Source organism: Rhodococcus sp. G-MC3 (genome assembly GCF_030063335.1).
In the GTDB taxonomy this organism is placed as follows: Bacteria; Actinomycetota; Actinomycetes; order Mycobacteriales; family Mycobacteriaceae; genus Rhodococcoides.
This window is the reverse complement of record NZ_JASISW010000021.1, coordinates 1-112015: the sequence shown is the minus strand read 5'-3', so window position 1 is coordinate 112015 and position 112015 is coordinate 1. Positions and strand designations below refer to the sequence as shown.

The 112015-nt window shown below is 62.3% G+C and carries 111 protein-coding genes, 2 tRNA genes, 2 rRNA genes and 1 riboswitch; of the genes, 76 read left to right on the top strand and 39 right to left on the bottom strand.

Features of this window, described 5'->3' with window-relative positions:
- Both QMK17_RS20870 and rrf read left to right on the top strand, forming a co-directional pair.
- A 23S ribosomal RNA gene (locus QMK17_RS20870) occupies positions 1-84 on the top strand; the annotation flags it as partial.
- Positions 85-261: 177 nt separating this feature from the next.
- Positions 262-378, top strand: a 5S ribosomal RNA gene (gene rrf / locus QMK17_RS20865).
- 750 nt (positions 379-1128) lie between these two features.
- Here rrf and QMK17_RS20860 read toward each other — a convergent pair.
- A complete protein-coding gene (locus QMK17_RS20860; protein WP_283511206.1) occupies positions 1129-1434 on the bottom strand; it encodes a GNAT family N-acetyltransferase in 306 nt (101 codons plus the stop codon).
- A gap of 135 nt (positions 1435-1569) precedes the next feature.
- On the opposite strand from QMK17_RS20860, the gene QMK17_RS20855 reads away from it, so the two are divergent.
- Positions 1570-2343, top strand: a complete 774-nt coding sequence (locus QMK17_RS20855) for a hypothetical protein (RefSeq protein ID WP_283511205.1) — start codon at positions 1570-1572, stop codon at positions 2341-2343.
- Positions 2344-2572: 229 nt separating this feature from the next.
- A complete protein-coding gene (locus tag QMK17_RS20850) occupies positions 2573-2893 on the top strand; it encodes a homoserine dehydrogenase (RefSeq protein ID WP_283511204.1) in 321 nt (106 codons plus the stop codon).
- A gap of 18 nt (positions 2894-2911) precedes the next feature.
- Here QMK17_RS20850 and QMK17_RS20845 read toward each other — a convergent pair whose 3' ends face one another.
- Positions 2912-3277 carry a helix-turn-helix domain-containing protein gene (locus QMK17_RS20845; protein WP_283511203.1) on the bottom strand — a complete coding sequence of 122 codons (366 nt, stop codon included), beginning with the start codon at positions 3275-3277 and terminating at the stop codon, positions 2912-2914.
- Positions 3278-3334: 57 nt separating this feature from the next.
- Between QMK17_RS20845 and QMK17_RS20840 the strand changes: the two genes are divergently transcribed.
- Positions 3335-3994 carry an FMN-dependent NADH-azoreductase gene (locus tag QMK17_RS20840; RefSeq protein ID WP_283511202.1) on the top strand — a complete coding sequence of 220 codons (660 nt, stop codon included), beginning with the start codon at positions 3335-3337 and terminating at the stop codon, positions 3992-3994.
- A 173-nt stretch (positions 3995-4167) separates the two neighbouring features.
- Here the strand turns inward: QMK17_RS20840 and QMK17_RS20835 are convergent, their stop codons facing one another.
- The 6 genes from QMK17_RS20835 to QMK17_RS20810 form a co-directional block, all read right to left on the bottom strand.
- Entirely contained in the window at positions 4168-4890 is a 723-nt protein-coding gene (locus QMK17_RS20835; RefSeq protein ID WP_283511201.1) for an ABC transporter ATP-binding protein, read from the bottom strand.
- Positions 4887-5720 carry an ABC transporter permease gene (locus tag QMK17_RS20830; RefSeq protein WP_283511200.1) on the bottom strand — a complete coding sequence of 278 codons (834 nt, stop codon included), beginning with the start codon at positions 5718-5720 and terminating at the stop codon, positions 4887-4889. Before QMK17_RS20830 ends, QMK17_RS20835 begins: the two co-directional genes overlap by 4 nt.
- The gene (locus tag QMK17_RS20825) at positions 5698-6702 is read right to left on the bottom strand and encodes an ABC transporter substrate-binding protein (RefSeq protein WP_442972806.1); all 1005 of its coding nucleotides are present in this window, start codon (positions 6700-6702) and stop codon (positions 5698-5700) included. The genes QMK17_RS20830 and QMK17_RS20825 overlap by 23 nt, the downstream gene beginning before the upstream one ends.
- Positions 6699-7409, bottom strand: coding sequence for a TenA family protein (locus QMK17_RS20820; protein WP_283511199.1), 711 nt, complete (start codon positions 7407-7409; stop codon positions 6699-6701). Before QMK17_RS20820 ends, QMK17_RS20825 begins: the two co-directional genes overlap by 4 nt.
- A riboswitch (TPP riboswitch) is annotated at positions 7403-7503 on the bottom strand. Its footprint overlaps the gene before it by 7 nt.
- A 287-nt stretch (positions 7504-7790) precedes the next feature.
- Positions 7791-9194, bottom strand: a complete 1404-nt coding sequence (locus QMK17_RS20815) for a sugar porter family MFS transporter (protein WP_283511198.1) — start codon at positions 9192-9194, stop codon at positions 7791-7793.
- A 115-nt stretch (positions 9195-9309) separates the two neighbouring features.
- Complete coding sequence (locus QMK17_RS20810) at positions 9310-9972, bottom strand: hypothetical protein (RefSeq protein WP_283511197.1); 663 nt, start codon at positions 9970-9972, stop codon at positions 9310-9312.
- An 86-nt stretch (positions 9973-10058) separates the two neighbouring features.
- Between QMK17_RS20810 and QMK17_RS20805 the strand changes: the two genes are divergently transcribed.
- From QMK17_RS20805 to QMK17_RS20760, 10 genes are all read left to right on the top strand, one after another.
- The gene (locus QMK17_RS20805) at positions 10059-11600 is read left to right on the top strand and encodes a carboxylesterase/lipase family protein (RefSeq protein WP_283511196.1); all 1542 of its coding nucleotides are present in this window, start codon (positions 10059-10061) and stop codon (positions 11598-11600) included.
- A gap of 46 nt (positions 11601-11646) precedes the next feature.
- Positions 11647-13164, top strand: coding sequence for an ATP-dependent DNA ligase (locus QMK17_RS20800; protein WP_283511195.1), 1518 nt, complete (start codon positions 11647-11649; stop codon positions 13162-13164).
- Positions 13165-13277: 113 nt separating this feature from the next.
- Positions 13278-14117, top strand: coding sequence for a nitrilase-related carbon-nitrogen hydrolase (locus tag QMK17_RS20795; protein ID WP_283511194.1), 840 nt, complete (start codon positions 13278-13280; stop codon positions 14115-14117).
- A gap of 21 nt (positions 14118-14138) precedes the next feature.
- Entirely contained in the window at positions 14139-15560 is a 1422-nt protein-coding gene (gene hydA / locus QMK17_RS20790; protein ID WP_283511193.1) for a dihydropyrimidinase, read from the top strand.
- 3 nt (positions 15561-15563) lie between these two features.
- Positions 15564-16595 carry a TIGR03842 family LLM class F420-dependent oxidoreductase gene (locus tag QMK17_RS20785; RefSeq protein ID WP_283511192.1) on the top strand — a complete coding sequence of 344 codons (1032 nt, stop codon included), beginning with the start codon at positions 15564-15566 and terminating at the stop codon, positions 16593-16595.
- A gap of 2 nt (positions 16596-16597) precedes the next feature.
- Positions 16598-17536, top strand: a complete 939-nt coding sequence (locus QMK17_RS20780; protein ID WP_283511190.1) for an ABC transporter permease — start codon at positions 16598-16600, stop codon at positions 17534-17536.
- On the top strand, positions 17533-18300 hold the full coding sequence (locus QMK17_RS20775) for an ABC transporter ATP-binding protein (protein ID WP_283511189.1): 768 nt from the start codon (positions 17533-17535) through the stop codon (positions 18298-18300). The genes QMK17_RS20780 and QMK17_RS20775 overlap by 4 nt, the downstream gene beginning before the upstream one ends.
- Complete coding sequence (locus QMK17_RS20770) at positions 18297-19058, top strand: ABC transporter permease (RefSeq protein ID WP_283511188.1); 762 nt, start codon at positions 18297-18299, stop codon at positions 19056-19058. The genes QMK17_RS20775 and QMK17_RS20770 overlap by 4 nt, the downstream gene beginning before the upstream one ends.
- A 10-nt stretch (positions 19059-19068) precedes the next feature.
- Positions 19069-20214 carry an ABC transporter substrate-binding protein gene (locus QMK17_RS20765; RefSeq protein WP_283511187.1) on the top strand — a complete coding sequence of 382 codons (1146 nt, stop codon included), beginning with the start codon at positions 19069-19071 and terminating at the stop codon, positions 20212-20214.
- Positions 20215-21525 carry an aspartate aminotransferase family protein gene (locus tag QMK17_RS20760; RefSeq protein ID WP_283511186.1) on the top strand — a complete coding sequence of 437 codons (1311 nt, stop codon included), beginning with the start codon at positions 20215-20217 and terminating at the stop codon, positions 21523-21525.
- 51 nt (positions 21526-21576) lie between these two features.
- On the opposite strand, the gene QMK17_RS20755 is transcribed toward QMK17_RS20760, so the two are convergent.
- The 3 genes from QMK17_RS20755 to QMK17_RS20745 form a co-directional block, all read right to left on the bottom strand.
- A complete protein-coding gene (locus QMK17_RS20755) occupies positions 21577-22956 on the bottom strand; it encodes an FAD-binding oxidoreductase (RefSeq protein WP_283511185.1) in 1380 nt (459 codons plus the stop codon).
- Between the two features lie 70 nt (positions 22957-23026).
- Complete coding sequence (locus tag QMK17_RS20750; RefSeq protein WP_283511213.1) at positions 23027-23494, bottom strand: DUF3558 domain-containing protein; 468 nt, start codon at positions 23492-23494, stop codon at positions 23027-23029.
- 54 nt (positions 23495-23548) lie between these two features.
- Positions 23549-24070, bottom strand: a complete 522-nt coding sequence (locus QMK17_RS20745) for a DUF3558 domain-containing protein (protein ID WP_283511184.1) — start codon at positions 24068-24070, stop codon at positions 23549-23551.
- Positions 24071-24265: 195 nt separating this feature from the next.
- Between QMK17_RS20745 and QMK17_RS20740 the strand changes: the two genes are divergently transcribed.
- Positions 24266-24577, top strand: a complete 312-nt coding sequence (locus QMK17_RS20740; RefSeq protein ID WP_283511183.1) for a hypothetical protein — start codon at positions 24266-24268, stop codon at positions 24575-24577.
- Here QMK17_RS20740 and QMK17_RS20735 read toward each other — a convergent pair.
- Positions 24574-25203: a Type 1 glutamine amidotransferase-like domain-containing protein gene (locus QMK17_RS20735; protein ID WP_283511182.1), complete on the bottom strand. Its 630-nt coding sequence runs from the start codon at positions 25201-25203 to the stop codon at positions 24574-24576. The genes QMK17_RS20740 and QMK17_RS20735 overlap by 4 nt on opposite strands.
- Positions 25200-25637: an HIT family protein gene (locus tag QMK17_RS20730; protein WP_283511181.1), complete on the bottom strand. Its 438-nt coding sequence runs from the start codon at positions 25635-25637 to the stop codon at positions 25200-25202. Before QMK17_RS20730 ends, QMK17_RS20735 begins: the two co-directional genes overlap by 4 nt.
- Positions 25638-25890: 253 nt before the next feature.
- Between QMK17_RS20730 and QMK17_RS20725 the strand changes: the two genes are divergently transcribed.
- The 3 genes from QMK17_RS20725 to QMK17_RS20715 are packed head-to-tail and all read left to right on the top strand — an operon-like array spanning position 25891 to position 28807.
- Positions 25891-27036 carry a Re/Si-specific NAD(P)(+) transhydrogenase subunit alpha gene (locus QMK17_RS20725; RefSeq protein ID WP_283511180.1) on the top strand — a complete coding sequence of 382 codons (1146 nt, stop codon included), beginning with the start codon at positions 25891-25893 and terminating at the stop codon, positions 27034-27036.
- Positions 27036-27365 carry an NAD(P) transhydrogenase subunit alpha gene (locus QMK17_RS20720; protein WP_283511179.1) on the top strand — a complete coding sequence of 110 codons (330 nt, stop codon included), beginning with the start codon at positions 27036-27038 and terminating at the stop codon, positions 27363-27365. The genes QMK17_RS20725 and QMK17_RS20720 overlap by 1 nt, the downstream gene beginning before the upstream one ends.
- Complete coding sequence (locus QMK17_RS20715) at positions 27365-28807, top strand: NAD(P)(+) transhydrogenase (Re/Si-specific) subunit beta (protein ID WP_283511178.1); 1443 nt, start codon at positions 27365-27367, stop codon at positions 28805-28807. The genes QMK17_RS20720 and QMK17_RS20715 overlap by 1 nt, the downstream gene beginning before the upstream one ends.
- A 57-nt stretch (positions 28808-28864) precedes the next feature.
- Here the strand turns inward: QMK17_RS20715 and QMK17_RS20710 are convergent, their stop codons facing one another.
- Together QMK17_RS20710 and QMK17_RS20705 are read right to left on the bottom strand one after the other, a co-directional pair.
- The gene (locus QMK17_RS20710; RefSeq protein WP_283511177.1) at positions 28865-29560 is read right to left on the bottom strand and encodes a hypothetical protein; all 696 of its coding nucleotides are present in this window, start codon (positions 29558-29560) and stop codon (positions 28865-28867) included.
- Between the two features lie 80 nt (positions 29561-29640).
- Complete coding sequence (locus tag QMK17_RS20705; RefSeq protein ID WP_283511176.1) at positions 29641-30846, bottom strand: MFS transporter; 1206 nt, start codon at positions 30844-30846, stop codon at positions 29641-29643.
- Positions 30847-31131: 285 nt separating this feature from the next.
- Between QMK17_RS20705 and QMK17_RS20700 the strand changes: the two genes are divergently transcribed.
- Positions 31132-31521, top strand: coding sequence for a hypothetical protein (locus QMK17_RS20700; RefSeq protein ID WP_283511175.1), 390 nt, complete (start codon positions 31132-31134; stop codon positions 31519-31521).
- Positions 31522-31707: 186 nt separating this feature from the next.
- Positions 31708-32730 carry a phosphotransferase family protein gene (locus tag QMK17_RS20695; protein WP_283511174.1) on the top strand — a complete coding sequence of 341 codons (1023 nt, stop codon included), beginning with the start codon at positions 31708-31710 and terminating at the stop codon, positions 32728-32730.
- Here QMK17_RS20695 and QMK17_RS20690 read toward each other — a convergent pair.
- Together QMK17_RS20690 and QMK17_RS20685 are read right to left on the bottom strand one after the other, a co-directional pair.
- Positions 32727-33191 (bottom strand): acyl-CoA thioesterase, encoded by a 465-nt coding sequence (locus QMK17_RS20690; protein ID WP_283511173.1) that lies wholly within the window; start codon positions 33189-33191, stop codon positions 32727-32729. The genes QMK17_RS20695 and QMK17_RS20690 overlap by 4 nt on opposite strands.
- A gap of 24 nt (positions 33192-33215) precedes the next feature.
- Complete coding sequence (locus tag QMK17_RS20685) at positions 33216-34421, bottom strand: benzoate/H(+) symporter BenE family transporter (protein WP_283511212.1); 1206 nt, start codon at positions 34419-34421, stop codon at positions 33216-33218.
- Between the two features lie 61 nt (positions 34422-34482).
- On the opposite strand from QMK17_RS20685, the gene QMK17_RS20680 reads away from it, so the two are divergent.
- Entirely contained in the window at positions 34483-35964 is a 1482-nt protein-coding gene (locus tag QMK17_RS20680) for an FGGY-family carbohydrate kinase (protein WP_283511172.1), read from the top strand.
- 12 nt (positions 35965-35976) lie between these two features.
- Here QMK17_RS20680 and QMK17_RS20675 read toward each other — a convergent pair whose 3' ends face one another.
- Positions 35977-36747, bottom strand: a complete 771-nt coding sequence (locus tag QMK17_RS20675) for an SDR family NAD(P)-dependent oxidoreductase (RefSeq protein ID WP_283511171.1) — start codon at positions 36745-36747, stop codon at positions 35977-35979.
- Positions 36744-37775, bottom strand: coding sequence for a sugar-binding transcriptional regulator (locus QMK17_RS20670; RefSeq protein ID WP_283511170.1), 1032 nt, complete (start codon positions 37773-37775; stop codon positions 36744-36746). Before QMK17_RS20670 ends, QMK17_RS20675 begins: the two co-directional genes overlap by 4 nt.
- Positions 37776-37948: 173 nt before the next feature.
- On the opposite strand from QMK17_RS20670, the gene eltD reads away from it, so the two are divergent.
- From eltD to QMK17_RS20625, 9 genes are all read left to right on the top strand, one after another.
- Positions 37949-39040 (top strand): erythritol/L-threitol dehyrogenase, encoded by a 1092-nt coding sequence (gene eltD / locus QMK17_RS20665; protein ID WP_283511169.1) that lies wholly within the window; start codon positions 37949-37951, stop codon positions 39038-39040.
- A 62-nt stretch (positions 39041-39102) separates the two neighbouring features.
- Complete coding sequence (locus QMK17_RS20660; RefSeq protein WP_283511211.1) at positions 39103-40479, top strand: ABC transporter substrate-binding protein; 1377 nt, start codon at positions 39103-39105, stop codon at positions 40477-40479.
- A gap of 24 nt (positions 40480-40503) precedes the next feature.
- On the top strand, positions 40504-41451 hold the full coding sequence (locus QMK17_RS20655) for a carbohydrate ABC transporter permease (protein WP_283511168.1): 948 nt from the start codon (positions 40504-40506) through the stop codon (positions 41449-41451).
- A 3-nt stretch (positions 41452-41454) separates the two neighbouring features.
- Positions 41455-42321, top strand: a complete 867-nt coding sequence (locus QMK17_RS20650) for a carbohydrate ABC transporter permease (RefSeq protein ID WP_283511167.1) — start codon at positions 41455-41457, stop codon at positions 42319-42321.
- On the top strand, positions 42321-43451 hold the full coding sequence (locus tag QMK17_RS20645) for an ABC transporter ATP-binding protein (RefSeq protein ID WP_283511166.1): 1131 nt from the start codon (positions 42321-42323) through the stop codon (positions 43449-43451). The genes QMK17_RS20650 and QMK17_RS20645 overlap by 1 nt, the downstream gene beginning before the upstream one ends.
- Complete coding sequence (locus QMK17_RS20640; protein ID WP_283511165.1) at positions 43452-44576, top strand: ABC transporter ATP-binding protein; 1125 nt, start codon at positions 43452-43454, stop codon at positions 44574-44576.
- A 10-nt stretch (positions 44577-44586) separates the two neighbouring features.
- Positions 44587-46317, top strand: coding sequence for a dihydroxyacetone kinase family protein (locus QMK17_RS20635; RefSeq protein ID WP_283511164.1), 1731 nt, complete (start codon positions 44587-44589; stop codon positions 46315-46317).
- Positions 46314-46814, top strand: a complete 501-nt coding sequence (locus QMK17_RS20630; protein ID WP_283511163.1) for a ribose-5-phosphate isomerase — start codon at positions 46314-46316, stop codon at positions 46812-46814. The genes QMK17_RS20635 and QMK17_RS20630 overlap by 4 nt, the downstream gene beginning before the upstream one ends.
- Before the next feature lie 100 nt (positions 46815-46914).
- Positions 46915-47658, top strand: coding sequence for a GntR family transcriptional regulator (locus QMK17_RS20625; protein WP_283511162.1), 744 nt, complete (start codon positions 46915-46917; stop codon positions 47656-47658).
- On the opposite strand, the gene QMK17_RS20620 is transcribed toward QMK17_RS20625, so the two are convergent.
- Together QMK17_RS20620 and QMK17_RS20615 are read right to left on the bottom strand one after the other, a co-directional pair.
- The gene (locus tag QMK17_RS20620; protein WP_283511161.1) at positions 47659-48114 is read right to left on the bottom strand and encodes a PTS sugar transporter subunit IIA; all 456 of its coding nucleotides are present in this window, start codon (positions 48112-48114) and stop codon (positions 47659-47661) included.
- Positions 48111-48341: a PTS glucose/sucrose transporter subunit IIB gene (locus QMK17_RS20615; protein WP_283511160.1), complete on the bottom strand. Its 231-nt coding sequence runs from the start codon at positions 48339-48341 to the stop codon at positions 48111-48113. Before QMK17_RS20615 ends, QMK17_RS20620 begins: the two co-directional genes overlap by 4 nt.
- 157 nt (positions 48342-48498) lie before the next feature.
- On the opposite strand from QMK17_RS20615, the gene QMK17_RS20610 reads away from it, so the two are divergent.
- From QMK17_RS20610 to nagB, 3 genes are read left to right on the top strand one after another with little or no spacing between them, the layout of a single operon-like run.
- On the top strand, positions 48499-49743 hold the full coding sequence (locus QMK17_RS20610) for a PTS transporter subunit EIIC (protein ID WP_283511159.1): 1245 nt from the start codon (positions 48499-48501) through the stop codon (positions 49741-49743).
- Positions 49744-49791: 48 nt separating this feature from the next.
- A complete protein-coding gene (locus tag QMK17_RS20605; RefSeq protein WP_283511158.1) occupies positions 49792-50973 on the top strand; it encodes an N-acetylglucosamine-6-phosphate deacetylase in 1182 nt (393 codons plus the stop codon).
- Positions 50961-51740, top strand: coding sequence for a glucosamine-6-phosphate deaminase (nagB, locus tag QMK17_RS20600; RefSeq protein ID WP_283511157.1), 780 nt, complete (start codon positions 50961-50963; stop codon positions 51738-51740). Before QMK17_RS20605 ends, nagB begins: the two co-directional genes overlap by 13 nt.
- Positions 51741-51773: 33 nt before the next feature.
- Here nagB and QMK17_RS20595 read toward each other — a convergent pair whose 3' ends face one another.
- From QMK17_RS20595 to QMK17_RS20585, 3 genes are all read right to left on the bottom strand, one after another.
- Positions 51774-52589, bottom strand: coding sequence for a shikimate 5-dehydrogenase (locus QMK17_RS20595; RefSeq protein ID WP_283511156.1), 816 nt, complete (start codon positions 52587-52589; stop codon positions 51774-51776).
- Between the two features lie 16 nt (positions 52590-52605).
- A complete protein-coding gene (locus QMK17_RS20590; RefSeq protein WP_283511210.1) occupies positions 52606-53274 on the bottom strand; it encodes an HNH endonuclease family protein in 669 nt (222 codons plus the stop codon).
- A gap of 111 nt (positions 53275-53385) precedes the next feature.
- Positions 53386-54291, bottom strand: coding sequence for an NADP-dependent oxidoreductase (locus tag QMK17_RS20585; protein WP_283511155.1), 906 nt, complete (start codon positions 54289-54291; stop codon positions 53386-53388).
- Between the two features lie 168 nt (positions 54292-54459).
- Between QMK17_RS20585 and QMK17_RS20580 the strand changes: the two genes are divergently transcribed.
- From QMK17_RS20580 to QMK17_RS20550, 7 genes are all read left to right on the top strand, one after another.
- A complete protein-coding gene (locus QMK17_RS20580) occupies positions 54460-57276 on the top strand; it encodes a DEAD/DEAH box helicase (protein ID WP_283511154.1) in 2817 nt (938 codons plus the stop codon).
- Entirely contained in the window at positions 57276-58028 is a 753-nt protein-coding gene (locus QMK17_RS20575) for an SWIM zinc finger family protein (RefSeq protein ID WP_283511153.1), read from the top strand. Before QMK17_RS20580 ends, QMK17_RS20575 begins: the two co-directional genes overlap by 1 nt.
- A gap of 135 nt (positions 58029-58163) precedes the next feature.
- Complete coding sequence (locus QMK17_RS20570) at positions 58164-59669, top strand: CoA-acylating methylmalonate-semialdehyde dehydrogenase (RefSeq protein ID WP_283511152.1); 1506 nt, start codon at positions 58164-58166, stop codon at positions 59667-59669.
- A gap of 3 nt (positions 59670-59672) precedes the next feature.
- On the top strand, positions 59673-60812 hold the full coding sequence (locus QMK17_RS20565; RefSeq protein ID WP_283511151.1) for an isobutyryl-CoA dehydrogenase: 1140 nt from the start codon (positions 59673-59675) through the stop codon (positions 60810-60812).
- Positions 60809-61873: an enoyl-CoA hydratase/isomerase family protein gene (locus tag QMK17_RS20560; protein ID WP_283511150.1), complete on the top strand. Its 1065-nt coding sequence runs from the start codon at positions 60809-60811 to the stop codon at positions 61871-61873. The genes QMK17_RS20565 and QMK17_RS20560 overlap by 4 nt, the downstream gene beginning before the upstream one ends.
- The gene (gene mmsB / locus QMK17_RS20555) at positions 61866-62774 is read left to right on the top strand and encodes a 3-hydroxyisobutyrate dehydrogenase (protein ID WP_283511149.1); all 909 of its coding nucleotides are present in this window, start codon (positions 61866-61868) and stop codon (positions 62772-62774) included. The genes QMK17_RS20560 and mmsB overlap by 8 nt, the downstream gene beginning before the upstream one ends.
- The gene (locus tag QMK17_RS20550) at positions 62771-63547 is read left to right on the top strand and encodes an enoyl-CoA hydratase (protein WP_283511148.1); all 777 of its coding nucleotides are present in this window, start codon (positions 62771-62773) and stop codon (positions 63545-63547) included. The genes mmsB and QMK17_RS20550 overlap by 4 nt, the downstream gene beginning before the upstream one ends.
- A gap of 23 nt (positions 63548-63570) precedes the next feature.
- Here the strand turns inward: QMK17_RS20550 and QMK17_RS20545 are convergent, their stop codons facing one another.
- A complete protein-coding gene (locus QMK17_RS20545) occupies positions 63571-64398 on the bottom strand; it encodes a hypothetical protein (protein ID WP_283511147.1) in 828 nt (275 codons plus the stop codon).
- A gap of 74 nt (positions 64399-64472) precedes the next feature.
- A complete protein-coding gene (locus QMK17_RS20540; RefSeq protein WP_283511146.1) occupies positions 64473-65006 on the bottom strand; it encodes a MarR family winged helix-turn-helix transcriptional regulator in 534 nt (177 codons plus the stop codon).
- Between the two features lie 164 nt (positions 65007-65170).
- Here QMK17_RS20540 and QMK17_RS20535 point away from each other — a divergent pair.
- A tRNA-Cys gene (locus QMK17_RS20535) sits at positions 65171-65244 on the top strand.
- Positions 65245-65321: 77 nt separating this feature from the next.
- Here the strand turns inward: QMK17_RS20535 and QMK17_RS20530 are convergent.
- Positions 65322-65789, bottom strand: coding sequence for a group II truncated hemoglobin (locus QMK17_RS20530; RefSeq protein WP_283511145.1), 468 nt, complete (start codon positions 65787-65789; stop codon positions 65322-65324).
- A gap of 50 nt (positions 65790-65839) precedes the next feature.
- Here QMK17_RS20530 and QMK17_RS20525 point away from each other — a divergent pair, with 50 nt between their 5' ends.
- The 3 genes from QMK17_RS20525 (at position 65840) to QMK17_RS20515 (ending at position 67865) form a co-directional block, all read left to right on the top strand.
- Positions 65840-66439 carry a TetR/AcrR family transcriptional regulator gene (locus tag QMK17_RS20525; protein ID WP_283511144.1) on the top strand — a complete coding sequence of 200 codons (600 nt, stop codon included), beginning with the start codon at positions 65840-65842 and terminating at the stop codon, positions 66437-66439.
- 73 nt (positions 66440-66512) lie between these two features.
- The gene (locus QMK17_RS20520) at positions 66513-67373 is read left to right on the top strand and encodes an SDR family NAD(P)-dependent oxidoreductase (protein WP_283511143.1); all 861 of its coding nucleotides are present in this window, start codon (positions 66513-66515) and stop codon (positions 67371-67373) included.
- A gap of 27 nt (positions 67374-67400) precedes the next feature.
- Positions 67401-67865 (top strand): MerR family transcriptional regulator, encoded by a 465-nt coding sequence (locus QMK17_RS20515; protein WP_283511142.1) that lies wholly within the window; start codon positions 67401-67403, stop codon positions 67863-67865.
- 18 nt (positions 67866-67883) lie between these two features.
- Here the strand turns inward: QMK17_RS20515 and QMK17_RS20510 are convergent, their stop codons facing one another.
- The gene (locus tag QMK17_RS20510; RefSeq protein WP_283511141.1) at positions 67884-68066 is read right to left on the bottom strand and encodes a hypothetical protein; all 183 of its coding nucleotides are present in this window, start codon (positions 68064-68066) and stop codon (positions 67884-67886) included.
- A gap of 125 nt (positions 68067-68191) precedes the next feature.
- Here QMK17_RS20510 and QMK17_RS20505 point away from each other — a divergent pair, with 125 nt between their 5' ends.
- Positions 68192-68971: a VOC family protein gene (locus QMK17_RS20505; protein ID WP_283511140.1), complete on the top strand. Its 780-nt coding sequence runs from the start codon at positions 68192-68194 to the stop codon at positions 68969-68971.
- 4 nt (positions 68972-68975) lie between these two features.
- Here QMK17_RS20505 and QMK17_RS20500 read toward each other — a convergent pair whose 3' ends face one another.
- The gene (locus QMK17_RS20500) at positions 68976-69416 is read right to left on the bottom strand and encodes a DUF1707 SHOCT-like domain-containing protein (RefSeq protein WP_283511139.1); all 441 of its coding nucleotides are present in this window, start codon (positions 69414-69416) and stop codon (positions 68976-68978) included.
- A 99-nt stretch (positions 69417-69515) separates the two neighbouring features.
- On the opposite strand from QMK17_RS20500, the gene QMK17_RS20495 reads away from it, so the two are divergent.
- Positions 69516-70046, top strand: coding sequence for a PadR family transcriptional regulator (locus QMK17_RS20495; RefSeq protein WP_283511138.1), 531 nt, complete (start codon positions 69516-69518; stop codon positions 70044-70046).
- Here the strand turns inward: QMK17_RS20495 and QMK17_RS20490 are convergent.
- The 4 genes from QMK17_RS20490 to QMK17_RS20475 form a co-directional block, all read right to left on the bottom strand.
- The gene (locus QMK17_RS20490) at positions 70035-70625 is read right to left on the bottom strand and encodes a class I SAM-dependent methyltransferase (RefSeq protein ID WP_283511137.1); all 591 of its coding nucleotides are present in this window, start codon (positions 70623-70625) and stop codon (positions 70035-70037) included. The two genes, QMK17_RS20495 and QMK17_RS20490, sit on opposite strands and share 12 nt — an antisense overlap.
- A gap of 118 nt (positions 70626-70743) precedes the next feature.
- Positions 70744-71889 (bottom strand): sulfotransferase family protein, encoded by a 1146-nt coding sequence (locus QMK17_RS20485; protein ID WP_283511136.1) that lies wholly within the window; start codon positions 71887-71889, stop codon positions 70744-70746.
- A 10-nt stretch (positions 71890-71899) separates the two neighbouring features.
- The gene (locus QMK17_RS20480; RefSeq protein WP_283511135.1) at positions 71900-72718 is read right to left on the bottom strand and encodes an SDR family oxidoreductase; all 819 of its coding nucleotides are present in this window, start codon (positions 72716-72718) and stop codon (positions 71900-71902) included.
- Positions 72690-73850 carry a hypothetical protein gene (locus QMK17_RS20475; RefSeq protein ID WP_283511209.1) on the bottom strand — a complete coding sequence of 387 codons (1161 nt, stop codon included), beginning with the start codon at positions 73848-73850 and terminating at the stop codon, positions 72690-72692. The genes QMK17_RS20480 and QMK17_RS20475 overlap by 29 nt, the downstream gene beginning before the upstream one ends.
- Positions 73851-74128: 278 nt before the next feature.
- Here QMK17_RS20475 and cysD point away from each other — a divergent pair, with 278 nt between their 5' ends.
- Genes cysD through QMK17_RS20460 form a run of 3 tightly spaced genes read left to right on the top strand, consistent with a single transcriptional unit; the run spans position 74129 to position 77966 of the window.
- Positions 74129-75040: a sulfate adenylyltransferase subunit CysD gene (gene cysD / locus QMK17_RS20470; RefSeq protein ID WP_283511134.1), complete on the top strand. Its 912-nt coding sequence runs from the start codon at positions 74129-74131 to the stop codon at positions 75038-75040.
- Positions 75040-76875, top strand: a complete 1836-nt coding sequence (gene cysC / locus QMK17_RS20465; protein WP_283511133.1) for an adenylyl-sulfate kinase — start codon at positions 75040-75042, stop codon at positions 76873-76875. The genes cysD and cysC overlap by 1 nt, the downstream gene beginning before the upstream one ends.
- Complete coding sequence (locus tag QMK17_RS20460) at positions 76872-77966, top strand: 3'(2'),5'-bisphosphate nucleotidase CysQ (protein ID WP_283511132.1); 1095 nt, start codon at positions 76872-76874, stop codon at positions 77964-77966. The genes cysC and QMK17_RS20460 overlap by 4 nt, the downstream gene beginning before the upstream one ends.
- A 2-nt stretch (positions 77967-77968) precedes the next feature.
- On the opposite strand, the gene QMK17_RS20455 is transcribed toward QMK17_RS20460, so the two are convergent.
- Both QMK17_RS20455 and QMK17_RS20450 read right to left on the bottom strand, forming a co-directional pair.
- The gene (locus QMK17_RS20455; RefSeq protein ID WP_283511131.1) at positions 77969-78862 is read right to left on the bottom strand and encodes a hypothetical protein; all 894 of its coding nucleotides are present in this window, start codon (positions 78860-78862) and stop codon (positions 77969-77971) included.
- Positions 78863-78914: 52 nt separating this feature from the next.
- Positions 78915-78987, bottom strand: a tRNA-Arg gene (locus QMK17_RS20450).
- A gap of 143 nt (positions 78988-79130) precedes the next feature.
- Between QMK17_RS20450 and QMK17_RS20445 the strand changes: the two genes are divergently transcribed.
- On the top strand, positions 79131-81524 hold the full coding sequence (locus QMK17_RS20445) for a phosphoketolase family protein (RefSeq protein ID WP_283511130.1): 2394 nt from the start codon (positions 79131-79133) through the stop codon (positions 81522-81524).
- A gap of 30 nt (positions 81525-81554) precedes the next feature.
- On the opposite strand, the gene QMK17_RS20440 is transcribed toward QMK17_RS20445, so the two are convergent.
- Together QMK17_RS20440 and QMK17_RS20435 are read right to left on the bottom strand one after the other, a co-directional pair.
- Positions 81555-82250, bottom strand: coding sequence for a DUF305 domain-containing protein (locus tag QMK17_RS20440; RefSeq protein WP_283511129.1), 696 nt, complete (start codon positions 82248-82250; stop codon positions 81555-81557).
- Entirely contained in the window at positions 82250-83182 is a 933-nt protein-coding gene (locus QMK17_RS20435) for a DUF3105 domain-containing protein (RefSeq protein ID WP_283511128.1), read from the bottom strand. Before QMK17_RS20435 ends, QMK17_RS20440 begins: the two co-directional genes overlap by 1 nt.
- A 235-nt stretch (positions 83183-83417) precedes the next feature.
- On the opposite strand from QMK17_RS20435, the gene argS reads away from it, so the two are divergent.
- The 23 genes from argS (at position 83418) to QMK17_RS20320 (ending at position 107425) form a co-directional block, all read left to right on the top strand.
- Positions 83418-85070, top strand: a complete 1653-nt coding sequence (gene argS, locus QMK17_RS20430) for an arginine--tRNA ligase (RefSeq protein ID WP_283511127.1) — start codon at positions 83418-83420, stop codon at positions 85068-85070.
- Positions 85067-86488 (top strand): diaminopimelate decarboxylase, encoded by a 1422-nt coding sequence (gene lysA, locus QMK17_RS20425; RefSeq protein ID WP_283511126.1) that lies wholly within the window; start codon positions 85067-85069, stop codon positions 86486-86488. Before argS ends, lysA begins: the two co-directional genes overlap by 4 nt.
- Positions 86485-87783 (top strand): homoserine dehydrogenase, encoded by a 1299-nt coding sequence (locus tag QMK17_RS20420; RefSeq protein WP_283511125.1) that lies wholly within the window; start codon positions 86485-86487, stop codon positions 87781-87783. The genes lysA and QMK17_RS20420 overlap by 4 nt, the downstream gene beginning before the upstream one ends.
- Entirely contained in the window at positions 87780-88847 is a 1068-nt protein-coding gene (gene thrC / locus QMK17_RS20415) for a threonine synthase (protein WP_283511124.1), read from the top strand. Before QMK17_RS20420 ends, thrC begins: the two co-directional genes overlap by 4 nt.
- A gap of 17 nt (positions 88848-88864) precedes the next feature.
- On the top strand, positions 88865-89797 hold the full coding sequence (thrB, locus tag QMK17_RS20410; RefSeq protein ID WP_283511208.1) for a homoserine kinase: 933 nt from the start codon (positions 88865-88867) through the stop codon (positions 89795-89797).
- A 317-nt stretch (positions 89798-90114) separates the two neighbouring features.
- Positions 90115-92298, top strand: coding sequence for a transcription termination factor Rho (rho, locus tag QMK17_RS20405; RefSeq protein ID WP_283511123.1), 2184 nt, complete (start codon positions 90115-90117; stop codon positions 92296-92298).
- Positions 92299-92525: 227 nt separating this feature from the next.
- Complete coding sequence (gene rpmE / locus QMK17_RS20400; RefSeq protein WP_283511122.1) at positions 92526-92759, top strand: 50S ribosomal protein L31; 234 nt, start codon at positions 92526-92528, stop codon at positions 92757-92759.
- A gap of 91 nt (positions 92760-92850) precedes the next feature.
- Entirely contained in the window at positions 92851-93927 is a 1077-nt protein-coding gene (gene prfA, locus QMK17_RS20395; protein WP_283511121.1) for a peptide chain release factor 1, read from the top strand.
- 46 nt (positions 93928-93973) lie between these two features.
- A complete protein-coding gene (locus QMK17_RS20390) occupies positions 93974-94759 on the top strand; it encodes an SHOCT domain-containing protein (RefSeq protein ID WP_283511120.1) in 786 nt (261 codons plus the stop codon).
- A 41-nt stretch (positions 94760-94800) separates the two neighbouring features.
- A complete protein-coding gene (gene prmC / locus QMK17_RS20385) occupies positions 94801-95685 on the top strand; it encodes a peptide chain release factor N(5)-glutamine methyltransferase (RefSeq protein ID WP_283511119.1) in 885 nt (294 codons plus the stop codon).
- A 132-nt stretch (positions 95686-95817) separates the two neighbouring features.
- Positions 95818-96486 (top strand): L-threonylcarbamoyladenylate synthase, encoded by a 669-nt coding sequence (locus tag QMK17_RS20380; RefSeq protein ID WP_283511118.1) that lies wholly within the window; start codon positions 95818-95820, stop codon positions 96484-96486.
- Positions 96483-97766, top strand: a complete 1284-nt coding sequence (gene glyA, locus QMK17_RS20375) for a serine hydroxymethyltransferase (RefSeq protein ID WP_283511117.1) — start codon at positions 96483-96485, stop codon at positions 97764-97766. The genes QMK17_RS20380 and glyA overlap by 4 nt, the downstream gene beginning before the upstream one ends.
- On the top strand, positions 97763-98977 hold the full coding sequence (locus QMK17_RS20370; RefSeq protein ID WP_283511116.1) for a glycosyltransferase family 4 protein: 1215 nt from the start codon (positions 97763-97765) through the stop codon (positions 98975-98977). Before glyA ends, QMK17_RS20370 begins: the two co-directional genes overlap by 4 nt.
- A gap of 32 nt (positions 98978-99009) precedes the next feature.
- Entirely contained in the window at positions 99010-99462 is a 453-nt protein-coding gene (locus QMK17_RS20365) for a hypothetical protein (protein WP_442972805.1), read from the top strand.
- Between the two features lie 407 nt (positions 99463-99869).
- Positions 99870-100595, top strand: a complete 726-nt coding sequence (gene atpB / locus QMK17_RS20360; RefSeq protein WP_442972807.1) for a F0F1 ATP synthase subunit A — start codon at positions 99870-99872, stop codon at positions 100593-100595.
- 98 nt (positions 100596-100693) lie between these two features.
- A complete protein-coding gene (locus QMK17_RS20355; protein WP_115968151.1) occupies positions 100694-100942 on the top strand; it encodes an ATP synthase F0 subunit C in 249 nt (82 codons plus the stop codon).
- Positions 100943-100948: 6 nt separating this feature from the next.
- Positions 100949-101512 carry a F0F1 ATP synthase subunit B gene (locus QMK17_RS20350; protein WP_283511114.1) on the top strand — a complete coding sequence of 188 codons (564 nt, stop codon included), beginning with the start codon at positions 100949-100951 and terminating at the stop codon, positions 101510-101512.
- Positions 101513-101519: 7 nt separating this feature from the next.
- Positions 101520-102347 (top strand): F0F1 ATP synthase subunit delta, encoded by an 828-nt coding sequence (locus QMK17_RS20345; RefSeq protein WP_283511113.1) that lies wholly within the window; start codon positions 101520-101522, stop codon positions 102345-102347.
- A 93-nt stretch (positions 102348-102440) separates the two neighbouring features.
- Complete coding sequence (gene atpA / locus QMK17_RS20340; RefSeq protein WP_283511112.1) at positions 102441-104084, top strand: F0F1 ATP synthase subunit alpha; 1644 nt, start codon at positions 102441-102443, stop codon at positions 104082-104084.
- A 54-nt stretch (positions 104085-104138) separates the two neighbouring features.
- Positions 104139-105113, top strand: coding sequence for a F0F1 ATP synthase subunit gamma (locus QMK17_RS20335; protein ID WP_283511111.1), 975 nt, complete (start codon positions 104139-104141; stop codon positions 105111-105113).
- A gap of 3 nt (positions 105114-105116) precedes the next feature.
- Positions 105117-106565 carry a F0F1 ATP synthase subunit beta gene (gene atpD, locus QMK17_RS20330; RefSeq protein ID WP_283511110.1) on the top strand — a complete coding sequence of 483 codons (1449 nt, stop codon included), beginning with the start codon at positions 105117-105119 and terminating at the stop codon, positions 106563-106565.
- Between the two features lie 30 nt (positions 106566-106595).
- Positions 106596-106955 (top strand): F0F1 ATP synthase subunit epsilon, encoded by a 360-nt coding sequence (locus tag QMK17_RS20325; RefSeq protein WP_115968166.1) that lies wholly within the window; start codon positions 106596-106598, stop codon positions 106953-106955.
- A 32-nt stretch (positions 106956-106987) separates the two neighbouring features.
- Positions 106988-107425 (top strand): DUF2550 domain-containing protein, encoded by a 438-nt coding sequence (locus QMK17_RS20320; RefSeq protein ID WP_283511109.1) that lies wholly within the window; start codon positions 106988-106990, stop codon positions 107423-107425.
- 14 nt (positions 107426-107439) lie between these two features.
- Here the strand turns inward: QMK17_RS20320 and QMK17_RS20315 are convergent, their stop codons facing one another.
- A complete protein-coding gene (locus tag QMK17_RS20315) occupies positions 107440-108024 on the bottom strand; it encodes a cob(I)yrinic acid a,c-diamide adenosyltransferase (protein WP_283511108.1) in 585 nt (194 codons plus the stop codon).
- A 44-nt stretch (positions 108025-108068) separates the two neighbouring features.
- Here QMK17_RS20315 and murA point away from each other — a divergent pair, with 44 nt between their 5' ends.
- Positions 108069-109322 carry a UDP-N-acetylglucosamine 1-carboxyvinyltransferase gene (gene murA / locus QMK17_RS20310; RefSeq protein WP_283511107.1) on the top strand — a complete coding sequence of 418 codons (1254 nt, stop codon included), beginning with the start codon at positions 108069-108071 and terminating at the stop codon, positions 109320-109322.
- Here murA and pdxR read toward each other — a convergent pair.
- Positions 109315-110712: a MocR-like pyridoxine biosynthesis transcription factor PdxR gene (pdxR, locus tag QMK17_RS20305; RefSeq protein WP_283511106.1), complete on the bottom strand. Its 1398-nt coding sequence runs from the start codon at positions 110710-110712 to the stop codon at positions 109315-109317. The two genes, murA and pdxR, sit on opposite strands and share 8 nt — an antisense overlap.
- An 81-nt stretch (positions 110713-110793) precedes the next feature.
- Here pdxR and QMK17_RS20300 point away from each other — a divergent pair, with 81 nt between their 5' ends.
- A complete protein-coding gene (locus QMK17_RS20300; protein WP_283511105.1) occupies positions 110794-111486 on the top strand; it encodes a pyridoxamine 5'-phosphate oxidase family protein in 693 nt (230 codons plus the stop codon).
- Positions 111487-112015: the final 529 nt, after the last annotated feature.

The following is a 112015-nucleotide window of genomic DNA, read 5'->3' as shown; positions in this document are numbered from 1 at the left end:
CAGACCACCGGGTTGATAGGCCAGAACTGGAAGTCGGGTAACCGATGCAGGTGACTGGTACTAATAGGCCGAGGACTTACCACAAAGAAGCTACGCGTCCACTGTGCAATATCTGAAACAACACACGTTTCAGTACAGCAAAATAATTGAATGAACCAACACAGGTTCATCTTGTATTCGACCGTCGAACCCTCTGGGTTCCCCGGCGAAGACGAGTTGATATTTGACCGTTGTGTTCCGTGTGACACTGTTTCACAGAGTTACGGCGGCCATAGCGGAGGGGAAACGCCCGGTCCCATTCCGAACCCGGAAGCTAAGCCCTCCAGCGCCGATGGTACTGCACTCGACAGGGTGTGGGAGAGTAGGACACCGCCGAACACATTTTCACAGGTAACCCCTGAACCACACTGTGGTTCAGGGGTTACCTGCATTCCAGGACCAATCCACAGCGAGGGGCGCCCCCCTGGATTTACGCTCCGGATGCGCGGTTCACGCCCTCGGCAACCTCCAGCCGGGGTGTGGATCTGACGAACAGTCGAGTGCACAGCAACACACCGACATGTGAGCCGCACCGCCAGTTGCCAGCCGGCAATCCCCGATCCCGCACAACTGTGGCGCTCACGCCAACGCGATGGAATCAACTGTTCTGCAATAGGACTCACCAACCCCATGCCTCGCGCAAACGCACATGCACTGGCGGGAGCGTGATGAACCCCGCTCACGCCCTGCTCACTCGCGCGTGCATGTGCGGGATTCCCAGATTTAAATCAGTGGCGCCGAAGGTAGCGGCTGTCGCATGATGTTCAGCGTAACGATACGAACGCGGAGCGAACGAAAAGAGGTGCGGCCTTGGGTGATTCATCCGATACGACTGTCGGCCGACTCTTTTGGCGATCCGACGTCGTAATTCTATCTCGATAGCGACGTTCATTCCGCTGTCTCGATCCCGTGCCGCTGCGCCATCGCGTCAGCCGCGCTTTCCGCCCTTGTGGGCATTTACAGGAGTTTCGATGTATTCGTACGAGAACGTGATTCGAGAGCACGAGTTGAGGGTGGCCAAGTCTCTGGAGCGATATAACCAGCGCACAGGAAAGAAGACGGGCAGCGTCGAGGGCTACCGGCTTCTTGCTATCGCGCGCCGGGCGATTCGGCGGAGGTAAGCAAGTTTGCATATTTTTCTGCGTTCGTTTCGATGAATTCGTTGACGAACCAGCACGCCGGTACAACGGTCATACCGCGTGCACGTGTGTCGTCGAGTGCATACTCGGTCAGTACCGCGGCGAGTCCTCGTCCGCGGTACTGGGGGAGTGTCACGGTGTGGTAGAAATTCCGCTTGGTGTCGGCGTCGAAGTACTCCGAGAATGCAGCTTCGGTCAGACCGACGAAGAGCACGAATCGATGGTGTTCGGCCTGGTGCTCCACGCGGATTTCCATGTCTGTGATTGTGCACGGTTCCTGTGGGTGGTGTCGGAGCACTAGACTAGGGGTAGAACTCAGAGTCGTGCGCACGCTGCCCGTCGTAGGCACCTCTCTTCATCTGCACGGGTAGGCAGAATCTGAGGTTGCGCAGTGGAAGATGTATCGGAGCAGGGAATCAGGGCCTTCATCGGCGCAGTCGTGTTGCGAGGTGGCCGCGCTGAGCGGTTGACCACCTCGAGACGCAACCCCGTGCAGGTCTGGGGGGTCGATGGGTCGAGCTGCATCGTTCGGGTCCGAACGAAGGCTAGCGGTGACTGGAAGGCTCGACGCCAGGACGAGTCTCTCGCGAGCGATGACACCGATTCGTCGTACTGGGTCTTCGTCGATCTGGGTACTCCCGACCCCTCCTTTTTCATGGTGTCCTCGGAGGAGATGGCCGCTGATATCAAGGGCGAAGTCGATCTCTGGATGCAGGACGCTCCATTGCGAACTCGCACCGGGCACCACGCAATTGCAGTGGGACGTGTTCAGCACGGACGCGAGAAGTGGTCCCTGCTCGGACTGCATGCCGCGGCCGATCCGGGTCTCGCAGATGCTGCACACACCGCGTCCAATCAGAAGCACACCAAAGTGGTTCGCCGTGTCGCATCGAAGCGATCTGCGGCCGCTGTCGACGAGGTGATCGACATTCGGGTCAGGGTTGTCGCCGATTTCGACGGCTACCGGCTCAGCGCTCGTTTCGACCCTGACAGTGAACGGCTCGAGATCATTCAGGGCCCGATGGAAGGTCGACGCTTCGAGAGTCCCACCGAGGCCGCGAGTGCCGTCGCGACACATATCAGTGGTGACGTCGAGGTCAGAGATGGTTGGAAGTTCTGGCAACTCGACACTCCACAACGGGAGCCACTGGACAGTCTCCGCTAGCGCACAAGTGCGCCGATCTGCGGGTTGTGATCGGTCATAGCAATGTCGGATACAGCGGATTCGTCAGGGTTTCGTCGTTACCGTGGGTGTTGTTGATGTTGTGCATCCGAGTCGCCGACACCCCTCAGCGTGCAGCTGCTCAAGCTGGCTTCTGTGCGTAGCGTCGAGGCGATTCGGTCCGAGGAGTTCGACGGCGAGCGGCGTTGTCGACCAGCGAGAGGCCCGTTTCGTGGAGCATTCCTTCCGATCCCCATCGTGGCAGGCATCGCGGTTCGTGATTCTCGTGGCGCAATTCGTGGATCGGCGAATATCCGCTGAGGACTTTGCGACTCGGTTCCGCACGTTGGAAAGGGCTGACGCCGGTTATCTCGACCGCGACATATCGGCGGTAGTGAGGAAGCTGTCGGTCGACGTCGGTGCCTACCGAGGAGATGTGAAGTTCCTTGGTGTGGACTTTATCGACGGTGAACAGCTCTGGCGTGCTTCGGGGGAAGCATTCCGCGACCTGTTGACCCTGCAATCGGAGCTGTTGGACCGCACAGCAGGCTGATTCTGCGCACGGCGCATGTCATGGTGTGAAACGTTCTCGGTGCCGGACAAGGTCCTCGAGCCGGAATCGCCGGTGTGTTCCGCGCATCTCGATGGTGAGTTCTCCCGAGTCCGCGAGGCGTCGCACGTAGGTGTCGGAGACGCCGAGTACTTCGGCAGCCTGCGACGTCGTCAGTAACTCTGCGACTGGTCCGAGGGTGACTGCGGTGCCGCTGGCGAGCTGACGCAGAAGTTCGATCACCGCCCGCCGCGCGGACGGTTCGACATCGAGTTCCACGCCGTCGAACGCAACGGTCGGGATTCGATCGCCGAGCTCTCCGATCATCGCTGTGACTTTCCGGGCGTCGTGATGGGACAGTGCAGAAGCTATGTACCGATGGTCCATGCCGCCGACCCTACTGGGCATAGTCTTTGGAATACCCCCACCAGAAGGAGAGCGCACGTGCCGCAGTTGTTACACCTGGATTCGTCCGCAGATCTCGACAGTTCGGTCAGCCGTTCGGTCACCGCCCTGTTTTCGGATGTGTGGCATTCGCTCGGCGCGGATAATTCGGTGATCTACCGCGATCTTCATCGCACGCCGCCACCGCATCTTCCGTCGGCGGCGATGCATTGGGCGCCGCATCTGCGCACGCCGAACGAGGTCGCACCTCCCGAGGCGGAGGCTCTTCAGAAGGAACTGATCGACGAGTTGGTCTCCGCGGACGTGGTCTTGATCGGCGCTCCGATGTACAACTGGTCGATCCCATCGACGTTGAAGGCCTGGATCGACTACATCCACGTACCGGGAATCACTGTGCCGTTCGACTCACCGACACGACCACTAGAGGGCAAGCCTGTTGTCGTGGTGTCCTCGCGCGGCAACCAGTACGGACCTGGCACACCGGACTTCGGTGCCGACCACACCGTTGCGCAGTTACAGCAGGTACTCGGTGTTGCTTTGGGGATGGAGGTTTTCGTCGTGACCGTGGATCTGACGCTGGCGAACCGGGTTCCGGCGATGGCACCTCTCGTTCCGCAGGCCGCGAACAGCCTGGCTGACGCACGAAGTGCAGTGACCGGCCTCGCAACTCGCCTGGGCGCGGCACCTGCGGCCAGCTAGCACGCTTGACCTCGTCGGGCTTGCCGCAGTGTCGACACCGGTGGTCAGCGGGACCGGCTGGACCGGCTACCGCTGACCACCGGTCGACGACGTCCGATGCCTCGCCTGCCGCCCCGACGGCGTCCACGTCGATTGCCAAAAATATCCTGCGGCGATCGATCGAGCTCGCCGAGTCAGTAGCTGGTGCTGATCAGTACGTCCATCAATTCGGCTTCGACGGCCGCGAATTCGGGTGTCGTGACGATCGACGGCTCCCGTGGACGAGGCAGCGGTACCGTCACCTGCCGACGCACACGTGCGGGCTTGTCCGATAACACGATCACTCGGTCGGAGAGGTAGACGGCTTCACGAATGTCGTGGGTGATCATGAGGACGGTCCACCCGTACTCGAGCCACATATCCTGAAGCCACCGCTGCATGCCGGTACGGGTCAGCGAATCGAGTGCGCCGAACGGCTCGTCCAGCAGCAGTAGGTCGTGTCCCTGAACAACAGTGCGCAGCATGGCTGCCCGCTGCCGCATCCCGCCCGACATCTCCGACGGACGGGCTTTCTCGTACCCGTCGAGTCCGAACACAGGGAACAGGGCCTGCGCCTGCGCGCGAGCTTCTCCCTTCGGCACTCCCTGAACTTCCAGGCCGAGCGCTGTGTTGTCCAGCACCGTCCGCCAGGGGAACAACAGGTCCTTCTGTGGCATGTACGCACTTGTCGGCGAATCGACGACGCCCGAGTCCGGCGTGTCGAGTCCGGCAATCACATTGAAGATCGTGCTTTTGCCCGATCCGCTCGGACCGATGATCGAGACGAACTCACCCTGGTGTACATCGAAGTTCACGCCGTCGAGAACTGCTCGCCCGCCGAACGATTTGGTCAAGTCGCCCACGTGGACAGTACTCATCGAGGCCTGCTCTCCATCGCCCACGGCGCGACGATACGTTCGGCGAGGTAGGTCAGCAGGAACAGTGCAACGCTGATGACGGCGGTGACGACGACGGCAGCGAGAACGAGATCGGTGCGGAACGAGTTCTTCTGCTGGCTCATGTAAATGCCGAGTCCAGCGCTTGCACCGGCATATTCGGCGAAGATCGCACCCACGACGGCGTAAGTGATCCCGATCCGGAGGGAGGTGAAGAACCGAGGCATCGCCGACGGCAGGCGGACGTAGCGAAACTGTTGCCATCGGCTGGCGCCCATGCTCGACAGCAGGGACCTGGCGTCGCGGTCGGCGGCTGCAAATCCCTCGACCAAGCCGATTGCCATCGGAAAGAACGTAGCCAGTGCGATCACAAGGATCTTCGGTAGTAGACCGAAGCCGAACCAGATGATGAGCAGCGGCGCGATCGCAATGATCGGAAGTGTCTGGGACACAACGAACAGTGGGACGACGGCGCGTCGCAGCCATGGGGAGAAGTCGACGGCCACTGCGAGAATCCAGGCGACGAGCAACGACACGGTAAAACCTACGAGCGTGACCTGCAGTGTCGCTGAAGCATTGTCGGCGATGGCGTCCCGATGGGCCCATCCCTGCACGGCGATTCGCGACGGGGACGGTAGGACCTGCGGACGCACCCCGCTGACTCGAACGTAGATTTCCCACGCCGCAATCAACAGGGCGACGATGGTCGCCGACGGCAGGGCCCAGCGGACGGCGGCACCGAACCGCAACCGAGATGCGGCTGCAGGTTCGGCGGTACCGACGGCCGCGCTACTGATTGCCGAGGTACTCATCGGTGAAGTAGGTGGACCAATCGGGCTCGGATTCGAGCGCGCTGCCACCTTCGTCGACGAGAACACCGTTCTCGTACAGGAATTTCGAGTACTCGCTCCACCTGTCGAGGTTTTGCCCACCGACGGTTCCCGACTCGTCCTTCATGTATTTCGCGGCCAGCATCTCCTGGCTTTCGAATACGAGAGATTCGTCGGTGAACACTCCGGGGTTGGCGTCGATGACGTCCTGGGCTGCGCGATCGGGGTCATCGGCGGCCAGTTGGTAGCCGCGTTGGACCGCCTGGACGAACTTTTGCGCCTCGTCGGGATGGTCGTCCAGCCAGTTTTCGTTGCCGTTGATCGTGATCGCGTAGGCATCGGGAAATCCGTAGTCGGTGTTCTCGAAGTACTTCATCGGGGTGCCGCTGTGTTCGGCCTCGATGCCTTCCCATGCCAGGTAGGACACTGTGAAGTCGGCGGTGCCTGAGTACACGGCCTCGTAGGCGGACGTGCCGAGGACCACGCTCTGGTAGTCGCCGGCGCCACCGTCGTTCTGGATGACCTGGCGAAGTCCTGCTTCCTCGCCGGTGTCGCCGAAGCCCGCGTAGACCTTGCCGTCCAACGCTTTCGGGCTCGGAATGTCGTCGCGATCGGCGCGGACGCCGATGGCCGTTGCCCAATGCTGCAACGGCGCAAGGACGGAAACGATGTGAGCACCTGCGGCTTTGGCGAAAGTCGTCGAGCTCTGGGTGCTGATGCCGAACTCCGCGTTTCCCGAGTCGACAAGTGTGTCCGGTGATGTGTTGTTGTAGGGGAGTATCTCGACGTCGAGTCCTGCGTCGGCGAAATACCCTTCCTGCTGTGCCACATACAAGCCGGTGTGGTTGGTGTTCGGGGTCCAGTCGAGGGCGAATCTGATGGAGTCGGGGTCGGAGGGCTGCGAGCATGCGGTGAGCGCGGCGACGGTGACCATCGTCGCGGTCAGTGCGGTCAGTTTCCTCATGCCGTCACCGGCCACGGTGTCGGGTGCAGAGCGGTGTCCCAGAACATCGATTCGTATCGCGTAGCTACGCGGAATGCTTGGAACATCTGCTCTCGCTGTCCCTCGGTTGCCTGGTCGGCCGCCTCGTCGACCAGGACGCGAGCGCCGTCGACGACGTCGCGGAACTCGTCGGAGTCGTAGGTGGCAACCCAACGTGCATAGGGGTGTTCGGGGTTCTTTCTCAGTACCTCCTGTGCCGCGACCGCGAGCCTGACTGCGACGTCCGCGTAGATCCAAAAGCACGGAAGAATTGCCGCAGCTGCAACGGGATACGGCTCGGTCGCTGCCGCGGCGATGAGGTACGAGACGTAACCCAGGCACGCCGGTGAGTGCTCAGGTCGTGAATCGCTGCGCGGCAGTGCGTCGCTGCTCAGCAGAGACTCGTGCAACGTGGCTTCCTCGACGGCGCTCGCAGCGGAGGTTGCCCAGAACGCTGCGGTTCTCGCGTCGGGAGCCTTGGATGCGAGAAGTGACAGAGCCTTGGCGTATCCGGCCAGGTAGAGCTGGTCTTGCTCGATGTAGGTGCGGAAAGCATCCAGTGGCAGTGTGCCCTCGCCGAGCAGCTTCAAGAATTTCAAATCGTCGATCGCGGCACGGAGTTGTTCCGTCGCTTCCCACAATCGATCCGTGTGGCGGACAGAGTCCACCGAGTGTGCGGGCGCATTCATCGCCTCGACATCCCTTCGTCAGCATTACCTGCATCAGGTTCGACGGGTGTGATCTCAGCATCCGTATGTGACGGACGCACCCCGTGTCAGAACATCGCCGACCATACATGATGCAGCTTCGCTGCCCGTGCGTGGATAGTGACTGTGGGGCGTATCTAAACGCTCACCGGCTGGTCAGCGGCCGTGAGTGGAAACGTACAACGGGGTGTGGGTAAGCGCGCACGGGGGAAGTTGCCATCGCTAATGAACGCGCCTCGCAAATGGACGAATTGGCCGTCGCGCTGCCCTTCGATTTCCCCAACGTCACCGGATCGTCGAAGCCCGGTGGCGGATCTCAGCGCTTCGTCTACCCGGGATTCATTCCGGGCATCGGCTAGAACCTCAGATCTTCATGTCCTCGAGTTCCATGCCCTTGGTCTCCGGGATCTTCGATCGCACGAAGAAGAACGATAGGCCGGCCATGATCGCGAAGAACCCGTAGATCACCCATAGCCCGACCGTTTGTGTCAGCGGAGGGAAGGCAAGGGTCACAGCAAAGTTCGCGATCCAGTTCGCTGCCGTGCCGATACCGAGGGCTACGGCGCGCATGCGGTTGGGGAACATTTCGCCGAGCAGAACCCACATGATCGGGCCCCACGTCGCGGCGAAGAAGATCACGAAAAGATTCGCACCGATCAGCGCAACGGCACCCCAGGGACTGGGGAGCGAGACGTCGTCGCCGCTGCCGATCTGCTGAGAGAACGACACCGCTGCCATCAGCAGTCCGACGAACATTCCGATGGAACCGGCGAGGAGCAGCTTCCGACGGCCGATCCGATCGACGAACAAGATGGCAACGAACGTCATCGTCACATTGATGATCGAGGTGATGACCGAAGTCATGAACGACTGATCCTCGGTGAATCCGACGGACTTCCACAGCGTCGTCGAGTAGTAGAAGATCGCGTTGATGCCGACGAGCTGCTGCAACACGGCCATCACGATGCCGACCCAAACGATCGGCTGTAAGCCGAATTTTGGTCCACGGATGTCGGCGAACGACGACTTCTCTTCCTTGCGCAGCGTCAGTCGGATCTCGTGAACACGCTCGTCCGGGTGCAGCTCGCCGGTGATGTTGGCGAGGATTTCGGCGGCCTCCTTGTCCAGATGCTTGCCGACGAGGAATCGCGGGGACTCTGGAATCAGGACCGCAAGCACTCCGTAGACCAAGGCCGGGACGACGCCCACTAGGAACATCCAGCGCCACGCTTCGAGTCCGAGCCACAGATCGTTCGATGCCCCGTCCGCGGCACCCTGCAGAAGGGCGTCGGACAGCAGGGCAGCGAAGATGCCGACGGTGATGGCAAGTTGCTGCAGCGATGCGAGGCTTCCGCGCCATTTGGCCGGGGCAATTTCGGCTATGTAGGCCGGGGCGATGACCGAGGCGATACCGATACCGAGGCCGCCGAGGACGCGCCACAGCATGAGGTCGGGAACGCTGAACGCCAAACCCGAGCCGATGGAAGAGATGGTGAAGAGCGCGGAGCCGAGGACCATCACCTTCTTACGTCCCCACCGGTCGGCGAGAGAGCCTGCGAACCAGGCACCGACAGCGCAGCCGAGCAACGCGATCGCGACGACAAACCCGGTGGTGAACGAACCGAGCGAGAATCTGCCTTCGATGGCGTCGACGGCTCCGTTGACGACCGAACTGTCGAAGCCGAACAGAAAGCCGCCCACTGCGGCAGCAAGGCTGACGCCGATGACTTTGGCGCTGTTGGGCCCGCTGTGTGACTTTTGGGGCATGGCAGTGCACTCCTTCCGGTCGGGAGGCTCAGCGCTCTCGGCCTTGGGCAAGGTATATGCGGGAGGATTCACCGCACCGGATCACACTATGCCCGGTCATTTGCGGTGCGAACGGCTACCTCGCTTCGAACGCGCCGTCCGACACCGTGAAACCATGACCGACCTGGTCGGCGCAGGTCACACCCGTCTTTTCCTCGACGTGACACATCAAACCGTTGGAACTGCCACTACCCGGAATCGTCAGTACCTCGCCGTAAGGCAAAGCCAGTGCCGAGCCGTCGAACCGGTGGAAGCGAGGGTCTCCCGAATTGAGGAATCGCGCCTTCGACCCCGCAGTGAGTTCGATGGTGTTCGGCGCCACCGTCGAATTCGGGGCTCCGCTTCCCTCGACTTTCGGTGCTGTCGACGGAAAGTCGCCGTGGCATCCAGCGACCGAGGACTCGGTGACGAAGATCGCGCACTCGAACTTTCCACTGGGCGTGGTGAAGTAGTAGAAACCGGCGTCGCCCTCGTAGCGAGCAGAATCGGCCGTCGGGACTGCTGCGGTAGTGGTCGAGGACGGCGACGCCGACGTCGTGGACGGCGGCGCGGACGTGGTGGTCGTGGACGTGGTGGTCATCGGGTTCGGCGTGGGTGCCGAGGTGCGAACCACCGAGGGCGGATTGGTATCGACCGTCGCCAAGGGGGCCGTCGCAGCGTCGTTGTCCCCGCCGCACCCTGCCGTTGCCAGCGCGAACAGCGCTGAGGCCAGAACGACGAAAGCCCGGACTCGGTTCATCTCGCCAGCATAAACAGTGAAGGCGCTCATGACCTGTTGGTACGTTGGCGTGCGTCGGGACCGTGCCCTAGAAGCAGGGAGATGCTATGAGTGATCAGACCTGCCGAGTGCAGATTCCGGATGGAGAGGTGATCGGCCATCCGGACGGCGCGGTCTATTCGTGGAAAGGCATCCCTTATGCCGCTGCGACCGATGGAGAGTACCGTTTTCGGGCACCGCGGCCCGTGGAACCCTGGTCGAAACCGTTGGACTGCCGCAGTTTCGGCGCCCTCGCGCCGCAGGGCCTCGACAACCCCGTTCCGATGGACCCGAACCTTCCGATGTCCGAGGACTGCCTGTCTGTGAATGTCTGGGCACCGGAACCAGGTGGAACCCCACGGCCTGTGATGGTCTGGATCCACGGCGGTGCGTATTCACTCGGTTCCGCCGCTCAGACCGTGTACGACGGCAGGAACCTGGCCGAGCTGGGTGATCTGGTGATCGTCACTGTCAATTACCGGATCGGTGCGTTCGGGTTTCTGGATCTGTCGTCCTTCTCGACCGAGGACACCGTGTTCGAGACCAATGTCGGTTTACGCGACCAGATTGCGGCGCTCGAGTGGGTGCAACGGTGCATTGCACGCTTCGGCGGTGACACCTCGAACGTGACCGTGTTCGGTGAGTCCTCCGGCGGCGCGTCGGTGACGACGTTGATGACGTCCCCGGCGGCAGAGGGCCTGTTCCAGAAGGCAATCGTGCAGAGCGCCCCCGCGACCTCGGTGTACGGGCAGGATCGCGCGGCGTTGGTCGCGGCCCGGTTCCTCGAACTCGTCGACATCACCCCGGATCGCGTTCACGAATTGAAGACGATGGACTTCGCTCGACTGGTGACGGCAGGGGATACGCTCTGTTACGAAATTCCGACCAAGGTCCCAGGGACTCTCGGACTCGCACCTGTAGTCGACGGTGACATCGTCCCGCGCTACCCGGTTGCGGCATTCAAAAAAGGATTTGCTCATCGGATCCCACTGATCATCGGGACGAATCACGACGAGGCATCGATTTTCCGGCTGATGAAATCCCCCCTGATGCCGGTCACGTCGGAGACCGTATCCGAAATGTTCAGGGCGATCGCGAACGACCATTCCGATCTCCCCGCTTTTCGGGTGGCCGAGATCATGTCCGCTTATCCGGACCGATCGAAAACTGCCGGTGCTCTAGCCATGTCGCGGGATGCAGGATTCCGTATGCCCACACTGTGGATCGCCGACGCGCACAGTCGTTACGCGCCGGTCTGGATGTACAGGTTCGATCATGCAACGCCGATGCTCAAGGCTGCCAGGATCGGCGCAGGGCATGCGACCGAATTGCCATATGTATTCGGCAATTTCGGCACTCTGAACCGAGATCCCACCTTTTGGCTCGGTGGCAGAAAAGCAGCGATGGCTGTATCGGCGAGGGTGATGAGGCGCTGGGTCGCGTTCGCTCGTCATGGCGTTCCCGCGACGATGGACGGAGCGAAACACTGGCCGCTCTATGCGGACCCCACCCGGTCGATGCTCGTCATCGATGCCCAGGACACCGTCGTCTCGGACCCCGATACGGCGCTGCGCGCGGCGTGGGGTGACCGGGTACTGGGCTTCAGCTGAGCAATCACGGGGTTGAGTGTCGTAGGTTCGGGCTACTTTCACTGTCGTGCTGTTTTCTCGAATTATCGATACGTCGTCGACTGTGGGTGCCACCCGTTCGCGTAAGGCCAAGATCGAATCACTGCAAGCCCTGATCGCCGAACTCGATCCCACGGACGTCGGGACGGTGGTGTCGTGGCTGTCCGGTGAGCTGCCGCAGGGCCGGATCGGTATCGGCTGGCGCACTCTGGCCGACCTCGATGTATCGGCTGCCGCCGGGTCCGCGCTGACCATCGCCGACGTCGATTCCGCGATCACCGCCGTCGCGTCGACCTCCGGGACCGGATCGTCCGCCCGCAGACGTGCGCAACTAACCGAGTTGTTTGCATCTGCAACACGGGAGGAGCGCGAGTTTCTCATCCGGCTGATGACTGGCGAGCTGCGCCAAGGGGCGCTAGAGGGCATCATGACCGATGCCATTGCGAAGGCCGCGGGACTGAAATTGGACCCTGTCCGACGGGCCTTCATGCTGTCCGGCAGCTTGGCGGCGACGGCCACCGCCGCACTGACCGGGGGAGAGAACGCCCTGGCGGCATTCTCGCTGGAAGTCGGTCGACCGGTCCGTCCGATGCTTGCGTCACCGGCCGAATCCCTCGACGCGGCGTTGGCCGAGATGAACGGTGAGGTCAGTGTCGAGTTCAAGTTCGACGGTGCACGCATCCAGGTGCACCGCGACGGCGACGAGGTACACGTCTACACCCGAACGCTTCGCGAGATCACCGGCTCGGTGCCGGAACTGATCGAGCTGATTCGCGGGTTGCCGTGCACCTCGGTCGTACTCGACGGCGAGACGCTTGCTCTCACGGACAGCGGCCGTCCCCGGCCGTTCCAAGAAACGATGAGCAGATTCGGAGCGCAGAACGCCCACGAACTTCTGCTTCGGCCGTACTTCTTCGACTGCATTCATCTCGACGGAGTCGATCTGCTCGACGAACCACTGGAACGACGATTGGATGCCCTTGACAGAGTGGCAGGTCAGCACCGAATTCCTTCGCTGATCCGTCCGGACGCGGACGCGGCGTCCGCGCACTTCGATGCTGCGTTGGACGACGGACACGAAGGGGTGATGATCAAGGCTTTGTCCTCACCCTACGCAGCGGGACGGCGCGGCAAGACGTGGCAGAAGGTCAAACCCGAGCACACGCTGGATCTGGTGGTTCTCGGCGCGGAGTGGGGGTATGGCAGGCGAACAGGTTGGTTGTCGAATCTGCATCTCGGTGCCCGTGATCCAGACGGCGGCGATCCGATCATGGTGGGCAAAACGTTCAAAGGGCTGACCGATGCGTTGTTGCAGTGGCAGACCGAGGAGTTCCCGAAGCACGAGCGTTCCCGTGACGAACACACCGTGTATTTGAACCCGGATCTCATCGTCGAAATCGAACTCGACGGGGTTCAGACGAGCACCCGTTATCCCGGTGGCGTCGCGTTGAGATTCGCACGGGTACTGCGGTATCGACCCGATAAGACGCATGCGGAGGCGGACACGATCGAGGCCGTTCGCGCACTGCTCGCGTCGTCGACCTGAGTCGTTACTCGGTCGAAATAAGTCGAGTCATGTTGTAACACAATTGCACATACGAACAGACCACACATCACTTATGTTGGGGAGGCCAGCCAGCGAGGGATGGAGAACTCATCATGTCGATTGTTCGAGCGGCTCTGGTTCAGACCAACTGGACCGGTGACAAAGAGTCGATGATCAAGGCCCATGAGGACTACGCGAGAAGCGCTGCCGAGCAAGGCGCGAAGGTCGTATGTTTTCAAGAGCTGTTCTACGGTCCGTATTTCTGTCAGCTACAGGACTCGAAGTTCTACGACTACGCAGAATCCGTTCCAGGACCCACCGTCGACCGCTTCGCGGCACTCGCGAAGGAACTCGGTATCGTGATGATTCTGCCGGTGTACGAGCAGGAGCAACCGGGCGTTCTCTACAACACCGCCGCGGTGGTCGACGCCGATGGCACCTACCTGGGCAAGTATCGAAAACACCACATCCCGCACGTCAACGGCTTCTGGGAGAAGTTCTACTTCCGCCCGGGCAACCTGGGCTGGCCGGTGTTCGATACCGCGGTCGGGCGAATCGGTGTCTACATCTGCTATGACCGGCACTTTCCCGAGGGCTGGCGTGCCCTCGGACTTGCAGGCGCCGAGATCGTGTTCAACCCGTCGGCTACCTCGCGCGGTCTGTCCAACTACCTGTGGAAGCTCGAGCAACCCGCGTCGGCCGTCGCGAACGAGTACTACATCGGGGCAATCAATCGCGTCGGAATCGAAGCGGACTACGGCGACGACGACTTCTACGGAACCAGTTATTTCGTCGACCCCGAGGGAAAGTTCGTGGGCGACGTCGCCTCCGATACCGAACCGGAAGTGATCGTCCGCGACCTCGACATGGATCTCATCAAGGTCGTGCGCGACCGCTGGGCTTTCTACCGCGACCGCAGGCCCGACGCGTATGCACCGCTGGTGAAACCATGACGAACGATCTGGAGCCCTGAGATGGCCACGACATTCGTTCACGGCGGCACCGTCGTATCGCCGACAGGTACCCAACTACTTGACGTGCTGATCGACAAAGAGACCATTGTCGCTGTGCTGCAACCGGGTTCGACACGTTTCGCTGCAGATCTCGCACAGTCAGCCGACACAGTGATCGACGCGACGGGTAAATATGTGCTCCCGGGCGGGGTCGACGGTCATACCCACATGGAGATGCCCTTCGGCGGCACCTTCGCCTCCGACACCTTCGAGACCGGAACGAGAGCGGCTGCGTGGGGTGGGACGACCACCATCGTCGACTTCGCGATTCAGACACCGGGGCAACGGGTTCAGGACACCCTCGCCTCGTGGCACGACAAGGCGGCAGGCCAATGTGCCATCGACTACGGATTCCACCAGATCGTCGGTGACGTGGACACCGACTCGATGAAGGCGATGAGCGAACTCGTCGACGAGGGCGTGACCAGCTTCAAGCTTTTCATGGCGTATCCGGGCGTGTTCTACTCGGACGACGGAAAAATACTGCAGGCCATGCAGACTGCATCCGACACCGGTGCCCTGTTGATGATGCACGCCGAGAACGGCATTGCCATCGATGTCCTGATCGCGCAATCGGTCGCCCGCGGTGATACCTCGCCGTACTTCCATGGCACGTCGCGGCCGTGGCAGCTCGAAGAAGAAGCGACGCATCGCGCGATCATGCTCGCCGATGTCACCGGCGCACCGCTGTACGTCGTACATGTGTCGGCCAAACAGGCCCTCGAACAGATCGCGACCGCACGAGGCAAGGGTCAGAACGTCTTTGCCGAGACCTGTCCGCAATACCTGTACCTCTCGCTGGAGGAGCAGCTCGGTGCACCGGGATTCGAGGGAGCCAAATGGGTGTGCTCGACGCCTCTGCGCTCCCGCGAAGAGGGACATCAGGACGAACTCTGGAAATACCTGCGTACCGGTGATGTCGCCACCGTCAGTACCGACCACTGTCCGTTCTGTATGAAGGATCAGAAAGAGATGGGTATCGGTGATTTCTCCAAGATTCCCAACGGAATCGGCTCGGTCGAGCACCGAATGGACCTGATGTTCCAAGGAGTCAAGACCGGCAAGATCTCGCTGGAGAAGTGGGTCGAGGTGTGCTGCACGACGCCGGCACGGATGTTCGGAATGTACCCGAAGAAGGGGATCGTTTCTCCAGGAGCAGACGGCGATCTGGTGATCTACGATCCCAACGGACACACCAGCATCGGTCTGGAGAAGACGCACCACATGAACATGGACTACTCGGCGTACGAGGGTTTCGAGATCGACGGTCATGTCGACACCGTTCTCTCTCGTGGGCGTGTCATCGTCGATGGCGGCCACTATTACGGCAACGCAGGTCACGGCCAGTTCGTGAAGCGTTCCCTGTCTCAGAATCTTCTGTGAGAGATGGATATCGGAGTCGTGCTGCAATGTACGCCGCCGGCATCGCGGGTCATCGACCTCGCGCGTAGAGCCGAGACACACGGGTTCTCCCACGTCTGGACGTTCGACTCGCACCTGCTGTGGCAGGAGCCGTACGTCATCTACAGCCAGATCCTGGCGGAAACGCGGCGGGTGACGGTCGGGCCGATGGTCACCAATCCCGCGACGCGGGACTGGACGGTGACGGCGTCGACGTTCGCGACGCTCAACGACATGTTCGGCAACCGCACCGTGTGCGGCATCGGGCGCGGGGATTCGGCTGTGCGCACTCTTGGTGGAAAACCGACAACCCTTGCGACCCTGCGTGAATCGATACAGGTGATCCGTGAACTGGCCAACGGGCGCAGTGCACAACTGGGCGAGACGACGGTGCAGTTCCCGTGGGCAAGCAACTCGACGCTCGAAATCTGGGTAGCCGCCTACGGTCCGAAGGCGCTCGATCTCACCGGAGAGGTAGCCGACGGCTACATCCTGCAATTGGCCGATCCTGACATCGCAGCGTGGACCATCGGCCGCGTCCGCGCAGCGGCGGAGGCCGCGGGCAGAGATCCAGCGTCGATCAAGTTCTGCGTCGCAGCGCCCGCATACGTCACCGACGGCAGCGATGCAGCCTTGGAACATGCACGTGACCAGTGTCGCTGGTTCGGCGGAATGGTCGGCAACCACGTCGCCGACATCGTCACGCGGTACGGAGACCACGGCGGCGGAGTGCCGCAAGCTCTCACCGACTACATCGCGACCCGTCAGGGGTACGACTACAACCAGCACGGTCGGGCAGGCAACTCGCACGCGGAGTTCGTGCCGGATGCCATCATCGATAGGTTCTGCATCCTCGGCGGTGCCGCCGAACATATCTCCCGTCTTCGTGAACTCGAAAAACTGGGAGTCGATCAGTTCGCGGTGTACCTGCAGCACGATGCGAAGTCCTCGACTCTCGAAGCCTACGGCGAGGACATCATTCCCCACATCGCGCAGCCGGTGACGGCAACGTCGTGACGATGACCGATTCGCCTCCTATCGATAGTGCTCAGGCGGTCGCCCCGCCGCGTAGCCGGGTCAGCGGAATCCGGCGGCCTGCGATGGCGGTGGCTTCCGTCGTCCTGATCCTGCTCGTGTGGGAACTCGTGAAAGTGATCGTCCCGACCAACGGAGTGTCACTGGGCAGCGTCCGGGTGCTTCCTCGCACCGATGATGGTGCATTGCCGCACGTATGGGCGGTCATCGGTGTGTTGGGCGATCCCGAAGTCAATGTCGCCGGGGCCAGATCGGTCGGTGCAGCGATACTGAGCAGCGGAACCTTCACGTTCGGACTAGCGGTTACCGGCTTCGTTCTCGGCGCGATCGTCGGCCTTCTGTTGGCGATTGCGATGCAAAGATTCGTCTGGGTCGAGCGGGCAATTCTTCCGTACGTCGTCATTTCCCAGACGGTTCCGTTGATCGCGTTGGCGCCGTTGGTGGCGGGCTGGGGAGGCAAGATCGCCGTCGCCGGTTATGCGTGGCAACCCTGGATGAGCATCACCGTCATCGCCTCCTATCTTGCATTCTTTCCGGTCGCAGTCGGCATGCTGCGGGGTCTTCGTTCACCGAAGCCTGCTGCGTTGGAATTGATGCACTGCTATGCAGCAGGATGGTGGTCCACTCTGGTGCGCGTTCGATTCCCGGCGTCGATTCCACATCTGATTCCGTCGCTTCGGCTCGCTGCCGCGGCTTCGGTGGTCGGAGCCGTCGTCGCCGAGATATCGACCGGCACGACCGGGGGCATCGGTCGCCAGATCATCGTCTTCTCCCAGCAGGCGACCGGTAACTCCTCGCGGTTGTATGCCGCAGTGCTCGGTGCCGCAATCCTCGGGATCATCGTGACCGGTCTGGTCGGACTACTCGAATATGCGCTGGGGCGGTACGCCGGCCGCCTCCCGTCGCGACGGAGGACACAGTGACCGACGCCATTTCAGTGATCGGAGTTGGGAAAGTCTTCGACGCCGCGGGTGTTACGGCCCTGACGGATATCGAGTTGACCGTGGCTGCCGGGGAATTCGTCTCCCTCATCGGCCCTTCTGGATGTGGAAAGTCGACTCTGCTGCGGATCCTGGCCGATCTCGAGCAGCCGTCGTCCGGTTCGGTGGCGGTGTTCGGCAAGTCGACACGTCAGGCCCGCCTCGACCAGGACTACGGCATCGCGTTCCAGCAGGCCGGTCTGCTCGATTGGCGAACGGTGCGAGCCAATATCGAGCTTCCCCTCCAGCTGCACAAGGTAAGTAAATCGGAACGGCGTGCTCGGTCCACCGAGTTGCTCGAGCTCGTCGGTCTGACGGATTTCGCCGATCGATTTCCGACGGAGCTGTCCGGCGGCATGCAACAGCGGGTGGCCATTGCCCGTGCACTTGCGCGAACGCCCGCTCTGCTGCTGATGGACGAACCATTCGGTGCTCTCGACGAGATGACGCGTGAACGTATGCAGAACGATCTTCTTCGTATCGTCGAAGAGACCTCAGCGGCAGTAGTTTTCGTCACGCACTCGATTCCGGAGGCGGTCTACCTCTCGGATCGCGTTGTCGTCATGTCCGCGCGGCCAGGTCGCATCGTCGACGTGCTAGAGATGGACAAGACGATTGCCGAGGGCACCGATCGGCGCGAGACGGCTACGTTCTTCCGGTCGGTCACGGCCGTGCGTGAATCGCTACACGGGCGGTTGACCGCGTGAAGACCTGGTTGCCACCGGTGATATTCGGTGTCCTGCTGGTCGCCGTGTGGCAGTTGGTCACCGACATCGGTGGGCTTCCGTCGTTTCTATTGCCCTCGCCAACGTCGATATTCGAGCAGTTCCGTGCGAACCTCGGCAACATCACCACTGCGTCGATGGCAACCGGCAAGAATGCCTTCATCGGACTCGTTGTCGGTTCACTGCTCGGGTTGCTCGCTGCTGCGGTGGCAGTGCGGCTGCGCATCGTCGACGAATTATTGTCGCCGATCGCCGCGGCGGCGGCTGCAATTCCGATCGTTGCGCTTGCCCCGGTGTTCAATTCGATGTTCTCGGCGACGACGGACCTGCCGCGACGGCTGGTGGTGACCATCGTCGTGTTCTTCCCGGTGTTCGTCAGCGCTGCAAAGGGGTTGAGGCAGGTTGCGCCGGTTCACCTCGATCTGATGCAGGCGAGCGCAGCATCCAATGGGCAGATCACCAGGCTCGTCAGATTTCCGACTGCACTGCCTCTCATCTTCACCGGGTTGCGGGTTGCTGCGCCCAATGCTGTCATTGCTGCCATCATCACCGAATACTTCGGCGGCCTCCAGAACGGTCTGGGGTCACGGATCACGTCGGCGGCGTCGAACACCGCGTATCCCCGTGCCTGGGCGTACGTACTCGGCGCGGTCATCGTGGGTTTGTTGTTCTTTCTGCTCGTGCTGTTGCTCGAACGACTCGCTACCCGGCGCCCTGCTCGCAGCGCGCTCACCGCCTGAGGAGACACTCGTGATCCGTTCCATCACCCGCAGAACCAGACCCCTTGCCGCGGCGATCCTCTCCGTTGCACTGCTCGCGACGGCATGTAGTACCACCACGACCGACTCCGCAACGAGCGAAGACGGCACGACGACCGTCAAATTGCAGCTTCAGTGGTTCAAGCAGGGCCAGTTCGCGGGCTATCTGGCCGCCCTCGATCAGGGTTTCTACAAGGATCAGGGGTTGAACGTCGAAATCCTCGACGGTGGAACGGATATCGTGCCGCAAACGGTCCTCGCGCAGGGCCAGGCCGACTATGCAATCGCTTGGGTTCCCAAGGCCCTCGCGTCGAGAGAAGCAGGCGCGGGCATCACCGACGTTGCGCAGATCTTCCAGAAATCGGGCACGCTGCAGGCGTCGTTCAAGGATCAGAACATCACCGGTCCCGCTGACCTGCGCGGCAAGACAGTCGGAAATTGGGGTTACGGAAACGAGTTCGAACTGTTCGCCGGTATGACCGATTCCGGTCTCAATCCATCGAGCGACGTCACGTTGGTTCAGCAGCAGTTCGACATGAACGGACTGCTGTCCGGTGATATCGCAGCGGCACAGGCCATGTCCTACAACGAGTATGCGCAGTTGCTCGAGACGGTGAACCCGGCCACCGGGCGGCTCTACACCGCCGCAGATTTCAACACCATCGATTGGAACACCGACGGTGTGGCGATGCTGCAGGATGCGATCTGGGCCAATACCGACAAACTTTCCGATGATGTGTACAAGGAGCAGACGGTCAAGTTCATCGCGGCCTCGCTGAAGGGTTGGGCATTCTGCCGAGACAATGTGGAGAAGTGCCGCGACATCACCGTCGCTGCGGGATCGACACTCGGGGCCAGTCATCAACTGTGGCAGGTCAACGAGGTCAACAAACTCATCTGGCCGTCACCGGCCGGAATAGGCATGATCGACGAGTCGTCGTGGGGCCGGACTGTCGAGATCGCCAAGTCGACCAAGAACGCCGAGGGATCGACGGTGCTCACCGCGGATCCCGATTCCGAGGCCTACACCAACGAGTACGTCACGCAGGCTTTGGATATGTTGAAGAACGACGGAGTGGACGTCACCGGGGAGTCTTATGCTCCCACCGAGGTGACGTTGGAGGAAGGTGGCAAGTAGATGGATCACGTGTTCTACTCCTGGGCGGCCCAGGCCGAGCTCAATCCCATCACGGTCGAGGGCGGTGAGGGGTCTTGGTTCTGGGACGACAAGGGAAATCGGTATCTCGATTTCTCGTCTCAGCTCGTCAACCTGAATCTAGGACATCAGCACCCGGACCTCGTGGCGGCGATCGTCGAACAGGCACACATCCTGACGACGATCTCGCCGACGGTAGCGAATTCGACACGCAGCAAGCTCGCTGCCATGGTCGCCGAGCGTGCACCGGGAGATCTGAATCGTGTCTTCTTCACCACCGGCGGTGCCGAAGCGATCGAGCATGCAGTCAGGCTTGCCCGTCAGCACACCGGGCGGACCAAGATGCTTGCCGCGTACCGGTCGTATCACGGTGGGACCGGCGTCGCGATCGGTTTGACCGGCGAACCGCGGCGGTGGGGAACCGAGCCGACCAACGTCGACGTCGTCCGTTTCTTCGGGCCGTATCCCTACCGGTCGCCGTGGGGAACGAACACGCCGGAGGAGGAAACGGCGGCGGCTCTCTCGCACCTGCAGCAGGTGATCGAGCTGGAAGGCGCGCAGAACATCGCAGGTCTCATCCTCGAGTCGGTCGTGGGAACCAACGGTGTTCTCGTGCCACCGCCCGGCTACCTCGCCGGAGTTCGCGAGCTGTGTGATCGATACGAGATCGTCTACATTGCCGACGAGGTCATGGTCGGATTCGGCCGTGTCGGCGAATGGTTCGCCTGCCAGGCGTGGGATGTGGAACCGGATCTGATCACCTTCGCGAAGGGAATCAACTCGGGTTACGTACCGCTCGGCGGGGTGGTGATTTCGGAAAAGATCGCGTCGGACTTCGACCACAAGCCTTATCCCGGGGGATTGACGTATTCGGGGCATCCTCTCGCATGTGCAGTCGGAGTTGCCTCCATCGAGGTCTTCGAGCGAGACCAGATTCTCCCGCACGTGCGTGTAGTGGGTGACGACGTGTTGGGCGCAGGGCTCGCCAAATTGTCCGAGTCGCACCCCAGCGTCGGCGAGGTCAGGGGTAAGGGGTTCTTCTGGGCAGTGGAACTGGTGAAAGATCAGTCCACGCGAGAACCGTTGGTGCCCTTCGCCGCGTCGGGCAAGGATGCTGCACCGATGGCAGAGGTTACCGCAGCGGCCAAGTCTCGCGGACTGTGGCCGTTCATGGCGGGCAACCGCATTCAGGTCGCGCCACCGCTCACGACGTCGGAGGACGAGATCCGTCAGGGGCTCGAAATTCTCGACGAGGTGCTCACTGTCGCCGACGAGTGCGCGTCGCGTATGTGAGTGAAAATACGTTCCAGGGGACGTATTTTCACTCACGTACGCCGAAGGCGCCTACAGCACCGCACCGGGGTTGAGGATGCCGTCGGGATCGAGAGCGGTCTTGATGCGCTGAGTCAGTTTCATGACATCCGCACCGACCTGATTCGGTAGCCACGCCTTCTTGAGCCTGCCGACGCCGTGTTCGCCCGTGATGGTGCCGCCCAGCGATATGGCGAGATCCATGATGGCTCCGAAGGCAACGTTGGCACGTCTTTCCATGTCGGCATCTGCCGGGTCGAACACGATGAGCGGGTGAGTGTTTCCGTCGCCTGCGTGTGCAATGACGGCGACCAGCACCTCGTATTTCTCGGAGATTCGCTCGATACCTTCGACGAGGTCGGGGAGCGCGGGTAGCGGGACGCCGACGTCTTCCAGGAGCAGGCTCCCCAGCCTCTCCACGGCGGGAATCGCAAAACGTCGTGCAGCAGCGAAGGCTTCTCCCTCTTCCGGGTCGTCGGTGGTGAACACATCGGATGCGCCCGCGGCCGTACATGCCGTGGCCATGATGTCGATCTCCCGATCTCGATCGGTGCCGGGGGAATCCGATCGCGCAATGAGCATCGCGGATGCGGTGCGATCGAGGCCCATCTTCATGGCGTCCTCGACGGCCCCGATCGACGCACGGTCCATGAATTCCAGCATCGAGGGCCGCAGGGTGCGAGTGATCGCGAGAATCGCAGTGGTGGCGTCGCGAACCGATGCGAACGAGGCGACGACCGTGCTGGCCGGAGGTTGCGCCGGTACGAGTCGCACGGTGATCTCGGTGATGATGCCGAGCGTTCCCTCGCTACCGACAAACAGTTTCGTCAGCGAAAGTCCGGCAACGTCTTTCAGGCGCGGACCGCCGAGACGAACCGCAGTGCCGTCGGCGAGGACGACTTCGAGTCCAAGAACGTAGTCGGTCGTCACGCCGTATTTCACGCAACACAATCCGCCGGCATTGGTTGCTGCGTTCCCGCCGATCGAGCACATTTCGAAGGACGACGGATCCGGTGGGTACCAGAGGCCGTGCTCGGCGGCGGCCTGCTTCACTTCCGCATTCAGCAAACCTGGCTGCGTCACCGCGACGCGGGTGACGGGGTCCACCGTGATCTCGCGCATCAACTCGGTGCTGAGCACGATTCCGCCGTCGACAGCCGTTGCGCCGCCGGACAGTCCGGAGCCAGCTCCGCGTGGAACCACCGAAATGCCATGGGTAGTAGCCCATTTCATGACGGACTGTACGTCGGCAGTGCATGTTGCTCGCACGACGGCCAGTGGAGTGCCCGCGTTCGGATCCTTTGCCCAGTCCCGACGGTAGCCCTCCGTTACATCAGGGTCGGTGAGGACCGCGCCACTCGGTAGCGCGCGTTCCAAGTCTTCCAGGTCTGCCCGGGCTGCCAGGTCGGTCATCGGTATTCTCCATCTCGATCTGCGTTACTCCGCTGACCAAGCCTAGGGGGCGCTGCGCAGACGCGAGTCGTTATTGGTTGCGCTGCAAGGTCAATTCGGCGAGCCGGGTAGCACCTGCACACGGATCGACGTTACCTCCGCGATACTGCACCCACGAGCTGACGGTCCCGGAATACGCAGCCGTGATCCCGCAGGAGTACGGATCGCCCGGTCGACGCGACAGAAAGGCGCTGGTCCCGGCAACGACGACCGGTTCGACCTGGTAGTCGAGTTTTTCGGACAGGGTGCGTTCTCGGCCGAGGCCGTTGTTTTCGAACCAGGCGAAGGTGACGTCGACGATGCCTGCGGGCCCGGTGCCGGTCCACATACAGACGGCGCCGAAGAAGTACTGATTCACTGCCTCTGCTTGGACGGATTCAGCGATCTTGTCGTCTGGTACGGCGACACATTCCTGGAGCAGCTTGTCGAATTCGGTGCTGCCGTTGCCAGGCCCCACGGCAGTCGGAGTGCCGGTCACCGTGGTGCTGCAGCCGCTCATCAGTAGCACCACGGCTGCGGCGACGAATCGAGTCGGTCGTCTCACGAGCTACACCTACTTCGCATTCTCGACGGTTGCGCGGGCGAGATCGGCCACCACGTCGCAGACGTCGTGCGACGGGACTGCGAAAGCGTAGTTGAGCGACCAGTGCAGAAATCCGTCTCCCGACTCGACCCCGGCCTCGCACGACGCATCTGATCCTCTGGCGGTGAACCCTGGATGTCCATCGGCGTCGATGATTCCGATCTCGCGGCCGATCTGGCTCGCGACAGTGCGTTCCCGGTCGATGGGGCTGCCCCGATACCACGTGAACATCGCGTAGGCGCCGGTGTCCACTGCGTCCCACCTGCAGCGAATCGAGTTTCGTGACGTCGAGGCGAGGCCGCGGACACCGGTGATCGACACCAGGTCGCCGTCGGTCATCGAACCGCATTCACCGACGAACAGCTCGTCGGTTGCGGGGTGGGCAGCGGCGGATTCTTCAGGCGATTGCTGATCCCCCGAGCTGGAATCCGAGCAGCCCGTCGCCATGATCGACAGTGTTGTAACGATGGCGAGTATTCCCCTCTTCCACACGAGGGTGGAGCCTACCGATGTGCTGGGATTCGGGTAGGGCGAGTATCGGAGCGATTGTTCACATCTGTCACTTCAGTAACTCTGTTACCCGATCGATGCTGCGGCGCAATGCAATGTTGTAGTTGCGCGGTCTAGCGTCCACGCCAGCGGTTCTACAGGTTCGGCGCTCGCGCCGACCCGACAGGAGGTCCGAAGATGATGGATCCAGAGCAGAAGTCGTGGAATTTCGTCGCCGCGATGTTCTCGTACGAATTTCACGGCAGCGGAGTCGATTACGACACCATCGAAACTGTCCACCGTGGTGACGTGGGTGAGTGGGTCACCGCCCTCGCACAGTCAGGTCTGTTCGACCAAGCGACGATCACCGACGCCGAGACCACCTGGAGGCTGCGGCCCCGCTTGCTGTTGGACATGCTTCTGCTCGACGCAGACGAAGTGACGCGCAGGCGGTGCACCATGGCGTGGGCGTCACTGGATCGTCTGGCGCCGATCGCACAGCTCGGTTAGAGACGTTCCGCGCGTACGCCGTCGACGACGAAGACCTGCTCGTCCGTCAGTGTCAGATAGGGAACGCGCTCGCGTTCGAACCGGTCGACCATCGACGTGCCTGCATCGGTGTCGTCGAGAACCGACCCGAAGTGTGGAACGAATGCCAGATCCACGAGGCCCAGGCCGTCCCAGACGAGATCGTGTTCGGTGACGTCCGACGGGTCGTCGGCTGCTTCGACGCCTCGAAGCGAGGGTGACGCGATGCACGCCCCCGCGCTGTATCCGGCGTAGACCAGGCTGCCGTCGCGAACCCGAGACACGAGTGCCTCGTCCGCCTTGCCGAAGCGGAGCTGCGATCTGAGTACGAAAGTGTTTCCGCCGCGAATCCAGACGGTGGAAACGGCGTCCAATCGCGTTGCCAGCGCGTCCGGTCGGCCGTCGTACTGCCGAAGATCCAGTTCTTCTGGTTCGTAACCGAGTTCGCGTAACCCGCGCATCTCGCTGAGCACTGCAGATTCACGGGCAGCGGCAGGCCAGCAGTCTGCGGCGTTGGCGATCACCGCGACGCGTCCTGGACCTCCGGTCAGCGTCGTGAACTCCGGGGCGTGGGCGCCGAACCGATAGGACGCCAGGAACAGCTTCACTGTTCTTCTGTCCTCGAGCGCTCTAGGCCGACGCGAATTGCTGCAGCGGTCTCCTGGGGATCGCGAGACCTCCGGGTCACGAAACCGGCAGCCAATCGAAGTTTGTCACCGGTCCACCTCGGCACGACGTGCAAGTGGGTGTGAAAGACCGTCTGGAAAGCAGCCCTCCCGTCGTTGACGATCAGATGTGCACCGTCGGCTTTCAGGTCGGATCTACGCAGTGCTCGCGAGATTCGTTGACCGGCCTCGAAGACCGCGCCACCGAGAGCAGGCTCCATTGCGTCCAGATCGGCTGAGTGCGTTTTGGGGATCACCAGAACGTGTCCGCGGGCGATCGGTCGAATATCCAGGAATGCCAGGACCTCGTCGGTGTCGAGAACCGTTGTCGACGGCGCAGTGCCGGCGACGATGGCGCAGAATACGCAGCTGTTCACCTCGAACACTGTAAAGGCACAGCGAGCTACTCGCGCGCTATGAGGTCGATCACAGCAGATGGTGCGCGTGCACGTCAGCGAGCCTTCGGATTCGATTCAGACGCGCAAGCCTTGTGGCGTGGGTTACCTAAGGTCTGCCCGCTCTGGCTATCATCAGGGACCTTGTGCCTTGTCGCATGAATTCGCCTATTCGTCGCTCGGCTGATGCCGCTCGTCGATCCGTAGGCGCCGTTCAACTCAGGAAGTCGGAGATTTGGAAACATCGCAGAGCACCGAGAACGGGACGAACAGCGGAGGAACAACAACCGTCGGCGTCGTCCGTGAGTCCGGGGAGGGCGAGCGCCGTGTTGCGTTGGTTCCCAAAGTCGCGTCCGCGTTGATCGGCAAAGGCGTACGTGTTGTCGTCGAGGCGGGGGCAGGCTTGTCTGCTCTCATCCCGGACGAAATGTATGTCGAGGCGGGTGCCGAGATCGGTGATGCGTGGTCTGCCGATGTCGTGGTGAAGGTTGCCCCGCCGACGGACGCCGAGATCGCGAAGCTCGCACAGGGTACGACGTTGATCGGATTCTTGGCGCCACGCAATGCCGAGAACAAGATCGATGCGCTCGCAGCAGCGGGAGTGCAGGCTTTCGCTGTCGAGGCTATTCCCCGTATCTCGCGTGCGCAGGTGATGGATGCGTTGTCTTCGCAGGCAAACGTTGCAGGGTACAAAGCTGTGATCGTCGCTGCGTCGGAGTCGACTCGATTCTTTCCGATGCTGACCACCGCCGCCGGAACGGTCAAGCCTGCGACGGTGTTGGTCCTCGGTGTCGGTGTTGCGGGTCTGCAGGCGTTGGCGACGGCGAAGCGTCTCGGTGGTCGCCCGACCGGGTACGACGTGCGCCCGGAGGTTGCCGATCAGGTCCGCTCCGTGGGTGCGCAGTGGCTCGATCTCGGCATCGATGCTGCCGGTGAAGGCGGTTACGCACGCGAGTTGACCGAGGACGAGCGCGGCCAGCAGCAGCAGGCGCTGGAGGAAGCCATCAAGGGCTTCGACGTAGTGATCACCACGGCTCTGGTGCCGGGTCGTCCCGCACCTCGTCTGGTGACGGCCGCGGCAGTGGAAGGTATGAAGCCCGGCAGTGTCGTGGTCGATCTTGCCGGTGAGACCGGCGGCAACTGCGAGTTGACCGAGCCGGGGCAGACTGTCGTCAAGCACGACGTCACTATCTGCTCGCCGCTGAATCTGCCTGCCACGATGCCTGAGCACGCCAGCGAGTTGTATTCGAAGAACGTTTCCGCGCTGCTCGAACTGATGCTCGACGAGAACGGCGTCCTTGCGCCGGACTTCTCGGACGAGGTCCTCGAAAAGTCCTGCGTGACCCGCAGTGTTGGATCTACTGAAGGGTTGGACGCCTGATGTACACCCCGCTTCTCGCGAACATCGCGATCCTCGTGCTGGCCGGTTTCGTCGGCTTCGCGGTGATCTCGAAGGTTCCCAATACGTTGCACACGCCGTTGATGTCGGGCACCAATGCCATTCACGGCATCGTGGTGCTCGGCGCCCTGATCGTGCTCGGACGCCTACCCGAGGATGCGTCGTGGGGCGTGCGGATCATCGCGTTCGTCGCGCTGATCTTCGGCACGCTCAACGTCGTCGGCGGTTTCCTGGTGACCGACCGCATGCTCGGAATGTTCAAATCGAAGCCTGCACCCGCCAAGGCAGTCGCGAAGGGTGCTGATTCCTGATGAACAATCTCGTCAACATTCTGTACATTGTCGCGTTCGGCATGTTCATCTACGGTCTGATGGGTCTGACCGGACCGAAGACCGCAGTGCGTGGCAACTGGATCGCCGCGATCGGTATGGGTATCGCTGTCGTCGCGACCCTGATCGAGGTTCGCGACACCGCCGCGATCAACTGGATTCTCATCGCCGCCGGCCTCGCGATCGGTGTGCTGCTCGGTGTCCCGCCTGCCAAGCGCACCAAGATGACGGCGATGCCGCAGCTGGTGGCACTGTTCAACGGTGTCGGTGGCGGCACGGTCGCGTTGATCGCGTGGTCCGAGTTCATCGAGACCGACGGATTCTCCGCGTTCAAGCACGGTGAAGAGCCGACGGTTCACATCGTGATCGGGTCGCTCTTCGCGGCCATCATCGGTTCGGTCTCGTTCTGGGGTTCGCTGGTGGCGTTCCTGAAATTGCAGGAACTACTCAACAAGAACGTCGAGAAGGCGTTCGTGAAGAACGCACGAATCTTCCAGCTCACCAACATCGTGTTGCTTCTGCTGGCTGTGGCGGTGTCGATCTACATCGGCGTCAAGGCCACTCCGGGCGAAGGTACCTCGGTGTGGTGGATCGTTCTGGTTCTGATCGCGGCAGCGTTGATGGGTCTGTTCGTGGTGTTCCCGATCGGCGGCGCCGACATGCCGGTCGTTATCTCGCTGCTCAACGCGTTGACCGGTCTGTCCGCGGCGGCTGCGGGTCTGGCACTGAACAACACGGCGATGATCGTGGCAGGCATGATCGTCGGTGCGTCGGGCACGATCCTGACCAATCTGATGGCGACCGCGATGAACCGGTCCATCCCGGCGATCGTGTTCGGTTCGTTCGGGGGCGGCGGGTCCGATGCGGGACCGGGGGCCGATGCATCGGGCGGCACGGTCAAGGCGACGTCGGCGGCGGATGCTGCGATTCAGATGGCGTACGCATCGCAGGTGATCGTGGTGCCCGGGTACGGTCTCGCGGTGGCGCAGGCCCAGCATGCGGTCAAGGACATGGCGTCGATCCTCGAAAGCAAGGGTGTCGAGGTCAAGTACGCAATCCACCCTGTCGCGGGGCGTATGCCCGGTCACATGAATGTGCTGCTGGCCGAGGCCGATGTCGATTACGACGCGATGAAGGAAATGGACGATATCAACGGTGAGTTCTCGCGCACCGATGTCACCATCGTGATCGGTGCCAACGATGTCACCAACCCGGCGGCGCGCAATGATCCCTCCAGCCCGATTCACGGTATGCCGATTCTCAACGTCGACGAGTCACGTTCGGCGATCGTGCTCAAGCGGTCGATGAGTTCCGGTTACGCCGGCATCGACAACCCGTTGTTCACCGCGGACCGCACCTCGATGCTGTTCGGGGATGCGAAGAAGTCGGTCAACTCGATCATCGAGGAACTCAAAGCCCTCTGACCTTGTCTCGCCGTGCTGTGCGCGCGTAGTCGATCCGACTACGCGCGCACAGTCGTTTCAGCCCAACCGGTTCCTGAGTGCCATCGCTGCGGTGTCGAGCGGATTCATGGCCTCGCGCTCGGCGGCGACGGGGGAGTACAGCATCACGGCCGACGATGCGGCCCACCAGGCAGCGACGATGAGCGCAGTCGTGAGGATGCCGACGATGGTCGCCGCTCCGCCGAGAACCGCACCGGCGGAGATCGTCATGGCGGCCACGGCTCCGAGGCCCCACACCATCGGCAGAAATGCCCGCGACGCGACCAGGGTCGCTGCGCAGATCAGGGCAACACACGCTGCGACGTTGCCATTGGGCAGCGCCGACTCGGGAACCAGTCCATTGGCCCACGTTCGCACGGCTGCCGTCGTCAGCGAGGCACCGACGACGAGCGTGATGACTGCTCCGATGCCGTACGGAAGCTTACGAACCAGCGCGACGACGGTCAGGCCTGCCACTGCAAGGGGAACCGGTGTGATGCCGAACGCTTTCAGCGCTGTTTTCGACGGGTCGGTCAGGCTGGGCACGATCCCACGCGAATACGGATACGTGATGCCGAGTATCGGCAGTACCGCAAGTACGACGATCAGAGCGACTATCGCGCCCGCCGCTGCTGCCAGCCGGACCGCTGTTGCTCGTCGTCTGAGCACTGCATCCGTCTGGTCATCGAATTCTTCGAGCTCGATCAATTCCATGCTGTCTGTGTCGGAACTCAAGTCCGTACACCCCCTTCATGTATGCCGTCTTCGCCTACGAGGATGCATCACGACGCTGAGCCTGCGATGTGAAAGAGCTGTCAACGTTGTGCGGACCGGCACACCTCGTGCGTCGAACGCGATCGGACTGTGCCGGCAGCCAGGGCGGCAATCACGGTGAGGGTCAGTGGGACCGCCATCGCCACGGTGAGCGATACGAAGTGCGACATCCACCCGATGATCGCCGGTCCTGCCAGCAGGCCCACATATCCCATGCCGACTACACGAGACATATTGGTGGCCGCGGCGCTTGTACCGAGGTTGCCCGCGCTGGTGAAGATCTGAGGGACGCTGCCGGACAGCCCGAGACCGAACGCCGCCCACCCGGCGAGGGTCAGCGGTAACCAGTCCGAGACGAGAACGAGCACCATTCCCGCTGCCGCGATCAGGTTCCCGTATCGGACCACGGCAACCGGGCCGAACCGCCCGCTGATGCGGTCGGCGCAAAAACGGCCGACCGTCATCATGGTGGCGAAAAACCCGAACGCCAGCGCAGCGGTGCCGTCGGATGTTCCAAGGTGCTCCTTGACTTGGAGGGTGCTCCAATCGTTTGCGACCCCCTCGGACAGCAGTAGTGCAAATGCCAATGCGCCGAGTGCGAGTACCCGCGGCGAGAAATGACCGTGGGCTGCTGATTCCTCGCCGTCGGCCTGCTCCTGCGAACCGGACAGCAGGAACCGGCTGCAGAGAGCGATGACTGACGCACCGAGGACCGCGGCACTGCCCATGGCCACCGTGATGGGTACGTCCGCCGATAGAGTGATCGCGCCGATGAGGGATCCGAGCACCCCGCCGATCGAGAACAAGGCATGAAACGTGGACATGATGGGCCGGGGATAAAGCCGCTCGACATCGACCGCCTGCGAGTTCATGGAGACATCGAGGGCACCGTTGAACATTCCGAAAAAGAACAGCGATACGCCGAGGGCGATGACGTGATTCGACAGCGCAGGGCCGATGAGCGCGCTCGCGAGAAGAATGCCCGCGATGGTAACGAGTCGATTACTTCCGAACCGATCGGATAGAGGTCCCGACGTCTGCATGCCCACAATTGCGCCTGCAGCGAGGATCAGCAGAAGCGAACCGAGGGTCGAGTGGGAAATGTCGGTCCGACGTTCGATGGTTGGAATGTGGACGACCCAGATAGCGAAAAGAAAGCCGTTCGCAGCGAAGACCCCGCAAACTGCCGCTCGCGCCCGACGCGCACGCACCTGAATCTGCGCTGACTTGTCGACCACGACTCGCACGGTACCTGGTCATTCCGGCATTTCGCCGCGTCGCGCGGTGTGTAGGTCCGAAGTTGCTAAGAATTCGTAACCGGATGTTCGCTGGATGGGCAAGCAAGTGTGACGCTTATCACATCATTCGGTTTGGTCTGGCGACACTCGACTGACAGAGCGTAGTTTCAATCCATCGGGCAAGAGCTCAATTCGTTACATCTCGAGTGGTAACGATATGAAAACGGTGCCGAGTAGGTCCAGAACAGCAGGCCAAGATGCGCCGCACAGCGAAGCCGATCGAAGGAGACACTTATGACTCTCGCAGATTCCCGTCCAGTTGTTGCGGCATCGTCGGCCGTATTTGATACGGCTTCGGCATCGACCGACGCGGCTTCACTCTCGGTGAGCCAGTTGGAGATGATGCGCTCGTTCTTCTGCTACGAATTCGAAGTTGCACAACTCGACCGTGAGTCGATTCCCGTGCCAACGTCGGAGGCCGTCGCCGAATGGATCGAAGCGCTCGCGATGAGCGGGCTCTTCGTCACGAGCGAACTGCGCACCATGACCGATGCCTGGCTCAGCGAGCCCGAAGCGCTCATTTCGCTGCTCGTAGGCGACATCGACGAAGTTGCAGCTCGTCGAGAGGTCACCGGAGCCGTAGCCGAGATCGACGTCAAGTCCTCGTTCCTGCGGGCCAGCTGAACACAACCTCGAATACCGTCTTTACGTCGCGGCATCGGAACCACTCTCGGGTCCGGTACCGCGACGTTTTTCGTGTGTGGTGTGTGCGGCGTGTTTGTTGTGCACCGAACCGACCCGAACAGGTATGCGAACATGCGAGAGTGACTGACGGTTACCGACTCGCTACATACGTGTGGAAGGACATCGATGACATCGAGCCTGGACTTCACTGCCGTCTCCGAGTGGATCGCGGGGCTTGGAATCGGAGCAGTGTCGCCCCTGACATTCGAGCGCGTGGGGAACGGTCAGTCCAACTTGACGTACGCGGTTCAGGACGCCGGAGGATCCCGTTGGGTGCTGCGCAGACCCCCGCTCGGCCATCTGCTCGCATCGGCCCACGATGTACTGCGGGAGTACCGGATACTGACGGCTCTGCAGAACACGGGGGTGCCGGTTCCGAGGATGATTGCCGCGACCGACGATGTGACGGTATCCGATGTCCCCGTAGTGCTGATGAGCCACGTGGATGGCGTTGTCGTGGACTCCGTGGTCAAGGCAGAAGATATGACCGAGCCGCTTCGCAGCGCCGTCGGCGACGCGATGACGAGTGCATTGGCCGGAATCCATCGCGTCGATCTGGAGAGCGTCGGGCTGCTCGATCTTGCGAGTCATTCACCGTACGCCGCTCGTCAGTTGAAGCGATGGAGGACGCAGTGGCAGAAGTCGCAGGCACGCGAGGTGCCTGCGATCGACGCCCTCGCCGATCGGCTGGCTGCCAACGTTCCGGAACAGACAGAACTTGCCCTCGTGCACGGCGATTTTCATCTCAACAACGTAATTACCTCCGAGGCCAACGGATCCATTGTCGCAGTCATCGATTGGGAGCTGTGCACGCTTGGCGATCCGCTGGCGGATCTGGGAGGTCTACTCGCTTATTGGCCGGAGGCAAGCGACGCGGTCGCGGGCCCGTTCATGGCGTCCACTTTGCCGGGCTTCCCCACACGCGCCGAATTGACGGCGGCCTACGCAGCGAAGACCGGGCGCGATGTGTCGGCCGCAGGTTTTTGGCAGGTGCTGGCGCTGTGGAAGCTGTCGATCATCGCCGAAGGTGTCATGCGCCGAGCCGAATCCGACGCCCGTAACCGCGCCGGCGCAGGAAGCCCGACCACGACGTTGATCGACGACATCGTCGCCAGGGCAACGTCCACGGCGGACGACATCGGAATCTAACCAGGAATGACGAGAGTTCTTGCCGCAGCCTCTATCTCGGCAGGAATGGGTACCGGGCGACGGGTTGTGGAGTCGACGTACACGTGAACGAAGCGGCCGGTGGCAGCGAGCTGTAGTTCGTCGCCACCGGACTCGCGGAACAATGCGAGTGAGTACACGATGCTTTTGGTGCCGAGTTTCTCCACCGACAACCCGACCTGCAGCGAATCCGGGAACGACAGTTCTCGGTGGTACGTGCACGATGTTTCGGCGACGACACCGATCGCGGGAAGTGTGCGGATGTCGACACCGGTGGTGTGCATCAGCCATCCGTTCACGGCAGTGTCGAAGTACGAGTAGTAGGTGACATTGTTGACGTGGCCATAGTGGTCGTTGTCGTCCCATCGAGTTGCCACGGGCCACAGGGCGGGATATTCGGCGGCAGTGTTGGTGGCGGCGCGTTGACCGGAAGAGGCTGTCATGGCCGCCCAGCCTATCGGCTTTGCCTAGCCTTTCGGCTTCGGGGCGGTCGGCTTCGGTCGAAGTACCCACCGCACGATCAGGCCGACCAGCAGCGCCCAGAAGGCCGAGCCTATTCCGAGGATCCCGATACCCGATGCTGCGATGACGAAGGTCAGAATGGCTGCCTCACGGCCCGCCTCAGCCTTCAGTGCGCCGGCGAGAGATGCGCCGAGTGTCGCCAACAGTGCCAGACCGGCGACAGTTTCGACGACGCCGGCAGGAGCGACCGAGACGAGGGTGGCGAGAGCGGCCGAGCACAGTGCCAGAACAAGATAGAACCAACCTGCCGCCGATGACGCGATCCAGCGCCGCTTCGGATCAGGATGAGCCGACGGGGCCGCGGCGAGCGCGGCGCTGATCGCGGCGAGGTTGATGGTGTGTCCACCGAGGGGAGCGCCGATGAGCGTGCCGATGCCGGTGACGCTCATCGCCGGGCGCCACGGAACGTCGTATCCGAACGATTTCATGACCGCCATTCCCGGAATGTTCTGCGATGCCATGGTGACGATGTACAGCGGTAGCGCAATTCCGACGATCGCTTGCCATGTCCAGTGGGGGACTGTCAAGGCCACATGCGGAATCAGTTCTGCCGCGTTCGGAACTCGGCCTCCGGCGGCGACGTCGATTGCGATGATGAGTGCGGCGGCAGCGAATGCTGCCGGTACAGCCCATCGCTTCGAGAAGCGTTGCAGTACAAGCCAGACCAGGATGACTGGAGCGACGACGGCCGGGGATGCAGCAAATGCAGTCACGGGCGCCAAGCAGAGCGGCAGGAGAACCCCCGCGAGCATCGCCTGAGCGAGGGAGGTCGGAATGGATGTGATCAGCGCGCCCAGTTGCGGCCACAGCCCGGTGATCACCACCAGTACACCGACCACCACGAAGGCGCCGACTGCAGCAGGCCACCCGCCGATGACGGTGCCGGTCCCAGCAAGCAGCGCGGCGCCGGGAGTCGACCATGCCAGCGTGATCGGCTGTCGATAGCGGCGGGACAGGTAGATCATGCCGATGGCTTGGGTCACCGAAATTGCAAGCAGTCCCGATGCTGCCTCCGCCGGCGACGCGCCGACCGCTCGAAGTCCGGTGAGAACGACGGCGAAAGAACTCGTGAAACCTACGAGTGCGGCAACTACTCCGGCGAGAACTGGTTGAAGGCGTCCGTTGCCTGATGTGTTGCCGTCTGCGTGCACGGTTGCCAATCATGCCCTGTGACTGGCCGCGCTATGCGTCGTGCTCCGATAGTGTTGCCAAGTGGACTTGTTCGTAGGTATCGATATGGGCACAGGCAGTTCCAAAGGTGTCCTGGTCACCGAAGCAGGAGACGTTCTCGCGTCGGAGCAACGGGCGCACCGGATGTCGCTCCCGCATCCTGGCTGGGCCGAGGTGGACGCCGAGGACGTGTGGTGGGCTGACGTCTGCGCCATTGCTGCGGCGCTGGTCGCCGAGGTACCTGCGGGGTCGGCGGTGGCAGGAGTGTGTGTGAGCGGCGTCGGGCCTTGCCTGGTTCTGACGGACTCCGAACTGCGCCCGGTCAGGCCGGCGATTCTCTACGGCATCGATTCGCGAGCATCGACCGAGATCGACGAGCTGACCGAGTTGTTCGGTGCGGACGACCTACTCCGACGGTGTGGCAAGTCTTTGTCCAGCCAGGCTGTCGGACCGAAGATCGAATGGGTTCGCAAGAACGAACCCGATGTGTTCGATCGCGCTACCCGGTGGTTCGGGTCGAACTCATACATCGTCGCGAAGTTGACGGGTGAATACGTACAGGATCATCACACCGCCAGTCAGTGCGACCCGTTGTACTCCGTACGCGACTTCGGTTGGAACGCAGACTGGATCGACCGTGTGCTCGGTGGTCTAGAGGTGCCGAGATTGGCGTGGCCGAGTGAAGTGGTCGGGCACATCGATGCGCGTGGGGCGGACGCCTCGGGGCTTCCCGTCGGGACTCCTGTGGTGGCGGGAACCGTCGACGCGTATGCGGAGGCCTTCAGCGTGGGCGTCCGACATCCCGGCGATCTCATGTTGATGTACGGATCCACGATGTTTCTTGTGCAGGTCTTGGCTGACTATCACACCAATTCCGCGCTGTGGACCACAGCAGGTGTGCAGGAGGGAACGTACGCCCTTGCTGCGGGTACCTCCACTGCAGGATCGCTGACAACTTGGCTGCAAACCGTCACCGGCGGAGCGCCTTTCGACGAACTGATGCGCGAGGCATCGGCGGTGCCGGCCGGTGCGGAAGGCTTGCTGATCCTGCCGTATCTGGCAGGCGAACGCACGCCAGTGTTCGACGCCAATGCGCGGGGTGTGTTGTCCGGCCTCACATTGCGGCACGGTCGCGGCCACATCTTCCGTGCAGCCTACGAAGGAATCTCGTTCGGAATCAGGCAAATTTTGGAGATGTTCGAAAATTCCGACACCCCCGTCACGCGTGCAGTGGCAGTGGGCGGGGGCTTGCGAAGCCCCGTCTGGGCTCAGGCGTTGAGTGACATAACGGGTCAGACCCAGCTGATCACAGAGCAAGCCATCGGTGCGAGCTACGGTGACGGGCTGCTCGCGGCCATCGGCGTCGGAGCTGTTCCACCGGAAACGGATTGGGCCACGGTGTCATCAGAGCTACCACCCAATCCTGCGAACAAGGGCCTCTACGACGACCTGTACGGCAGTTGGCTACAGCTCTATCCAGCGACCCGGGACATCGTTCATGCCAGTGGTCGACGCTCGAGGTAGATTGTTCCCGGATCAGCTGACGAGATAGCCGCCGTCGACGGGGATATCGATTCCGTTGATCATCGCAGCGGCATCCGACGCGAGCCACAGTGCAGTCGTCGACACCTCCGAAGGTTCGGCGAATCGTCCGGCCGGGATGCGTTCGAGCATCGGAGCCGACTTGACCGGGTCGCCCCAGACTTTCTGGCCCATCTCGGTCAGAACAACTGTGGGACAAACGGAGTTGGCTCGGACGCCATGTCCGCCGAGTTCGAGGGCGAGTACTTTCGTCGCCATGATCAACCCGGCTTTGGACGTGCAGTACGCGTAGTGCTCGGGTAGTGGCCGGAGGGCCGCAGCCGATGCGATAGTGACGATGGATCCACTGCCTGCCTCGGCCATCGCCCGCCCGACGCGCGCGGCGAGCACCGACGGAGCACGTAGATTGACCTGGATGACCTCGTCGAAGTGAGCTGTATCGAGAGAAGCGACGTTCTCCGGGTAAGAGATTCCCGCGTTGTTGATCAGCACGTCGATACCACCGAACACTCGTGCGGCGTCGACTGCGAGAGCATCGGGTCCAGTGGTGGTGGAGAGATCGGCGACGACCACTTCGGTATCGGTGTCGAGCGTCCGAGCGACAGTGTCGAGGAGATCGTGATCTCGCCCCGACAGGATCAGCCGTGCTCCGGCGGCGGCGAAGGTTCGTGCGATGTTCGCGCCGATGCCTCGGCTGGCTCCGGTTATCAACACGCGTTTTCCGTCGAGGCGCAACGCCGTCGATCCGGAATCTACTGCACTCATCGTGAATCCTTCGTCTGGTCGGTCGCGATGCTCGCCAGGACCTCCTGGGCTGTCGCGGGATCGGTTACTAGTTGGTTGAAGAATCGAGCGCGCGCCCCGACCACGATCGGGGTGACCTTGTCCGAACCGACTGCCACGGCGATACCGACAGGGATTTTCGGTAGTGCGGCCAGATCGACGGCGATGAGCCGGTCCGACCCTGGGAACTCGACCGAGTTTCCGTCCTTGTCGTAGAAACGTGAACATACGTCGCCCACCGAATCGCGAAGCGATGCAGAGTCGGTGGGGACGAATCTGGGGATGTCGGCACGGAGGAGCGGTGGAGCGCCGACCCCCATCAGGATGCAACGAGCCTGTGGCCAGAGCTCGAGAACGCGCTGAATTGCGGGGTCCGAGTGAATGATCGCGTACAAGTCTGCGCCGGGCAGGGCCGGCGCGAACAGGTAGTGTGCGCGGCCGCCGAGCTTATTGGCGATAAGCCTGGTGATCTCGTTGGTCTGATACCACTCCTCGGGCTGATCGTTGCCCCCGACAGTCGGAGCGACGAGGACACCGGGGATTCTGTCGAGATCGAATTGCGCCACCTCGTACACGGTCCGCCCGGACGACACGAGCAGGATGTCACCGGGACCCAGCCCGACTGTGTGGAGGGCTTTCGACACCGCGGGCGCCAGGTACCGACCCATGAGATCGACCGTCGGTTTCGACGGACTGGAGGGCGGAAGCGGTGCCGACAGAAAGACGTGGTCCAGCCTGAGCGCCGTAGCGAGTCTGTCCGCCAAATCTTCGTGCGAGAAGACCTCGGGAGGAATGACCTTGATACGGACGATGCCCTGCCTTCTGGCCTCGGACAGCAACCGGCTCACTGTTGCCCGGCTCGTACCGAGCTTGGCGGCCACCTCGGCCTGGGTGGCTTCTTCGTCGTAGTACAGCTTTGCCGCTGTGTACAGCAACGTGGGCGCGAAGTGACTCCCGTCGGCTGACTGACCGGCGGAGGATTGCTCGCTCGCGGAACTGTTGCTGGACATCGTCGAAGTATCCCACTGAACATTTGTGCACGGAGGTTGAACTGCTGAACATTCGTTCTGGACATATGTATACCCGTTGGATAGTGTGAGCGCCAACACATAGCGCCAACGCAATGTGCTCTCCCCACAGGCGCAGTCCCAGCGTCATGAACCTGCAGCGCAAGGAGCTACACATGTCGGAAACGACCATCCCCACGACCATGCAGGCGGTCGTGTGTCACGGACCCGAGGACTACCGACTCGAAGAAGTCGACGTCCCGGTGCCGGGCCCCGGCGAGGCCCTCGTACGCGTCGAGGCAGTCGGAATTTGCGCCAGCGACCTCAAGTGCTACCACGGTGCAGCGAAGTTCTGGGGCGACGAGAACCGTCCTGCGTGGGCCGAGACCGACGTCATCCCCGGCCACGAGTTCGTCGGCGAGATCGTCGTGATCGACGATGAGGCATCGGCGAGGTGGAATGTCACAGTCGGTGACCGTGTGGTCTCGGAGCAGATCGTGCCGTGCTGGAAGTGCCGTTACTGCCTGCGCGGTCAGTACCACATGTGCGCCCCACACGACCTGTTCGGATTCAAGCGCCGCACACCAGGCGCCATGGCGAGCTACATGGTGTACCCCGCCGAAGCGCTGGTGCACAAGGTGTCCAAGGACATTCCGGCAGCGCACGCAGCGTTCGCGGAGCCGCTGTCCTGCTCGCTGCACGCGGTCGAGCGCGCAGGTATCACGTTCGACGACGTCGTTGTGGTCGCCGGCTGTGGTCCAATCGGCCTCGGCATGATCGCCGGAGCCAGGGCCAAGAGCCCAGCCCATGTCATTGCACTCGATATGCAGCCCGAGAAACTCGCTCTCGCAAGGGAATGCGGTGCCGACATCGTTATCGACATCCGCAACGAGGACGCCGAAAAGATCGTCAAGGACCTCACCGACGGTTACGGTGCCGACGTCTATCTGGAGGGCACCGGCCATCCGACTGCCGTTCCGCAGGGACTGAACCTACTTCGCAAGCTCGGCACCTACGTCGAGTACGGAGTGTTCGGCAGTGACGTGACTGTCGATTGGTCGATCATCTCGGACGACAAAGAGTTGGACGTTCTCGGTGCGCACCTCGGCCCGTACTGCTGGCCCGCCGCAATCCGAATGATCGAATCAGGAGCGTTGCCCATGGACAAGATCTGCACCCACCAACTCCCACTCACTGACTTTCAGAAAGGTCTCGACCTCGTCGGAAGCGGAGCCGAGTCCGTCAAAGTCTCGCTCATCCCGTCCTGAACTGCCCTGCTTCTTCGAACTGGGAGTAAATACCAATGAGTCATCAATTCTCGAGGCGGGACATGCTCCGCGCGATGGGGCTGGCAGGCGTCGCCGCGGCATCCGTGCCGATTCTGTCGGCCTGCGGTGTCGGCGGCGGAGTCGATGCCGTCAACGGAGCAGGCGAGGTGACCGGGCCGTTCGATTGGAAGGCCGCGCAGGGCACCACCCTGAACATTCTTCAGACGCCGCACCCGTACCAGCAGTCGTTCCAGCCGTTGCTGACCGAGTTCGAGCAGCTGACCGGCATCACCGTCAATGCCGACCTTGTACCCGAGGCGGACTACTTCACCAAGCTCAATACCGAGTTGGCCGGCGGCACAGGTAAACACGACGTATTCATGCTCGGGGCCTACTTCATCTGGCAATACGGTCCGCCCGGATGGCTGGAAGATCTGGGCCCGTGGCTGCAGAACAGCTCCGCCACCAGCGACGAGTACGACTTCGACGACATCTACGAAGGTCTCCGCACCTCGACCAGCTGGGATTTCGAGTTGGGTTCGCCGCTGGGTACCGGCGGGCAGTGGGCACTGCCCTGGGGATTCGAGAACAACGTGGTCGCTTACAACAAGAAGTTCTTCGACGACAACGGCATCACGCTGCCGGACACGTTCGACAACTTCATCCAGTTGGCCATCGACCTGACGGACCGTTCACAGAACCGCTACGGAATCGCCACCCGGGGGTCCAAGTCCTGGGCGACCATCCACCCTGGCTTCATGACGCAGTACACCCGTGAGGGCGCTCAGGACTACGTCTTCGAGGACGGTGAACTACAGGCTCGAATGAACTCGGACAAGGCCGTCGATTTCACCGAGAAGTGGATCGAGATGCAGAAGCAGGCCGGTCCGACATCGTGGACGTCGTATGACTACCCCAACGCCACCGGAGATCTCGGGGATGGAACCGCGATGATGGTGTTCGACGCCGACAGCGCGACCTACCCGAAGAACAAGCCGGGCGCATCTGCGCAGGCCGGCAACATCGGGTGGTACCCGGGACCGGCGGGACCGGACGGCAGCTATGCCACCAACCTGTGGACGTGGTCGCTCGCGATGAACTCGATGTCGAAGAACAAGCAGGCCGCGTGGCTGTTCATGCAGTGGGCCACCGGCAAGGAAGCGATGTCGAAGGCGGTTCAGGGCGGGATCTACGCCGATCCCGTCCGAAAGTCTGTGTTCGACGGCGTCTTCAAGGACCAAGTCGCCGATCAGGCCGGATACCTCGAGACGTTCGAGACCGTCATCGACCAATCCAAGATCCAGTTCACTCCCCAGAAGAAGTTCTTCGACACCACCCAGAACTGGGCGTCGGCACTCCAAGACATTTACGGCGGAGACGACGCTCGATCGAGGCTGGACGGGCTGGCGAAGACCAACACCTCGAAGGTGAATTTGTGATGACTTTTCGGAAAGAGGTTGGTCATGGCTACTCACACTGAGCAGTCGCTCGCGACGGGTGCGCCCGCTCCGAACCCCACAACCAAGCCGGAGGTGCCGCGCTGGCGTCGAAAGCTGAGGCCGTACCTGCTGTCCGTGCCGGCGGTCCTGATCGTCATCGGCATTCTGTACCCGTTCTTCGTCGGAGCGTGGTATTCGTTCCTGAATTACGCTGCAGTGAACCCGAATCCGGTGTTCGTCGGCTTCGCGAACTACGTCAGCGTGCTGGGCGACGCGCAGTTCTGGTCGAGTGTGCGCGTTACCGGCACCTTCGCCGTCCTCGCCACCATCGTCGAGACGATCCTCGGCGTGATCATTGCGCTACTGCTCAACCGCTCGTCGATCGTAGGGCGCATTTTCGAGAAGGTGCTGATTCTCCCGCTGATGATCGCCCCGGTCATCGCGGCGGTGGTCTGGAAGCTCATGTTCAACCCGCAGTTCGGAGTGTTGAACCACGTTCTCGGGCTCGGCAACACATTCGATTGGTTGAGTAGCCAGAATGCGCTGTTCTCGGTCATTCTCGTCGACCTGTGGATTTTCACCCCGTTCGTCGCGATCCTCGTCCTCGCCGGGATCAGATCTCTGCCGAAGGAGCCGTTCGAGGCATCCGAGGTCGATGGGGCCAGTTGGTTCTATATGTTCCGCAGGCTCATGCTGCCGATGCTGTGGCCGTACATCCTCGTTGCAGTGATCTTCCGCTTCATGGACAACCTCAAATTCTTCGACGTCCCTTGGGTTCTCACCGCGGGCGGACCGGGTGTCGCGACCCGTTCGCTGCAGATCGGCGCCTTCGAGGACTCGATCATCAACCTCGACTACTCCCGCGGCAGCACCTACATGTTCCTGCTGTGGATCCTCGTGTTCATCACCGCACGCTTCCTCGTGAGTGTGCTCGGCAAAGCGCAGCGGCGTGCCGCTGGAGCGGAGAACTGACTCATGGCCAAGGAATTGCTTCCCGGACAACGCCGGTTCACGCCGGCCTCGGTCGCATCGGACGTCGCGCTACTTGTGTGGTTCGTGTTCTCATTGTTCCCGATCGTGTGGATGGTGCTTCTCGCACTCAAATCCGATGCCGAGCAAACGAGTACGTACTTCTCGTTCACACCGACACTGGAAAATTTCGGAACGGTGCTCAGTCAGCGCGGAACCGATCTCACCAGCGTCGATTTCACCTCTTCGCTCCTGACCAGCTTGATCAATTGCGGCGGCGCCGTGATTGTTTCGCTCGTCATCGGCATCCCCGCTGCCTATGCGGCGGGACGCTGGCAGTACAAGGGCAGTAACGATCTGATGTTCCAGATGCTCTCGTTCCGATTCGCGCCGGAGCTCATGGTCATCGTTCCGCTGTTCGTCATCTACAACCAGATCGGCCTGTTCGACACCAAGGTCGGCATGATCTGGGTGCTGCAGCTGGTCACGATGCCGCTCGTTGTGTGGATCCTGCGGTCTTATTTCCAGGATCTTCCCGAGGATCTCGAGCAGGCCGCGCTTCTCGACGGCTACACCCGCTCGCGAGCTTTCGTCATGGTGGCACTGCCACTCGTGCGACCGGGCATCGCCGCGGCTGCGTTGTTGGCGTTCATCTTTGCGTGGAACAACTACGTTTTTCCGTTGATTCTGTCCGACAGCAATGCCAGTACCGTCACCGTCGCCATCACCAAGTACCTCGGCGGCGGCGGACAGGCCTACTACAACCTCACTGCGGCGGCAGCAGTCATCGCAGCACTCCCACCGCTGATCCTCGCGCTCACCATTCAGCGCTACCTGGTTCGCGGTCTCTCGTTCGGGGCGGTGAAATCCTGATGGCACAGCTTGCAGTCAAGGGACTCAGCAAGAAGTACGGCAAGAAGATCGGCATCGACGGGATCGACCTGGACATCGCCGACGGCGAGTTCTTCGTCATCCTCGGACCGTCCGGCGCAGGCAAGACCACCACACTCAAATCGATTGCAGGACTCGTCGACGTCGACGAAGGCGCCGTGTATATCGGTGGAAACGATATGACCGCCGTCGAGCCGTACCACCGCAACGTGGCGATGGCGTTCGAGAGCTACGCGCTCTATCCTCAGAAAACCGTCTCGCAGAACCTTGCCTCGCCTCTGAAATCGGGTCGCACGGGTAAGTACAGCGATTCCGAGCAGACCGAGCGGATCAAGTCGGTGACCACCACGCTCGGTATCGACCATCTACTGCAGCGGTTTCCGCGTGAGTTGTCCAACGGCCAGCGACAGCGTGTGGCGCTCGGACGTGTTCTGGTTCGCCCCGCGGATGTCTATCTACTCGACGAGCCACTCTCGCACCTGGACGCGAAGCTGCGCGCAGCAATGCGCGTGGAGTTGCGGCAGTTGGGCGAGATGTCCAAGACCACAACGGTGTACGTCACGCACGATTATCAGGAGGCACTCGCTCTCGGCGACCGGATTGCGATCCTTCGCGAGGGACGCGTCGTACAGGTGGACACTCCCGAGAACATCTGGCGTGCGCCCGCGGACACGTTTGTCGCGAAGGCGCTCGGCCAACCCGAGATCAATGTGTACGACGCGACGGTCGACGACAGCACTCTGCGGGTGCTCGGTAGTTCGCTCGAGATTTCCGCGCCGCGCTCCCTCGGCCTCGGCCGCGGCGACAACGCACGCATCGGAATTCGTCCCTGCGACGTCGACGTTCTGCCCGAGCGATCCAGCGAACCCGGAAAGGTGAGCTTCGGCGGCACCGTGGTGTTGGCCGAACGGCTCGGTCGCGATGTCGAGGTGTCCGTCGATCTCGGCGGAACGACACTGATCGCGCTGTCCAAGGGCGGACGCCACCTCACCGAGGGGGCGACGGTCTCCGTCTCGGTCGAGCCCTCCGATATTCACATCTTCGCAGGCGCCAACAGTGAGTCCGATACGGAAACTCGCCGACTCGGTGCAGCAGATCAGAAGGAGCAGTAGATGACTGCCACGCAGACCACACGCCGCACGTCCGTCGCACAAAGCTTGACCCTCGACACGTTGGTCAAGACCTATTCGTCTCGTGGGCGTGAAGAATTCAAGGCAGTCAAGGGCATCGATCTGGCGATCGAACCCGGTGAATTGGTGGCATTGCTCGGGCCCTCGGGATGCGGCAAGACGACGACCCTGCGGATGATCGCCGGGCTCGAGACCGTCACGAGCGGGCAGATTCGTATCGGGGACCGCACGATCACGGACTTACCTCCCGGCAAGCGTGAGGTCGGAGTCGGCTTCGAAAGCTACGCGCTGTACCCGCCGCTCTCCATCCGGGAGAACCTCGCGTACGGCCTGAAAGCACGCAAGGTCAAGGGCGCGGACGAACTCGTGAACTCGATTGCCCAGCGTCTCGAGATGGACGATCTACTCGATCTGCGTCCGGCCGGACTGTCGAGTGGGCAGAAGCAGCGTGTTGCCCTTGCTCGCGCGCTCATCCGCAATCCACCGGTTCTGCTGCTCGACGAGCCGCTGTCGCATCTCGATGCCTCGGCACGTCAGCGGGTTCGGCGTGAACTCAAAATGCTGCAGCGCGAATTTGGATACACCACGATCGTCGTGACGCACGATCAGGTAGAGGCACTGAGCCTCGCCGACCGACTGGCGGTGATGGACGGCGGCATCATTCAGCAGTTCGGGACTCCCGACGAGGTGTTCGACGATCCGGCCAACCTGTTCGTCGCGGGGTTCGTCGGCGAACCCCAGATCAACGTCATCGACGGCGTCGTCCGCCGAGACGGAACTGCTGCCGTGGTCGAGATCGGTGACGGTGCACTCGCGGTGGACGTTTCCGACGTTGCGGACGGGACTTCGGTCAAGGTCGGTATTCGCCCGCAGGATGCGTCGATCGTCACGGGGACAGCCGGTTCCGGTCAGATCGCGGCCTCGGTCGAGTACTTCGAACATCTGATGGAATTCGGTCAGGCCAAAGTCTCCGTAGCAGGCGGCGCATCACTGCTCGTCCAAACACCCGCACGTGAGAACTACCGCAGCCACGACCGCTGTGCGCTCACTGCTCCGGCGGAGAGGATCTACCTCTTCGACCGCGAGTCCGGTCTCCGACTTCGATAGAGGATCTGCCATGACTCGACTGTTCAATGATCCATCGACCTTTGCCGAGGACATGCTGGAAGGCTTTCTGGACGCACACTCGCGCTATGTCGTCGGGGTGCCCGGTGGGGTGGTGCGCGCGACCGAAACCCCGAAGGGCAAGGCGACCGTCGTGGTCGGTGGTGGTTCCGGCCACTACCCTGCGTTCTGCGGCGTGGTCGGAAGCGGTTTCGCCGACGGCGCAGTGGTCGGCAACATCTTCACTTCGCCGTCCGCGGAAGATGCGGCCTCGGTAGCGCGGGCCGTGGACAACGGCGGTGGAGTGCTCCTGACGACCGGCAACTACGCCGGAGACGTGATGAATTTCGGCCTCGCTGTGCTGAAATTGCAGTCCGAGGGCATCGACGCCAGGTATCTGGCCGTCACCGATGACATCGCGAGCGCGCCGACAGACCAGATTGCCAAGCGCCGGGGAATTGCAGGCGATTTCACGGTGTTTCGATGTGCGTCGGCAGCAGCAGATGCGGGCTATGACCTCGACGGTGTCGAGCGGGTCGGCATTGCCTCGAACGATGCCACTCGCACTCTCGGTGTCGCCTTCGACGGATGCACGATGCCCGGTGCGTCCGATCCGTTGTTCATCGTCGAGAAGGGCACGATGGGTCTGGGGCTCGGCATCCACGGCGAACCCGGGGTCTCGTCGCACGAGATGGCCACCGCGGCAGCGCTTGCCGATCTGCTCGTCGATGGAGTGCTCGAAGAGGCACCGGAGGGCAGCAGCAACCGGATCGCCGTCATTCTGAACGGACTCGGACGAACCAAGTACGAGGAGCTGTTCGTCGTGTGGCGCACCGTCGCGACACGATTGAAAGCGGCGGGTTACACCGTCGTGGATCCAGAAGTGGGAGAGCTGGTCACGAGCCTGGATATGGCAGGATGTTCTCTCACCGTCATGTGGCTGGACGACGAGCTCGAGAAGTTCTGGACGGCTCCAGCGGATACTCCCGCGTACCGCAAGGGCGTCGTGCCAGCGGACACGAAGGAGCGTAGGTTGGCTGCTTCTGTCGCAGCCGATGCCGTCGACGAGATGCCCGAGTCCGACGCCGACTCGCGCGACTGTGCAGGCTTCATCACGAAATCACTGGATGCTCTGGCCGAACGTATGGCTTCGGCGGAGGACGAACTCGGACGGATCGACGCCGTTGCGGGCGATGGCGATCACGGCCGCGGCATGGTCAAAGGAACGGCTGCCGCGCGGGTAGCGGCGAGTGATGCTGTCGGTCGTGACGGCGGAACGGGTTCGGTGCTCGCAACAGCGGGGGCAGCCTGGGCCGCGAAGGCAGGTGGCACGTCGGGCGTCCTGTGGGGCGCCGCCCTTGCAGCCATTGGAAACCGGCTCGGTAACAAAGGAACTCCCGATGACGCGGTCGTCGCGGAGGCCTTGCGTGCGGGTTACGACGCCTTGACGGAATTGGGCGGTGCTTCATTGGGGGACAAGACGATGCTCGACGCGCTCGACCCGTTTGTCGGGGCCGTCGAGGATGCGGTGCGCAGCGGCGAAGACTGGCGATCGGCGTGGATCGATGCTGTCGCCGTCGCACAGAAGGCTGCAGAGGCCACGGCCGGTCTGCGCCCCAAGGTAGGACGCGCTCGCCCGCTCGCCGAACGAAGCGTCGGAACTCCCGACGCGGGCGCAGTGTCGTTGGCGATGTGTGTCGCGACCGTCGCCGAACTTCTCACCACGCAAGGAGCTGAATCATGAGCAAGCTACGTATCGTCGTCGGATGCGACGACGCCGGGCTGCAGTACAAGCAAGCATTGATGGCAGACCTGGAGAAGGATGACCGCGTCGAGTCCGTTGCGGACGTCGGCGTCGGTACCGACGAACACACTGACTATCCGCATGTTGCGGTCACCGCTGCACGGCTGATCGCCGACGGTTCGGCGGACCGGGCTCTTCTGGTGTGCGGTACCGGTCTGGGAGTCGCCATCAGCGCCAACAAAGTTCTTGGTATTCGTGCGGTCACCGCTCACGACAGCTTCTCGGTCGAGCGTGCCGTACTCAGTAATGATGCCCAGGTGCTTTGTCTGGGCCAGCGAGTCATCGGTATCGAACTCGCTCGTCGACTGGCCAAGGAGTGGCTTGGGTATACGTTCGACCCGGAGTCGGCTTCGGCCGCGAAGGTGGCCGCGATCGGGGAGTACGAGTCCGGTGCGCTGGCCACCGCCGAGGACGCCGCGAAAGCGGTGTGCGACTGATTTCTTCCGGACCACCGACTTGGTGACGTATCCTTCTGGTTGGACCGGACCAGTCCGTACCGCTGGTCTGGCGAGTGACCGGAAGGTAAGCGTAGTGGTGATGCCCGTACATCTGAGGGACAGCCAGATCCCGAAGCATGAGCAACTGCGCGCAATTCTGTTGCACCGCTGCACGAAAGAACTCCAGCCCGGTGATCTGATGCCCAGTGAGCGACGGCTGATGGAAGATTACGGCGTCAGCCGGATCACCGTGCGCGAGGCCATCGGTCAACTTGTCAACGACGGGCATCTCGTGCGAGTTCGGGGTAAAGGCACCTTCGTCGCCAGCCGTACCGTTCAGTCCAGGTTGCACCTGGCGTCGTTCTCGGAAGAGATGCGCGCTCAAGGACTGACCCCGACGACGGTTGTCCTGTTCGCACGCCTCGAAAAGCCCTCTGTAGCAACTGTTCGTGCGCTCCGTCTACCCGACGGTGAGCATGCGTACCACGTCAAACGCCTGCGTCTTGCCGATGCCGAACCCGTCAGTGTCGACGACGGTTGGTTCAACGCGTCGAAGTTGCCGGGTCTGACGAATCACGATCTGAGTCGGTCGGTGTACGAGGCGGTTCAGGAACACTACGGTCTGACCATCGATCGAGCCGAGCAAACCGTCAAGGCCACGGCCGCAGACAGTGACACGGCTACGCTGCTCGGTACGAAACGCGGTGCCCCGGTCTTGTACTTCGATCGAGTCTCGTTCAGCGTTGACGAGCCCATCGAGCACACGGAGAGTTGGTACCGATGCGATCGGTACCAACTCTCCATGGAAGTGGAAGGGCAGCGCCGCCCAAGTCAACGAGCCTGATCAGGGCAGTTCGAACAGGGAGTCACCGACAACGACATTGAGGCCGACCGACTTCGCGTTCACGGAATCCGGTGCGGTGTCCATTACGACGACGGGAACGATGTCGGAGTAGCCGGCAGCAGCGATCGCCGCTGGGTCGTACTGCAGTATCGGATCTCCCGCGTGCACCGAGTCGCCCTCGGCGGCAAGCAGTTCGAAGCCTTCGCCCCGCATCTTCACGGTGTCGATCCCGACATGGACCAGAACACCCTGCTTTTCTGCGGTGAACACCACGAACGCGTGGGGGTGCAGTTTGAGGATCTTGCCGGCGATGGGTGATCGAACCTCTACACGTTGCTGCGACGCTGCCGGGCGAACGGCCACACCGGCACCCACCATCTGCGCCGCGAACACGGGGTCCGGGACATCGGCAAGCGCGAGAACCTCGCCGTCGACCGGGCTGACTACCGTCGTCACAGAATGTCCTCGATGTCCTCGGCCAGGGTGTCCGCTTCGGGGCCGACGATGACCTGGACTGCTGTTCCCTTGTGGAAGACCCCGTGCGCACCGGCGGCCTTGAGCGCTTTCTCGTTCACCAGTGCGCCGTCCTTCACCTCGGTCCGCAGCCGGGTGATGCAGGCTTCGATCTCGACAATGTTTTGTGCGCCGCCGAGGCCTGCGACGATCGCGTCTGCTTTCGACATAATGTTCACTTTCTGTCTTCTGGGTCACATGGCCGGGTTGACACGAGCCCGTCACCTGGCCAAACTACAACTGGTAATGACCGGACAGTACCCCTGATCCCCATCGGTCACAACAGCTCGCAAACCCTGGCCGCAGCAGACGGAAAAGAAGGTCGCCATGACCCTGAAAGATTCATCGGATACCGACGACGTCAAGAAGGAGTCCCGCTCGCTCGCCGGACTTCAGCGCTTCGGCCGAAGCCTGATGTTGCCGATCGCCGTTCTCCCGGCCGCAGGCATCCTGCTTCGCCTCGGCCAGGACGATCTGCTCGGCAGGTTCAGCGCTCTCGAGACCGCAGCGTCGGTCATCTCCGCGGCGGGCCAGGCGGTGTTCACTTGGCTGCCGCTCATCTTCGCGGTCGGTATCGCGATCGGGTGGGCCAAGAAGTCCGACGGCTCGACAGCTCTCGCGGCCGTCGTCGGCTACATGGTCATGAACGGCGTCTTCGAAGCGATGTCTCCTGTTGTTCTCGACGGGAAGGTGGACGCCAACGGCGATCCAGCCGTCATCGACTACGGCGTCCTCGCGGGAATCGTCATCGGCTTGCTCTCGGCCATTCTGTGGCAACGGTTCTATCGCCAGAAGTTGCCGGATTACCTGGGATTCTTCGCAGGTCGACGCCTCGTCCCGATTCTCACGGCCGTTACCGGTCTCGTCGTCGCGGTGTTGATGTCGTTCATCTATCCGCTCTTCTACAGCGCTCTCAACTGGGTAGGAAACACGGTCGCGAACAACAGTGTCGTCGGCGGCGGCATCTACGGCTTCGCCAATCGAATGTTGATTCCCACCGGTCTACACCACATCCTGAACTCCGTGGTGTGGTTCCTCGTCGGTGATTATCAGGACGCGAGCGGCCAGATCGTTCGAGGCGACCTCAACCGCTTCTTTGCCGGAGATCCCTCTGCCGGAGTGTTCATGACCGGCTTCTTCCCGATCATGATGTTCGCCCTCCCCGCAGCAGCGTTCGCGATCTACCGCAATGCCAAGCCGTCGCAGAAGAAGCTGGTCGGCGGCATCATGCTGTCCACCGGACTGACCGCATTCGTCACCGGCATCACCGAGCCGCTCGAGTACGCGTTCATGTTCGTCGCCTGGCCGCTGTACATCATCCATGCGTTTCTGACCGGCACGTCCATGGCGTTGGTCAACGCACTCGGAATTCACGACGGATTCTTCTTCTCCGCCGGGGCGATCGACTACGTTCTCAACTTCGGAATCGCCACCAAGGCATGGCTTCTCATTCCCATCGGTCTCGTGTACGCCGCGATCTACTACTTCCTGTTCAGCTTCGTCATCAAGAGGTGGAATTTGCGCACACCGGGCCGCGAGGACGACGAGGTCGTCGACGCCGCACAGTCGTGAGGCCAGCACACTCATGAGACCAGCACAGTCATGATGAATGCGCACCGCATGAAGCTACGCGGACGGGTGGTCACCGCAGATGCGGTGATCGGGGACGGTGTCGTCGTGATCGACGGCGACACGATTTCGTGGGTCGGTTCCGCCGAGGCTGCCCTGGGTGAGCTTCCTGCTCGATCCAATCTGACGATCCTTCCCGGCCTCGTGGACGTGCATTGTCACGGCGGCGCCGGGGCCAGCTTCCCCGACTCGGGGGCCGAGCAACTGATGGATGCCGTTCGGCATCATCGATCGCGCGGCACCACGACGATGCTCGCCTCGCTGGTGTCGGCGCCGCCGGCGCGGCTCGTCGCGCAGACGGCAGTTCTGTCCGCCTTGGCTGCGTCGGGTGAGATCGCCGGAATTCACGTCGAGGGCCCGTTTCTGTCCTCGGTGAGATGCGGTGCGCAGGATCCGGATTCGTTGCGTGCGGGTGATCTCGGTTTGTTGAGCGACGTTCTCGATGCGGGGCGCGGAGCGGTGAGATCGATGACCCTCGCGCCCGAAATCGAAGGGTTCGCCGGGATCGGTCGAATGTTGCGTGAGGCAGACGTTCTGCCGAGCATCGGGCACACCGATGCGGATGCTCTCGAAACGCGGCACGGAATCGACGTGCTCGGGAGTGGTCCGATCAGCGCGACACACTTGTTCAACGGAATGCCGACGTGGCATCACCGCGCACCGGGTCCGGTCAGTGAATGCCTGGCAGCGGCCGCTCGCGGACAGATGGTTCTCGAATTGATCGGCGATGGAGTCCATCTCGCGGACGAGACAGTCCGCGCGGTGTTCGATCTGGTCGGGGGAGGACGCATCGCCCTGGTCTCCGACGCCATGGCTGCAGCCGGGATGAGCGACGGGCGTTACCGGTTGGGGCCACTGGAGGTGACGGTCCGCGAGTCCGTCGCACGTCTGACACGTGACGACGGCGATCCGGATTCGCATCCGATAGCGGGCGGTACGTCGACGGTCCTCGACCTCGTCGCTCGTGCGGTTCTGCACGCTGGTGTTTCGGTGGTGGAGGCAGTGCGTGCTGCGTCGTCGACCCCGGCCTCGTTGATCGGTCTCGGTGACACCATCGGAGCGCTCGCCACGGGGTTCCGCGCCGATCTCGTCGTCGTGGACGAGAAGTTCGAACCTGTTCGGGTGATCCGGAAGGGAATATCGATAGAGGAGGCAGCGTCGTGGAGGTCGTGATCCGCTCCAGCACAGTTGAAGTCGACCGAACCGTGGCCGACATCGTGGAGAACGTCGTTCGTTCGAAACCTGCGGTTCTCGGCTTGGCTACTGGCTCGTCGCCGGTAGGGGCATACGCCGAACTCGCCCGGCGGCACCGTGAGGATGGACTGTCGTTCGCACAATGCCGAGCATTCCTGTTGGACGAATACATCGGAATTCCGAGAACCGCCGATCAGTCGTACTTCTCGTTCATTCGATCCGAGTTCGTCGACCTCGTGAACCTTCCCGATGTCGCGGTGTTCTCTCCGGACGGGGAAGCACCGGATATCGAAGCCGAAGCTCATCGTTACGACAGGGCGATCATGGAATCCGGGGGTGTGGATGTTCAGATCCTCGGTATCGGGACCGATGGGCACATCGGATTCAACGAGCCGGGGTCATCGCTGCAATCACGGACGCGCGTCAAGACACTCACCGAACAAACTCGCCGGGACAACGCACGATTCTTCGCATCCGAAGACGAAGTGCCGCATCATGTTCTCACCCAGGGGCTCGGCACCATCGGCGAGGCTCGGCATCTGGTGCTGATCGCGACCGGTGAGTCCAAGGCAGAGGCTGTCGCGGCGGCGGTGGAAGGACCTCTGTCGGCATTCTGCCCGGCATCGGCCATTCAATGGCACCCTCACGTGAGCGTGATTCTCGACGAGACTGCTGCTTCAGCACTGACGTTGGCAGACTATTACCGCTACGCATATGCGAACAAGCCGTCGTGGCAGCGCCCCTAGAGTGCAGACTTCTCCGATGAAGTGGGAATGGCGCTAACTGCGTGAAAACGCCGATGCTCGGGAAATCTGGTCGTCCGTCGGACGAACCCCCGTATAGAGCACGAACTGTTCGGCGGCCTGTAGGGCAATCACTTCGGCGCCGGTGACCACTGGCTTTCCGGCGGCACGTGCCGCGGTGATGAACGGCGTCTCCGACGGCATTGCCACGACGTCGAAGGCTGCCTGTGCAGAATCGATGTGCTCGTCGGTGAACGGTGAGGAGTCGGCGTCGGGTCCGCCGGACATGCCGACCGGCGTGACATTGACGAGAAGGTCTGCGCGGACAGCTTCGGATGACCACTGAAATCCGTATGCCTTCGCGAGCGCAGGTCCTCGGTCGGCGTTGCGTGCGACCACAGTTCCCTGGGTGAACCCCGAATCACGTAGCGCAGCTACCACCGCCTTGGCCATTCCGCCGCTGCCGGTGACCGCGACGGAGAAGTCGGTCGAGAACCCCGACGACGCAAGCAAGCTCGCCACTGCCTGGTAGTCGGTGTTGTACGCGTGGAGAGTTCCATTGTCGTTGACGATGGTGTTGACAGACTCGATGGCGCTTGCCGAATCATGCATCACATCGACGAGGGAGATGACGTCTTCCTTGAACGGCATCGACACCGCGCATCCGCGGATGCCGAGGGCGCGCACCCCGCCGATGGCCGACGGTAGGTCGGTGGTCGTGAACGCCTTGTAGACGAAATTCAGTTCGAGTTCGTCGTACAGGAAGTTGTGAAATCGGGTTCCGAAGTTGCTCGGCCGCCCCGAGAGCGACATGCAGAGTTGAGTTTCACGATTCAGGAAGCTACGCGACATTGTCTGTACTTTACGCTCAGCAATCGGTCGCGACATCGGCGAGCGTGCGCTGATCGGCCGCAGTGATCGGGAGCCCGTACTGCACGGCGACCGAGAGATACTTCCCCGCGTAGAAGCAGTGGTACGCCTCGTTCGGGGGCATCCAACGCGATGGCGTGTTGTCGCTCTTGGACTGGTTGTCCGGGCCGTTGACCGCCAACAGGTTGAAGTCGATGTCGTTGGCGAAACGGACTCGCTTCTCGGGCAGCCAGCCATTGGCGCCCATGTCCCATGCTGCCGACAACGGATAGACGTGATCGATCTGGATCTTGCCCGCATCGGACTTGGTGAAGTCGAGATAGTCACCGGAGTACGGATCGGCCAACGTTCCCTCCAGCACTACACAGCTATGGGTGCCCTCGCGAAAAACCACGGCGGTCATGCTTCTGGCCAGGACGTTGTCGCGGGTACCGCAACCGTCGTGACCGCCGGGGCCGTCGTAGTCATCCGTCCACGCCGGCCCGAAGACACATCCCTCGCCGGACTTGCACCCACGCTCGTAACCGAATGCGTCGGGTCTCGCGGCCACGACCTGCACGCCTTCGAGAAGTTGCTCGATCTGGACACGAGTAGGGCTGCCGGGCGCAGGCGGCGCGGCGGAGAATCCTGGGATGTCGCCGGTGTCGCACGACGCGAACGCGGTCATCACCAAGGTGACGACCACCAACAGCAGCGCAACCCGCAGCTTCTTCACATACGACCAATCGTCGAGAAACAACATTCGAAGAACGAGTGTGCCGGATGGGACCGACAAGAATCAGCCGACCTCGATGACGACCTTGCCCAGTGCATGTCCGCTCTCCACGAGAGCCAGCGCTTCGCCTGCCTTCTCCAAGGGGAACCGGTGATCGAGCCGAGGCCGAAGCACTCCGGTTTCGACGAGACCGGCCAGCCGTGAGAAAGCGGCCGAGGTCCGGTCCCGAACGACCCCCGAACCCCCGAATGTCCCTGCCAGTGCGGGGTCGGCGCCGCTGACGATCGGGCATCCCGGCTTGGTCGAGGTCGTCGCACTCCGAAGCGTTTCGCCGCCGACGAGGTCGAAGATGCCGTCGACGTCCGTGGCGATGCTGTCCACGAAGTTCTCGCCTGCCTGGACGAAACGTGCTCCCAGGCTTTCCACCCATTCTTGCTTCGCGGCGCTTGCGACTCCGATAGCGGAGATTCCGTCGGCGCGGGCCAGTTGCAGAACCATCGATCCCACTCCGCCGCCTGCGCCGAGAACGAGGAGTGTGTCTTCCTTCGAAAGACCGAGGGCGGCCAGGCCGTCGAACGCGGTCCCGGCTGCTACCGGCAGCGTCGCGGCCGCCGCGAACGACACGCTCTCCGGCTTCTGCGCGGTACCGACTGCATTGAGAACGGTGTACTGGGCGTATCCGCCGTGGCCCGCGGCCGTCGCTCCGAAGACATGGTCTCCGACGGAAAATCCGTCGACGTGAGTACCGATCTGAACCACCGTGCCCGACACCTCTCGGCCGAGAACCGCAGGTAGAGACGTCTGCAGGGTGTCCTTGCGGTTTCCCGCTCGAACCTTCCAATCCGCTGGGTTCACGCCGGCGGCATGGACCGCCACCAGAAGCTGACCCTGGCCGGGATCGGCGATGGGGAGGTCGAGAAAGTACTCGGTTTCGGGGCCACCATACTCACTGAATCCATAAGCGATCATTCAACTACTTTGCCCTATTGTCCGATTCCTTCATATCGAACCAGTCCGCATGGGGCATTTCGACGGTCACGAGATGGGCGTGGCGTCCCATTATTCGTCCCGACGAACCGGATCCCGTCTACAGCGGCCACAACAGGGACACCACGTTCCGCGTGATTGGATAGAGCGATGCTGCACGGTCTCTGGTCCCTCGACGCGGGCCTGATGCTGTGGGACGACGAGACCACTACCGGCGAAGAACCTGATCTCCCCGCAGTCCATGCCCGAGCACTGACCCGTACCTTCCGCCGCCGGGCATCTGTCTGCTTTCCTCCTGTCGGTGGCGCGGAACCGAAAACTGTCCAGATCCCCGCCGTCGGGTTGGCGCCGCCCGAGGCTGCGGAACTGCTGCTCCGAACACCGGCGTCGCACGACGGGATAGCCGGAGACCTCCGATACCTCGGAGTTGTCGCGCAGGGGATCGAGCGGTGGGCGCGGGCCGGACGAGTAGTACCTGCATTGATATTGACTGACGGACAGTGGTGGCCTCGGTGGAACCTTGTCGGCGGAGAACGTCAACGTGCGTGGCTCAGCGAACTCGCGGTGACGATGCCGTCGGTGCAGCGTCAGGTGGACAGGCCGAAGAAACTGCTAGAGCACATACTCTCGGAGCTCACCGATCCAATCGTGAGATCGATTCTGGGTAAACCGGATTCGGAGCATCCGATGTTGGCGGCGCTCATCGAGGACGAGCCCTATCTGGAGGGTACGCAACAGATTTCGGCGCTGCTGGACAAGTGGCGCGGCAGTCTCTCCGTGGATGAACCCTCGTTGGTGCTGCGGCTCATCGAACCGGACGACGAATCGGAAGGTGAAGACTTCGGCGAGGAGTCGTATTGGACCCTTCAAGTGTGCCTGCGTTCGGATGGTGAAGCGCCGGTTCCGGTTCCGATGAATCGACGGGTAGACGCCACCCTGCTCAGTACCGCGGTCCGCAAGCTCGGTGAGGCCGTGGCTGCATATCCGCGACTGCGCGATCTACCATCGCTGCCGGACAGCCTCGATCTGTTACTTCCGACGTCGGTGGTGATCGACCTCGTCGAGCACGGAGCTACCGCGCTGCAGGCGTCGGGAACTACTGTTCTGCTGCCGCGTGCGTGGACCAGGTTGGATCCGTCGATGCGGCTGCGCGTGGATTCGCCCGGCGTCACAAAGGCTGCCGAGAATCGTTCCGTCGGCATGGACGAGCTGGTGTCCTACGACTGGCAACTCCAATTGGGCGACATGGTGCTGACCGAGGCCGAGATGAACAAGCTCGCGGTGTCGAAGGGCGATCTCGTCAAACTTCGGGGCCAATGGGTCTTCGCCGACGGCAACCAACTGGCGCGCGCAGCCCGGTACGTCGCCGAGCATCACGGGGACGGCACCCCGCTGTCGAAGTTGATGCGCGAGTTGACGCTCGCCGAGCCACCGCCCGCACCGATCGAGGAGATCACCGCGTCGGGCTGGGCGGCGACGTTGCTCGAGCCCAATGCCAAGCCCGAGCCGATTCCTCTGCCTGACGGCGTGCACGCGACACTGCGGCCGTATCAGCAACGGGGACTCGAGTGGCTGGCGTTCATGAGCAGGCTCGGACTCGGTGCCGTGCTGGCCGATGACATGGGACTCGGAAAGACACTTCAGGTTCTCGCATTGTTGGCGCACGAGCAGAGCCCGACGCCGACGTTGCTCGTTGCACCGATGTCGGTGGTCGGAAACTGGCAGCGCGAGGCCGCGAAGTTCACCCCGGCACTTCGGGTGATGGTGCACCATGGGCCGGCGCGACTGAAGGACGACGACCTCGACAAGGCCATCGCCGAGCACGACCTTGTCGTCACCACCTACGCGTTGATGGCGAAGGACCGCGCACAGCTTGCCGAACAGAACTGGCGCCGAGTGGTTCTCGACGAGGCGCAGCACATCAAGAACTCGGGCACCGTGCAGGCCAGGGCCGCGCTGGCCATCCCGGCCGATCACAAGCTCGCACTGACGGGAACGCCCGTCGAGAATCGACTCGACGAGCTCCGTTCGATTCTCGATTTCGCGAATCCCGGCATGCTCGGTCGTCCGTCGGACTTCCGGAAGAGGTTCTCGGTACCGATCGAGCGCGAGAAGGACGAGGGCGCGGTGTCTCGCCTACGAGCAATCACGTCGCCGTTCATCCTGCGACGCGTCAAGACCGACCCGACGGTCATCTCGGATCTGCCCGAGAAGAACGAGATGACCGTGCGCTCGAACCTCACCGCCGAACAAGCCGCGCTGTACAAGGCAGTGGTCGACGAGATGATGGCGCAGATCGCCGATGCGAAGGGTATGAAACGCAAGGGTGCTGTGCTCTCGGCGCTGACCCGGCTCAAGCAGGTGTGCAACCATCCCGCACACTTTCTGTCCGACGGTTCGCCCGTGCTCAAGCGGGGTCAGCACCGGTCGGGGAAAATCGGACTCGTCGAAGACATTCTCGACTCGGTACTGGGTGACAACGAGAAAGTGTTGCTGTTCACGCAGTTTCGTGAGTTCGGGGAGATCGTGGCACCGTACTTTGCCGAGCGGTTCGGCACCCAGGTGCCGTTCCTGCACGGCGGTGTCAGCAAGTCCAAGCGAGACGCAATGGTCGAGGCGTTCCAGGGCGAGCACGGCGCGCCGATCATGTTGCTCTCCCTCAAAGCCGGTGGCACCGGCCTGAACCTGACTGCGGCCAACCACGTCGTACATCTGGATCGCTGGTGGAATCCTGCTGTGGAGAACCAGGCAACAGACCGCGCCTTCCGTATCGGTCAGCGCAAGAACGTTCAAGTGCGAAAACTGTTGTGCGTCGGCACCGTCGAGGAACGCATCGACGGGATGCTCGGTTCCAAGCAGGATCTCGCCGATCTCGCGGTGGGCACCGGTGAGAACTGGGTGACGGAGATGGACACCGCTGAACTGCACGAGCTCTTTCGTCTCAGCGAGGACGCGGTGGGGGAGTGATGGCCGACTTCAGTCAGTACGGCAAGCGTCGACAAGCCAAGGGCGGCATCGAGGCTCGCAACAAGCGCGGCGCGTTCGGGGAGACGTGGTGGGGCCGCCACTTCGTCACGGCGATGGAAGACTTGGCCGACCCCGGCCGGATCGCCCGCGGACGGACGTATGCGCGGCAGGGCCAGGTGTTGAACCTGGGCGTCGAGCGCGGTCAGATCTACGGCCAGGTCCAGGGGAGTCAGCTCGAACCCTTCTCGGCGTCCGTCACGGTCGAGCCGCTGACGCAGGGCGAGGTCGAAGCCCTGATGGCACGGGTGCGATCGAACCCGGGAATGCTGGCCGAACTCGCGTCGAACTCTATCCCGCAGGCGCTCGCGCCGACGTTGCTGCCGCATCACAAGGGGCAGTTGGACTTCGACTGCAGCTGCCCCGACGACGGGTGGCCGTGCAAGCACGCCGCAGCGCTGATGTACATCGCGTCCGAGCATGTCGACGCCTCGGCCACGACAATTCTGACGCTGCGGGGTGTCGATCTCGACCAGCTGATCGAGGGCGTCGGCGAGTCGGAGGTCGAGTTCGATGCGGGCGATTGGTTCGGCGATCGAGCGGCATTCCCAGCCCTGCCGAGGCCGGACTTCTCGCGGGCGATCGACGATCTGGACCCGATGATTCTCCGGCGTGCGCTGCGGGCGACCGGCGCCGAGGAGTCCGAAGTCAAGCAGGCCGTCGCCGATCTGGCGCGGTTGTACGATCGCTTGTGAGCGCTCCGCGCATGTGTGCGGAAATACGTCCCAGGCGACGTATTTTCACGCACATGCCGTCGGCCTCCTAGACATACATGGATGTCCGACTATAGGATGGGCACACTTAATATTCTCGCATCGTTAGGACGAACCATGACTCGCGAACTGACCCACTTCATCGGCGGCAAGCACGTCCCCGGAGAGTCCGGCAACTTCGGCGACGTTTTCGATCCGAACACCGGTGAGGTCCAGGCCAAGGTGCCTCTCGCCAGTGACGCCGAGGTCGAGGCCGTCATCGCGGACGCCGAGCAGGCGCAGCGCGAGTGGGCGAGCTGGAATCCGCAGCGCCGCGCCCGCATCTTGATGAAGTTCCTGCAGCTGATCAATCGCGACATGGACAAGCTTGCGCGGCTGCTCTCGAGCGAGCACGGCAAGACCTTCGCCGACGCAAAGGGCGACATTCAACGTGGCCTGGAGGTAGTCGAGTTCGCAGTCGGCATCCCGCATCTGCTCAAGGGTGAGTACACCGAAGGCGCCGGGGGCGGAATCGACGTCTACTCGATGCGCCAGCCTCTCGGCGTCGTCGCAGGCATCACGCCGTTCAACTTCCCCGCGATGATCCCACTGTGGAAGGCCGGTCCGGCGATCGCCTGCGGAAACGCATTCATCCTCAAGCCGTCCGAGCGGGACCCGTCGGTGCCGCTCGCCCTGGCGGAGCTGTTCCTCGAAGCAGGTCTGCCGCCCGGCGTCTTCAACGTCGTCAACGGCGGGAAGAACGCTGTCGACGTGCTGCTCAATGACGATCGTGTCAAGGCGATCGGTTTCGTCGGCTCCACCCCGATCGCTCAGTACATCTACGAGACCGCGGCCAAGAACGGCAAGCGCGCCCAGTGCTTCGGCGGTGCCAAGAACCACGCGCTCGTCATGCCCGACGCCGACCTCGACCAGGTCGCCGACGCCCTCCTCGGTGCCGCGTACGGCTCGGCCGGCGAGCGCTGCATGGCCATCTCGGTTGCCGTGCCGGTGGGTGAGGAGACGGCCGATGCGCTCGTCGCCAAGCTCAAAGATCGCATTGCCACGCTCAAGATCGGTCGCTCCGACGACGACGAGGCGGACTTCGGACCACTCGTTGGCAGCGATGCTCTCAAGCGAGTCAACGACTACACCCAGATCGGCGTCGACGAAGGCGCCGAACTCGTCGTCGACGGCCGAGGCTTCAGCCTCGAAGGACATGAGAACGGTTTCTTCGCAGGCGCCACCCTGTTCGACAAGGTCACCTCCGACATGCGCATCTACAAGGAAGAGATCTTCGGACCTGTTCTGATCGTCGTGCGTGCCAAGGACTACGAGGATGCTCTGCGTCTTCCGACCGAGCACGAATACGGCAACGGTGTCTCCATCTTCACTCGCGACGGTGACACCGCCCGTGACTTCTGCTCGCGCGTTCAGGTCGGCATGGTCGGCGTCAACGTGCCGATCCCGGTCCCGATCGCGTACCACACCTTCGGCGGCTGGAAGCGTTCCGGCTTCGGTGATCTCAACCAGCACGGCCCGGACTCGGTGCGCTTCTACACCAAGACCAAGACCGTCACGCAGCGGTGGCCGTCGGGAACCAAGGAAGCGGCCGCAAATCATTTCGTCATCCCGAACATGGACTGACCCATGTTCCAATTGACCGAGGACGAGCGGGCGATCAACGAGACGGCGCGAGATTTCGCCGACGAGTTTCTCGCGCCCAATGCCATCGAATGGGATCAGAACAAGCACTTTCCGGTCGACGTGCTGCGCAAAGCAGCCGGACTCGGCATGGGAGGCATCTACATCGGCGAGGACGTCGGGGGATCTGGACTGACGCGTATCGATGCCGTCCGGATTTTCGAGCAGTTGGCGACGGGGGATCCGTCCATCGCGGCATACATCTCGATCCACAACATGGTGACGTGGATGATCGACACCTACGGCAATGTCGACCAGCGCAAGCAGTGGGTGCCCGGCCTCTGTTCGATGGACCAGCTCGGCAGTTATTGCCTCACCGAGCCGGGTGCGGGTTCCGATGCTGCGGCACTTCGCACCAAAGCTGTGCGCGACGGCGACGAGTACGTGCTCAACGGTGTCAAGCAATTCATCTCCGGTGCAGGGACATCCGATGTGTACGTCGTGATGGCCAGAACCGGTGAGGCCGGGCCCAAAGGAATTTCTGCGATCATCGTGCCGAAGGAGACCGCCGGTCTGTCGTTCGGTGCGAACGAGAAAAAGATGGGCTGGAACGCTCAGCCCACCCGCCAAGTCGTCTTCGAAGATGTTCGTGTTCCGGCGGCGAACATCCTCGGCAACGAGGGCGATGGTTTCCGGATTGCGATGAACGGCCTCAACGGCGGCAGGCTCAATATCGCTGCCTGTTCCATCGGCGGAGCCCAGAGTGCACTCGACAAGGCTGTTGCCTACTTGCGGGACCGTAAGGCGTTCGGAAGTCGGTTGTTGGATTCGCAGGCGTTGCAGTTCCGGTTGGCGGATATGAAGACCGAACTCGAAGTTGCGCGAACGATGCTCTGGCGTGCTGCGGACGCCTTGCAGGAGAATGCATCGGACAAAGTCGAACTGTGCGCGATGGCAAAGAGATTCGGCACCGACACCGGCTTCCAGGTCGCGAACGACGCACTGCAGTTGCTCGGCGGTTACGGGTATCTCGCGGAGTACGGTGTGGAGAAGATCGTCCGCGATCTCCGTGTCCACCAGATTCTCGAGGGAACCAACGAGATCATGCGGGTCGTCGTGGCCCGCTCGATTGTGGGAGCAGCATGAGTGAGCCAGAAGTTTTGTTAGAGGCGAAGAATGGGATCGGCCGTATCACTCTCAATCGGCCGAAAGCGATCAACGCCCTCAATCACGACATGGTCAAGCAGATCGCGCCGCAGCTCGAGGCGTGGGCAGCCGATGACGACATCGAACTGGTCCTCCTCACCGGAGCGGGCGAGCGCGGTCTATGTGCGGGCGGCGACATCGTCTCGATCTATCACGACGCCAAAGAGGGCGGCGGTGGATCGAAGGACTTCTGGCGCGAGGAGTACACCCTGAACGCGGCCATCGCGCGCTTCCCGAAGCCGTACGTCGCGATCATGGACGGAGTGGTGATGGGCGGCGGCGTGGGTCTGTCCGCACATGCCAACGTTCGTATCGCGACCGAACGATCGAAGATCGCGATGCCCGAGGTCGGGATCGGGTTCATCCCCGACGTCGGAGGCACGTATTTACTCTCGCGTGCACCCGGCGAGCTCGGCACGCACCTCGGCCTCACGACGTTGCGAATGAACGGGGCCGACGCGATCGCTGCCGGGTTCGCCGATCACTACATGCCGTCTGCGAACCTGGAGAAGTTCTACACGGCTCTCGAATCGGGGTCGCTGTCGGACGCTCTCGCCGAGTTCACCGAGGAGGCTCCCGAGTCGGCGCTCGACGCATCTCGGGAATGGATCGATCGGTACTACAAAGCCGAGACCGTCGAGGAGATAGTGGAAGGCCTGCGCAGCAGCGCAATTCCCGAAGCGGCGAAGGCGGCAGCGGACATCGAATCGAAGTCCCCGGTGTCGCTGAAGGTGACGCTTCGCTCGCTGCGTTCGGCTGCCGCGGCGTCGACGCTGGAGCAGGTGCTGGACGAGGAATACCGCGTTTCGCTTGCGTCGCTCGAATCGCACGACCTCGTCGAAGGGATCCGTGCGCAGGTGGTGGAAAAGGATCGAAACCCGCAATGGAACCCGCCGACCCTGAGCGCCGTGACGCAGGCGGACGTCGACCGATACTTTGCACCACTCGGAAGTTCGGAACTTGGATTGCAGAAGGGCTTGGAGGCCAACAGCGATGAGTGAGAAAACAATCGGTTTCATCGGTCTCGGACACATGGGCGGCCCGATGGCCGCGAATCTCGTCAAGGCTGGTTACACCGTTCAAGGTTTCGACCTCGTACCCGCCGCCCTGACGCAGGCCGAGGCGGACGGCGTCACCGTCGTCGACTCGGCTGTTGCGGCAGTGAACAACGCGGACATCGTTGTCACGATGCTCCCCAACGGACGCCTTGTCCTCGGGTTGTACGACGAGCTCCTGCCGGTCGCAGCTGCCGGCACCTTGTTCATCGATTCGTCGACCATCGATGTCGCCGATGCCCACGCCGCCCACAAGAAGGTCCACGACGCCGGTCATCGCAGTCTCGATGCTCCGGTGTCCGGCGGCGTTGGGGGAGCGGCCGCAGGAACGCTGACGTTCATGGTCGGTGGATCGGAAGAGGACTTCGACTCCGCTGCAGCAATGTTGGCCGTCCTCGGCCGCAAGGTCGTCCACTGTGGACCGGCGGGCAACGGCCAGGCCGCGAAGATCTGCAACAACATGATTCTCGGTGTGTCGATGATCGCCATCAGCGAGGCATTCGTTCTCGGTGAGAAGCTGGGGTTGAGCAATCAGGCTCTGTTCGACGTGGCTTCGACGGCGTCTGGCCAGTGTTGGGCTTTGTCCACCAACTGCCCGGTGCCAGGACCGGTCCCGACGAGTCCTGCAAACAACGACTACAAGCCAGGGTTCGCGGCTGCACTGATGGACAAGGACCTCGGTCTTGCCGCTAATGCATTGCGTGACAACGGTGTCGAGGGAGCCCTCGGTTTGCAGGCAGCCGAGATCTACTCGAGATTCAAGGAGACCTCTGGCGGCGGCACGGACGTCGACTTCTCCGGCATCATCAACGACATCCGCGAGCGTTCGACGGGATCTGCCGAATGAGCGACTACCAGACGATTCTGCTCGAGCGTCGCGGACGCGTCGGGATCATCACGCTCAACCGTCCGAAAGCTCTCAATGCGTTGAACTCCGAGTTGATGCGCGAGGTCGTTGCTGTTGTCGAGGATCTCGACGCCGACGAGGGTATCGGCGCGATCCTGATCACCGGTTCGGAGAAGGCCTTTGCTGCCGGTGCTGATATCAAGGAGATGCAGCCGAAGTCCTACATGGACGTCTACCGTGAGGATTTCTTCACTGCCTGGGACCGGCTCACCGCAGCACGAACACCGATCATCGCAGCGGTGTCCGGGTACGCGCTGGGCGGCGGCTGTGAACTTGCCATGCTGTGTGATGTGCTGATCGCCTCGGACACAGCGGTGTTCGGTCAGCCCGAGATCAAGCTCGGTGTCATTCCCGGAATCGGCGGCTCGCAACGGTTGACTCGCGCGGTCGGCAAGGCGAAAGCCATGGAGATGGTTCTCACCGGACGCAACATGAAGGTCGAAGAAGCGGAGCGGGCAGGGCTGGTGTCGCGAATCGTTCCTGTTGCGGATCTGCTCGACGATGCAATTGCCACTGCGACGACTATCGCCGAGATGTCGCTGCCGATCGCGATGATGGCGAAAGATGCCGTGAATCGATCCTTCGAATCCTCGCTGGCGGAGGGAGTTCGGTTCGAGCGGCGATTGTTCCACTCTGCGTTCGCCACCGAGGACCAGAAGGAAGGCATGGCAGCCTTCATCGAAAAGCGCAAGGCGACGTTCGTCAATCGCTGACGTGTAATTTTGTGCCGAGACGGTCAGCCCTGCTGATCCACCGACAGTAGGGCTGCCCCTCGGGCGGAGACAAGTTCGGGTTTCTGAGGTACGAGAGTTTTCAGGCGGAGCCGTCGTTCGAAAGCAGAACCGATGGATGAGACGTTCGCGCCGCCGCCCAGCAACACGACCGACGCGGGTTTGGCGCTCGAGAGCTCGATGGTCTGCTCCACCACCATCGTTGCGTAGCGCACCGGGCCGGCGATGATGCTGTCGAAATCCCCGCGGGTGAAAACGTGATTCTCGCTGTTGCCGTCGTGCGCGTTGACGACCCCGTCCTCGCTCAGGCGTTCCTTGATGGATCGGGACGAATCTACGTCGAGACGTACTCCGTTGGTTGCAAGGTGGCGCCTGACCAGGTGATCCAGGTCATCTCCGCAGAAAGTGGCCGTTCGCCTCGATGCGACGGTCGCTCCAGTGGCGAGATCTACCACCGATACCGTCATTCCGGTACTTCCCAGGTCGCACAGCACCGTCGAACCGTGCGCGGGGACGGTCCCGGTGAATCGAAGGTACCGAAGCTGGGCAGCGGTTTCAGGCACGAGGTGTGACGCGGTGGAGTGACGGTGAGCGCTGATGGCGTCGGCATCCTCGGCGAGCCTGTAGGCGATGGCCGAATAGTGCACGGGCACGGACAGTCTCGATGCCACCGAATGTAGGGCCGCGACACCGTCGGAGATGGTGGATGCCAATGTTTGGCCGGGGTTGCGCCGAATCGTTCGAGAAGCAACAGGCGCACGATGTGGACTGTCCACGTAGGTCAGAATTGCACGCGCACCATGTGCACCCGCACCGACTCCCACTACCAACACTCTTTACTCCAACCTGGGCGCGGCCCCCGCCACGTTCAGTGACATTCCATCACGGATCTGCCGCAAGGCGTCACTCACCAAGCCGGCGTTGTGCCTGTGTCCTCGAAATCACCGGCAGTGCGCCTCAGTTCGGTCAGGATGCGAACGAGTGATGTCAGTCGATCCTTCGCCAGACCGGGCTTGCTGAACACCTGATCGTTCAGCTTTTCGGTGGCATCGACAGCCAGTGTTCTGCCGGTATCGGTGATTTCCACCAGCGTGGTTCGTCGATCGCTCGGATGCGGAGTACGCCGGACGTAACCGGCGGCTTCGAGGCGATCGACAGCGTTGGTGACGCTGGTGGGGTGCACTTGTAGGCGCGCGCTCGCCTTGGCCATCGGGATTGCGCCGTTCTTCGTGAAGGTCAGCAGCGTCAGCAGTTCGTAGCGCGAGAACGTCAACCCGGTGGGTTTGAGAACTTCCTCCACCCGGGCGAGCATGATCTGCTGGGCGCGCATCAGCGAAGTGACAGCGGCCATTCCGTCGGCGACGTCGCCCCAACCGTGCTTGGTCCACTGGCGATGGGCCTCTGCAATGGGGTCGAGTGGAAGCGGTGACGATGCAGACATGTCATCCATCCTCCCATGAGGTGCGGTGTGGTGCGGCTGCGCCGCCCGTGCGCGTTTGATGACCCTCCCGTGTCATCAAACGCTCACCGGGGGCAGCCGCATTCGAATCACGCTGAGCGAAATCCTGGTGTCAATCCGCTTGTCACGGCATATTTGTCTCCGATGCGGGTGTGGCTGAGTGGCTAGGCACCGGCCTGCAAAGCCGTTTACACGGGTTCGAATCCCGTCGCTCGCTCCATCATCGAGGCCGGCCAGAAATGGCCGGCCTCGATTCGCTTGCCAGGCGTCCGGGAATGGTCGCGAATGTCCCAGCCGCTAGTTTTGTGGATTCCAGGGCGGCGCGACTCCCCAGCCCCAGCGGGGAACAGGGGCGTCCTTCGCCACCTCGGCGTGTGGCTGAGAGTTGGAGAATGCAAGACGCGTTCCCCATTCGGTGTATGCGAGGAGTGCCGACCGGAATTCAGGGTCCTCGGGTAGTTCGGCATCGTCGGCCGCGACGGACATCAGCTCGACGAACCGGCGTCGCTGCGCTGCAGTGATGCCCAGGTCGGTGTGGTGCGCGAGCATTCGGCGGTACCCGCCGAGAGTCGTGGTGTAACGGTCGGGTCCGCCGAACACCTCGATCCACCAGAGAGTGACGTGTGCGCGGTGTTCTTCGGTGACGCCCCCGGGGAACATCGGTGACAGTAGTGAGTCGCGTTCGAGACGGTCGTAGAACGCGTCGAGCAACCGACGAAACGCATCGTCCCCACCGGCCCAGCTGTAGAGCGTCGGTATCGCCATTATCAATACAATACACAACTGTATTGTATTGGCAAGGTAAGTTGCGGACTATGGTGAACAAGACCGGCCGCGCTCGCGACACCACGATCGACGACCGTGTCCTCGCCGTCGCAGCCCGCTACCTCGCCGAATCCGGATACGACGCCATGTCCGTGCACCGCGTGGCAGCCGACGCCGGAACCACTCGGCAAAGCATCTACCGACGCTGGCCGTCCAAGGCCGCGCTCGCAGAAGCGGCGGTCAACACTGTCACCGAAGTGACACCGGCCGAACTCCACAACGAAGAACCTTTCGACGCTCTGGTCCGCGAACTCATTACCTTCGAATCGGGCGTTTCCAGACCTGGCCGAATGGCTCTGGTCGGGACGATGTTGCAGGAGGGCACCGCTGCCGACGTGCGCGACCGCTACCGGGCAAACGTCGTCGCCCCACGGAGGCAACGCATTCGAGCGATATTCGAACGTGCTCAGCGGGCCGGCTGCATTCCGTTGGACGCGGATCTCGAGATCGTCGTCCCGATGGTGACTGGCTCCTTCTACGGTCGCGCCCTCGCTGGAGATCCAATTCCCAGGCACTGGCCGCAGCGGACGGCCGCACTCGTCTGGCGGGCGGCGGGTGGAACTCTCGGGTCTTCGGCCCCTCAGAACTGATCTCCGCGGTTGGTAACACCAGTTCGATCGCGTGCTTGCGTTCGAGCGCGCTCGAAGTCGTAGCTTCGTCGTCATGAACCGAAACAACTGGATCATCACTGGCGCATCATCGGGACTGGGCAGGGCGTTGGCCGAGGCAGCACTGGCGGCGGGGGACACCGTCGTTGCCGCGATGCGCCGACCGGAACGCATCGACGACCTGGTGGAGGCCAACCCCGACTCGATACTGCCGGTGCAGTTCGACGTTCGCGAGGCGTCTGCTGCGGTGAACCTCGTCGAAGCGGCTGTCGGGCGGTTCGGTCCCGTGGATGTGCTCGTCAACAACGGAGGCGTCGGACAGATCGGTGCTGCAGAAGAAATCGACGATGCTCGCCTGCGAAACATGCTCGACCAGCACCTGTTGGGCCCCGCGGCTCTGACCCGAGCGGTGTTGCCGGACATGCGTGAGCGAGGGTGGGGGACGATCGTGCAAATCAGCAGCCAGGGCGGACGTATCTCGTTCCCCGGCGCCGGGTCGTACTCGGCCGGAAAGTTCGCGTTGGAGGGTTGGTCGGAGGCGTTGGCGGGTGAGGTCACGCCATTCGGTATTCGTGTGCTCATCGTTGAACCGAGTCGATTCCGGACAGGGTTCAATGCCGCTGACGTGCTCGAACTTGCGGATCCGAGCGAGGCATACGCAGACATGCTTGGTGCGATTCGAGCGGACATGCTCGCGGCCGATGGGAAGCAGGAGGGCGATCCGGTACGTGCCGCCGAGATCATTCGCAGTCTGGTCGATGCCGAGTCCGCACCGCTCCGAATTCCGTTGGGGCGCGAAGCCGTAAGACGGCTTCGTCACGCGTACCGACGCAGTCTGGACGAGCTCGACCGTTACGCCGAACTATCTGCCGGTGCGGACTTTCCCGGCCTCCCCGAGTCCGTTCGTCCTGTCTAGATCGACCGAGAGGTTTACCGTTACGTGATGGCGACCATTGACCTGATGGACAAAGCACTGGCAGCGCTGACCGACGTGAATGTGTCGGCAACGGAAGTTGTTCATGGCCTGTTGAATCCAGGTGAGGTGACTGAGCCCCTCGGAATTTCTGAGGTCGCCGAACTACTAGATGTTTCGCCACATACCCTCCGCTACTACGAGAGGTGTGGCTTGATCGAGGTGAATCGCGATAGAAACGATCACCGTCTGTACGACGCCGCGGCGGTGCGTAGGCTTGTTTTTCTCACCCGAATGCGGTTGTCCGGCATGCCGATGCGCGATTTGCAGCACTATGTCGAATTGGTCGACCGCGGTGAGGAGACGGTGCCGGAACGACTCGATCTGCTGATCGAGCACCGCGACACCGTCAGGCGGCGCATCCGCGAGTTACAGCTGTCGTTGGTCGCGACGGAATACAAAATCGCGACGTACGGAGGAGCGACTGGTCCGTGACAGGCAGGTCGATGATGTTCACCGCAGAAGGTCGGGGACGCCCCCGCGCTGATCCGCGGCATTGCTCCCCCGCTTTCCGGCGAGCGACTGCCGATTCTGTGTTGCGGCCGAGACCAACCAGGCCATCGCCTCGGTGTCGGTCGGTAGTTCTGCCTCGGCGAGGACGGCGTCGTCGGCGTCCCACAGCTGGTTAGTTGCCATGTCTCGATGTTCGGCTTCGTACCTGTGGACTCCGCTCGCATCCTGCTGAAAAATCGCTGTGAGTGTCGGACCGCGCGCGTACGTTGTGGTGGTCCGAGTGTCCATCGCCGATAGGAGAGTTTCACATGCCCGTCAAGGATTATCTGGTCGACGCCCCGTGCTGGATCGACCTCACCAGTTCCGATCCCGGCCGCGTTATCCCTTTCTACGAGAGCCTCTTCGGTTGGCACGCGGATGTCAGCGACGATCCCGAATACGGCGGCTACACCACCTTCCTTCGCGATGGCGTCAGCATCGCAGGTCTCGGGGGCCAGATGCCCGGCACGACGGTCACCGACGTGTGGAACACCTACATCGCATCCGACGACGCCGAGGCCACCGTCGCGAAGGTGACGGAAGCAGGCGGGCAGGTGCTGTTCCCCCCGATGCAGGTAGGCGATCAGGGAAAATTGTCGCTCGTCGTCGACGCGGGTGGTGCGGTCACCGGCATCTGGGAGGCAGGCCAGCACCGCGGATATGGCACGTGGGGTGAGCACGGGGCGCCGGTTTGGCACGAACAGTTCACCCACGACTACGCCGCTGTTCTGCCGTTCTACGAATCGGTCTTCGGATGGACGTACGGCACACTCGGTGATTCCGACGAATTCCGATACTCGCAGGGCATCGTCGGCGGCGACATGGTCGCGGGCATCATGGACGGCGCACGCATTCTGCCAGAGGGCACCCCGTCCCAGTGGCGTTGCTACTTCGGCGTCGACGACACCGATGCCGCTGTCGACAAAGTAGTAGAACTCGGCGGAACACTCGTCGACACCCCGGAAGATTCGCCGTTCGGACGGGTCGCGGGAGTCACGGACCCACTGGGGGCTCGGTTCCAGATCGCGTCGATAGTCCAATCCGCATAAGCGGTCACTCGCGCTGGACGCGCATGGCCGAGCATCCCACGCTCGTGCCGGTCACTCGCTGCAGCGCGATCATCGGCCCCCACGGGCCGATGACCCATGCCGGCCACGGGTACAGGAAGTCACCCGTCGCGATCGAGGTGATGGCCCAGATCGACAGGCACACGATTCCGACGCTTATCCAGGTCAGCAGCTCGCGGGTCATCGGCAGACGATTCTGGGCAGGCCAGACAGGTGCGGCGGCCGGGGGTATCGCTGGCAGGTCTTCGAAGATTACGTCCAGATCAGACAGGTTCACGGCCGCATAGGCCTGCGCCGCGCGTATGTCGAATTCGTCGATCGCAAGCCGTCCCGACGCAACATGGTGGGTCAACTTTTCGACGGCCTGGTCGCGCTGGGCGTCGGACAGTCTCAGGGTCGACTTTTCTGAAGTCGGTCGGTCCGGCATCGGAAATCTCCAGTCCGTCACAGACAGTCCACTGTGGAACGTCATTGATTCAGAATCGACCTCCCATTGTGGAATGTCAAGGTGTGTGAAGATGGATCGGTGACCGAAGCGCACCAAGAACTCAACGCGACAGCGGCGTCGTTGCTCGGTTTTCTACACCGAGGGCCGATGACGGGGTGGGACCTGCACGCCACGGCCGAAGTCTGCATCGGCGGATTCTGGACCGTGACCCGCAGTCAGGTGTATCGCGAACTGGCGGCGCTCGCCAAACGAGGACTGATCGCCGAAGGTGATGTCGGCGTGCGTGCACAGAAGCCGTTCACCATCACGGCGGGGGGCAGGGCCGCTTTTGCCCACTGGATCGACCGCGAGCCCGGGGAGGCCAACATTCGGCACCCGCTGCTGCTGACCATGGCGTTCGCGGAACACCTGGAGCCGGGGAGGCTCGCGGCGATACTTGTCGCCCATCGTCGTAGGCATGCAGAGACGTTGGCCGAGTATCTCGCGCAGCGCGCCGCCTCGGCCGAAAATGCTGTATTCGATTTGGCAACACTCGATTTCGGCATACGGTACGAGCAAGCGACACTCGACTGGTTCGATGCTTTACCAGCAGAGATGTCAAGCGAGTAGTGCAGGCGCTCTGGCGACGGTCACGGCCCAGTCCGCGCTCGGGTGCCAGGGGCGCAGATCCCATGTGGAGAACCGGTGCTCGGTGCGCAGCCCGACCGAGACGAGATCGCCGTCGAACATTTCGGTCGTGTACTGCCTGTCGGTAGCGAATCCGGCGACGAACACTCCGCCGGGGGACAGGTGCGAAGCGATCCGCTCCAACGCTGACCGCTCGGTACCCGGAGTCATGAACACCATGACGTTCCCCGCTGCGACGACGGCGTCGAACTTCTGCCCCAGATCGAGTTGCGTCAGATCTGCCTGATGGACCGTGAGGTTCTCGTGCTGACGGGCCGCCTCGACGAACACCGGATCGAGGTCGACGGCAGTGACCGAATGTCCACGTCGAGCCAATTCTGCGCCGAGACGTGCTGTGCCGCAACCAGCGTCGAGGACGGTACTACCCGGCGCCAGAAGAGCGTCGACCATCCGGGCTTCACCGTGCAGATCGACACCGTGTGATTCGAGGCGCGCGAAGCGATCGATGTACTTCCGGGACTGCGCCTCGGTGTTTTCGCTCTGCCAGCGTGTCGGAGCCATGCCGCCACCCTAGCGGTCTGCGTGCGATCGACTCTGTCGGCAAGGTGACCGAATGCCGCACTCGTTCCGCAAGGTGACCGAACGACGCATTCGGTCCGAAAACCCGGGTAACCGCACCTCAGGCCACCCCGAACCTCCGGTCCACCTCGGCGCCGTCGAGGCCGAAGTCGTCGAGCGTGTACTTGTGAACAGGTCTGCGCCCACCGCTCCGACTCTCGGCATGCATCGAGCCCATCGCACTGCGTGCGTCGTCGGTGAGCTCGAGGCCGAAGTATCGGTAGGTCTGATCGACCGTACTCAGCGGGTCGGCGACGAAATCGTGGTAATCCACGTCGAAGAACTGGGCAGCATCGGCACGCGAACGCGCAGCGGCGAAGGTGTGCACCCCGCGTTCCCACAGATCGAGTTGAGTACGACCGATGACGCCGCCGGCGAACTTTGTGCTCCATCCTTCGGTTGCATGCTCGGCGAGGCTGCACATCGACGGCATGATCGTGCGCGGCTCACGGTGCGTCTGAATGACGAGTGCGTCGGGATAGACCTGTAACAGTTCGTCCAGTGCAAAAAGGTGGCTGGGGTTTTTCAATACCCAGCGTCGATCTGTGTCGTGTAATCCGATGAGCTGCAGATTCTTACGGTGACGTTGGTAGGTCGGTAGCCAGCTCTGCTCGGCCAGCCACGATGAATATGTCGGCAAGTAGGCGAGGCATTCGTAAGCGACGGAGTGCACCGATTGGCGCAGAAGCTGCCAACATTCCTCGACTTCGGCAGCTGACATGTAGTGCACCCCCATGAACTCGGGATGCTCGATGTGATGCTGGGCAAAGCCTTTCTCGATCTGTGCGAACACCGGATTGGCTTCCCATGTTTCGCGAGGTGGGCGTGGCTGCGGCATCTCGGTCAGCCACATCTCCAGTCCCTGATGCGCTGGATCCACCGTCAACAGTCGGTGCAGCGCAGTGGTTCCCGTTCTGGGTAGCCCGGTAACGAAGATCGGCCGTTCGATGGTTACTTTTGCATGCGCAGGATTCTGGGTCCAGGCGAGTTCGCTCAGTTGACGAGCTACCAACGCTCCTCGCAGGAAGAAGCGGCTCATCTTCGATCCGAGCGCGGTCAACTGCGCGTCGCGATGGTACGAGTCGAGAAGCACGCCGAGCGCCTCGATGTAGTCGTCGGGACCGAAGTCGTCGAGACCGGTAGCTCTTCTCGCCGACGCGTGCAGATCCTCGACGGTGCCGACGTCGGTGCGCTCCATGCTGGTCATCGAAATGCTCCTAGTGGTGGTATTCGCCGCAGTTGACGTCGAGACACTGGCCGGTGATCGCGCGCGCGAGCGGGGATGCAAGAAAGACCACCGCGTCGGCTATCTCGTCGGGCTCAGGCAACCGGCGCAGATCTATGGTCGAGGCGGTCTGCTCATAGATCTGCTCGGTCGTCGTACCGTACTTCTCGGCCATGTGTGCGAAATATCCCTGCAGGGTGGAGCCCCAGATATAGCCGGGGGCAACGGTATTTACGCGTATTCCCTGGGGGCCCAATTCGCTCGCCAACGTCTGAGACATTGCCAGCAGCGATGCCTTGGCGATCTTGTAACTGCCGTACTTGGGTTGCGAATGCCTGAGGACTGCCGAGTTGATCATCACGATCGACCCGCCGGTCTCCGCCAATGCCGGAGTGAGCAATTGCGACAGTCGCAACGTGCCGAACAGAGACAATTCCAATCCTCGACGGATGGTGGACTCGTCGGTGTGCGCGAGGTCTTTCATCGACGGGATTGCGAAGGCATTGTTGACAAGAACGTCCACGTGTCCGAAGGCATCGACGGCAGCGGCGGCAAAGGCTTCCGAGGACGCAATGTCGGTGATGTCCACCGAGACCGCGACGGCTTTCCTGCCCATTGTCTCGATCTCGAGCGCAACCGTCTTCAGATAACTTGCGGTGCGAGCGGCGAGCACGACATCGGCGCCCGCTGCCGCACTACGCAACGCGATCGACCGACCGAGAGACGGCCCGACGCCGGACACGACGACGACCTTGCCTTCCAGCATCATCCCAACATCCGCATCATCCCAACATCCGGTTCGCGAAGGCATCGCGTCGTGCCTCGATGCGCAGCGCGAAGTCCTCGGGACTGATCTTGTTGTCCTCGTAGAAGGGCAGTCGGGCAGACACCTGATCGAAGTCGACAACCTCGACAGTCGGTCCATCTGCTGCGGTTATCTCACGGGACACTCGCTGCCATCGGAACTGGGCGTACCCGCGGCGATGGCCGGTCGTCTCGATCCAGTTGGTCACTTGCGGATTGTGTGCACTCACAACCAGCCGAATGTTTCCGTCTGGGTCGGTCTGCGCTTGGTCTGCTGTCAGCGAAGTTTGGTGGTGAATGTAATCGAGCGAGATGTACCACATGCTGCCGAGTTGAAAACCTTGATACGGCGCATCGGATTTCGGGACGGTGATGATCATTGCTTGATCGTCACGGAGATCGTAGTGCCCGGCCGACGAGTACTGCGTACTGAGCCCGCCGGGCGTCAGGCGCGGCTCAGCGAGAGTATTGACCTCGAGATTCAAGTAGAACCACTGGGGAAATTGCAAGAAGGTGCGCAATCGGCCGAGGAGCATCTTGCCTGCCGTCGAATACCGCTTTGCGACGGCTTCTTTCGTTCGACCCGCGGGCACTTCGCCCTCGCTTCCGACGCGCCGAATCTTCAGAGTCCCCCGGTCCGCTGACCAGTCGCTGTATACCTCACGCACGACGATCATCGACGATCCATCGCTGAGGGTGAAATGGTTGGGCAGATCGGAGGGTCGTCCGAAGTGAAGTTCGAATGTTCCGTCGGGTGCGATATCGATGGATCGATCGTCGAACGCGGTGAGGCTGTCGGGTACGTCGACGGGGGAGTAGTCACCCTTCAGGATCTGGAAGCTCAGATCCGTTGTAGTTCCGCGGGTGCCGGACACAACGTATTCGCAGCGGTCGCTGACGTTGGCGTGGAAGTACAACGTGTCGGGGTTGTCCAGGCCCATCTTGGTGTACGGCCCGGTAGACGAGGCGAAGAACGGGAACTGTGTGTCGTATGCCCATGCCATGTGCAGCGAGGCTTGAATGCTGCCGGCGAGATAGTCGTACCCGTCGACGAGATCCTGATCGTTCCGAATGTGCGGCGCACCTTCGATGATCTTTTCAGCTGCCGCTATGGCCTCTGCGAGTGAATCGGTGAGCACACCCATCTCCTCGTGATTTTGGTGGTAAAAATCCGTGCCGATCCGGTAGAACAGGTTCCAGAAATGACAATAGAACGTGTTGCTGGGTGGGTCAATGGTTGCCCGTACCTTGCCGCTGATGGATCGTGAGCACTGAAGTCCGTCGCCGATGCGGTCACCGAGTCTACGGGAGGGCATTCGGCCTGTCCGTTGACCGAATGGTAGAACACGTTCTATTGTTCGGGCATCAAAACTGAACCGACACGGTCCAAATGTGGACCGGCCGATCGGAGGCAATCATGTCGACCGCCTACGAACTGACGCATCTCGGTGCGCTGGAGGCCGAGTCCGTACACATCTTCCGTGAGGTGGCGGCGACGGCCGAACGGCCGGTGCTCCTGTTCTCCGGAGGCAAGGACTCCATCGTGATGCTGCACCTTGCGGCCAAAGCCTTCTGGCCCGCACGAGTTCCGTTCTCTGTCATGCACATCGACACCGGCCACAACTTCGACGAAGTTCTGGACTTCCGTGACCGCACCGCTCGTGCCATGTCCATCGAATTGGTGGTCGCGTCGGTACAGGACGATATCGACGCAGGTCGATCCGTCGACGAGACAGGACCGCGCGCTACCCGAAACCGTCTACAGACCGCGACGTTGCTGAGGGCTATCGCCGAGAACAGCTTCGATGCGGTCTTCGGCGGAGCGCGCCGGGACGAAGAGAAAGCGCGGGCGAAGGAACGAATCTTCAGTTTCCGTGATGAACGCGGCACGTGGGATCCGCGGAAGCAGCGACCCGAACTGTGGCAGTTGTACAACGGGCGACACCGAAAAGGCGAACACTTCCGAGTTTTTCCGTTGTCGAATTGGACCGAACTCGATATCTGGCAGTACATCGCAGCCGAGAACATCGCGCTGCCGAACATCTACTACGCCCACCGGCGCGCCGTGCTCTCGCGCAACGGAATGCTCTTGGCTGCAACTCGATTCGTGACCGCAACGTCGGCGGAAGAATGCTTCGATTCGATGGTCCGTTTCCGCACGGTGGGCGACGCCACCTGCACGGGGTGTATCGAATCCTCCGCTGCCGACGCGAACGCCGTCGTCGCCGAGATCGCAGCCACTCGCACCACCGAACGAGGCGCGACCCGCGCGGACGACCGAATCTCCGAGTCCGGTATGGAAGACCGAAAGAAGGAGGGCTACTTCTGATGGCGCAACTTCTGAGACTCGCTACGGCAGGCAGCGTCGACGACGGCAAGTCGACGTTGATCGGGCGGCTGCTCTACGACTCGAAATCGATCTTCGAAGACCAGTTGGAAGCGGTGGAACGAACCAGCCGTGAGCGAGGCGGCGACACCACCGATCTGGCGCTGCTCACCGACGGATTGCGTGCCGAACGTGAGCAGGGGATCACCATCGACGTCGCGCACCGGTACTTCTCCACACCCAAGCGAAAGTTCATCATCGCCGATACTCCGGGGCACGAGCAGTACACCCGCAACATGGTCACCGGCGCCTCCACCGCCGACGTCGCGTTGATTCTCGTCGACGCGCGGGCTGGTGTCCTCGAGCAGACCAAACGCCACGCGTTCCTTGCCTCGCTCCTCGGTATCCCACACCTCGTGCTGTGCATCAACAAGATGGACCTCGTCGGGTGGTCGCAGGATCGCTTCGAGGAGGTCAAGGATGACTTCCGTTCCTTTGCAACGAAACTCGACGTGCATGATCTGACATTCGTCCCTATGTCGGCCCGAGACGGCGACAACGTCGTTCATCGGAGTCACCGAATGACCTGGTACGAGGGAAGTGCGTTGCTGCACCACCTCGAAGACCTGCACATCGCCTCGGATCGCAATCTCATCGATGCGAGATTTCCGGTGCAGTACGTGATCAGGCCGAAGCAGGGCGAGCACCGAGACTTTCGTGGATACGCGGGAACCGTCGCCGGTGGGGTATTCACACGCGGCGATGAGGTGGTGGTGTTGCCTTCGGGCTTCTCGACCAGGATCAAGGCGCTCCGTGGGCCGGGCGGAGCCGAGGTGGACGCGGGATTCGCATCGTCGGCGATCTGCGTCGAACTCGAGGACGCCGTCGATGTCGGGCGGGGAAACATGCTGTGCAGACCGAACAATCGTCCGCAGATCGGCACCGAGATCGATGCCATGATCTGTTGGCTGGCCGAGGAGTCGGTTCTGCACGAGAAGAATCGCTATCTCCTGTTGCATACGACCGCTGCGACTACCGCCCAGGTGGTCACGCTCGACTATCGGCTCGTCGTCGACTCGCTACATCGGGACGCCTCAGCCGAAACGTTGTCTCTCAACGAGATCGGCCGCGTCCAGGTACGAACTCACACGCCACTGTTCTTCGATCCCTACCGTCGCAATCGCGTTACCGGCAGTTTCCTGCTCGTGGACGAGCGCTCCGGCGCGACCGTTGCAGCCGGGATGATCACGGGCCCGACGCCGGTGACCTCAAATGTGGTGTGGAGCTCGTCCCAGGTCGACCGCGAACAGCGCGCAACGCGGGGAGCCACCGTATGGATCACCGGACTGTCGGCTTCGGGGAAGTCGACCATTGCCGCCGAGCTGGAACGAAGGCTGGTGGCATCGGGAAGGCCGGCGTATCGCCTAGACGGTGACAACCTGCGGCACGGGCTCAACGCGGACCTCGATTTCTCGAAAGCCGATCGTGCCGAGAATGTTCGGAGAGTCGGAGCGGTCGCGGAGTTGATGGCCGACGCAGGGTTGATCACGATCGCTTGCCTCATCAGCCCTTATCGCGGCGACCGAGACGCGGTGCGCCGAGCACACGAGGACGCGGACCTTGCCTTCTACGAGATCTTCGTCGACACTCCGGTCGAAGTGTGCGAGCAACGAGATCCGAAGGGAATGTATGCCCGCGCACGGGCGGGCGAGATCACGGGTTTCACTGGTGTCGACGATCCGTACGAGCCCCCGGATCACCCCGACCTGGTGCTGGTGCCCTCGGACGGTGACCGCGCAACACAGGCGTCGAAAATAATGGAATTGTTGGGTCTGTGACGACACAAGACATCGACGATGCGATTTTCGCTGCGGATGTGGCACAAGAGGCGGGTCAGTTGCTGTTGGAGGTGAAAAGCGCCGCTACCGAGACCGGCCGGGAACTGGGCCGACTCGGGGACACTCGCGCGAACACTTACATCTTGGGCCGGCTCGCACGGGATCGACCCGGCGACGCTGTGTTGTCCGAGGAATCGGCCGACGACTCGGCGCGACTGGGTGCTGAGCGGGTATGGATCATCGATCCGCTCGACGGGTCACGCGAATACGGCATGAACGGTCGAAGCGACTGGGCTGTGCACGTCGGACTGTGGGAGGCGGGGAAGGGGATGACGGCCTCGGCCGTTGCCCAGCCCGCTGTCGCCACCGTGTATTCGACGGCGGATGTTCGCGCTCCTGCGCCGCAGTCGGGTCGCCCGAAGCTGATCGTCAGCGGCAGCCGTCCTCCGTATTACATCGATGCGTTGGCCGCCGATGTCCACGGCGAGGTGGTCACGATGGGGTCGGCGGGGGCGAAAGCGATGGCGGTGGTGCGCGGTGACGCGGACGCCTACGTGCACTCCGGTGGACAGTGGGAGTGGGACTCCGCGGCCCCCGTCGGTGTCGCACTGGCCGCTGGTCTGCACTGCTCGCGCATCGACGGGACGCCCCTGCTGTACAACCAAGCTCATCCCTACTTGCCGGATTTGCTGATCTGCCGTCCCGAACTTGCCGAAACTCTTCTCCGCGGCATCGCGAAACATGCGACACGCGAGGCCGATTCCGGCCGGGTTGCGATGGCCCGTGAATACATCAAGTCGCTCGTGAGCCACGACGCGACCAAGTTACGGTTGAGCGCGTCGTGCAGCCGCGTGGAAAACGGGCAGTCCACCGGTGCGTCCGGCGCGTTCATCCGCAACGAGATCGAGAACGGCGTGCAGTACACCGCCATTCGCAACATTCGAGAGGTCACTTTCCGCGAGTGGGACACCAACGTGGTCGCCCGCTTCGTACTCGATTTCGACGGCGGCTCGGCTGTGTCGGTGACCGAGCATTTCGAGATTCCTGCCGGCGACATCACTGCCATCACCGCGATCATCGAACCAGCCTGAGGTCAATGCGCCAGCTCGTCGAAAGCCCTCTGCAACTCCGTGGTTCGGTCCTCGGCGTCGATGAGCACGCGGTGTAGTCGGCGTGCTTCACGCGCTGCCGCCGTCTCTGTTTTTCGCGCGTCGGCTTCCTCTTCTTCGGCGGCGTGAAGTTCGGCGCGCAGCCGTGTGAGCCGCTCTTTGGCCTTTGCCAGAGTGCTCTGTGCGGTGTCCAGATCGGAGTCGGCCGACTCGGCAGAATCACGAGCCGACGCCTCGTCCTCACGTGCCTCGGTCAGAGCGTCCCGCGCCGTGGCCAACGCACGTCGGGCTTCGTTGCGCGCTGGGTCATTCGCCGGTGGCTCTTCGTCGGAAATCCCCTCTGACGCCGAAATATCCTGAGCTCCGTCCGGTTCTGGAACCAACGAGAGGATTGCCGGCCCGAATCCACTGTACGACTCGGCGATGATCACCCGACCGGATCGGACTCGTTCGGCGATCTCTGGGTCGGCGAGGGCGGCCCCCAGCGTCTGGCCGACTTCACGCAACGCGTCTTCGGAGACTGTTTTACCTTGTGCGCGCGCCAATTCGGCTGCCCGGGAGGTCAGCGATCTGATGGCCTTCTGTCGTGCCGCCGACAACGATCTGAGTTCGGTAGTATCCGACTTCCGCTGCGCTTCACGAAGACCGTCTCCGAGATCGAACAGGTCGGCGATGTCGTCCGGTTCTTCTCGAACGAGGTGATTGACGAGCCACCCGACCACGGTCGGTTTCCGCAGCGCGGCGATGGATTTCGAGAGAGCTCGGTCGCCCGAGTCCTTGGCGAGTGCTGCTGCATCCTTGCGCGCAGCGACGAATTGCGATGGATCGACAGAGTAAAGGCTGTCGGCGATATCGTCGAAGGCGAGTGGATCGGACACACGCCCAGTCTGGCACTGCGGGCCTCGTCGGCACCAGAACTGGAAAGAAGTGTGCCCCCGGCAGGATTCGAACCTGCGGCCTTTCGCTCCGGAGGCGAACGCTCTATCCCCTGAGCTACGGGGGCCAGCCGAATTTCCTGACATTGCCAAGATCCAGCGTGCCTGTGGGCGGGTCCAACAGTAGCGCATCGCGTCCGTCACCTGAAATCACCCTGGTGTTGATGTAAACAGAGGACAGTCGACATACGCACACGACGAAGGGACACCCTTGATCGATCACGAGTACTCGGACAATGATCTCGATCTCGATCTTGCGTGGTGGGCGGCCGCGAACTATCTGACCGTCGCCCAGATCTATCTGAAGGACAACACTCTGCTGCGCGAGCCACTCGATGTCTCGCACATCAAACCTCGGTTGCTCGGTCACTGGGGAACAAGTCCGTGCCTGTCGATGGTGTACACGCTGCTCAACAGGGTGATCAAAGCTACCGACTCGGAGTGGTTGTATGTCACCGGTCCAGGGCACGGTGGTCCAGCGCTCGTGGCGTCGACTTATCTCGAGGGCACGTACTCGGAGGTCTACCCGAAAATCACGCGTGATGCCGATGGTGTGCGGCGCCTGTGCCGTCAGTTCTCGGCACCCGGCGGCATTCCGAGCCACGTCAGCGTGCAGACGCCGGGAAGTATTCACGAAGGCGGCGAACTGGGGTACGCGCTCGTCCACGCGGGAGGCGCGGCGTTCGATCGGCCTGACCTGACAGTGGCGTGTGTCATCGGTGACGGAGAAGCCGAGACGGGTCCACTGGCCGGGTCCTGGAAGCTACCTGCTTTTCTCAATCCCCGACGCGACGGTGCCGTGTTGCCGATCCTGAACTTGAACGGGGCGAAGATCGCCGGGCCTACCGTGTTCGGGCGAAGCCGCGACGAGGACGTCGTCGATTTCCTGCGAGGCCAAGGCTGGGATCCCGTCGTCGTCTCCGGCGACGATCCTCGGACGGTGTTCCCTGCCCTCGAACGGGTCCTCCGCGAATCGCACGAGAAGATCCGCGCCATCCAGGTGAACGCCAGGGAGGGTGGAGACACGGTCGACGTGCGCTGGCCGGCGATCATCCTGCGCACTCCCAAGGGATGGACAGGACCCCACACTGTCGACGGTGTGCTCGTCGAAGGGACATTCCGATCCCATCAGGTGCCACTGTCCGGAGTGCGGACCAACCCTGAGCACCTCGCCCAGTTGGAATCGTGGATGCGGTCCTATCAACCGGAACTGCTGTTCGACGAAGACGGGACTCTCGTCGGTGAACTTGCGGCACTGGCACCTGACGGGGACAAAAGGATGGGGTCGACGCCGTACGCCAACGGCGGAAGGCTTCTGCGTCCTCTGCGGCTGCCACCGCTTGCCAAATACGAGGTTCCGATTCAATCCCCGGGTGCCGGATTTCACGAGACGACAAGGGTTCTCGGGGAGATGATGCGTGACATCTATGCAGAAAACGGGCGGCCCGACGGCGGCGGCAACTTCAGACTGTTCTGTCCTGACGAGACGGCGAGCAACCGGTTGGCGGCAGTGTTCGAGGAGACGGATCGATGCTGGCAGCTGCCGATCGAGGACTGGGACGACCATCTCTCACCCGACGGACGCGTCATGGAGGTTCTGAGCGAGCATCTGTGCGAGGGCTGGCTGGAGGGCTACCTTCTCGCGGGCGGGCACGGCCTGTTCGCCAGTTACGAGGCCTTCGCGATGGTCAGCGTTTCGATGATGATTCAGCACGTCAAATGGCTGCAACATGCCGCCGATCTGCCGTGGCGAGAGCCCGTTGCATCACTGAACGTACTGCTGACGAGCACGTGCTGGCGCAATGATCACAACGGTTTCAGCCACCAGGGTCCCGGGATGATCGACGCGGTTGTTCCGTTGTCACCCGAGGTCGTACGAGTGTGGCTGCCGCCGGACTCCAACACGTTGTTGTCGATTTCCGATCACTGCTTTCGCAGCCGCGACCATGTCAATTTGATCGTCGTCGACAAACAACCGCATCTGCAGTATCTGACTCTCGAGCAGGCGAACGCGCACTGCGCGGCGGGAGCGTCGATCTGGGAGTGGGCCGGAACCGAGACCGACTCGAACGGATCACCGGACGAGCCGGACATCGTTCTGGCGGCCGCCGGTGACGTTCCGACACAGGAGATCCTCGCCGCCGCGCAGATCTTGCGCGAGTGGGTGTCTTATCTGCGAGTTCGAGTGGTCAACGTCGTCGATCTGATGGCGATGCTGACTCCGGGCGAGCATCCACACGGGTTCTCCGATGTGAAGTTCGTGGATCTGTTCACTGCGGATGTAGACGTTGTGTTCGCTTTCCACGGGTACCCACGGGCAGTGCACGAACTTCTGCATGGACGCCCACACGCCGGCCGATTCCACGTGCGCGGCTTCAACGAACAAGGTACGACGACAACGCCGTTCGACATGGTTGTGCTCAACAAAATGAGCCGGTATCACCTCGTGCTCGAAGCGCTGCGGCGGTCGCGTCGGGTGCCGGAGAGGGGGAGCGAGCTCGTTGATTTCTGTAATTCTCAGCTGGACCGGCACGCGAAATACATAGTGGAGCATTTCGAGGACATGCCGGAGGTAGCCGACTGGACCTACACGGCGGCGCGATAGCGGACAGTGCTCAGTCTGCAGGAGCGGAGCTCAATTCGCAGGGAGCGGTGCTGCGCCCTTTTCGGTGAGGTACTGCTCCATCAGCGTCGCTTCGCTTTGCTGGGTGGAGATCATCGACTGCGCGAGTCGTACCAGCGCGGGGGTTTCGGCGTGATCCGCGGCGTACTCCATCATCGACAGCCCGCCCTCGTGATGCCGGAGCATCAGCTGCAGGAACTTCACGTCGACGTCGGAGCCGGTTGCCTTGCGTAGCGCGGCAAGGTCGTCCGCGGTCGCCATTCCCGGCATCGCAGTGACGGGTCCCGTGCCTTCCGTGGACATGGACGACATCGAGTGTCCGTGCTCGTCGCCTGCCATCCACCCCATGTATCCGTCGGTTCCCACAGGTGAGCGGTCCCAGACGGCCAGCCACCCCTGCATCTGGCCGACCTGGTTCTGCTGTGAGGTGAGCATGTCGAACGCGAGGGTGCGCACGCGTTGATCGCTGGCATTGGTCAACGCAATCGCCGACATGTCGATGGCTTGATTGTGATGGACCGACATGTCCTGTGCGAATCCGACGTCCACCGAATCTGCCGCTGGAACCGAGTCGTCCCCACCGAGAAAGTTGGTGCGGGCGAGGAAACCCAGGGCGAATCCAATGGCTACTGCAGCGATGACGCCCAGCGCCAGCAGGGCTGTCTTCTGTGCCCTACTGACGCCGTTCGGACGTGTGGAAACCGACATCAGGGCGCAGGTGCCGGCTCGGCAGGCACACCAGCATTTGGAACCTGAAGGTCACTGGGGAGCTGCAGGTCCGAAGGCAGGCCTCCGGTGGCACCGCTCTCGCTGGCGTCGGGAGTCAGACCGGCACCGTCCATCGGAACTGCGTCCGCGCCGGGCGCCGAGGGGTCGAACGGCGGCGGGTTGTCGGGATCGAAGGATCCGGGAACCGTCGAGCAACTCGCGCCGACCTCGGGGTACTGGTACCGGTTGAGGCGCAGGGCGTTGATGAAATTGTCGACTCGCTCGTCGTCGACACTGTCGACCTTGAGCTGGTGGCCCCACGACTGCAGCGACACGGCCTTGTCCAACCCCGGGTAAGGAGACATCAACATGTAGGTCTCGCCGTCGACTTTGTCGGCGAGTGTCTGGATCTGATCCGCGGAGAGCATGTCTGGGTTGTACGCGATCCACACCGCGCCGTGCTCGAGCGAGTGGACGGCGTTCTCGGTGCGAATGGCCTCCGGATAGACGACGCCGGTGCAGGTGGCCCACACAGCGTCGTGCGGTCCACCGAACGGAGGCGACTGGTCGTACGCGACCCGCTGCGTGGGCGCCACGTGCAGTGCCGCCGGGTACGTCTGGACCGCGATGTCGGAGATCGACGTCGACGGATCCTGATTGCCCTCGCTCGGTTCCCACTTCTGCGCCTCGGCGCGGTCCTGATACTTCGGAAACAGGTTGACCGCGAGAATCGCTATGAGACCCACTACGACCACAATCGCGCCTATGGTCAGCCAGGGAATCTGCCTTCCCTTCGACAGTCCTGCTTTGCTCGCGGGAACACCGCTGCTTTTCTTGGCGGCCTTGATGGCCTTGTTGGCTTTGGAAGCCGACTTTTTTCCTTGACCGCCGCTGTTCTTGCCTTGTCCGGCACTGTCGGAACCCGTGGGCATCGCTGTCGTCGCTCTTTCGGTTGTCGGTTGTGCGCACCCCGAGCGCACGAAGCAGGAATAAATCCGCGATCCGGGGCGACCTGGGATCGCAGAGCGTCCCCACTCTACGTTCTCGAGCTGAGCGCACGCTTTGAGGTCGCCGTGGGTAGCAATCAGAGGGTCGAGCTACGTCGCCTGCGGCGAGCTCCGCCCCAGAACACCCAGCCCTCCGCCCCTAAACATAGGATAGGCACCTGTGACTCCCGCCGACCTTGCCGAACTACTGCGTACGACCGCCGCACAGGTGCTCGCCGACCGTAGCCTCGACGCGTCCGTGCTGCCTGAGAAGGTGACGGTCGAACGCCCACGTAACCCCGAACACGGCGACTACGCGACCAATATTGCTCTGCAGATCGCCAAGAAGGTCGGCGCGAACCCACGCGACTTCGCAGGCTGGCTCGCCGAAGCGCTCGCCGCGGAATCAGCCATCGACAGCGCTGAAGTGGCTGGTCCCGGCTTTCTCAACATTCGTTTGGCCGCCGATGCCCAGGGTGCGATCGTTGCGCAGGTGCTTGCCGCAGGACCGGCGTACGGCAGTGCACGCACTCTCGCAGGGACGAAGATCAACCTCGAGTTCGTCTCCGCCAATCCGACCGGACCGATCCACCTGGGTGGTACGCGGTGGGCAGCGGTCGGCGACGCATTGGGTCGGATCCTCACTGCTCAGGGCGCCGAGGTGGTGCGCGAGTACTACTTCAATGATCACGGCGCGCAGATCGACAGGTTCACCAACTCGTTGATCGCCGCAGCCAAAGGTGAACCCGCTCCGGAAAACGGATACGCAGGCGCATATATCTCGGAAATCGCGAACTCGGTGCTGGCCAAGAGCCCCGAGGTGCTGGGCATGGCCGACGCTGCGCAGGCCGAAACGTTCCGTTCCATCGGCGTCGAGCTCATGTTCGACCAGATCAAGAAGAACCTGCACGAGTTCGGCGTCGACTTCGACGTCTACTTCCACGAAAATTCCTTGTTCGAGTCCGGTGCCGTCGACAAGGGCGTCGAGTACTTGAAGAACTCGGGAAGCCTCTACGAAGAGGACGGCGCGTGGTGGCTCCGCAGCACCGAGTTCGGTGACGACAAGGACCGCGTCGTCATCAAGAGTGACGGCAACGCCGCCTACATCGCAGGCGACATCGCGTACTTCCAAAACAAGCGGCAGCGTGGATTCGATCTGTGCATCTACATGCTCGGTGCCGACCACCACGGTTACATCGGTCGGCTCAAGGCTGCGGCTGCTGCGTTCGGCGACGACCCGAACACCGTCGAGGTACTGATCGGTCAGATGGTCAACCTCGTCCGCGACGGCGTAGCAGTGAAGATGAGCAAGCGCGCGGGCACGGTCATCACCCTGGATGATCTCGTCGATGCGATCGGTGTCGATGCGGCCCGGTACGTGCTCGTCCGGTCTTCGGTCGACTCGAGCATCGATATCGATCTCGCACTATGGGCGAGCGCCAGTAACGAGAACCCTGTTTACTACGTCCAGTACGCTCACGCGCGGCTGGCGTCACTGGCACGCAATGCCGCCGAACTTGGTGTCGGCGCGCAGGATCCGGACCTGAGTCTTCTCACTGCAGACCAGGAAGGTGAGTTGATCAGGACGATCGGCGACTATCCGAGGGTGGTCGCCAGTGCGTCCAACTTGCGGGAACCGCACCGAATTGCACGGTATTTGGAAGAGTTGGCTGGCGCCTATCACCGGTTCTACGGTGCGTGTCGCGTCCTGCCGCAGGGAGACGAGGAGCCGGGACCTGTGAACACCGCCCGATTGTCGTTGGGCAATGCAACCAGGCAGGTGCTGGCCAACGGCCTCGCCCTGCTCGGTGTCAGTGCGCCGGAGCGGATGTGAGTGCGCATCCGGCAGGCCCGAAACACGCCGACACTCGGGCCGCCGAGGCATTGTCGGAACGTCCGAAGACCGCGTCGGAGATGACGGCTCTGCCCGCACACGTCTACCCCCGCAACGCTGCACGCGGAGACGACGGAGTCGTGACGTTGGCCGGTGTTTCGGTCACCGAACTTGCAGCCGAGTACGGCACGCCCCTGTTCGTGATCGACGAGGACGACTTCCGCAGCAGAGCACGCGAGATGGCTGCCGCGTTCGGAGATCCGGCGCGTGTGCACTATGCATCGAAGGCATTCCTGTGTGGGGAGATTGCGCGCTGGGTTGCGGACGAGGGACTCTCTCTCGACGTGTGCTCGGGAGGCGAACTCGGAATCGCCCTCGCCGCCGGGTTCCCCGCAGGTCGAATTGCCATGCACGGCAACAACAAATCCGTCGACGAGCTGACCGCGGGAGTGCGCGCCGGTGTCGAGCATGTTGTTCTCGACTCGATGATCGAAATCGACCGTCTGGATGTCGTAGCCGCCGATCTCGGTGTGGTACAGGATGTTCTGGTGCGCGTCACCGTCGGGGTCGAAGCGCACACGCACGAGTTCATCGCTACTGCGCACGAGGATCAGAAGTTCGGATTCTCCCTGGCCGACGGTGCTGCCCTCGATGCCATCAAACGTGTGTTCCAGACCGATCACCTGCGTCTCGTCGGTCTGCACAGCCACATCGGGTCGCAAATCTTCGAGGTCGACGGCTTCGAGCTGGCCGCCCACAAATTGATCGGACTTCTACGCGAGGTGGTGTCCGACTTCGGGGTCGACAAGACATCGCAAATCGCCACCATCGATCTCGGTGGAGGCATGGGCATTTCGTACGTACCGAGTGATGATCCGCCTCCGATCGATCAGCTCGCGGCGAAGCTGCGGTCGATCGTGGCCACCGAGTCCGCTCAGGTCGGTCTGCCTGTACCCCACGTCGATGTCGAGCCAGGGCGTGCAATCGTCGGTCCGGGAACGGTGACCCTCTACGAGGTGGGCACCATCAAGGACGTCACGGTCGACGCGCAGACGCGGCGACGGTATATCAGCGTCGACGGTGGGATGAGCGACAACATTCGTACCTCGCTCTATCAGGCCGAGTACGACTGCCGGCTCGTCTCCCGTGACAGCGAGTCCGATGCGGTACTGGCCCGCGTCGTCGGAAAGCACTGCGAGAGCGGTGATGTGGTAATCAAGAACACATGGATGCCTGCCGACGTCGGTCCAGGCGACCTGCTCGCCGTCGCGGCAACCGGTGCCTACTGCTACTCGATGTCGAGTCGGTACAACCTGCTGACGCGGCCCGCCGTCGTGGCGGTAAAGGACGGAAAGTCTCGACTCGTTCTGCGTCGAGAGACACTCGAAGATTTGCTCAGCTTGGAGGTGCACCCATGACGACGAAGCCGATAGGAATCGCCGTTCTAGGACTCGGCAACGTCGGGAGCGAAGTTGTTCGTATCCTGACGCAGAATGCCGAGGATTTGGCGGCCAGAGTCGGTGCACCGCTGGAGATTCGCGGAATTGCCGTTCGCCGCGTCGACGGCGACCGCGGAGTCGACGCGGCGCTGCTGACGTCCGATCCCGACGCGCTGGTCAACCGCGAGGACGTCGATATCGTCGTCGAGGTGCTCGGCGGAATCGACGTGCCTCGCAAGCTGATCCTCTCCGCACTGGAGAAGGGCAAGTCCGTCGTGACGGCCAACAAGGCGCTTCTCGCGGAGTACACCGGCGAGCTCGCCGACGCGGCCGAGAAGTCACGTGCGGATCTGTATTTCGAGGCTGCCGTCGCAGGTGCGATCCCCGTGGTGCGGCCACTCATGCAATCCCTCGCAGGCGACCGCGTCACGAAGGTCGCCGGCATCGTCAACGGCACCACCAACTTCATCCTGTCCGCAATGGACGAGACAGGTGCTGATTACTCCGAGACCCTCGCCGAGGCAGGGCGGCTCGGTTATGCCGAAGCCGACCCCACCGCCGACGTCGAGGGTTACGACGCGGCGTCCAAGGCCGCGATTCTGGCGTCGATCGCGTTTCACACGCGCGTCACCGCGGGCGATGTGTACCGAGAAGGTATCAGCAACATCACCTCTGCGGATCTGGAGATGGCGCGTTCGCTAGACTGCACAGTCAAGTTGCTGGCGATCTGCGAGCGCATCACCACGGATAAGGGCAAGGATCGCATCTCGGCCCGCGTGTACCCAGCTCTCGTTCCACGTGATCATCCGCTCGCGACGGTCAACGGTGCGTTCAATGCTGTTGTCGTCGAGGCCGAAGCCGCGGGCCGACTCATGTTCTACGGGCAGGGAGCAGGCGGAGCGCCGACGGCTTCCGCAGTTCTTGGTGACCTCGTGATGGCCGCCCGCAACAAGTTCTACGGCGGTCGTGGTCCGCTGGAATCAAAGTACGCAAAATTGAAGATCGCTCCCATGGGCGACATCCTCACGCGCTACTACGTGAGCATGCAGGTCGCGGACAAGGCAGGGGTTCTTGCCTCTGTTGCCGAGGAATTCTCCAAGCGCGGAGTCAGCATCTCGACCGTCAGGCAACAGGGCGCAGACGAAGGCGCCCGATTGGTCGTCGTCACCCACCTCGCTGCCGATTCCGCTCTCTCCGAGACGGTTACTGCGCTGGAAAAGTTGGACGTCGTCACGTCCGTCGCAAGTGTTCTCAGATTGGAAGGCACCGAATGACCGTGCATACGCCGTGGCCAGGACTGATCGAGGCGTACCGTGATCGCCTCGCAATCGGGCCCGACTGGAAGACCGTCACACTGCTAGAGGGTGGCACTCCGCTGATTTATGCCGAGCGGTTGTCCGAGATCACCGGTTGCGAGGTCCACCTCAAGGTCGAAGGCCTCAATCCGACGGGTTCGTTCAAGGACCGCGGTATGACCATGGCGGTCACCGATGCGCTCGCGCGCGGCCAGGAAGCAGTGTTGTGCGCCTCGACCGGTAACACCTCCGCCTCAGCAGCTGCATATGCAGCCAAGGCCGGAATGGGCTGCGCAGTGTTGGTGCCGCAGGGCAAGATCGCGATGGGCAAGCTTGCGCAGGCAGTCATGCACGGCGCCAAGATCATCCAGGTTCAAGGCAACTTCGACGACTGCCTCGAGCTTGCCCGAAAGACCACTGCCGAGTTCCCGAGTATCGGCCTGGTCAACTCCGTGAATCCTGTCCGCATCGAAGGTCAGAAGACTGCGGCATTCGAGATCTGCGACGCCCTCGGTGACGCTCCGGACGTTCACGCTCTGCCGGTGGGCAACGCAGGTAACATCACCGCATACTGGCGCGGGTACTCGGAGTATTTCCGCGACGGTTTGACCACCCGTAAGCCGCGCATGCTCGGCGTTCAGGCTGCAGGTGCGGCTCCGCTCGTTCACGGTGCGCCCGTGTCGAATCCGGAAACCATTGCAACCGCAATCCGCATCGGATCACCGGCGTCGTGGAACGGTGCGGTCAATGCCAAAGAAGAGTCGGGCGGTGCATTCCGTGCTGCAACCGACGACGAGATCCTGGAGGCATACCGACTCGTCGCCAAGTCCGAAGGTGTGTTCGTGGAGCCCGCTTCGGCCGCCAGTATCGCGGGCTTGCTCGCTGCTCGAAAAGAAGGTTGGCTCGACAGCGGTCTTCGTGTCGTGTGCACGGTGACGGGCAACGGCTTGAAGGATCCGGACACCGCGTTGGCTGGTATGCCTGTGGTGGAACCGATTCCGGTCGATCCCGTGGCAGTTGCGTCGGCCCTCGAGTTGGCGTAGTGACTGAGTCCCAGGCCATGACGACAACTCTTCCGTTGGGTGTGACGGTTACCGCGCGCGTCCCTGCGTCGAGTGCGAATCTCGGTCCTGGGTTCGACACCCTCGGGATCGCGTTGGGTCTCTACGACGAGATTCGAGTCACGACCACCGCCTCGGGGCTGAGCATTCACGTGGAAGGCGAAGGCGCGGAGGATGTTCCGTGGGGCCCGTCTCATCTCGTGGTTCGCGCCATCGAGCGTGGCCTCGAAGCGGCCGGTGTGTGGGCGGATGGCCTGGATGTTGTGTGTACCAATGTTATTCCGCACTCGCGGGGATTGGGTTCTTCAGCATCGGCGGTTGTCGGTGGACTCGCGGCGGCGAACGGTTTAGCGGCCAAGCTCGATCCATCGTTCGCGCTGACCGACGAGCAATTGGTGCAGTTGGCCTCGGAGTTCGAAGGCCACCCGGACAATGCGTCGGCCAGCGTGCTCGGCGGTGCAGTTGTCTCGTGGAGCGAACCGGCGAGTGCAAGCGTGACGCAACGGCGCTACTCGGCGGTTCGTCTGGCCGTGCATCCTGACATCCACGTCGTGGCTCTCGTTCCGTCCGAACGCTCGTCGACATCGCATACGCGGGGGCTGCTGCCCGAGTTGGTACCGCACCGTGACGCGGCGTTCAACGTGAGTAGGGGAGCCCTCGCGGTCGTAGCGTTGACCGAGCGGCCGGACCTGTTACTCCCGGCCACGGAGGACCTTCTGCACCAAGGGCAGCGTTCGAGCGCATTGCCGTCGGCGACGAAGTGGATCACGGCATTGCGGGGGAGAGGGATCGCCGCGGTCCTGTCGGGGGCAGGCCCGACGGTTCTTGCGCTGTGCACCGAACCTTTCCCGGCGGATCTGAAAGAACAGGCCGTCGCTGACGGTATTCGTGTTCTCGAGCTCGGTGTTGCCGACGGCGTCAGCACATCGTGAGAGACCCGGCGTGACTCACCGGTAACCGGTTCTTGCCGATGAGGCAGATCGACGCTATTCTGGGGGAAGTCCGTATATCGTGCGCTTCAGACGCCGTTTTCGCCAGGGCTTTCACGTAAACGTTTTCGGGGGGCTTCACGCCCGAGTGAGTGATGTTCTGGCCTCGATCCCTCCGCAGTACACCTGCGGCAATGGGTTCGATCGTGTGTCCGAGGTGTCGCGATCGATGACGGCAATATCCGTGTTCGATATGAGTTCGAGCTACGGAACGAACCCTTGGCTGCGCAGACTGCGAGCGAGGGAAGGAAAGGACCTCCGTGACCGATACGGAACTGATCTCTGCGCCCGAGAAGACTCGTCGTGGAGCTGGCCTGTCCGGAATGGTGCTCACCGAGCTGCGTAGTCTCGCGGGCGAACTCGGCATCAAAAGCATTTCCGGCATGCGCAAAGGCGACTTGATCGCCGCCATCTCTGCACGTCAGGGCGCTACCGGGGCAACAGCCTCGGAAACACCGAAGGTGACATCACGCCGTGGTGCCGCCGACAAGGCACGTAACCAAGTTGCGCCAGCTGATGCACCGACCGAGGCTGTCGCGCCAGTTGCCCCGGAGTCTTCTGTACCGGAGTCTTCTGCACCGGAGCGGAACGCAGACGACGCTTCGGATGCACCGCGCCGCACGCGTGGCCGCCGCACGGCGGGTCGCAAAGCCGGTGCACCGGACCAGCTGCCTCTCGACGAAACCGGCGAGCAGCCAAAGGCCGATGCAGCTCCCGCCGACGCAGCTCCCGCCGAGGCCTCCGGCAACCCTGCGCCCGCGCAGGACACGACTGCAGAGGCCGGAGCAGCAGAACGGCCACGTCGTAGCCGCGGTGACCGCGAGAACCGAGGTGCGGCCGAAGGCAACGACGGCAACACGGGCACTCGCGGCGAGAATCCCGATACCGACGGCAATCGCGCCGACGGTGGTCGGTCCAACCGCGACAACAGCAACCGCGGCAACCGGGGCGAAAGCAACCGTGGTGACAGCAACCGGGGCGAGGGTAACCGGGGCGAGAACACCCGCAACGACAGCAATCGTGGTGACAGCAACCGTGGTGACAGCAACCGCGGCGACAGCGATCGCGGCGAGGGCAACCGCAATCGCAACCGCAATCAGAATCAGAACGACAACCGTTCCGATGACCGCAACGGCAATGGCCCCCGCGACAACCGCGATGGCCGCGACAACCAGGATGACGACGGCGATGGCCGTGGACGTCGGGGTCGTCGGTTCCGTGAGCGTCGTCGTGGACGCGACCGGGGCGAAGTAGGCGGCGGAGGCACCACCGAGCGCGAGCCCGAGATCCGCGAGGACGACGTCCTTCAGCCGGTGGCAGGCATTCTCGACGTACTGGACAACTACGCATTCGTGCGCACGTCCGGTTACCTGGCAGGTTCGAACGACGTTTATGTCTCGATGAACCTTGTTCGCAAGAACGGACTTCGTCGAGGTGACGCGATCACCGGTGCAGTTCGAGTCGCCCGTGAAGGTGAGCAGTCGAACCAGCGTCAGAAGTTCAACCCGCTGGTGCGCCTCGATACCGTCAACGGCGGCGACGTCGAAGCCGCGCGTAAGCGTCCTGAATTCGGCAAGCTGACGCCGCTGTACCCGAACCAGCGTCTGCGGCTCGAGACCACGCCGAACATCCTCACCACTCGCATCATCGACCTGGTGATGCCGATCGGTAAGGGACAGCGTGCGCTGATCGTGAGCCCGCCGAAGGCCGGTAAGACCAGCGTTCTGCAGGCAATCGCCAACGCTATCTCGATCAACAACCCCGAGTGCTACCTCATGGTCGTTCTGGTCGACGAGCGTCCCGAGGAAGTCACCGACATGCAGCGCTCGGTGAAGGGCGAGGTCATCGCGTCGACGTTCGACCGCCCGCCTGGCGACCACACTGCAGTGGCCGAGCTCGCGATCGAGCGAGCAAAGCGACTGGTCGAAGCAGGCCAGGATGTCGTGGTACTCCTCGACTCGATCACCCGCCTCGGACGTGCGTACAACAACTCGTCCCCGGCGTCGGGCCGAATTCTGTCCGGTGGTGTCGATTCCACGGCGTTGTACCCGCCGAAGCGTTTCCTCGGTGCTGCTCGCAACATCGAGAACGGTGGTTCGCTCACCATCATCGCCACGGCGATGGTCGAAACCGGTTCAACCGGTGACACGGTCATCTTCGAGGAGTTCAAGGGCACCGGCAATGCCGAGCTCAAGCTCGATCGCAAGATCGCCGAGCGTCGGGTGTTCCCGGCGGTCGACATCAACCCGTCGAGTACCCGCCACGACGAGCTGCTGCTTGCACCGGATGAGGCTGCGGTGGTCCACAAACTGCGCCGCGTGTTGTCCGGTCTCGACTCTCATCAGGCGATCGATCTGCTGGTCGACCGACTGAAGAAGAGCAAGAGCAACCTCGAGTTCTTGATGGAGGTCTCGAAGACTGCACCAGGCGCAATGGGCGACTAGCAGCTTCGCTGTATGTGTGTGGAAATACGTCCCCTGCGACGTATTTCCGCGCACAGACGAGAGCAGGAACAATCCGACGAGCGCCTGTGTTGAGGCACTTGTCGGTCGAGAGAATCTGGCGATTAGCAGGTCAGATTCCCTCTCTGGCATACTGAACGGCCGAGTCCGGTTCCGGTTCACGTCCTCGAACGGCGAGGGCGACCCGGCGACCATCTGAAAGGGACACCATGAAGGCAGGAATCCACCCCGACTACACGCTCACCACGGTTGTGTGTGGTTGTGGCAATACTTTCGAGACGCGGAGCACCACCGACAAAGAGCGCATCAATGTCGAGGTTTGCTCGCAGTGCCACCCGTTCTACACGGGCAAGCAGAAGATTCTCGACACCGGCGGTCGCGTTGCACGCTTCGAGGCTCGCTACGGAAAGCGCGCCAGCAAGAAGGCTGACGCCGACAGCTAGCTGTTACACCGACGCCCGCCCTGTGATGTCTGCAGGGCGGGCGTCGTCTGTTTTTCCGTAGGTAATTTTCGAGTCGAGCGGAGCACACACTATGGCGAGGACGAAGCCTTCGGCCATCGACGACATTCTGGCCGAGCACTCGGGTCTCGAGCAGCAGCTCGCCGATCCGGCCTTGCACAACGATCCGGCAGCTGCCAGGCGTGCAGGCAAGCGTTTCGCCGAACTGGCTCCCATCATGTCCGTCCACGGCAAGTTGACGTCCGCAACAGACGACCTCGCCGCCGCACGTGAGCTCGCAGCCGACGATTCGTCCTTCGCCGCAGAAATCCCCGAGCTCGAACAGACCGTGGAGACGTTGGAGCAGACGCTCGCGGATCTACTGGCACCTCGCGACCCACATGACGGCGACGACATCGTCATGGAGGTCAAGTCCGGTGAAGGCGGTGAGGAATCGGCGCTGTTCGCGGCCGATCTCGCGCGGATGTACGTGCGCTACGCCGAGCGACGCGGTTGGCGCGTCGAGGTCCTCGATGCGAACGTATCCGATCTCGGCGGTTACAAGGACGCCACGTTGTCCATCAAGGCGAAGGGTAGCTCGCTGAACGGCGTCTGGGCGCGGCTGAAGTTCGAGGGCGGGGTGCACCGGGTGCAGCGCGTCCCGGTTACCGAATCTCAGGGTCGTGTTCACACGTCTGCAGCAGGAATTCTGGTCTACCCGGAACCGGACGAGGTCGAGGAAGTGCAGATCGACGAAACCGATCTGCGCATCGACGTCTACCGTTCGTCCGGCAAGGGCGGTCAGGGCGTCAACACCACCGATTCCGCGGTGCGCATCACGCACCTGCCGACCGGGATTGTCGTGACGTGTCAGAACGAACGCTCGCAGCTGCAGAACAAGGCGCGCGCAATGCAGGTACTCGCCGCTCGGCTCCAGGCTGCCGCTGAGGAAGCGGCCGATGAGGAAGCCGCCGCAGGCCGGGCAAGCCAGGTTCGTACTGTAGACAGGTCCGAGCGCATTCGGACATACAATTTCCCGGAGAACCGCATCACCGATCACCGCATCGGCTTCAAGTCGCACAATCTCGACGCCGTCCTCGACGGTGAGCTCGACGCACTGCTCGACGCGCTCGGCAAAGCCGATCGCGATGCGCGGATGCAAGCCGAATAGATCTCGCGCAGCGCATTCTTCCGTTCCTTCGTAAGGGGGCCGCTCCATGTACCAGGAACTGACACCGGCGGGTGAGAACGCGGTCAAGGAATTGGCGGGTAAGTACGGCATCTCCACCGATGCGGTCCGTGTGATGCTCGATGCGGTCAACGCGGGACGTGGCTCCATGGCACAGTTCAACATTCCCGAGCTCGGTGGCGGTGGGCAGTGGATGCGCGGGGGAATGACGATGGTCGGCAACATGTTCGACTACTCCCTCAAGGGACGTGTCGACGGCTTGTGTCGCGATCTTTCCGGCGTACTCGCCCAGCATCAGGTCTACCCACCTGCCCAGTCTCAGTCTGAATCGGGATCGAGTTCCGGTGGTTCGTGGTGGCCGAGCGATCTCGGAAGCCCGAGCTCGAGTGGCGGGCAGAACGGCTCGCAGTACGCCTATTTCCCTGGTTCACGCCGTCTCGCGGTCCTAGCGGGTGGCCGCTTGTCGGTATACGACACGCTCGATCACTCGATCGGCGGCGTCCAGCAACAGCAGGGCGGCGGTCCTGGATCGTTGGAGTTCACGAGCCAGTACGGCACCTTCACGGCTGCGAGTCTGCCGCTGGTGGATCCGGTGCAGGCGCAATCCCCGGCGCCACCCCAGCCGTTCGCTCCCCAGCAGGAAACGCCCCCACCTGCCGCTTTCCAGCCTGCCGCTCAGTCGAATCAGGCGACGCCGATGGACCTTGCCGAGGTGACATCGGCAATCGAGGCGTTAGCCTCCTTGCACGGCAAAGGCATTCTCACCGACGACGAATTCTTCACCAAGAAGGCCGAGCTGCTGAAGCGGATCTGAGCTCGGCGTGCCGCGTCGGTGCGACGTGGCACGCTGTACGGGTGACTCGCAAACCGTTACGCCTGGCAATTCTGGAAGCAACTGCGACGCTGGAGGCGGCAGGGGTGCCGAGCCCCCGGGTCGACGCCGAACTGCTGGCATCTCATCTCGTCGGAGTCGAGCGTGGTCGTCTCGGTCTGGTTCCTCTCGTCGAACCAGAGGTGATCGACGCCTACGAACAAACAATCGCTCAGCGCGCCAAGCGGATTCCCCTGCAATACATCACCGGCACAACAGCGCTCGGTAACATCGACGTCGAGGTAGGGCCGGGTGTCTTCGTGCCGCGCCCCGAGACCGAACTGCTTCTCGGCTGGGCTCTTGCGTTTGTCGAAGGAGTCGATCGGAAGCCGCCGGTAATTCTGGATCTGTGCACGGGTTCCGGCGCACTTGCGCTTGCCTTGGCCAATGCGAGGCCGGATGCCCAGGTGCACGCGGTCGAACTCGACCCATCAGCGCTTGCCTGGGCGAGGCGCAATGCAGACTTGCGAGCGGAGCGCGGCGATACCCCCATCACGCTGCACCATGGAGACGTGACGGACCGTTCGCTTTTGACCGAACTCGACGGCGGCGTGGATGTAATTGTCGCCAACCCTCCCTATATTCCCGTGGGTGCCGTGCTGGATCCCGAGGTGGTCGACCATGACCCGCATCTTGCGTTGTTCGGCGGCAGCGACGGTCTATCGGTTATCGAACCGATGATCAAAAACATTGCCCGGTGGTTGCGCCTCGGCGGGGGAGTTGGTGTGGAACACGACGACTCCCATGGCCATCGCGTCGTGGAGTTGTTCGAGGGCCGCCGTGTTTTCACCGATGTCGTCCAGCATCCAGACCTCGCCGGCCGCCCGCGGTTCGTCGTTGCGTCTCGCGCTGTCTCCCCTGAAAGCTAGGAGTTGAGCTTGCGGAACGGACTGTGTGTCTAGGAGTGGAGCTTGCGGAACGGGCTGCGCTAGTACAGGCGACACGGGGTACCCAACCAGCCTTGCGATCCGTCGCGGCGGGACGGGTGACAAGATAGGGGGGTGAGTACCGTCTATGACTGCCAGCAGGCCGACTCTCGAGCAGCGGGATTGACCGCGGCCAGAGGCGCACTCAAATCCGGCCGCCTTGTCGTGATGCCGACGGACACGCTGTACGGGCTCGCTGCCGACGCATTCGACGGCAGTGCCGTGACCGATCTGTTGCGGGCGAAGGGCCGAGGCAGGGATATGCCGGTGCCGGTGCTCGTCGGGTCCTGGAGCACCATCGACGGACTCGTGGGGAGCGTCCCGCCGCGTACGCGTGATTTGATCAGAGCTTTCTGGCCGGGAGCATTGAGCCTTGTCGTCCAGCAGGCGAGGTCACTGGCCTGGGATCTCGGTGACGCCCAGGGGACCGTGATGCTGCGGATGCCGCTGCACCCGGTGGCGCTCGAGCTGCTGCGCGAGGTAGGTCCCCTCGCAGTGTCGAGCGCGAACATCTCCGGCCAACCGCCTGCGACAACAGTCACCGAGGCCAGGGACCAGCTGGGTGGATCTGCGGCGGTGTATCTGGACGGTGGTCCCGCCGAACACGCACAGGCCTCGACAATTGTGGACCTCACGTCCGATCAACCCCGTGTCCTCCGTTCCGGGGCGGTATCCACCGAGGCGGTTGCGGAGGTGCTCGGTGTGAGCACCGAAAGCTTGCTCGCCGGGAGCGTCGCATCGTGACCGCGCCTCGGTTCTTCGGTCCGGAGTTCAGCGAGCTCGAAGCCGCCGATCCGGAGATCGCCGGTGTGCTCACCGACGAACTCGATCGCCTTCGAGGCGGACTGCAACTCATCGCCAGCGAGAACCTGACCAGTCCCGCCGTTCTTGCCGCCCAGGGAAGTGTGCTCACCAACAAGTACGCGGAGGGCTACCCGGGCGCTCGCTACTACGGCGGCTGCGATGTGGTCGACCGAGCTGAAAACCTGGCGATCGAGCGGGCGAAAGCGTTGTTCGGCGCCGACCACGTCAACGTTCAGCCCCATTCAGGGGCCAATGCAAATCTGGCGGTCTACGCGGCATTCGCGAAGCCGGGTGATGCAATCCTGGCAATGAGCCTCCCGCACGGCGGGCACCTCACTCATGGGTCGAAAGTCAGCTTCTCCGGCCGATGGTTCACCGCAATTCCGTATCACGTGCATCGCGACACCGAACTCATCGACTACGACGAGGTGCGGGAACTCGCACTCGTACATCGACCGCGGATCATCGTTGCCGGAGCGACTGCATACTCACGCGAGATCGACTTCGCGGCATTCCGCGCGATCGCCGACGAGGTCGACGCAATCCTGTGGGTCGATGCCGCTCACTTCATCGGACTCGTTGCAGGGCAGGCGATTCCGTCTCCGATTCCCTACGCCGACGTCATTTCGGCGACAACGCACAAGGTTCTGCGCGGACCTCGCGGCGGAATGTTGATGTGTCGCGAAGAACATGCTCGTGCGATCGACAAGGCGGTGTTTCCGTTCAGTCAGGGCGGACCTCTGATGCATGCGATCGCTGCCAAGGCCGTCGCATTTCGTGAAGCGCACAGTGAGGACTTTCGTCGGTACGCAGCGCAGGTTGTCGAGAATGCACAGTCGATGACAACCGCTCTCGTCGAATCAGGAATGCGTGCGGTGTCGGGTGGAACCGACACGCACCTGGCGCTACTCGATCTTTCGCACCTCGGAGTCGACGGACGTACCGCCGAAGGGCGATGCGCTGCCGCAGGCATCACCCTCAACAAGAATGCGATCCCGTTCGATCCGGCTCCGCCTGCGGTGGCGTCGGGGATTCGTGTCGGTTCGGCTGCCACCACGACGCAGGGCTTCGATGCTGCCGATTCGGCTGTCGTCGGGACACTGGTGGCTCGAGCGGTCCAAGCCGAGGCCGGAACTGCGGCGGGCGATCGCGAACTCGACAGCATCAGAGGTGAGGTCGCCGCTCTCGTGGGGCGCAAGCCCGCGTATCCCCGCGCATGACGTTCGATGTTCTCGCTCAGTCCGGGCAGGGTGCGGGTGTCCCGATCCGAGAGCTACTTCTCGTTTTCCTCACCGCAGCCGTTGTGACGTTTCTGGCAACGGGCGGTGTCCGTGTCCTGGCGATCAAGTTCGGTGCCGTGGCGGCCCCCCGCGAGCGCGACGTGCACGTCACCCCGACTCCTCGGCTCGGCGGCACCGGAATGTTCGTCGGAATGGCCGTTGCGCTGCTGTTCGCGTCACAGCTCCCGGCTCTCGCGCGCGGTTTCGACTCTCAATACGGAACCCAGGACATTCCGGCAGCTCTTGTGGCCGGATTCGTCATCGTCGCCGTCGGCGTAATCGACGACCGATGGGGCCTCGACGCACTCACCAAGTTCGTCGGCCAGGTGACCGCGGCAGGCGTCCTCGTCGTCATGGGAGTGAGCTGGTACATCATCTACGTGCCGTGGACGGACGGCGGGTTCACGGTCGTACTCGACCAGCTGCAAGCCGGGTTGGTCACCGTTCTGATCACAGTCGTGATGGTCAACGCGATGAACTTCATCGATGGCCTCGACGGCCTGGCCGCCGGACTCGGCTTCATCGCCTCCCTTGCAATCTGCGTGTTCTCCGTCGGACTTCTTCACGAGCAGGGCGGCGACACCGGTGTCTATCCACCGGCGATCATCGCTGCAACGTTGGCGGGCGCGTGCCTCGGATTCCTGCCCCACAATTTTCAACCGGCCCGAATTTTCATGGGTGATTCGGGTTCGATGCTGATCGGGCTGATGCTCGCGACCATCGCGACGAGTGCGTCCGGCCGGATCCCACTGACGGGGTACGGACCGCGCGACCTTCTCGGCTTGCTGTCGCCGTTGCTGCTGGTCGGTGCGGTGATGTTCATTCCGATCCTCGACCTCCTGCTCGCTGTGATCAGGAGAACGAGGGCGGGTCGCAGCCCATTCAGTCCGGACAAGATGCACCTCCATCATCGGTTGCTGCAGATCGGTCATTCCCACCGCCGAGTCGTACTGGTGATCTACCTGTGGGTCGGTGTTCTCGCGTTCGGTGTGGTTGGTTCCTCGCTGATCGACCGTCGAATCGTCGTCCTACTGGTTGCAGCAGGGCTGGTGTTCGCGCTGGTGGTGACGGCTGTGCCGACAATCCGCCTCGACAGGGCCCGTCAACGCAGGCGAACCAGAAATGCTGACAAGAGAGCACGACGGTCCTGAGGCCCGGTCATGCACAGGTAGTCTGTGCGCCTGTGAGCTTCTCTCCTGCGCCTGTGCCCGATCAGTCCGATGCGATGCGTGCTGCAGTTCGGTACGGCGTTATCGGACTGCTGGTGCTGACTGTCCTCGGCGCTGTCATCGCGACGCTTGTCGCTGGGCTTCCCGGACTGTGGGGCGCACTCATCGGCGCGGCGCTCGGCGGCGGTTTCATCCTCACGACCGCTCTGTCGATCGCCCTCACCTCCAAAATCCCGCCGACGATGGCCGGTGCTGTTCTGCTCGGTGGCTGGATCGTCAAGATGTTGCTCGCCGTGGTGGTGTTGGCGGTACTCAAGGACATGGATTTCTACAGCAAGAAGTCGCTCGCACTGGTCGTAGTGTTCGCCCTGGTTCTGGTTCTCGGCGCAGAGGTCTACGGTGTGGTGCGAACGAAGGCGCCTTATGTCGACGAACCACCGTCGACCAAAGGCTCCGACAACACGTAGTACGACGACCGGTCGTAATCGGTCAAGAAGTAGCCCCACCTACACAACGTCGTAGTTGTGTTGATAAAGTTCCCACCAAGTAAGGGGCGGACTGCCGCGAATGGGACATTTCGCGGCCAGATCATCCCTTGCAGGTAACCGAAAGCGCGTGAATTTCATTACAGACGCGCCTGGATAGTTGCCGAGTCGACGTAAGTCGCCGACACCCGACAGACGCTGGCCAATGAAGACCAGGCCTCAGCTGCTGACGACCTCGAGCCGATATCGTCGACTTGATAGATCGTCAATGTCCGATCGAACCGCAGTCGTAGTCGTCTGCGGCCCGAACACGGGAGAGACCGCTGAGCGTCACCAACTTGGCTGCGGAGTTCCACCCGCCGTCACTATCCGACTTCTTTCCTCCCGCTGTGCTGTTCGAAGGCACTCCCTTCGAACTCGACCGGCTGATGCTCATCCGCATCCTCATGACGCTTGTTCTGGTCGTGCTGTTCGCGGTGGCGATGCGCAGCCCGAAGGTCGTACCGCGGGGTCTGCAGAACGGCGTCGAGTACATGCTCGACTTCGTCAAGATTCAGATCGCCGACGAGATTCTCGGCAAGGAGCAGGGCAAGCGCTTCCTGCCGATCATCATGACGATCTTCTTCGCCGTGCTGTTCATGAACTTGTCGGGAATCATCCCGTTCCTCAACATCTCGCCCAACGCTCGAATCGGCATGCCGATCGTGCTTGCAGCGATTGCGTACGTCACGTTCAACTACGTCGGCATCAAGAAGTACGGCTTCTTCAAGTACATCAAGAGCAGTGTCGTCGTTCCCGACGTTCCCATTGCACTTCACATCATCTTGATTCCGATCGAGTTCATCTCGACGTTCATCCTCCGGCCGTTCACGCTCACCGTGCGTCTCATGGCCAACATGCTGGCCGGCCACCTCATGCTCGTGCTGTTCTTCAGCGCGACCCAGTTCTTCTTCTTCCAGGCCGCGGCGGGAATGAAGATTTTCGGCATCTTCTCGCTGGCAGCGGGCTTCGGCTTCACGCTCTTCGAGATGCTCGTGATCGGACTGCAGGCATACGTGTTCGCACTGCTGACTGCGGTGTACATCGATCTCGCACTGCACGCAGACTCTCACTAGAAAAGCACTGACGAGTCTCACTGAACCGCACGACCGAAAAGATCTACCTGACCCACGCACCGACCGGTGGTGGGCAACAGAAAGGGAACGGAAATCAAATGAGCCTCGCGTACCTGGCACAGGAAACGACCAGCACGGTGACCGGCACAGGTTACGGTGCAATCGGTTACGGTCTCGCAGCGATCGGACCTGGCATCGGTGTAGGCATCGTGGTGGGCAAGGCCATCGAGGGCATCGCGCGTCAGCCGGAGCTCCAGGGCACCATCCGTACCAACATGTTCCTCGGCATCGCGTTCACCGAAGCGCTCGCGCTGATCGGTATCGTCGCCGGCTTCCTGTTCGGTTAATCCGACATGGCAACCAACCTCGCGATTTTGGCCGCGGAGGAGGAAGAGAAGATCAATCCTCTCCTCCCCGCGACATACGACATTGTTTGGTCTGCGATCTGCATCGCTGTCATCGGCTTCGTCTTCTGGAAGTACATCCTTCCGAAGTTCCAAGAAGTCATGGCACAACGTAGCGAGCTGATCGAAGGCGGCATCAAGAAGGCCGAAGAGGCGCAGGCAGAAGCGAAGGCTGCTCTCGAGCAGTACAAGAAGCAGCTGGCCGACGCCCGTTCCGAGGCCGCGCAGATCCGTGAGGAAGCGCGTACTCAGGGCCAGGCAATCCTCGCCGAAATGAAGACGAAGGCGCAGGAAGAGAGCGACCGGATCGTGGCCGCGGGCCACAGCCAGCTCGTTGCTCAGCGTCAGCAGATCGTCACGGAACTTCGTGGAGATCTCGGACGCACGGCAGTGGAACTCGCCGAAAAGGTCATCGGAGAGCAGTTGTCCGACGAGGCGAAGCGAGCAGGATCCATCGATCGTTTCCTGAGCGAACTCGACTCCGTCACCGCTGACTCTGCAGCCGGAAAGTGAGATAACCATGTACGCAACTTCTCGTGAGGCTCTCGCCCGCACGCGTTCGGTTGCGAACGATGCACTGGGGTCTGCGTCGGCGGGGCAGGCAACTGCTGCGGCCGCGCAGACCGGTGCCGAGCTCTTCGCTGTCGTGGAGACCCTCGACGGGCAGCGCACGTTGCGTACCGCGCTGGCTGATTCGTCGGTGTCCGCGGATCGTCGCAGTGCGCTCGCGCAGGAGTTGTTCGCAGGTCAGATCTCCGAGATCACCGCGAAGATCCTGACGTCGGCCGTATCGGAAAGCTGGTCCAAGACTTCGGACCTGTTGAACTCGCTGGTCGAGCTGGGACGCGAAGCTCTGTTTCGTGCCGCTGCCGACCAGGATCAACTGGACACCGTCGAGGACGAACTGTTCCGTCTCGGCCGGATCGTTGCAGGTAACCCGCAACTCGAACAGGCCTTGTCCGATGTCAGCAAGCCTGTTCAAGGTAAGCGTGAGCTCCTCGGACGCTTGCTCTACGGCAAGGTGACCGCAGTCACCGAGGCGTTGGCCGTCCAATCGGTCAGTCGCCTCCGCAAGTCGGCACCCGCCGACGCGCTGGACGAGCTGGCAAGGCTGGCCGCTCAGGTTCGTGACCGGGTTGTGGCGCACGTGCGCAGCGCGGCGCCGCTCAGTGACTCTCAGCTCGAGAAGCTGACTGCCACGCTGACGCGTACCTACGGCAAGCCCGTCACTGTTCATATCGAGGTCGATACCGAACTGCTCAGCGGACTCGTGGTCCGGGTAGGCGACGAGGTCATCGACGGTAGTGGGGCGGGCCGCCTTGCTGCATTGCGAAAGACACTCAAGTAGTCCGAGCACGGACGCCACAGTCACCAAAAGAAGCGTTTCGACATTTCGAATCACTTTGATACCGCGATCACTGAAGGAAGAGCAGGAAAAAATATGGCGGAGCTGACGATCTCCTCCGACGAGATCCGTAGCGCGATCGAGAACTTCACCGCGAGCTACTCACCGGAGTCCTCCCGCGAGGAGGTCGGCACGGTTACTGACACGAGCGACGGAATCGCACACGTGTCCGGACTTCCGTCGGCGATGTCCAACGAGCTTCTGGAGTTCCCCGGCGGCGTTCTCGGTGTTGCGCTCAACCTGGATGCCACCGAAATCGGTGCCGTCATCCTCGGTGACTACGAGCACATCGAAGAGGGCCAGGAAGTCAAGCGTACCGGCGACGTTCTGTCGGTACCGGTCGGCGACGGCTACCTCGGTCGCGTCGTCAACCCTCTCGGCCAGCCTATCGACGGCCTCGGCGACATCGAGTCCAGCGAGAACCGGGCTCTCGAACTGCAGGCAGCCTCGGTGCTCGAGCGCCAGCCTGTCGAAGAGCCTCTCCAGACCGGTATCAAGGCCATCGACGCCATGACCCCGATCGGTCGCGGACAGCGTCAGCTCATCATCGGTGACCGCAAGACGGGCAAGACCGCCGTCTGCATCGACGCCATCCTCAATCAGAAGGCCAACTGGGAGTCGGGCGACGAGAAGAAGCAGGTTCGCTGCATCTATGTCGCCATCGGCCAGAAGGGCTCCACGATCGCAGGCGTCAAAGCTGCGCTCGAAGAGCAGGGTGCACTCGAGTACACGACCATCGTCGCGGCTCCCGCATCCGATTCCGCCGGCTTCAAGTGGCTCGCACCGTACACCGGCTCGGCCATCGGCCAGCATTGGATGTATCAGGGCAAGCATGTCCTCATCGTGTTCGACGACCTGACCAAGCAGGCCGAGGCGTACCGCGCCATCTCACTGCTGCTGCGTCGCCCGCCGGGCCGCGAGGCATACCCCGGCGATGTCTTCTACTTGCACTCCCGTCTGCTGGAGCGTTCGGCGAAGCTGTCCGACGCGCTCGGTGGCGGATCGCTGACGGCTCTGCCGATCATCGAGACCAAGGCCAACGACGTCTCGGCGTACATCCCGACCAACGTCATCTCGATCACCGATGGTCAGGTCTTCCTCGAATCGGACCTCTTCAACAAGGGTGTTCGTCCCGCGATCAACGTCGGTATCTCGGTTTCTCGAGTCGGTGGCGCCGCGCAGACCAAGGGCATGAAGAAGGTCTCCGGTTCGCTACGTCTCGAGCTTGCTCAGTTCCGTGAGCTCGAAGCCTTCTCTGCGTTCGCCTCCGATCTCGACGCTGCGTCCAAGGCGCAGCTCGAGCGCGGCGCTCGTCTGGTCGAGCTCCTCAAGCAGGATCAGTACTCCCCGGTTGCCGTCGAAGATCAGATCATCTCGATCTGGCTTGCAGGCCAGGGCACGTACGACTCCGTTCCCGTCGCGGACGTCCGTCGCTTCGAGAGCGAATTGCTCGAAGACCTGCACCGCAACGCCAGCGGTGTCTACGACAGCATTGCCGGTGGCAAGGCTCTCGACGACGATGCTCAGAAGGCACTGACCGAGGCCACCGAGAAGTTCAAGGCAGGCTTCCTGGACTCCGAGGGCAACCGCGTCGTCAACGAGGCAGAGGCGGACACGCTGAACCCCGACGAGGTCAGCCAGGAGCAGGTCAACGTCACACGCAAGACAGTCAGCAAGTAGGTCAGCGACATGACCAGTGTTCTCACGAGTAGAGAAGGGAGCGTGAACAGCTAGATGGCAAGCATTCTCGAGCTGCGTTCCCGGATCAAGTCGGTCAACTCGACGAAGAAGATCACCAAAGCGCAAGAGTTGATCGCTACATCGCGAATCACCAAAGCGCAGGCCCGTGTTGCCGCTTCGAAGCCGTACGCGGAAGAGATCACCAAGGTGCTCTCGGCGTTGGCGAGTGCGTCCGGCTCGCTGGACCACCCGCTGCTGAACGAGCGGGACGAGCCCAAGCGCGCCGCTGTCCTGGTTGTCACCAGCGACCGCGGTATGTGCGGCGGTTACAACTCCAACGTGCTCAAGGAGGCGGAGCAGCTGTTTCAGCTTCTTCGTAAAGAGGGCAAGGATCCGGTCATCTACGTGCTCGGCGCGAAGGGGCTCGGTTACTACACCTTCCGTGAGCGCGACGTGAAGGGTGCATGGACCGGTTTCTCCCAGGAGCCGGGCTATGCCGATGCGGCCAAGGCCAGTAGGCACTTGGTCGAGCTCTTCATGGCGGGGTCCGGCTCCGACGTCGATGCTCCGAATGGTGAAGGCACCATCGAAGGGGTCGACGAGCTGCACATCGTCTACACACGTTTCGTGTCGATGCTGACGCAGAAGCCAGAGGTACGCCGGATGGCACCGCTGGAGATCGCTTACACGGACGAAGAGATTCAGATGGGTGCAGATGCCCTCACCGATTCTCCTTCTGCTTCCGAAGTGCAGGCCCAGTACGACTTCGAACCCGAAGCCGGAACCCTCCTGTCGGCTCTGCTGCCGAAGTACATCAGCACGAGGATCTACTCCTCGTTGCTCGATGCGGCAGCGTCCGAGTCGGCCGCCCGTCGTACCGCTATGAAGGCCGCGACGGACAACGCGAACGAATTGGTCGAGACCCTGAGCCGTCAGGCGAACCAGGCTCGGCAAGCCCAGATCACCCAGGAAATCAGCGAAATCGTTGGTGGCGCAAACGCGTTGGCTGACAGCGCAGGAAGTGACTAAGCAATGACCGCAGCAGTAGCCCAAGAGAACGCGAACGGATCGGACACACAGTCCGGCCGTGTCGTTCGGGTCATCGGCCCCGTTGTGGATATCGAATTCCCGCGCGGCGCCATCCCCGCCCTGTTCAACGCACTCCACGCAGAGATCACGCTGCCGACGGTGGCCAAGACTCTGACGCTCGAGGTTGCTCAGCACCTCGGCGACAACCTGGTCCGCACCATCTCGATGCAGCCGACCGACGGTCTCGTGCGCGGCACCACCGTCGAAAACACGGGTAAGCCGATTTCGGTTCCTGTCGGCGACGTCGTCAAGGGTCACGTGTTCAACGCCCTCGGTGACTGCCTCGATACCCCGGGACTCGGTCGCGACGGCGAGCAGTGGGGCATCCACCGCAAGCCACCAGCCTTCGATCAGCTCGAGGGAAAAACCGAAATCCTCGAGACCGGCATCAAAGTCATCGACCTGCTCACCCCGTACGTCAAGGGTGGAAAGATTGGTCTGTTCGGTGGTGCCGGTGTCGGCAAGACCGTTCTGATCCAGGAAATGATCACCCGTATCGCTCGCGAGTTCTCCGGTACCTCGGTGTTCGCGGGCGTCGGGGAGCGCACTCGTGAGGGCACCGACCTTCACCTCGAGATGGAAGAGATGGGCGTCCTGCAGGACACCGCCCTCGTCTTCGGCCAGATGGACGAGCCGCCGGGCACGCGTATGCGCGTCGCCCTGTCCGCACTGACCATGGCGGAGTACTTCCGCGATGTGCAGGGCCAGGACGTGCTGCTCTTCATCGACAACATCTTCCGTTTCACGCAGGCAGGTTCCGAGGTATCGACCCTTCTGGGACGTATGCCTTCTGCCGTGGGTTACCAGCCGACGCTGGCGGACGAGATGGGTGAGCTCCAGGAGCGCATCACCTCGACCCGTGGACGCTCGATCACCTCGCTGCAGGCGATCTACGTTCCCGCCGACGACTACACCGACCCGGCGCCTGCCACGACGTTCGCCCACCTCGATGCAACCACCGAGCTGTCGCGTCCGATTTCGCAGATGGGTATCTACCCCGCTGTGGACCCGCTCAGCTCCACGTCGCGAATCCTCGAGCCCGGCATCGTCGGAGCAGAGCACTTCCGCGTCGCCAACGAGGTGAAGCGCATTCTGCAGAAGTACAAGGAACTGCAGGACATCATCGCCATCCTCGGTATGGACGAGCTTCAGGAAGAGGACAAGGTTCTGGTCGGCCGCGCGCGTCGTCTCCAGAAGTTCCTCGGCCAGAACTTCATCGTCGCCGAGAAGTTCACCGGTGAAGCCGGCTCGGTCGTGTCGCTGTCCGACACCATCGAGGCGTTCGACAAGGTCACCAAGGGCGAGTACGACCACCTTCCCGAGCAGGCCTTCAACAGCTGTGGTGGTCTCGACGACGTCGAGGCAGCAGCCAAGAAGATGTCCGGAAAGTAGCCCGACGTGACTTCTGCGGAAACGAACGGCATGGAAGTTTCACTCGTCGCGGTCGAGCAGAAACTGTGGTCCGGCAACGCGACCCTGGTGAGCGCTCAGACCACCGAAGGTGAGATCGGCATCATGGCCGGCCATGAGCCTGTACTGGGCCAGCTCGTCGAGGCAGGGACGGTGTCCATCACGACGACCGACGGAGAGAAGATCGTGGCAGCTGTCCACGGTGGCTTCCTGTCGGTTACGGGCAAGACCGTCACCGTCCTGGCGGAGTCCGCGGACTTCGCACAGGACATCGACGTCGATGCAGCACGATCGGTACTGGACGCCGGCGGTGACGACAAGGAAGCTCTCGCAATCGCGAAGGGCCGAATCCGCGCCGCCGAGCGGGCCTAGGTTCTACGAGAAAGCCACGACGAGGTTCTGTGATGCACATCGGAATGATCGTTCTGATCATTCTGGTTGTGCTGCTCGCAGCCCTCGTCGTGGCTTTTTTGTATCGCCTCACCATTCTTCGCCGCGGCGGCACTGCGGCGATCATGCGTGTGACGCCCTCGGCCGGCGGTAGCGGCTGGAGGCACGGAGTCATTCGCTACGGCGACAACACCTTGGTTTTCTTCAAACTGTCGAGCCTGCGCCCCGGCCCGGATCACCGGATGACCCGTCAGGGCATCGAGGTGGGGGAACGGCGCAAACCGCGCAGCAACGAGTTCGACATCATGACCGACGAAATTGCGGTCCTCGAGCTCACCGACAATGGTCATGCCTACGAGATTGCGCTCGACCGTGGGGCATTGACCGCATTCATGTCGTGGCTGGAATCTCGGCCCTCAGGTCGATCGAGGCGTGGTCGGCCCGCAGCCTGACTTGTCGGTGCGGCTCAGGTATCGGCCCCGCGCGACGCTCCCGGAACCCATTGCACATCACCCGCGGGGTTGGCAGATCTACTCAGGATGAACAGTAGGTCGGAGAGTCTGTTCAGATACTTGGCGGGAAGTGCACTTGTATTGCCGGGACTCTCGTCGACGGCAGCCCACGCGGCTCGTTCTGCGCGCCGCGCGACCGTCCTCGAGTTGTGTAGGAGGGCCCCGAGGGCAGTTCCTCCGGGCAAGATGAACGATGTCAGCGGTTCGAGGTTTTCGTTGAACTCGTCGCACCAGCCTTCGAGCCTGTCGATGTAGGACTGATCGATGCGGAGCGGCGGGTACTTGGGATCCTCGATTACAGGCGTCGACAGATCTGCGCCCGCATCGAACAGGTCGGACTGGATGGTTCGAATGATGTCCACCACGTTCTCCGCCGGATTGCCGAGGGCAAGAACAACTCCGAGACTGGCATTGGTCTCGTCGCAGTCTGCGTAGGCGATCAGACGTGGGTCGTTCTTCGTCACACGGGAGAAGTCGCTCAACCCAGTGGTCCCGTCGTCGCCGGTGCGGGTGTAGATCCGAGTCAGGTGTACAGCCATGGCGCCACGGTACCGCCCAACTCGGGTGGTTACGCTGTCGAACTGTGAGTGAACGCTTTTTGGTATCCGGTGGAAACCGACTCGTCGGCGAGGTGTCGGTGGGCGGTGCGAAGAACAGCGTCCTCAAATTGATGGCCGCGGCCTTGTTGGCCGAGGGCACGAGCACGATCACCAATTGCCCGGACATCCTCGACGTCCCGTTGATGGCGGAGGTTCTCCGCGGGCTCGGGTGCGAGGTGGTTCTCGAGGGTTCGGTCGTACACATCACGACACCAGCGGAACCGAAGCACCACGCGGACTTCCCTGCAGTCACGCAGTTCAGGGCGTCCGTTTGTGTACTGGGACCGTTGGTCGCGCGCTGTAAGCGGGCCGTCGTCGCGCTGCCAGGAGGGGATGCGATCGGCTCCCGGCCTCTCGATATGCACCAGTCGGGTCTGCGCCTGTTGGGCGCACACAGTGAGATCCAGCATGGATGTGTCGTTGCCGAAGCCGAAGAGTTGCGCGGCGCCAACATCCGGCTGGCTTTCCCGTCAGTGGGGGCTACCGAGAACATTCTGATGGCTGCGGTGCTCGCCACAGGTGAGACCGTCATCGACAATGCTGCACGAGAGCCCGACATCGTCGACGTCTGCAACATGTTGAACAACATGGGCGCTCAGGTCACCGGTGCGGGCACATCGACGTTGACGATCAAAGGCGTTGCTTCGCTGAAACCGACGACCCATCGGGTGATCGGTGACCGAATCGTCGCCGCGACGTGGGGAATCGCGGCGGCGATGACCCGAGGTGATGTGCGCGTACGCGGGGTCAATCCCAAGCACCTTGCTTTGGTGCTGGACAAATTGCGCGCCGCTGGTTCGGAGGTGACGTCGGAGGCCGACGGCTTCCGTGTCGTGCAGCACGAACGTCCGACTGCCGTGAACTTCGCGACGTTGCCGTTCCCCGGGTTCCCCACCGACCTGCAGCCCATGGCAATCGGCCTGGCGGCTGTTGCCAACGGCACGTCGATGATCACCGAGAACGTCTTCGAAGCACGGTTCCGGTTCGTCGAAGAGATGATCCGTCTCGGCGCCGATGCGAGAACGGACGGTCACCACGCGGTGGTACGCGGAGTTCCGCAACTGTCGAGCGCGCCGGTGTGGTCGTCCGACATTCGGGCCGGCGCTGGCCTGGTGCTCGCAGGACTGTGTGCCGACGGAGTCACCGAGGTGCACGACGTCTACCACATCGATCGCGGCTACCCGCAGTTCGTGGAGAATCTGTCCGCCCTCGGCGGAAACATCGAACGCGTCAGCTGACGACTTCGAGAGCGTCCACCAGGACATTGAGGCCGAGGGCCAACTCCTCGTCGGAAACCGATCCGTATCCGACGAGGAGACCTGTTATCGGAGATGCGGTGCGAGTCGATATGGCCATGGTGTCGACGTCGATTCCGGCGGCCGCGGCTGCGACCGCCACTCGATCTGCGCATGCCGAATCGAGCAGAAGCGTCGTATACATACCGGCGCCTACGCCGCGTAGTTCCCCGAAGGGCGCCAGGGCAGTCGATACCCGACGGTCGCGATCGCGGTAGAGGCGGCGCGCCGCGCGAACCGTCTTGTCCCATTCTCCGTCGCGGAGAAGAGACACCATCGCACGCTGGATCGGAATCGACGGATAGTCGCCGATGTCGGCGCGAACCCTGGCAATCTGCTCGACGAATTCTGGCGGTGCAACGAGCCATCCGAGTCTGACGCCTGCGCCCAGGGTCTTCGCGACGGTGCCGAGATAGATGGTCCTGTCGGGGGCCAACTCCGCCACGGTCGGCAAAGGCGCTACGTCGTAACGGAATTCGGAATCATAGTCGTCCTCGATGATCATCACGTCGCGAGTGCGAGCGAAGTCGGCGAGCGCACGACGTCGCCCGACGGGGAGGAGACCACCCGTCGGATATTGGTGTGACGGGGTGGCATAGACGGCGCGAGTCGCCGCCGGCGCGCGATCGAGATCGTCCGTCACCATTCCGTCGGCATCGACGGCGACATCGTGAACGGACCATCCCCACCGTCTCGCTGTGGTTGTCGCTACCCGGTAGCCAGGATTTTCGTGCGCGAGCACCGGAGGTGGATGGTGATCGTCGTCGCCGAGCGCAGCGAGAGACAAACTCATTCCATGCATGCTGCCGGTGGTGACGACTACCGAGTCGGCGCTGGTGTGCAGACCCCGCGATCGACTCAACAAGGCTGCGATTGCTGCACGGAGCTCGGGATCGCCACGGGGGTCCGGGTAAGCCTGATGAAGTTGCGCGGTGCCGACCTCCCTCCATGCACGCTTCCAGGCGGCGGACGTTCTGGTGGGTACCCAGGGGGTGCCGGTGGAGAGGCGGATCCGGTGTTCCAGGTTGAGTTCCGGAGACGTTGTCTGGGCGCGCGATCCCGTTGGCCGGACCTCGGCGGGGACGCGTCGCACGAAGGTGCCCGATCCTCGTCGCGCGTCGAGCCACCCTTCGGCGATCAGCTGCTCGTATGCGACCTCCACGACTCCCCGAGCGACACCGATATCAGCGGAAAGCGCTCTGCTGCTGGGTAATCGAGTGTCGGGAACGATCTGACCGTTGTCGATGCCGGTGCGGACGAGGTCGGCGATCTGCACCGAAAGCGTACGAATGTTCGTCCGATCGAGCGTGATGGTGAGCGAGAATGGCAGCACGGCTTGCTCCGCAAAGTGGCTTAGTTAAATTGCTTGTCTTTGGACCATGACAATAGGCCAATCTTCGGCAATCATCAGTGGATGAGCATCGACGACACTTCTCTGTCGCCCACCGCGCGTTCCACCATCAAGCGAGGTCGGATCCGCGCCCGCACCAACCGGAGCGATCTGGCGGGGGTGCTCTCCTCCGCCAGGATCTGCCATTTGGGGGTGATGGTCGACGGGAGTGTACGAGTGTTGCCGACCGCATTCGGCGTCGACTTCGACGGACCGGACCAGGGAGGGACTCTGTACTTGCACGGTTCCGTCGCCGCCCGCAGCCTCGTCGAGGCCCCAAACTCCGAAATATGCGTGACCGTCACGGTGCTCGACGGCTTGGTTCTTGCCCGATCGGCCTTCCATCATTCGATGAACTATCGGAGTGCAGTCGTGCTGGGTCGACCACGTGTGGTCACCGACGAGTCCGAGCGATCACGTGCGCTCGAGGCGATCGTCGATCAGGTCATCGACGGAAGGAGCGCACATCTTCGTGCGCACACGAACAAGGAACTTGCGGCGACGGTAGTACTCGCGCTTCCGATGTTCGAGGCATCTGTCAAAGCAAGAAGTGGCGATCCCGTCGACGACCCGACGGATATCGAACTCGGGGGAGTCTGGGCGGGAGTCGTTCCCCTGCACGAATGTGCCGGGCAGTTGGTGCGCGCCGGTGATGTGGAGCCGGGAACACCTGTGCCTGAGCATGTTCTGGCCGTGGCGAGAGCGCACAACCCGTAAGTATGTCCGGCGTCACAGTCGGAAATTTCGCGGAGAGGTCACTGTGGGCGGCACTGAGCGGGGGCGTCACCTGCGTAAATGTCACGGAAAGTTCGGGTTTACCTGCCGACTTGCGCAGTGCCGTCCGCTCGCGTAACTTTCTTCAAGTCAGAGCGAGACGGACACCGACCAAGTCTTCACGGACTTGGACACGAGGTTGTACGGTGCATCTGACCGAAGGTAGTATCTGCTGTGTCCCCCAAGAGTCGGGCCTTGTGTCCGAGACCAAGCTGGGATAGGCTGGAACGGTTGCCCCGGATGCTGTCAAGTGTTTGTGCTTGGTGGTGGATGGTGTGTGCGTGTTCTTTGAGAACTCAACAGTGTGTCGATGAATGTCAGTGCCGAATGTTTTTGGTGCTCATACCTTTCGGGGTGTGGGTGTGACATCTTCTTGCTTCATTCTTCCCGTCTGAAGTGGGTTGATATTTGTTTTATAGCTAGTTGAGTTTTTTTGCTAGTGATTTGGACTTGATGTCATTTGACTGATTAG

What these genes read in the sequence shown, in the direction of transcription:
- QMK17_RS20440 (WP_283511129.1), bottom strand. Translation starts at nt 82,250, where the DNA reads ATGTCGGTTTCCACACGTCCGAACGGCGTCAGTAGGGCACAGAAGACA.
- cysC (WP_283511133.1), top strand. Translation starts at nt 75,040, where the DNA reads ATGGCGCAACTTCTGAGACTCGCTACGGCAGGCAGCGTCGACGACGGC.
- QMK17_RS20650 (WP_283511167.1), top strand. Translation starts at nt 41,455, where the DNA reads ATGGCCAAGGAATTGCTTCCCGGACAACGCCGGTTCACGCCGGCCTCG.
- QMK17_RS20345 (WP_283511113.1), top strand. Translation starts at nt 101,520, where the DNA reads ATGTACGCAACTTCTCGTGAGGCTCTCGCCCGCACGCGTTCGGTTGCG.
- QMK17_RS20505 (WP_283511140.1), top strand. Translation starts at nt 68,192, where the DNA reads ATGCCCGTCAAGGATTATCTGGTCGACGCCCCGTGCTGGATCGACCTC.
- QMK17_RS20760 (WP_283511186.1), top strand. Translation starts at nt 20,215, where the DNA reads ATGGATCACGTGTTCTACTCCTGGGCGGCCCAGGCCGAGCTCAATCCC.
- QMK17_RS20795 (WP_283511194.1), top strand. Translation starts at nt 13,278, where the DNA reads ATGTCGATTGTTCGAGCGGCTCTGGTTCAGACCAACTGGACCGGTGAC.
- QMK17_RS20520 (WP_283511143.1), top strand. Translation starts at nt 66,513, where the DNA reads ATGAACCGAAACAACTGGATCATCACTGGCGCATCATCGGGACTGGGC.
- eltD (WP_283511169.1), top strand. Translation starts at nt 37,949, where the DNA reads ATGTCGGAAACGACCATCCCCACGACCATGCAGGCGGTCGTGTGTCAC.
- QMK17_RS20390 (WP_283511120.1), top strand. Translation starts at nt 93,974, where the DNA reads ATGTACCAGGAACTGACACCGGCGGGTGAGAACGCGGTCAAGGAATTG.
- QMK17_RS20675 (WP_283511171.1), bottom strand. Translation starts at nt 36,747, where the DNA reads ATGAGTGCAGTAGATTCCGGATCGACGGCGTTGCGCCTCGACGGAAAA.
- QMK17_RS20805 (WP_283511196.1), top strand. Translation starts at nt 10,059, where the DNA reads ATGAGTGATCAGACCTGCCGAGTGCAGATTCCGGATGGAGAGGTGATC.
- QMK17_RS20595 (WP_283511156.1), bottom strand. Translation starts at nt 52,589, where the DNA reads ATGTCGCGTAGCTTCCTGAATCGTGAAACTCAACTCTGCATGTCGCTC.
- QMK17_RS20720 (WP_283511179.1), top strand. Translation starts at nt 27,036, where the DNA reads ATGTACACCCCGCTTCTCGCGAACATCGCGATCCTCGTGCTGGCCGGT.
- QMK17_RS20355 (WP_115968151.1), top strand. Translation starts at nt 100,694, where the DNA reads ATGAGCCTCGCGTACCTGGCACAGGAAACGACCAGCACGGTGACCGGC.
- QMK17_RS20570 (WP_283511152.1), top strand. Translation starts at nt 58,164, where the DNA reads ATGACTCGCGAACTGACCCACTTCATCGGCGGCAAGCACGTCCCCGGA.
- QMK17_RS20820 (WP_283511199.1), bottom strand. Translation starts at nt 7,409, where the DNA reads ATGAATGCGCCCGCACACTCGGTGGACTCTGTCCGCCACACGGATCGA.
- QMK17_RS20530 (WP_283511145.1), bottom strand. Translation starts at nt 65,789, where the DNA reads ATGGCGATACCGACGCTCTACAGCTGGGCCGGTGGGGACGATGCGTTT.
- cysD (WP_283511134.1), top strand. Translation starts at nt 74,129, where the DNA reads ATGTCGACCGCCTACGAACTGACGCATCTCGGTGCGCTGGAGGCCGAG.
- QMK17_RS20695 (WP_283511174.1), top strand. Translation starts at nt 31,708, where the DNA reads ATGACATCGAGCCTGGACTTCACTGCCGTCTCCGAGTGGATCGCGGGG.
- rpmE (WP_283511122.1), top strand. Translation starts at nt 92,526, where the DNA reads ATGAAGGCAGGAATCCACCCCGACTACACGCTCACCACGGTTGTGTGT.
- QMK17_RS20565 (WP_283511151.1), top strand. Translation starts at nt 59,673, where the DNA reads ATGTTCCAATTGACCGAGGACGAGCGGGCGATCAACGAGACGGCGCGA.
- QMK17_RS20370 (WP_283511116.1), top strand. Translation starts at nt 97,763, where the DNA reads ATGACGTTCGATGTTCTCGCTCAGTCCGGGCAGGGTGCGGGTGTCCCG.
- QMK17_RS20690 (WP_283511173.1), bottom strand. Translation starts at nt 33,191, where the DNA reads ATGACAGCCTCTTCCGGTCAACGCGCCGCCACCAACACTGCCGCCGAA.
- QMK17_RS20655 (WP_283511168.1), top strand. Translation starts at nt 40,504, where the DNA reads ATGGCTACTCACACTGAGCAGTCGCTCGCGACGGGTGCGCCCGCTCCG.
- QMK17_RS20740 (WP_283511183.1), top strand. Translation starts at nt 24,266, where the DNA reads ATGATGGATCCAGAGCAGAAGTCGTGGAATTTCGTCGCCGCGATGTTC.
- QMK17_RS20585 (WP_283511155.1), bottom strand. Translation starts at nt 54,291, where the DNA reads ATGATCGCTTATGGATTCAGTGAGTATGGTGGCCCCGAAACCGAGTAC.
- QMK17_RS20825 (WP_442972806.1), bottom strand. Translation starts at nt 6,702, where the DNA reads ATGAGGAAACTGACCGCACTGACCGCGACGATGGTCACCGTCGCCGCG.
- QMK17_RS20590 (WP_283511210.1), bottom strand. Translation starts at nt 53,274, where the DNA reads ATGACCGCGTTCGCGTCGTGCGACACCGGCGACATCCCAGGATTCTCC.
- prfA (WP_283511121.1), top strand. Translation starts at nt 92,851, where the DNA reads ATGGCGAGGACGAAGCCTTCGGCCATCGACGACATTCTGGCCGAGCAC.
- QMK17_RS20480 (WP_283511135.1), bottom strand. Translation starts at nt 72,718, where the DNA reads ATGCCTTCGCGAACCGGATGTTGGGATGATGCGGATGTTGGGATGATG.
- QMK17_RS20625 (WP_283511162.1), top strand. Translation starts at nt 46,915, where the DNA reads ATGCCCGTACATCTGAGGGACAGCCAGATCCCGAAGCATGAGCAACTG.
- QMK17_RS20630 (WP_283511163.1), top strand. Translation starts at nt 46,314, where the DNA reads ATGAGCAAGCTACGTATCGTCGTCGGATGCGACGACGCCGGGCTGCAG.
- QMK17_RS20605 (WP_283511158.1), top strand. Translation starts at nt 49,792, where the DNA reads ATGAAGCTACGCGGACGGGTGGTCACCGCAGATGCGGTGATCGGGGAC.
- thrB (WP_283511208.1), top strand. Translation starts at nt 88,865, where the DNA reads ATGACGACAACTCTTCCGTTGGGTGTGACGGTTACCGCGCGCGTCCCT.
- QMK17_RS20640 (WP_283511165.1), top strand. Translation starts at nt 43,452, where the DNA reads ATGACTGCCACGCAGACCACACGCCGCACGTCCGTCGCACAAAGCTTG.
- QMK17_RS20315 (WP_283511108.1), bottom strand. Translation starts at nt 108,024, where the DNA reads ATGGCTGTACACCTGACTCGGATCTACACCCGCACCGGCGACGACGGG.
- QMK17_RS20300 (WP_283511105.1), top strand. Translation starts at nt 110,794, where the DNA reads ATGAGCATCGACGACACTTCTCTGTCGCCCACCGCGCGTTCCACCATC.
- QMK17_RS20540 (WP_283511146.1), bottom strand. Translation starts at nt 65,006, where the DNA reads ATGTCTGCATCGTCACCGCTTCCACTCGACCCCATTGCAGAGGCCCAT.
- QMK17_RS20750 (WP_283511213.1), bottom strand. Translation starts at nt 23,494, where the DNA reads ATGAGCGGCTGCAGCACCACGGTGACCGGCACTCCGACTGCCGTGGGG.
- QMK17_RS20835 (WP_283511201.1), bottom strand. Translation starts at nt 4,890, where the DNA reads ATGAGTACTGTCCACGTGGGCGACTTGACCAAATCGTTCGGCGGGCGA.
- QMK17_RS20435 (WP_283511128.1), bottom strand. Translation starts at nt 83,182, where the DNA reads ATGCCCACGGGTTCCGACAGTGCCGGACAAGGCAAGAACAGCGGCGGT.
- QMK17_RS20610 (WP_283511159.1), top strand. Translation starts at nt 48,499, where the DNA reads ATGACCCTGAAAGATTCATCGGATACCGACGACGTCAAGAAGGAGTCC.
- QMK17_RS20670 (WP_283511170.1), bottom strand. Translation starts at nt 37,775, where the DNA reads ATGTCCAGCAACAGTTCCGCGAGCGAGCAATCCTCCGCCGGTCAGTCA.
- QMK17_RS20860 (WP_283511206.1), bottom strand. Translation starts at nt 1,434, where the DNA reads ATGGAAATCCGCGTGGAGCACCAGGCCGAACACCATCGATTCGTGCTC.
- QMK17_RS20645 (WP_283511166.1), top strand. Translation starts at nt 42,321, where the DNA reads ATGGCACAGCTTGCAGTCAAGGGACTCAGCAAGAAGTACGGCAAGAAG.
- QMK17_RS20635 (WP_283511164.1), top strand. Translation starts at nt 44,587, where the DNA reads ATGACTCGACTGTTCAATGATCCATCGACCTTTGCCGAGGACATGCTG.
- QMK17_RS20785 (WP_283511192.1), top strand. Translation starts at nt 15,564, where the DNA reads ATGGATATCGGAGTCGTGCTGCAATGTACGCCGCCGGCATCGCGGGTC.
- QMK17_RS20755 (WP_283511185.1), bottom strand. Translation starts at nt 22,956, where the DNA reads ATGACCGACCTGGCAGCCCGGGCAGACCTGGAAGACTTGGAACGCGCG.
- QMK17_RS20660 (WP_283511211.1), top strand. Translation starts at nt 39,103, where the DNA reads ATGCTCCGCGCGATGGGGCTGGCAGGCGTCGCCGCGGCATCCGTGCCG.
- QMK17_RS20320 (WP_283511109.1), top strand. Translation starts at nt 106,988, where the DNA reads ATGCACATCGGAATGATCGTTCTGATCATTCTGGTTGTGCTGCTCGCA.
- thrC (WP_283511124.1), top strand. Translation starts at nt 87,780, where the DNA reads ATGACCGTGCATACGCCGTGGCCAGGACTGATCGAGGCGTACCGTGAT.
- QMK17_RS20575 (WP_283511153.1), top strand. Translation starts at nt 57,276, where the DNA reads ATGGCCGACTTCAGTCAGTACGGCAAGCGTCGACAAGCCAAGGGCGGC.
- QMK17_RS20325 (WP_115968166.1), top strand. Translation starts at nt 106,596, where the DNA reads ATGGAAGTTTCACTCGTCGCGGTCGAGCAGAAACTGTGGTCCGGCAAC.
- hydA (WP_283511193.1), top strand. Translation starts at nt 14,139, where the DNA reads ATGGCCACGACATTCGTTCACGGCGGCACCGTCGTATCGCCGACAGGT.
- QMK17_RS20335 (WP_283511111.1), top strand. Translation starts at nt 104,139, where the DNA reads ATGGCAAGCATTCTCGAGCTGCGTTCCCGGATCAAGTCGGTCAACTCG.
- QMK17_RS20830 (WP_283511200.1), bottom strand. Translation starts at nt 5,720, where the DNA reads ATGAGTACCTCGGCAATCAGTAGCGCGGCCGTCGGTACCGCCGAACCT.
- QMK17_RS20350 (WP_283511114.1), top strand. Translation starts at nt 100,949, where the DNA reads ATGGCAACCAACCTCGCGATTTTGGCCGCGGAGGAGGAAGAGAAGATC.
- QMK17_RS20780 (WP_283511190.1), top strand. Translation starts at nt 16,598, where the DNA reads ATGACCGATTCGCCTCCTATCGATAGTGCTCAGGCGGTCGCCCCGCCG.
- QMK17_RS20485 (WP_283511136.1), bottom strand. Translation starts at nt 71,889, where the DNA reads ATGACCAGCATGGAGCGCACCGACGTCGGCACCGTCGAGGATCTGCAC.
- QMK17_RS20715 (WP_283511178.1), top strand. Translation starts at nt 27,365, where the DNA reads ATGAACAATCTCGTCAACATTCTGTACATTGTCGCGTTCGGCATGTTC.
- QMK17_RS20420 (WP_283511125.1), top strand. Translation starts at nt 86,485, where the DNA reads ATGACGACGAAGCCGATAGGAATCGCCGTTCTAGGACTCGGCAACGTC.
- mmsB (WP_283511149.1), top strand. Translation starts at nt 61,866, where the DNA reads ATGAGTGAGAAAACAATCGGTTTCATCGGTCTCGGACACATGGGCGGC.
- QMK17_RS20510 (WP_283511141.1), bottom strand. Translation starts at nt 68,066, where the DNA reads ATGGCAACTAACCAGCTGTGGGACGCCGACGACGCCGTCCTCGCCGAG.
- QMK17_RS20550 (WP_283511148.1), top strand. Translation starts at nt 62,771, where the DNA reads ATGAGCGACTACCAGACGATTCTGCTCGAGCGTCGCGGACGCGTCGGG.
- QMK17_RS20500 (WP_283511139.1), bottom strand. Translation starts at nt 69,416, where the DNA reads ATGCCGGACCGACCGACTTCAGAAAAGTCGACCCTGAGACTGTCCGAC.
- QMK17_RS20490 (WP_283511137.1), bottom strand. Translation starts at nt 70,625, where the DNA reads ATGGCTCCGACACGCTGGCAGAGCGAAAACACCGAGGCGCAGTCCCGG.
- QMK17_RS20580 (WP_283511154.1), top strand. Translation starts at nt 54,460, where the DNA reads ATGCTGCACGGTCTCTGGTCCCTCGACGCGGGCCTGATGCTGTGGGAC.
- QMK17_RS20560 (WP_283511150.1), top strand. Translation starts at nt 60,809, where the DNA reads ATGAGTGAGCCAGAAGTTTTGTTAGAGGCGAAGAATGGGATCGGCCGT.
- atpA (WP_283511112.1), top strand. Translation starts at nt 102,441, where the DNA reads ATGGCGGAGCTGACGATCTCCTCCGACGAGATCCGTAGCGCGATCGAG.
- QMK17_RS20810 (WP_283511197.1), bottom strand. Translation starts at nt 9,972, where the DNA reads ATGAACCGAGTCCGGGCTTTCGTCGTTCTGGCCTCAGCGCTGTTCGCG.
- QMK17_RS20700 (WP_283511175.1), top strand. Translation starts at nt 31,132, where the DNA reads ATGACTCTCGCAGATTCCCGTCCAGTTGTTGCGGCATCGTCGGCCGTA.
- QMK17_RS20615 (WP_283511160.1), bottom strand. Translation starts at nt 48,341, where the DNA reads ATGTCGAAAGCAGACGCGATCGTCGCAGGCCTCGGCGGCGCACAAAAC.
- QMK17_RS20515 (WP_283511142.1), top strand. Translation starts at nt 67,401, where the DNA reads ATGGCGACCATTGACCTGATGGACAAAGCACTGGCAGCGCTGACCGAC.
- QMK17_RS20815 (WP_283511198.1), bottom strand. Translation starts at nt 9,194, where the DNA reads ATGCCCCAAAAGTCACACAGCGGGCCCAACAGCGCCAAAGTCATCGGC.
- QMK17_RS20525 (WP_283511144.1), top strand. Translation starts at nt 65,840, where the DNA reads ATGGTGAACAAGACCGGCCGCGCTCGCGACACCACGATCGACGACCGT.
- atpD (WP_283511110.1), top strand. Translation starts at nt 105,117, where the DNA reads ATGACCGCAGCAGTAGCCCAAGAGAACGCGAACGGATCGGACACACAG.
- QMK17_RS20845 (WP_283511203.1), bottom strand. Translation starts at nt 3,277, where the DNA reads ATGGACCATCGGTACATAGCTTCTGCACTGTCCCATCACGACGCCCGG.